Annotated in this window: 95 protein-coding genes, 1 tRNA gene and 6 pseudogenes (1 of these 102 cut by a window edge); 30 read left to right on the top strand and 72 right to left on the bottom strand. The window is 60.6% G+C overall.

What is annotated here, in order from left to right:
- The 5 genes and pseudogenes from ACP7CJ_RS21180 to ACP7CJ_RS21160 form a co-directional block, all read left to right on the top strand.
- Window positions 1-377, top strand: the 3' portion of a protein-coding gene (locus ACP7CJ_RS21180) for an ABC transporter ATP-binding protein (protein WP_276192780.1). It extends 424 nt beyond the left edge of the window; the window shows 377 of its 801 coding nt (coding positions 425-801); its start codon lies beyond the left edge, outside the window; the stop codon is at window positions 375-377.
- Complete coding sequence (locus tag ACP7CJ_RS21175; RefSeq protein ID WP_426101706.1) at window positions 374-1,105, top strand: ABC transporter ATP-binding protein; 732 nt, start codon at window positions 374-376, stop codon at window positions 1,103-1,105. The genes ACP7CJ_RS21180 and ACP7CJ_RS21175 overlap by 4 nt, the downstream gene beginning before the upstream one ends.
- Window positions 1,102-2,430: an NAD(P)/FAD-dependent oxidoreductase gene (locus ACP7CJ_RS21170; RefSeq protein WP_426101704.1), complete on the top strand. Its 1,329-nt coding sequence runs from the start codon at window positions 1,102-1,104 to the stop codon at window positions 2,428-2,430. The genes ACP7CJ_RS21175 and ACP7CJ_RS21170 overlap by 4 nt, the downstream gene beginning before the upstream one ends.
- Before the next feature lie 62 nt (window positions 2,431-2,492).
- A complete protein-coding gene (locus ACP7CJ_RS21165) occupies window positions 2,493-3,344 on the top strand; it encodes a VOC family protein (RefSeq protein ID WP_426101702.1) in 852 nt (283 codons plus the stop codon).
- Between the two features lie 132 nt (window positions 3,345-3,476).
- Window positions 3,477-3,578, top strand: a pseudogene (locus ACP7CJ_RS21160) (transposase); the annotation flags it as partial.
- Window positions 3,579-3,632: 54 nt separating this feature from the next.
- On the opposite strand, the gene ACP7CJ_RS21155 reads toward ACP7CJ_RS21160, so the two are convergent.
- Window positions 3,633-4,523 (bottom strand): DMT family transporter, encoded by an 891-nt coding sequence (locus ACP7CJ_RS21155; protein ID WP_426101700.1) that lies wholly within the window; start codon window positions 4,521-4,523, stop codon window positions 3,633-3,635.
- A gap of 89 nt (window positions 4,524-4,612) precedes the next feature.
- On the opposite strand from ACP7CJ_RS21155, the gene ACP7CJ_RS21150 reads away from it, so the two are divergent.
- The 3 genes from ACP7CJ_RS21150 to ACP7CJ_RS21140 all read left to right on the top strand — a co-directional run bounded on the left by ACP7CJ_RS21150 (window position 4,613) and on the right by ACP7CJ_RS21140 (window position 7,025).
- The gene (locus ACP7CJ_RS21150) at window positions 4,613-5,938 is read left to right on the top strand and encodes a PLP-dependent aminotransferase family protein (protein WP_426101698.1); all 1,326 of its coding nucleotides are present in this window, start codon (window positions 4,613-4,615) and stop codon (window positions 5,936-5,938) included.
- 140 nt (window positions 5,939-6,078) lie between these two features.
- Window positions 6,079-6,291: a DUF6434 domain-containing protein gene (locus ACP7CJ_RS21145; protein ID WP_426101696.1), complete on the top strand. Its 213-nt coding sequence runs from the start codon at window positions 6,079-6,081 to the stop codon at window positions 6,289-6,291.
- The gene (locus ACP7CJ_RS21140) at window positions 6,288-7,025 is read left to right on the top strand and encodes a CPBP family intramembrane glutamic endopeptidase (protein WP_276192786.1); all 738 of its coding nucleotides are present in this window, start codon (window positions 6,288-6,290) and stop codon (window positions 7,023-7,025) included. The genes ACP7CJ_RS21145 and ACP7CJ_RS21140 overlap by 4 nt, the downstream gene beginning before the upstream one ends.
- Before the next feature lie 57 nt (window positions 7,026-7,082).
- Here ACP7CJ_RS21140 and ACP7CJ_RS21135 read toward each other — a convergent pair whose 3' ends face one another.
- Window positions 7,083-8,792, bottom strand: a complete 1,710-nt coding sequence (locus tag ACP7CJ_RS21135) for an amidase (RefSeq protein ID WP_276192787.1) — start codon at window positions 8,790-8,792, stop codon at window positions 7,083-7,085.
- A gap of 54 nt (window positions 8,793-8,846) precedes the next feature.
- The gene (locus tag ACP7CJ_RS21130) at window positions 8,847-9,635 is read right to left on the bottom strand and encodes a helix-turn-helix domain-containing protein (RefSeq protein ID WP_426101694.1); all 789 of its coding nucleotides are present in this window, start codon (window positions 9,633-9,635) and stop codon (window positions 8,847-8,849) included.
- An 83-nt stretch (window positions 9,636-9,718) separates the two neighbouring features.
- On the opposite strand from ACP7CJ_RS21130, the gene ACP7CJ_RS21125 reads away from it, so the two are divergent.
- Both ACP7CJ_RS21125 and ACP7CJ_RS21120 read left to right on the top strand, forming a co-directional pair.
- On the top strand, window positions 9,719-10,024 hold the full coding sequence (locus ACP7CJ_RS21125; protein WP_426101692.1) for a DUF2834 domain-containing protein: 306 nt from the start codon (window positions 9,719-9,721) through the stop codon (window positions 10,022-10,024).
- On the top strand, window positions 10,017-10,439 hold the full coding sequence (locus tag ACP7CJ_RS21120) for an MAPEG family protein (protein ID WP_276192790.1): 423 nt from the start codon (window positions 10,017-10,019) through the stop codon (window positions 10,437-10,439). The genes ACP7CJ_RS21125 and ACP7CJ_RS21120 overlap by 8 nt, the downstream gene beginning before the upstream one ends.
- Before the next feature lie 92 nt (window positions 10,440-10,531).
- On the opposite strand, the gene ACP7CJ_RS21115 is transcribed toward ACP7CJ_RS21120, so the two are convergent.
- Window positions 10,532-11,743 carry an MFS transporter gene (locus ACP7CJ_RS21115; RefSeq protein ID WP_426101690.1) on the bottom strand — a complete coding sequence of 404 codons (1,212 nt, stop codon included), beginning with the start codon at window positions 11,741-11,743 and terminating at the stop codon, window positions 10,532-10,534.
- A gap of 103 nt (window positions 11,744-11,846) precedes the next feature.
- Here ACP7CJ_RS21115 and ACP7CJ_RS21110 point away from each other — a divergent pair, with 103 nt between their 5' ends.
- Window positions 11,847-12,668, top strand: a complete 822-nt coding sequence (locus ACP7CJ_RS21110) for an AraC family transcriptional regulator (RefSeq protein ID WP_426101688.1) — start codon at window positions 11,847-11,849, stop codon at window positions 12,666-12,668.
- Between the two features lie 18 nt (window positions 12,669-12,686).
- Here the strand turns inward: ACP7CJ_RS21110 and ACP7CJ_RS21105 are convergent, their stop codons facing one another.
- The 4 genes from ACP7CJ_RS21105 to ACP7CJ_RS21090 form a co-directional block, all read right to left on the bottom strand.
- Window positions 12,687-15,263 (bottom strand): bifunctional diguanylate cyclase/phosphodiesterase, encoded by a 2,577-nt coding sequence (locus tag ACP7CJ_RS21105; protein WP_426101685.1) that lies wholly within the window; start codon window positions 15,261-15,263, stop codon window positions 12,687-12,689.
- A gap of 191 nt (window positions 15,264-15,454) precedes the next feature.
- A complete protein-coding gene (locus ACP7CJ_RS21100) occupies window positions 15,455-16,738 on the bottom strand; it encodes a DUF6396 domain-containing protein (RefSeq protein ID WP_276192794.1) in 1,284 nt (427 codons plus the stop codon).
- Window positions 16,738-18,549, bottom strand: a complete 1,812-nt coding sequence (locus tag ACP7CJ_RS21095; RefSeq protein ID WP_276192795.1) for a phospholipase D-like domain-containing protein — start codon at window positions 18,547-18,549, stop codon at window positions 16,738-16,740. Before ACP7CJ_RS21095 ends, ACP7CJ_RS21100 begins: the two co-directional genes overlap by 1 nt.
- The gene (locus tag ACP7CJ_RS21090) at window positions 18,546-21,263 is read right to left on the bottom strand and encodes a type VI secretion system Vgr family protein (RefSeq protein ID WP_426101683.1); all 2,718 of its coding nucleotides are present in this window, start codon (window positions 21,261-21,263) and stop codon (window positions 18,546-18,548) included. Before ACP7CJ_RS21090 ends, ACP7CJ_RS21095 begins: the two co-directional genes overlap by 4 nt.
- A gap of 350 nt (window positions 21,264-21,613) precedes the next feature.
- Here ACP7CJ_RS21090 and ACP7CJ_RS21085 point away from each other — a divergent pair.
- Window positions 21,614-22,102 (top strand): annotated as a pseudogene (locus ACP7CJ_RS21085) (MFS transporter); the annotation flags it as partial.
- Between the two features lie 233 nt (window positions 22,103-22,335).
- Here the strand turns inward: ACP7CJ_RS21085 and proP are convergent.
- Window positions 22,336-23,838 carry a glycine betaine/L-proline transporter ProP gene (gene proP / locus ACP7CJ_RS21080; protein ID WP_426101681.1) on the bottom strand — a complete coding sequence of 501 codons (1,503 nt, stop codon included), beginning with the start codon at window positions 23,836-23,838 and terminating at the stop codon, window positions 22,336-22,338.
- 153 nt (window positions 23,839-23,991) lie between these two features.
- Here proP and ACP7CJ_RS21075 point away from each other — a divergent pair, with 153 nt between their 5' ends.
- Both ACP7CJ_RS21075 and ACP7CJ_RS21070 read left to right on the top strand, forming a co-directional pair.
- A complete protein-coding gene (locus ACP7CJ_RS21075) occupies window positions 23,992-24,513 on the top strand; it encodes a GNAT family N-acetyltransferase (protein ID WP_426101679.1) in 522 nt (173 codons plus the stop codon).
- Between the two features lie 152 nt (window positions 24,514-24,665).
- Complete coding sequence (locus ACP7CJ_RS21070; protein WP_426101677.1) at window positions 24,666-26,069, top strand: MFS transporter; 1,404 nt, start codon at window positions 24,666-24,668, stop codon at window positions 26,067-26,069.
- A 33-nt stretch (window positions 26,070-26,102) separates the two neighbouring features.
- On the opposite strand, the gene ACP7CJ_RS21065 is transcribed toward ACP7CJ_RS21070, so the two are convergent.
- On the bottom strand, window positions 26,103-27,023 hold the full coding sequence (locus ACP7CJ_RS21065; RefSeq protein WP_426101675.1) for a bifunctional helix-turn-helix transcriptional regulator/GNAT family N-acetyltransferase: 921 nt from the start codon (window positions 27,021-27,023) through the stop codon (window positions 26,103-26,105).
- 589 nt (window positions 27,024-27,612) lie between these two features.
- Between ACP7CJ_RS21065 and ACP7CJ_RS21060 the strand changes: the two genes are divergently transcribed.
- A complete protein-coding gene (locus ACP7CJ_RS21060; protein WP_426101732.1) occupies window positions 27,613-28,404 on the top strand; it encodes a nucleotidyltransferase domain-containing protein in 792 nt (263 codons plus the stop codon).
- Window positions 28,405-28,429: 25 nt separating this feature from the next.
- Here the strand turns inward: ACP7CJ_RS21060 and ACP7CJ_RS21055 are convergent, their stop codons facing one another.
- Window positions 28,430-32,485, bottom strand: coding sequence for a molybdopterin-dependent oxidoreductase (locus tag ACP7CJ_RS21055; protein WP_426101673.1), 4,056 nt, complete (start codon window positions 32,483-32,485; stop codon window positions 28,430-28,432).
- A 522-nt stretch (window positions 32,486-33,007) separates the two neighbouring features.
- Between ACP7CJ_RS21055 and nirB the strand changes: the two genes are divergently transcribed.
- Both nirB and nirD read left to right on the top strand, forming a co-directional pair.
- The gene (gene nirB, locus ACP7CJ_RS21050) at window positions 33,008-35,560 is read left to right on the top strand and encodes a nitrite reductase large subunit NirB (protein WP_426101671.1); all 2,553 of its coding nucleotides are present in this window, start codon (window positions 33,008-33,010) and stop codon (window positions 35,558-35,560) included.
- Entirely contained in the window at window positions 35,560-35,922 is a 363-nt protein-coding gene (gene nirD / locus ACP7CJ_RS21045) for a nitrite reductase small subunit NirD (RefSeq protein WP_426101669.1), read from the top strand. Before nirB ends, nirD begins: the two co-directional genes overlap by 1 nt.
- 74 nt (window positions 35,923-35,996) lie before the next feature.
- Here the strand turns inward: nirD and ACP7CJ_RS21040 are convergent, their stop codons facing one another.
- Both ACP7CJ_RS21040 and ACP7CJ_RS21035 read right to left on the bottom strand, forming a co-directional pair.
- Entirely contained in the window at window positions 35,997-37,037 is a 1,041-nt protein-coding gene (locus tag ACP7CJ_RS21040) for a methyl-accepting chemotaxis protein (RefSeq protein ID WP_426101730.1), read from the bottom strand.
- 252 nt (window positions 37,038-37,289) lie between these two features.
- Window positions 37,290-37,562 (bottom strand): annotated as a pseudogene (locus ACP7CJ_RS21035) (PAS domain-containing protein); the annotation flags it as partial.
- A 213-nt stretch (window positions 37,563-37,775) separates the two neighbouring features.
- Here ACP7CJ_RS21035 and ACP7CJ_RS21030 point away from each other — a divergent pair.
- Window positions 37,776-39,974, top strand: coding sequence for an OsmC domain/YcaO domain-containing protein (locus ACP7CJ_RS21030; protein ID WP_426101667.1), 2,199 nt, complete (start codon window positions 37,776-37,778; stop codon window positions 39,972-39,974).
- Between the two features lie 217 nt (window positions 39,975-40,191).
- Here the strand turns inward: ACP7CJ_RS21030 and ACP7CJ_RS21025 are convergent, their stop codons facing one another.
- Both ACP7CJ_RS21025 and ACP7CJ_RS21020 read right to left on the bottom strand, forming a co-directional pair.
- Complete coding sequence (locus ACP7CJ_RS21025; RefSeq protein ID WP_276192806.1) at window positions 40,192-41,358, bottom strand: cystathionine gamma-synthase; 1,167 nt, start codon at window positions 41,356-41,358, stop codon at window positions 40,192-40,194.
- Window positions 41,355-42,731, bottom strand: coding sequence for a pyridoxal-phosphate dependent enzyme (locus ACP7CJ_RS21020; protein WP_426101665.1), 1,377 nt, complete (start codon window positions 42,729-42,731; stop codon window positions 41,355-41,357). The genes ACP7CJ_RS21025 and ACP7CJ_RS21020 overlap by 4 nt, the downstream gene beginning before the upstream one ends.
- Before the next feature lie 256 nt (window positions 42,732-42,987).
- Between ACP7CJ_RS21020 and atzF the strand changes: the two genes are divergently transcribed.
- The gene (gene atzF, locus ACP7CJ_RS21015) at window positions 42,988-44,793 is read left to right on the top strand and encodes an allophanate hydrolase (protein ID WP_426101663.1); all 1,806 of its coding nucleotides are present in this window, start codon (window positions 42,988-42,990) and stop codon (window positions 44,791-44,793) included.
- Window positions 44,794-44,795: 2 nt separating this feature from the next.
- A complete protein-coding gene (locus ACP7CJ_RS21010) occupies window positions 44,796-45,530 on the top strand; it encodes a GntR family transcriptional regulator (protein ID WP_426101661.1) in 735 nt (244 codons plus the stop codon).
- Here the strand turns inward: ACP7CJ_RS21010 and dapA are convergent.
- The 6 genes from dapA to ACP7CJ_RS20980 form a co-directional block, all read right to left on the bottom strand.
- Window positions 45,505-46,356 carry a 4-hydroxy-tetrahydrodipicolinate synthase gene (dapA, locus tag ACP7CJ_RS21005; protein WP_426101659.1) on the bottom strand — a complete coding sequence of 284 codons (852 nt, stop codon included), beginning with the start codon at window positions 46,354-46,356 and terminating at the stop codon, window positions 45,505-45,507. The genes ACP7CJ_RS21010 and dapA overlap by 26 nt on opposite strands.
- A gap of 411 nt (window positions 46,357-46,767) precedes the next feature.
- Entirely contained in the window at window positions 46,768-47,739 is a 972-nt protein-coding gene (locus ACP7CJ_RS21000) for a threo-3-hydroxy-L-aspartate ammonia-lyase (RefSeq protein ID WP_426101657.1), read from the bottom strand.
- 53 nt (window positions 47,740-47,792) lie between these two features.
- Complete coding sequence (locus tag ACP7CJ_RS20995; protein WP_426101655.1) at window positions 47,793-48,191, bottom strand: RidA family protein; 399 nt, start codon at window positions 48,189-48,191, stop codon at window positions 47,793-47,795.
- Between the two features lie 92 nt (window positions 48,192-48,283).
- Window positions 48,284-48,910, bottom strand: coding sequence for a helix-turn-helix transcriptional regulator (locus ACP7CJ_RS20990; protein ID WP_426101653.1), 627 nt, complete (start codon window positions 48,908-48,910; stop codon window positions 48,284-48,286).
- Between the two features lie 46 nt (window positions 48,911-48,956).
- The gene (locus ACP7CJ_RS20985; protein ID WP_426101651.1) at window positions 48,957-50,288 is read right to left on the bottom strand and encodes a cation:dicarboxylate symporter family transporter; all 1,332 of its coding nucleotides are present in this window, start codon (window positions 50,286-50,288) and stop codon (window positions 48,957-48,959) included.
- A gap of 199 nt (window positions 50,289-50,487) precedes the next feature.
- Window positions 50,488-51,414 (bottom strand): LysR substrate-binding domain-containing protein, encoded by a 927-nt coding sequence (locus ACP7CJ_RS20980; RefSeq protein ID WP_426101649.1) that lies wholly within the window; start codon window positions 51,412-51,414, stop codon window positions 50,488-50,490.
- Between the two features lie 142 nt (window positions 51,415-51,556).
- Between ACP7CJ_RS20980 and ACP7CJ_RS20975 the strand changes: the two genes are divergently transcribed.
- Complete coding sequence (locus ACP7CJ_RS20975) at window positions 51,557-51,961, top strand: RidA family protein (RefSeq protein ID WP_253396256.1); 405 nt, start codon at window positions 51,557-51,559, stop codon at window positions 51,959-51,961.
- A 90-nt stretch (window positions 51,962-52,051) separates the two neighbouring features.
- On the opposite strand, the gene ACP7CJ_RS20970 is transcribed toward ACP7CJ_RS20975, so the two are convergent.
- The 3 genes from ACP7CJ_RS20970 to ACP7CJ_RS20960 form a co-directional block, all read right to left on the bottom strand.
- Entirely contained in the window at window positions 52,052-52,738 is a 687-nt protein-coding gene (locus ACP7CJ_RS20970) for a tetratricopeptide repeat protein (RefSeq protein WP_426101647.1), read from the bottom strand.
- Window positions 52,739-52,752: 14 nt separating this feature from the next.
- A complete protein-coding gene (locus ACP7CJ_RS20965; RefSeq protein WP_426101645.1) occupies window positions 52,753-53,424 on the bottom strand; it encodes a hypothetical protein in 672 nt (223 codons plus the stop codon).
- A gap of 424 nt (window positions 53,425-53,848) precedes the next feature.
- The gene (locus tag ACP7CJ_RS20960) at window positions 53,849-54,409 is read right to left on the bottom strand and encodes a hypothetical protein (RefSeq protein WP_426101643.1); all 561 of its coding nucleotides are present in this window, start codon (window positions 54,407-54,409) and stop codon (window positions 53,849-53,851) included.
- Window positions 54,410-54,657: 248 nt separating this feature from the next.
- Between ACP7CJ_RS20960 and ACP7CJ_RS20955 the strand changes: the two genes are divergently transcribed.
- Window positions 54,658-55,374: a hypothetical protein gene (locus tag ACP7CJ_RS20955; RefSeq protein ID WP_426101641.1), complete on the top strand. Its 717-nt coding sequence runs from the start codon at window positions 54,658-54,660 to the stop codon at window positions 55,372-55,374.
- A 537-nt stretch (window positions 55,375-55,911) separates the two neighbouring features.
- On the opposite strand, the gene ACP7CJ_RS20950 is transcribed toward ACP7CJ_RS20955, so the two are convergent.
- Entirely contained in the window at window positions 55,912-56,454 is a 543-nt protein-coding gene (locus tag ACP7CJ_RS20950; RefSeq protein ID WP_426101639.1) for a hypothetical protein, read from the bottom strand.
- Between the two features lie 441 nt (window positions 56,455-56,895).
- Here ACP7CJ_RS20950 and ACP7CJ_RS20945 point away from each other — a divergent pair, with 441 nt between their 5' ends.
- Both ACP7CJ_RS20945 and ACP7CJ_RS20940 read left to right on the top strand, forming a co-directional pair.
- Window positions 56,896-57,258, top strand: a complete 363-nt coding sequence (locus ACP7CJ_RS20945; protein WP_247404021.1) for a DUF167 domain-containing protein — start codon at window positions 56,896-56,898, stop codon at window positions 57,256-57,258.
- Window positions 57,259-57,292: 34 nt separating this feature from the next.
- Window positions 57,293-58,060 carry a hypothetical protein gene (locus tag ACP7CJ_RS20940; RefSeq protein ID WP_276192812.1) on the top strand — a complete coding sequence of 256 codons (768 nt, stop codon included), beginning with the start codon at window positions 57,293-57,295 and terminating at the stop codon, window positions 58,058-58,060.
- A gap of 129 nt (window positions 58,061-58,189) precedes the next feature.
- Here the strand turns inward: ACP7CJ_RS20940 and ACP7CJ_RS20935 are convergent, their stop codons facing one another.
- Together ACP7CJ_RS20935 and ACP7CJ_RS20930 are read right to left on the bottom strand one after the other, a co-directional pair.
- Window positions 58,190-59,725 (bottom strand): sensor domain-containing diguanylate cyclase, encoded by a 1,536-nt coding sequence (locus ACP7CJ_RS20935; RefSeq protein WP_426101637.1) that lies wholly within the window; start codon window positions 59,723-59,725, stop codon window positions 58,190-58,192.
- Between the two features lie 687 nt (window positions 59,726-60,412).
- Window positions 60,413-60,650: pseudogene (locus tag ACP7CJ_RS20930) on the bottom strand (LysE family translocator); the annotation flags it as partial.
- A gap of 103 nt (window positions 60,651-60,753) precedes the next feature.
- Between ACP7CJ_RS20930 and ACP7CJ_RS20925 the strand changes: the two are divergent.
- Entirely contained in the window at window positions 60,754-61,479 is a 726-nt protein-coding gene (locus ACP7CJ_RS20925) for a hypothetical protein (protein WP_426101635.1), read from the top strand.
- Between the two features lie 115 nt (window positions 61,480-61,594).
- Here ACP7CJ_RS20925 and ACP7CJ_RS20920 read toward each other — a convergent pair whose 3' ends face one another.
- The 25 genes and pseudogenes from ACP7CJ_RS20920 to ACP7CJ_RS20800 all read right to left on the bottom strand — a co-directional run bounded on the left by ACP7CJ_RS20920 (window position 61,595) and on the right by ACP7CJ_RS20800 (window position 93,857).
- On the bottom strand, window positions 61,595-63,754 hold the full coding sequence (locus ACP7CJ_RS20920) for a TonB-dependent siderophore receptor (RefSeq protein WP_426101633.1): 2,160 nt from the start codon (window positions 63,752-63,754) through the stop codon (window positions 61,595-61,597).
- A 429-nt stretch (window positions 63,755-64,183) separates the two neighbouring features.
- The gene (locus tag ACP7CJ_RS20915) at window positions 64,184-66,742 is read right to left on the bottom strand and encodes an autotransporter outer membrane beta-barrel domain-containing protein (RefSeq protein WP_426101631.1); all 2,559 of its coding nucleotides are present in this window, start codon (window positions 66,740-66,742) and stop codon (window positions 64,184-64,186) included.
- A gap of 222 nt (window positions 66,743-66,964) precedes the next feature.
- Entirely contained in the window at window positions 66,965-67,726 is a 762-nt protein-coding gene (locus ACP7CJ_RS20910) for a PIG-L deacetylase family protein (RefSeq protein ID WP_276192817.1), read from the bottom strand.
- Window positions 67,727-67,903: 177 nt separating this feature from the next.
- On the bottom strand, window positions 67,904-68,563 hold the full coding sequence (locus ACP7CJ_RS20905) for a glycosyltransferase (protein WP_276192818.1): 660 nt from the start codon (window positions 68,561-68,563) through the stop codon (window positions 67,904-67,906).
- The gene (locus tag ACP7CJ_RS20900) at window positions 68,560-69,159 is read right to left on the bottom strand and encodes an SAM-dependent methyltransferase (RefSeq protein ID WP_426101629.1); all 600 of its coding nucleotides are present in this window, start codon (window positions 69,157-69,159) and stop codon (window positions 68,560-68,562) included. The genes ACP7CJ_RS20905 and ACP7CJ_RS20900 overlap by 4 nt, the downstream gene beginning before the upstream one ends.
- On the bottom strand, window positions 69,156-69,914 hold the full coding sequence (locus ACP7CJ_RS20895; RefSeq protein ID WP_426101627.1) for a PIG-L deacetylase family protein: 759 nt from the start codon (window positions 69,912-69,914) through the stop codon (window positions 69,156-69,158). Before ACP7CJ_RS20895 ends, ACP7CJ_RS20900 begins: the two co-directional genes overlap by 4 nt.
- Window positions 69,911-70,909: an acyl-CoA dehydrogenase family protein gene (locus ACP7CJ_RS20890; protein ID WP_276192821.1), complete on the bottom strand. Its 999-nt coding sequence runs from the start codon at window positions 70,907-70,909 to the stop codon at window positions 69,911-69,913. Before ACP7CJ_RS20890 ends, ACP7CJ_RS20895 begins: the two co-directional genes overlap by 4 nt.
- A gap of 1 nt (window position 70,910) precedes the next feature.
- Window positions 70,911-73,070 carry a glycogen debranching protein GlgX gene (gene glgX, locus ACP7CJ_RS20885; protein ID WP_426101625.1) on the bottom strand — a complete coding sequence of 720 codons (2,160 nt, stop codon included), beginning with the start codon at window positions 73,068-73,070 and terminating at the stop codon, window positions 70,911-70,913.
- A gap of 129 nt (window positions 73,071-73,199) precedes the next feature.
- On the bottom strand, window positions 73,200-73,469 hold the full coding sequence (locus tag ACP7CJ_RS20880; protein ID WP_247407937.1) for a DUF2934 domain-containing protein: 270 nt from the start codon (window positions 73,467-73,469) through the stop codon (window positions 73,200-73,202).
- Window positions 73,470-73,498: 29 nt separating this feature from the next.
- Entirely contained in the window at window positions 73,499-76,261 is a 2,763-nt protein-coding gene (locus tag ACP7CJ_RS20875) for a malto-oligosyltrehalose synthase (RefSeq protein WP_276192823.1), read from the bottom strand.
- Window positions 76,258-78,342 carry a 4-alpha-glucanotransferase gene (gene malQ, locus ACP7CJ_RS20870; RefSeq protein WP_426101623.1) on the bottom strand — a complete coding sequence of 695 codons (2,085 nt, stop codon included), beginning with the start codon at window positions 78,340-78,342 and terminating at the stop codon, window positions 76,258-76,260. The genes ACP7CJ_RS20875 and malQ overlap by 4 nt, the downstream gene beginning before the upstream one ends.
- Window positions 78,339-80,084: a malto-oligosyltrehalose trehalohydrolase gene (gene treZ, locus ACP7CJ_RS20865; protein WP_426101621.1), complete on the bottom strand. Its 1,746-nt coding sequence runs from the start codon at window positions 80,082-80,084 to the stop codon at window positions 78,339-78,341. Before treZ ends, malQ begins: the two co-directional genes overlap by 4 nt.
- A gap of 19 nt (window positions 80,085-80,103) precedes the next feature.
- Complete coding sequence (gene glgA, locus ACP7CJ_RS20860; protein ID WP_426101619.1) at window positions 80,104-81,660, bottom strand: glycogen synthase GlgA; 1,557 nt, start codon at window positions 81,658-81,660, stop codon at window positions 80,104-80,106.
- 493 nt (window positions 81,661-82,153) lie between these two features.
- Window positions 82,154-83,107, bottom strand: coding sequence for a D-2-hydroxyacid dehydrogenase family protein (locus ACP7CJ_RS20855; protein ID WP_426101617.1), 954 nt, complete (start codon window positions 83,105-83,107; stop codon window positions 82,154-82,156).
- 26 nt (window positions 83,108-83,133) lie between these two features.
- On the bottom strand, window positions 83,134-84,147 hold the full coding sequence (locus tag ACP7CJ_RS20850; protein ID WP_276192828.1) for an alpha/beta fold hydrolase: 1,014 nt from the start codon (window positions 84,145-84,147) through the stop codon (window positions 83,134-83,136).
- Between the two features lie 43 nt (window positions 84,148-84,190).
- Window positions 84,191-84,634 (bottom strand): YqaA family protein, encoded by a 444-nt coding sequence (locus tag ACP7CJ_RS20845; RefSeq protein ID WP_426101615.1) that lies wholly within the window; start codon window positions 84,632-84,634, stop codon window positions 84,191-84,193.
- Window positions 84,635-84,637: 3 nt separating this feature from the next.
- The gene (locus ACP7CJ_RS20840) at window positions 84,638-85,084 is read right to left on the bottom strand and encodes a DUF411 domain-containing protein (RefSeq protein ID WP_276192829.1); all 447 of its coding nucleotides are present in this window, start codon (window positions 85,082-85,084) and stop codon (window positions 84,638-84,640) included.
- A gap of 107 nt (window positions 85,085-85,191) precedes the next feature.
- Window positions 85,192-86,445, bottom strand: a complete 1,254-nt coding sequence (locus tag ACP7CJ_RS20835) for a ferredoxin reductase family protein (RefSeq protein ID WP_426101613.1) — start codon at window positions 86,443-86,445, stop codon at window positions 85,192-85,194.
- A 136-nt stretch (window positions 86,446-86,581) separates the two neighbouring features.
- Window positions 86,582-87,907, bottom strand: coding sequence for an MFS transporter (locus ACP7CJ_RS20830; RefSeq protein ID WP_276192831.1), 1,326 nt, complete (start codon window positions 87,905-87,907; stop codon window positions 86,582-86,584).
- A gap of 82 nt (window positions 87,908-87,989) precedes the next feature.
- A complete protein-coding gene (lhgO, locus tag ACP7CJ_RS20825; protein WP_276192832.1) occupies window positions 87,990-89,183 on the bottom strand; it encodes an L-2-hydroxyglutarate oxidase in 1,194 nt (397 codons plus the stop codon).
- A 112-nt stretch (window positions 89,184-89,295) separates the two neighbouring features.
- Window positions 89,296-90,006 carry a FadR/GntR family transcriptional regulator gene (locus ACP7CJ_RS20820; RefSeq protein ID WP_426101611.1) on the bottom strand — a complete coding sequence of 237 codons (711 nt, stop codon included), beginning with the start codon at window positions 90,004-90,006 and terminating at the stop codon, window positions 89,296-89,298.
- Window positions 90,007-90,170: 164 nt separating this feature from the next.
- Window positions 90,171-90,632 carry an SRPBCC family protein gene (locus ACP7CJ_RS20815; protein ID WP_426101609.1) on the bottom strand — a complete coding sequence of 154 codons (462 nt, stop codon included), beginning with the start codon at window positions 90,630-90,632 and terminating at the stop codon, window positions 90,171-90,173.
- A 90-nt stretch (window positions 90,633-90,722) separates the two neighbouring features.
- A pseudogene (locus ACP7CJ_RS20810) lies at window positions 90,723-91,235 on the bottom strand (methyl-accepting chemotaxis protein); the annotation flags it as partial.
- Window positions 91,236-91,583: 348 nt separating this feature from the next.
- A pseudogene (locus ACP7CJ_RS20805) lies at window positions 91,584-92,717 on the bottom strand (HAMP domain-containing protein); the annotation flags it as partial.
- Between the two features lie 144 nt (window positions 92,718-92,861).
- Window positions 92,862-93,857, bottom strand: coding sequence for an aldo/keto reductase (locus ACP7CJ_RS20800; protein WP_426101607.1), 996 nt, complete (start codon window positions 93,855-93,857; stop codon window positions 92,862-92,864).
- 120 nt (window positions 93,858-93,977) lie between these two features.
- On the opposite strand from ACP7CJ_RS20800, the gene ACP7CJ_RS20795 reads away from it, so the two are divergent.
- A complete protein-coding gene (locus ACP7CJ_RS20795) occupies window positions 93,978-94,895 on the top strand; it encodes a LysR family transcriptional regulator (RefSeq protein WP_426101605.1) in 918 nt (305 codons plus the stop codon).
- 70 nt (window positions 94,896-94,965) lie between these two features.
- Here ACP7CJ_RS20795 and ACP7CJ_RS20790 read toward each other — a convergent pair whose 3' ends face one another.
- Window positions 94,966-95,103 carry a hypothetical protein gene (locus ACP7CJ_RS20790; RefSeq protein ID WP_247399408.1) on the bottom strand — a complete coding sequence of 46 codons (138 nt, stop codon included), beginning with the start codon at window positions 95,101-95,103 and terminating at the stop codon, window positions 94,966-94,968.
- 172 nt (window positions 95,104-95,275) lie between these two features.
- On the opposite strand from ACP7CJ_RS20790, the gene ACP7CJ_RS20785 reads away from it, so the two are divergent.
- Entirely contained in the window at window positions 95,276-95,470 is a 195-nt protein-coding gene (locus ACP7CJ_RS20785; RefSeq protein WP_017846379.1) for a hypothetical protein, read from the top strand.
- Window positions 95,471-95,484: 14 nt separating this feature from the next.
- Here the strand turns inward: ACP7CJ_RS20785 and ACP7CJ_RS20780 are convergent, their stop codons facing one another.
- From ACP7CJ_RS20780 to ACP7CJ_RS20770, 3 genes are all read right to left on the bottom strand, one after another.
- A complete protein-coding gene (locus ACP7CJ_RS20780; RefSeq protein ID WP_276192838.1) occupies window positions 95,485-95,865 on the bottom strand; it encodes a fe2+ zn2+ uptake regulation protein in 381 nt (126 codons plus the stop codon).
- A 224-nt stretch (window positions 95,866-96,089) separates the two neighbouring features.
- Window positions 96,090-96,824 carry a membrane-targeted effector domain-containing toxin gene (locus ACP7CJ_RS20775; protein WP_426101603.1) on the bottom strand — a complete coding sequence of 245 codons (735 nt, stop codon included), beginning with the start codon at window positions 96,822-96,824 and terminating at the stop codon, window positions 96,090-96,092.
- Window positions 96,825-97,066: 242 nt separating this feature from the next.
- A complete protein-coding gene (locus ACP7CJ_RS20770) occupies window positions 97,067-99,679 on the bottom strand; it encodes a hypothetical protein (protein WP_426101601.1) in 2,613 nt (870 codons plus the stop codon).
- A 298-nt stretch (window positions 99,680-99,977) separates the two neighbouring features.
- Here ACP7CJ_RS20770 and ACP7CJ_RS20765 point away from each other — a divergent pair, with 298 nt between their 5' ends.
- Together ACP7CJ_RS20765 and ACP7CJ_RS20760 are read left to right on the top strand one after the other, a co-directional pair.
- Window positions 99,978-102,266: an acylase gene (locus ACP7CJ_RS20765; RefSeq protein ID WP_426101599.1), complete on the top strand. Its 2,289-nt coding sequence runs from the start codon at window positions 99,978-99,980 to the stop codon at window positions 102,264-102,266.
- Window positions 102,267-102,480: 214 nt separating this feature from the next.
- Window positions 102,481-102,554: transfer RNA gene (locus tag ACP7CJ_RS20760), tRNA-Cys, on the top strand.
- 100 nt (window positions 102,555-102,654) lie between these two features.
- On the opposite strand, the gene ACP7CJ_RS20755 is transcribed toward ACP7CJ_RS20760, so the two are convergent.
- The 9 genes from ACP7CJ_RS20755 to ACP7CJ_RS20715 form a co-directional block, all read right to left on the bottom strand.
- Entirely contained in the window at window positions 102,655-103,704 is a 1,050-nt protein-coding gene (locus ACP7CJ_RS20755) for a tyrosine-type recombinase/integrase (protein WP_426101598.1), read from the bottom strand.
- 1 nt (window position 103,705) lies between these two features.
- Window positions 103,706-103,948, bottom strand: a complete 243-nt coding sequence (locus ACP7CJ_RS20750; RefSeq protein ID WP_426101596.1) for a DUF4224 domain-containing protein — start codon at window positions 103,946-103,948, stop codon at window positions 103,706-103,708.
- A gap of 2 nt (window positions 103,949-103,950) precedes the next feature.
- Window positions 103,951-104,172: a hypothetical protein gene (locus tag ACP7CJ_RS20745; RefSeq protein ID WP_426101594.1), complete on the bottom strand. Its 222-nt coding sequence runs from the start codon at window positions 104,170-104,172 to the stop codon at window positions 103,951-103,953.
- Between the two features lie 291 nt (window positions 104,173-104,463).
- Complete coding sequence (locus ACP7CJ_RS20740; protein ID WP_426101592.1) at window positions 104,464-104,787, bottom strand: hypothetical protein; 324 nt, start codon at window positions 104,785-104,787, stop codon at window positions 104,464-104,466.
- Window positions 104,788-104,836: 49 nt separating this feature from the next.
- On the bottom strand, window positions 104,837-105,025 hold the full coding sequence (locus tag ACP7CJ_RS20735) for a hypothetical protein (RefSeq protein ID WP_426101590.1): 189 nt from the start codon (window positions 105,023-105,025) through the stop codon (window positions 104,837-104,839).
- Between the two features lie 84 nt (window positions 105,026-105,109).
- Window positions 105,110-105,697, bottom strand: a complete 588-nt coding sequence (locus tag ACP7CJ_RS20730; protein ID WP_426101588.1) for a hypothetical protein — start codon at window positions 105,695-105,697, stop codon at window positions 105,110-105,112.
- Window positions 105,675-105,824: a hypothetical protein gene (locus tag ACP7CJ_RS20725; RefSeq protein ID WP_426101586.1), complete on the bottom strand. Its 150-nt coding sequence runs from the start codon at window positions 105,822-105,824 to the stop codon at window positions 105,675-105,677. Before ACP7CJ_RS20725 ends, ACP7CJ_RS20730 begins: the two co-directional genes overlap by 23 nt.
- Window positions 105,825-105,888: 64 nt before the next feature.
- Window positions 105,889-106,275 carry a hypothetical protein gene (locus ACP7CJ_RS20720; protein ID WP_426101584.1) on the bottom strand — a complete coding sequence of 129 codons (387 nt, stop codon included), beginning with the start codon at window positions 106,273-106,275 and terminating at the stop codon, window positions 105,889-105,891.
- A 45-nt stretch (window positions 106,276-106,320) separates the two neighbouring features.
- Window positions 106,321-107,886 carry a DNA cytosine methyltransferase gene (locus ACP7CJ_RS20715; protein ID WP_426101582.1) on the bottom strand — a complete coding sequence of 522 codons (1,566 nt, stop codon included), beginning with the start codon at window positions 107,884-107,886 and terminating at the stop codon, window positions 106,321-106,323.
- Between the two features lie 83 nt (window positions 107,887-107,969).
- Between ACP7CJ_RS20715 and ACP7CJ_RS20710 the strand changes: the two genes are divergently transcribed.
- Window positions 107,970-108,449: a hypothetical protein gene (locus ACP7CJ_RS20710; protein ID WP_426101580.1), complete on the top strand. Its 480-nt coding sequence runs from the start codon at window positions 107,970-107,972 to the stop codon at window positions 108,447-108,449.
- Window positions 108,450-108,535: 86 nt separating this feature from the next.
- Here ACP7CJ_RS20710 and ACP7CJ_RS20705 read toward each other — a convergent pair whose 3' ends face one another.
- From ACP7CJ_RS20705 to ACP7CJ_RS20675, 7 genes are all read right to left on the bottom strand, one after another.
- On the bottom strand, window positions 108,536-109,138 hold the full coding sequence (locus tag ACP7CJ_RS20705; RefSeq protein WP_426101578.1) for a hypothetical protein: 603 nt from the start codon (window positions 109,136-109,138) through the stop codon (window positions 108,536-108,538).
- A gap of 55 nt (window positions 109,139-109,193) precedes the next feature.
- Window positions 109,194-110,201, bottom strand: a complete 1,008-nt coding sequence (yejK, locus tag ACP7CJ_RS20700) for a nucleoid-associated protein YejK (protein ID WP_426101576.1) — start codon at window positions 110,199-110,201, stop codon at window positions 109,194-109,196.
- A 58-nt stretch (window positions 110,202-110,259) separates the two neighbouring features.
- Entirely contained in the window at window positions 110,260-110,589 is a 330-nt protein-coding gene (locus tag ACP7CJ_RS20695; protein WP_426101574.1) for a hypothetical protein, read from the bottom strand.
- Window positions 110,590-110,678: 89 nt separating this feature from the next.
- Window positions 110,679-111,314 carry a hypothetical protein gene (locus ACP7CJ_RS20690; RefSeq protein WP_426101572.1) on the bottom strand — a complete coding sequence of 212 codons (636 nt, stop codon included), beginning with the start codon at window positions 111,312-111,314 and terminating at the stop codon, window positions 110,679-110,681.
- Entirely contained in the window at window positions 111,311-111,928 is a 618-nt protein-coding gene (locus ACP7CJ_RS20685; RefSeq protein WP_426101570.1) for a lambda exonuclease family protein, read from the bottom strand. The genes ACP7CJ_RS20690 and ACP7CJ_RS20685 overlap by 4 nt, the downstream gene beginning before the upstream one ends.
- 6 nt (window positions 111,929-111,934) lie before the next feature.
- Window positions 111,935-112,693 carry an ERF family protein gene (locus tag ACP7CJ_RS20680; protein ID WP_426101568.1) on the bottom strand — a complete coding sequence of 253 codons (759 nt, stop codon included), beginning with the start codon at window positions 112,691-112,693 and terminating at the stop codon, window positions 111,935-111,937.
- 10 nt (window positions 112,694-112,703) lie between these two features.
- Complete coding sequence (locus ACP7CJ_RS20675; protein ID WP_426101566.1) at window positions 112,704-113,864, bottom strand: hypothetical protein; 1,161 nt, start codon at window positions 113,862-113,864, stop codon at window positions 112,704-112,706.
- Between the last annotated feature and the right edge of the window lie 206 nt (window positions 113,865-114,070).

Below are 114,070 nucleotides of genomic sequence, written 5' to 3'. Positions count from 1 at the left end.
CCTGGCAAGCACTGGAGCGGACCGGGCTGTGTGACCAAGCAGGAATGTTAGCGGCGAACCTTTCTTACGGACGGCGCAAATACCTGGAAATCGCCCGCGCGTTGGCCTTACAGCCAAAGCTGTTGATTCTGGATGAGCCGGCAGCAGGACTTAACGACACAGAAACAGCGGAACTGGCGTTTTTTATCCGAAGCCTGTCCGACCAGGGGCTGTCGGTGATGTTGGTGGAGCATGACATGGGGTTCGTCATGTCGCTGTGTGATCGAATAATGGTCATGGCGTCGGGCCGCAAAATTGCGGATGGACCACCCGCACATATAGCAGCCCATCCAGCGGTTCTGGAAGCCTATCTGGGAACAGAGGAGGATGAACTATGAATCCCCACGTTCAACCTATCCTGAGTATCGAGAACCTGACAGTGCGCATTGGACCGCAAACCATTTTGCAGAATGTGTCACTGGAAGTTGCGCCATGCAGCATCGTCAGCGTGTTAGGCAGCAATGGTGTAGGCAAAACCACGCTGATGCGAGCGATCTCCGGTATCTATCCCGTCGCCTCAGGTCGCATTGTTTTCGATGGGCAGGACATCACCAACAAGCCGTCGCACCAGATCGTCACCAAAGGTCTTGCCCAAGCGCCAGAGGGGCGTCAGATTTTTTTCGGAATGAGTGTGCTGGAGAACTTGCGCCTGGGTGCGGGCAAGCGTCCCTATCGAGAGTTCAGCGAGTCGCTTGAGCAAATGTTGGTGCTTTTTCCTCGCCTGAAGGAGCGCCTGCTACAAAAAGCCGGAACGATGTCTGGCGGCGAGCAGCAAATGCTTTGCGTGGCCAGAGCGCTGATGAGCCGTCCCCGTCTGCTTTTGATGGACGAGCCCTCCCTGGGTCTGGCACCCAAGGTGATACGTCAGATTTTCGACCTTACTCAAACCATTCGCGCCGGCGGAACGGCAGTACTGCTGGTGGAGCAGAATGCTCGTGCTGCACTGCGCGTGGCTGATTACGCTTACATCCTTGACTCAGGCACGGTTTCACTCTCAGGGCCTGCTGAGCAGATGGCCAACGATGCGCGAGTTCGCGCAGCTTACTTAGGAGGACATGCGGCATGAGTCAGCTAGAACCTATACCCCCGGACGCTCCGTTGCCGCCTTCACTATGGACGGAGAGCGCCAAGCCAGCTTCACAGACCATGCAGTTGTCCCACGCTCATCTTAGAGCCGACGTAGTCGTGATAGGTGCTGGCTTCACCGGTTTGTCTGCTGCTTTGCAATTAGCTGAAACAGGTGTCGATGTCGTAGTTTTGGAGGCTGCTGAACTTGGCTGGGGCGCCTCAGGCCGTAATAATGGCCAGGTGATCCCCTGTTTGTCCCGTGCAGATCCAGACCTGCTTTTAAAGGTATTCGGAGCTCAAAAAGGCGAGGCATTTATCGGGCTGATCCGTGACTCCGCGAGCACGGTATTCGACCTGATCCGAAAGTATGGAATCGAATGTGAGGCCGTTCAGAATGGCTGGGTACAGCCTGCACATAGACCCAGTCGGATGTCATTGGTAAGCGCTCGCTGCAAACAATGGAGGCTGCGTGGCGCTCCGGTAGAATTGCTCGACCGTGATCAAGTTACAGCCATCACCGGGTCTAATTACTGGCACGGTGGCTGGCAAAACCCCACAGGGGGGCACGTTAACCCGTTGGGACTAGTGCGAGGCCTTGCGGCTGCGGCCATGAAATTCGGTGCACGCATCTATACACAAAGTCCGGCACTGGGCATCTTGCCCGCAGGCCCAAACTGGCGGGTTGAAACCAGGGATGGCGTGGTCATTGCCAAAAAAGTCATCATCGCTACCCACGCCTACAGCAGCACATTTTCCAATTCACTTTGGCCGGGCTTGGATCGCACATTCATCCCAATTCGCTCATATCAGATGGCAACCGCGCCAATACCCGAAGGACTTCGTGCAGGAATTCTACCGTTTAACCATGCAATGTCCGACACGCATGGCGACTTGCATTTCTGTCGATTCGATAGCGTAGGGCGGTTGATAACGGGAGGGGCGTTAGTTCTGCATAATAATTTTGAAGAGCGCTTGCAGCGACGTATAGGGACGCGGCTGAAGGACATGTTCCCAGCACTTTGCGAGTTGGGGTCCAAGCCTTTCGAGCACATCTGGCACGGTAACCTGGCAATCACTGCCGATGCCGTCCCCCATGTGCATAAGCTGGCTGATGGGGTCTATGCGTGGCTTGGATGCAACGGTCGGGGGCTTGCACTGGCAACCGCCATCGGTGGCGCGTTAGCCGATGTAGTCAAAGGCTTACCTGAGTCAAAATCACCGTTGCCTTTTGCTGCACTCGAACCGATTTTTTCGCACAGTTTAGCCAAAAGGGTTGCCCCCTTCGGCCTGCTTGGATACCGATGGAGAGACGGTCGTGATTGAGCGCCCCCAGCGGTAGTTGGAAGTACAACGTTGCCCCAAAACCTCCTCATTGAGTATTGCGCATGCGTAAGCATATCCAAGGTATCGACCATGTGGTGATCGCCGCCAGCAGCATGGACGCCGTTGCAAAAACCTATGGCCAGTTGGGCTTTACACTCACCCCCCGCGGTTACCATTCCATGGGATCGGAAAATCACTGCGTAATGTTTGAGGACGACTACTTTGAGTTGCTTACCGTTCCGCGTCCGCATCCGGCAACACGCTATTTCCAGTCATTTGTGGAGGACGGAGGAGATGGGCTATGCGCATTGGCATTAATGACCGACGACGCGTCAGGTTTTCACGATGAGCTGAATCGTTCTAACATTGGCAGCGGCTCGCCTTTGGACTTTTCGCGGCCAGTCCAATTGCCGGAGGGCACCCGTGATGCGCGCTTCCGTATCACCCAGGTCGACTTGGAGTCGACCCCAGCGGGTCGAGTTTTTGCCTGCCAACATTTTACTAGGGACGTCGTCTGGCGTAGCGAATACACCCATCATTCTAACGGCGTAATTGGCTTGGCGAGTGTCACAGTCATCACTGACCAGGTGAAACTACTCGCATCAGCTTATGGTCAAGTATTTGACCGTGACTGTGCACCCAGTTCGTTGTTTACGCCTGGTCTGCAAATAGATACCGGTAATGTGCCTTTACATTTCACCAGCGAAGCCGCTTTCAATGCCTGCTATCCCGGTCTGACGCTGGCGAACCGCCCCAATGCCTATTACGGAGCCATAGGCTTCAGCGTTAAGAGCCTTACGCCTTTACGCGCTATCTTGCAGAAAAACGGCATTTCTTTCGTCGATATCTCACCCACCACACTGGGGATAAGCGGACAGTACTGTCACGGAGTGACGCTTCTGTTTCACCTGTGAACTGGCTCCACTGAACGAGCCCCATGAAAGGCAGGACACCGTTTCCCTCTTACGATAAGGGATAGGCAAGCGGTTATATTTATGACTAACAGCGACGACAAGAGTGGGGCGCTTCTGGGCCAGGAGCGCTGACGCCGCTGGAGCGCGGAGCAAAGACTGGCCATGGTTCGCGAGAGCCTTGAGCCTGGGCAAAGCGTTTCGGTAGTCGCTCGGCGCAACGGCATCAATGTCAACCTTGTCGTCTAGGTCTCGCTACCGCATCTGGGAATAATGCCCTGGCAGCAGAGGCTAGCGCGCAAACCGCTTGGCCCCGGCCACACAGCCGATCACCGCGACCGTCACCAGCACCATGCCCAGGCTGACCTGCTCATGCAGCAGGCCCGCTGCCAGCGCCAGGCCGAAGAATGGTTGCAGTAGCTGCAACTGGCCGACCGCAGCGATGCCGCCCTGCGCCAACCCCCGGTACCAGAACACAAACCCGATCAGCATGCTGAACAGCGCCACATAGCCCAGGCTCAGCCATGCCGGCAGGCTGATGCCGGTGAAGGTCGGCGGCGCGAGCATCAGGCTCAACGGCAGCGCCACCGGCAACGACACCACCAGCGCCCAGCAGATCACTTGCCAGCCGCCCAGGCTGCGCGACAGCTTGGCGCCCTCGGCATAACCCAGGCCGCAGACCAGCACCGCCAACAGCATCAGCAGGTCACCGGTCGGGGCGGCGCTCAGGCCCTGGGCGACGGCATAGCCCATCACCAGCGCACTGCCCAGGATCGAAAACAGCCAGAACACCGGGCGTGGCCGCTCGCCGCCGCGCAGTACGCCGAAGACTGCGGTGGCCAGCGGTAGCAGGCCGATGAATACGATGGAGTGCGCGGAGGTCACATATTGCAGGGCCAGCGCCGTCAGCAAGGGGAAACCGATGACCACGCCGAGGGCAACGATGGCCAGGGGCATCCATTGCGCGCGCGCTGGGCGCTTTTCCTTGAATAAGCACAATAGGCACAGCGCCAGCACGCCGGCCAGGGTGGCGCGCAGCAGGGTGAAGAACACCGGCTCGAATTCCATCACCGCCAGGCGCGTCGCCGGCAGCGAACCGCTGAAAATCACCACGCCGATAAAACCATTGATCCAGCCCTGCGTGCTATTGGCCTGGGGATTGAGCGGTGAGGTACGTTCCATGACGAGGGCCCGAAAAGGAGAAGTTGCGTGCGGGCCATGCTAGGCATGAAGATTAAGACAATCAAAAAATTGTCATGGATACATCGCCGATGCCCCACGCCCGTTACAAAACCCTGGTCGACACCTTTGCCGAGGACATCCGCAGCGGCAGGCTATTGCCCGGCGTCCGCCTGCCCACCCATCGACAACTGGCCGCGCGCCATGGCCTGGCGCTGGTCACCGCCAGCCGGGTGTATGCCGAGCTGGCGGCCATGGGCCTGGTCAGTGGTGAAACCGGTCGCGGCACGTTCGTGCGCGAGATTTCCCTGCCACCGGGGCAGGGCAGTGGGCAGATGAGCGTGGCGCCGGGCATGCTGGATCTGAATTTCAACTACCCGTCATTGCCGGGTCAGGCCGATCTGCTACGCACGGCGTTGCGTCAACTGGCGCTGTCGGGGGATCTGGAGGCGTTGTTGCGCTACCAGCCCCACGCCGGGCGCCAGCATGAGCGTGCGGCGGTGGCGCGTCATCTGCTGAGTCGTGGGCTGACGGTCGAGGCTGACCAAGTGCTAGTGGTCAGCGGCGCACAACATGGGTTGGCCGTGACGCTGATGGCGCTGCTCAAGCCGGGGGATGTGATCGCCGTCGACGCGTTGACGTATTCGGGGTTCAAGGTGCTGGCCGAGACCCTGCACCTGGAAATGTTGCCGATCGCGGTCACCGCCAGCGGCCCGGACCTCGATCATCTGCACAGCCTGTGTCTCAAACGTCCGGTACGTGCGGTGTACAGCATGCCGACCCTGCATAATCCGCTGGGCTGGGTGATGGGCCTGGAGCAGCGCGAACAACTAGTGGCCATCGCCCGTCAGCACAATCTGATGATCATCGAGGACGCCGCCTACGCGTTTTTGGCAGAACATGCACCACCGCCTTTGGCGACACTCGCACCGGAACGCACGGTGTATGTCGGCGGCCTTTCCAAAAGCGTCGCCACTGGCCTGCGGGTCGGCTTTGTGTCAGCCCCGGCGGCTTGGGTGAAGGCTCTGGAGCGCAGTATCATGGCCACTACCTGGAATGTGCCGGGTGTGATGAGCGCGATTGCGGTGGCCTGGCTCGACGATGGCACGGTCGCCCAGTTGGAAGCACAAAAACGCCAGGATGCCCAGGCGAGGCAGGCATTGGCGGCACAGGTGCTGCAGGGGCTGGCGTACATCAGTCATCCCTCGTCGTATTTTCTCTGGCTACCCCTGGCCGAGGATGCCCGGGCCGATCAGATCGCCATGACTTTGCAGCGCGAAAATATTGCCGTATCCACCGCCGAACCCTTTGCCGTCGGCGCCCATGTGCCCCATGCGCTGCGCCTGGCGTTGGGTTCGGTGGGGATGACGGCGCTGCAGGAGGCGTTGGTGGCGGTACGCAAGGTGGTGGCATGGTGAACTTAGCTTAGGCGGCTCACCACCGCAGTCAGAGCGTGAAGCCGCGCGCCATAATGCGTACTGACGCTATCCGCCACTTCCTGCTTAAGTGGCACATCGCTATGCTACTGGCAAAACACCGAACCACCTTGGGAGAAAAAATGGACTTTAATTGGCACAGCGACCCCCTCACCCGCAGCACCCCGATCACCCGTCACTACAAAAACACCCAGAACGTGCGCCGTTTCATGCTTGAACACTGCGGCCCGGGGTTCAAGTTCGACCGCGCATTCATGGCCTGGATTCGCAACGACACGGCCAAAACCCTGGGCGACATGGTGGATGAGTGGCAGCGTCGAAACGAGCGCTTGTGATCACCCAAGGCATGGCGGTGCTGATCGACTACGGCACCCATTTGACGCCAGGCCTGCTGCTGTTCGGCGTGTGGTTTGCACTCACCCCCAGGTCGATGACGGCGATGCGCATCCTGATTCTGTTGGCGGCGTTTGTGCTGATGCGCGATGCGATGACGCCGTTGCGCATGTGGTCGATCAGTGACGACGTGCAGATTGCATTCACCGCCAATGCCTTTGTGCTGGCGGCGCTGGGCGGTCTATCGCTGTTGCTGGTTGCCGGGCTCGCGTGGGTGGCGCCGGACTTGTCGCGGTTGGTCCTGTGGTCCAAAGGCAATTGCGCCGTCGGACTGGCGACCGGGTTGGCGGTAGGCTGCCTGATCGGCGTACCGCTGCGGCTTTACCAAGGTGTGGATACGCAAGCGATCCACGACTACTGGGTGTGGCTGCCAGGCATGGTGGTGTTGGCCTATGGCGCCAATGCGTTGGAAGAGGTGTTGTTTCGCGGTTATCTGCAGGGGTATCTGGAGCAACAACTGACGCCGCTGCGGGCGGCCTTGATCAGCGGCGTGGCGTTCGCGGCCTGCCATGCCTTTCTGGCCCTGAGCGTCACCCAACTGGGCTGGCCGGTGTTGCTCTTTACCCTGATCGAGGGGCTGGCCTGCGCATTGTTGCGCATGCGTCATGGTGTGTTGGCCGCGACGCTCGCCCATGGCACGGCGATCCTGTTGATTGCCGTGCCGCTGGTTGCTTAAGCGAAATGCGCTGCAAATGTGGGAGCAAGCAAGCCAACTCCCACATTTTCAACGCACTCAGCGTGGCGTGAGTGCCGGTGTACGCGGCGGAATCAGGCGATTGCTGCCGGTGGCCTCATACGCCGATGCCAGCCGCAGCAGCGTAGAGTCATCGTAGGCACGCCCGGCAAAGGTCAGCCCGACCGGCATGCCAATATCCGCCATCACGCCCATCGGCACGGTAACGGTCGGCACGCCCAGATGGCGAATGGCAAGGTTGCCGTTGGCGACCCACACGCCATTGCTCCAGGCGATATCGGCGGAGGCTTCATTCACATCGGCATCCGCAGGGCCGACGTCGGCCACGGTAGGGAAAATCACCGCGTCGAGGCCGAGCTTATCCATCCAGTCTTCCAGGTCGATGCGCCGGGTCTGTTCGAGGCCGCGCAAGCCGTCGGGCAGGGTGCTGATCTGGTCCCACGGGGTGATCCCGCGTTGGGCCATGCGCACGTATTCGTCCATGCCGGCGGCCAGTTCGTCCTCGCGGTTGGGCAAGGTGCCAGGGTCATGGGGGAAAATCTTCGGCCCGTCGACATCCGCCAGGCGGTTCAGGCTCGGGTCGTTATTGGCACGCAAGAAGTCATCGAAGGCCCACGCGGACAGTTCCCACAACTCATCGTGCAGGAATTCCTTGGACACCAGGCCACGGGTAAACACCGTCGGCGCACCGGGACGGTCGCCTTCGCAGTTGGACACCAGCGGGAAATCCACTTCGATGACTTCGGCCCCGGCGGCTTCAAGGGCCTGGCGGGCGGCTTGCCACAGGGCGATGACACTGGCGCGGGTGATGATTTTTTGCCCGGTCGGGCCACCGATGCCGGGTTTCTCGCTGGTGCCGGCGTCGGGGTCGGCGTTGATGTACATGCGTGGTACGCCAAAGCGTTTGCCCGCGAGGGATTCGGCTGTCGCGGCCAGTTCAGCGTAAGCCGCCGGGCGCACCGAGGCGACGCTGGGGATCGGCACCCAAGGCTGTAGGCGCCACAGGTCGCCACGGGTGTCGGGGTCTTCGGCGACCACCACGTCGAGTACTTCCAGCAGGTCGGCCATGGTGCGTGCATAAGGCACCACCACGTCCATGGTCGGGGTCAGTGGCCAGTTGCCGCGCACCGAAATCACCCCACGCGACGGGGTATAGGCACACAGGCCATTGTTGGACGCCGGGCCACGCCCGCTCGACCAGGTTTCTTCCGCCAGGCCGAATGCCGCGAAGCTCGCAGCAGTCGCGGTGCCGGCGCCGTTGGACGAGCCGGAGGCAAACGGTGCCGTCAGGTAGGCGGCGTTATACGGGCTTTCCGCGCGGCCATACACGCCACGCTGCATGCCACCATTGGCCATCGGCGGCATGTTGGTCTTGCCCAGGCAAATGGCGCCACCGGCCCGCAGCCGCTCGATGGTGAAGGCGTCGCGATGGGCAATCAGCTTGGCGAACGCCGGGCTGCCGGACGCCGCCGTGAGGCCCTTGACCAGGTAACTGTCCTTGGCGGTATAGGGAATGCCATCCAGTGGTCCCAGTGTGGCGCCCTTGGCCCGGCGTGCATCGGACGCCTGGGCTTCTTCCAGGGCTGCGGGGTTGCGCACCACCACGGCATTCAGCGCGGTCGCTGTCTGCGCACCGTCATAGGCGTCGATCCGCGCCAGGTAAGCCTGGACCAGCTCAACGGCCGTGGTCTGGCCGGACTCAAGCGCTGCGCGCAATTGGGCAATGGAGACTTCGGTAACTTGCATCACGTTTTTTTCGCCGCCTTCAAGTGGGGGTATGGCGGCAGTCTACGGACAGATATTTCACAAAACCAGCGGCGAATAATCTTCGAAAGCGCGGCGCATGACCTGCCACGTGAAGTCGTCGGCGGGAATCAGATGCTCGATCCGCAGCGAGGCGAGAGTAATGTCCTGGGGCATGCCGAAGGTGGTGAAGGTCGATAGAAAGTTCAGCTCGCCCTGGGTCGAGCGCACACGGGTCAACACCAGTGGCGGCATGGCGGTGGGTAGCTCGGTGTGGACGGGCACCGGCAGGCTGGCCAACAGCGCGGCCAGCGCCGGGTTACCCAAGGCCTCGCGGGTTGCCCGTTGCCAGGCAAGGGTGCGGATCTCTTCGGCGTTGATCAGGTGATCGCCCAGGCCGCCCGATTGCAGCAAGGTGCTCAGCAGGTTCACCCCATCCGCCGCGTCCGGGTTGATCCCGACCAACCCAAAGAGCACGGCGGTACTGGTGTTGGCCGCCAGCACTTGCCACTCGCTGCCGAGCAGAATCGCCGGCGCGGGGTTGTTGGCGTGCAGCACATGGCCGACCGCTTCGCGAATGGCCGCCATGGTCGGCGAGGCGAGCGGTGTGGCGGCGTAACGCGGGGCGAAGCCGGCGGCGAGGAATACGCGGTTGCACTGGTCGAGGGGCGCCTGCAGCGCGGTCAGCAGATTGTGCAGGGTGCCCGGGCTCGGCTTGGCGCGGCCGGTTTCGAGGCAACTGAGGTGGCGCTGCGAAATCCCGGTGATCAGGGCCAGGTCGAGCTGGCTCAAATGCGCCTGTCGGCGTAGCTGGCGCACGTGTTCGCCGGCGGTAGCAGGGTTGTCCATGGCGTGACCATGACCTCCGAGGTCATTGCGAGGGGCTGAACCTTATCACTATCGTGGGCCTCGATCACTTCAAGGAAGAGACCATGCACAGACCCTATATTGCCCTGGCCGGGTTGCTCGGATTTTCGCTGTATACGCTGATGACAATGCTGACTGCGCAGCAGTCGCTGCTGGCGTTTGGACTGCAATTGCTGTCGCAGCCGGACACCGCGCAAGTGGTGATCGACCTGTATCTGATGGCGCTGCTGGCCGGTGTGTGGATGTACCACGATGCCCGGCGGCGAGGGCGGTCGGTGGTTTCGGTGCTGCCTTACTGGGTGCTGACGGCGCTGTTTGTTTCGGTAGGGCCGCTGCTGTATATCGTCATCAATGGGTTGCGGGATGAATGAGCTTTTGCGTGTCTACGCACTGTGCGTGCTGGTGTTGTGCCTGAAGATGCTGGCGATTTCCTGCTATCAGGGCTTCTTCCGCATTCGGGGGCGGGTGTTCACTAACCCGGAAGATGCGGCTTTCTTCAACCGCACGCCGCAGCCAGAGGAACTGCCGCAAGTCGTCCGAGCCAGCAAGGCGTGGGCCAATGATCTGGAGAACATTCCGCTGTTTTTTGTCGTCGGAGGGCTGTGTGTCGCGTCGGGCACCGCTGTGGTAGCCACGGGTGTGCTGTTCGGGGTTTTTACCCTGGCGCGGGTGGTACACACGGTCATGTATCTGAGGGAGTACCAGCCTTGGCGCACGCTGGCGTATGGGGTGGGCGTGGCGAGTCTGATCGGCTTGGGCGGTATGCTCGGCGCCAGAATGGTCTAAAGGGAACCGGCCTCCTCAAGCGCTAGCTGTCGGCGCCGGCCCCGTGTGATCTGCCCGCCGAATGCCGTCACGCGGGTGGCCGGCTCAACCGATCAAACGCCCTTGGTCGATGGCAACAGGATCGTCAGAATCCCCACCAGCGGCAGGAACGAGCACAGCGTGTAGACATAGGCGATGCCATGGCTGTCCGCGAGCAGCCCCAGCAGTGCCGCGCCAATACCACTGAAACCGAACATCAGGCCAAAGAACACGCCGGCGATCATCCCGACATTGCCTGGCACCAGCTCCTGGGCGAAGACGACGATGGCCGAGAACGCCGAGGCCAGGATGAAACCGATCACTACGCTGAGCATCGCAGTCCAGAACAGGTCGACATAGGGCAGCGCCAGGGTGAACGGTGCTGCACCGAGGATGGAAAACCAGATGACGGTCTTGCGGCCGATCCGGTCGCCGATCGGCCCACCAAAGAAGGTGCCCGCGGCCACTGCGCCGAGGAACAGGAACAGGTAAAGCTGGGAGCTGGCGACCGACAGGTTGAATTTCTCGATCAGGTAGAAGGTGAAGTAGCTGGTCAGGCTGGACATGTAGAAGTACTTGGAAAACACCAGCACGGCCAGCACCACCAGGGCGAAGGTCACGCGGCTTTTCGACAGGCCGTGGGTGGCTTTGCTGCCTTGCTTGAGCTTGAACAGGTTGAGGTGGTTGCGGTACCAGCGGCTCAAGCCATGCAGCACCAGGATCGCGAACACGGCAAACAGGCCGAACCAGGCGATATGGTCTTGGCCGTAGGGAATGATGATCGCCGCCGCCAGCAACGGGCCAAGCGCGCTACCGGTGTTGCCGCCGACCTGGAAGGTCGATTGCGCCAGGCCGTAGCGCCCGCCGGAGGCCAGGCGGGCCACCCGTGACGTTTCCGGGTGGAAGGTCGACGAGCCGACGCCGATCAGCGCCGCCGCGAGCAGGATCGCCGGGAACGTGCCGACAAACGCCAGCATCAAGATGCCGGCCAAGGTACACACCATGCCCGCTGGCAGCAGCCAGGGCTTGGGGTGGCGGTCGGTGTGGTAGCCGATCCACGGCTGCAGCAGGGAGGCCGTCAGTTGGAAGGTCAGGGTGATCAGGCCGACCTGGGTGAAGCTCAGTCCGTAGTTGGCCTTGAGCATTGGATAGATCGATGGCAGCACGGCCTGGATCAGGTCATTGATCAGATGCGCCAGGGCGCAGGCGCCGAGAACGCGCATGACCAAGGGGCTGACGTGGGGCGGGCTGGAGGTGGCAGCGGGAGACGCGGTCAAGGTCGACATGCAGGCATTCCATACAAGGCAGTGAACGACGGGGAGGCGGGCAGCGATGATTTAAACCGCCGCTCCATGGGTGAACTCGGTGTTTATGCTAGATTTGCCGCCGATGCCTGTCTCGCGAAATTCGGGCAGCAAACATCGCAAAAGGGGCGAAGCCATCAAAACACTGGACAAATTTCTGCGAGAGATCGATGAGGGCGAGTGGGCCGTCATCAGTTCGGCCACCGACTATGCAGATAACTGGGTGATCCCCGAGCACCGCCACGAGAAGCATCAACTGCTGTACGCCACCGAAGGCGTGATGGTGGTGCATTCGGCGCAGAATCAGTGGACGGTGCCGCCCAATCGCGGCTTCTGGATGCCCAGCGGGCATGTGCATTCGCTGCGTTGCGTCGGTGTTCTGAAAATGCGCAGTGTGTTTGTGCGCCCCGCGAGTTTTCCGAACTTGCCGAGCGAAACCAAGGCCGTCAGCATTTCACCGCTGCTCAGTGAGCTGATCAAAGCCTCGGTCAGTTTGAAGCCGCCGTATGCCGAAGATTCGCGCGACGCCCGGATCATGCACCTGATCCTCGACGAGCTCGCCCTGTTGCCGGCCTTGCCGCTGTTCCTTCCCCAGCCTGCAGACCCGCGCATCCGCCGGATTTGCCTGGCGTTGCAGGATGACCCGGGCGATGCCTCGACCGTGGCGGATTGGAGCGAGCGCCTAGGCCTGGACCAAACCACCATCCAGCGCCTGTTCCGCCGCGAAACCGGCCTGACCTTCGGCCAGTGGCGCCAGCAAGCGCGGTTGCTGCTGGCACTGGAGCGGATAGCGGTGGGCGAGAAAATTATCGATGTGGCGTTTGAGCTGGGCTATGAAAGCCCCAGTGCCTTTACCAGCATGTTCAAAAAACAGTTTGGCAAGACGCCGAGTCAATTTTTTCGCTAGCGCCCGCCTCGTCGAGCGTTAACACGGCGGGGTGCTCGCGTACACGTCCAGCAGGCTGTTGAAGGCGTCGATATCCAGCGGTCGGCTGAGGAAGTAGCCTTGACCTTCGTCACAGGCCACTGCCTTGAGCAGTGCCAGGTGTTCGGCGGTTTCAATTCCTTCTGCCGTTACCGTCAGCGACAGGGCGCGTCCCAAGCCGACAATGGCCTGAATAATGGCCTTGTCATCGGCGCTGTCCTCCAGCCGGTTCAAGAAGCTGCGGTCGATTTTCAACCCGTCGAACGGGAACGCGCGCAAGTAGCTCAGTGAGGAGTAGCCGGTGCCGAAGTCATCCATGGCGATGCGCAGACCCAGGTGCTTGAGGGTGTGCATGACCTCAAGCGCGCCGACGGCATCGTCAAGCATCACGCTTTCGGTGATTTCCAGTTCCATGCGCGTCGGCTCGATGCCCGACTTATCCAGGGCGTACCGCACGCGCTCCACCAGGTTGCCGCGCTTGAATTCGGTGGGTGACAGGTTCACCGACACAAAAAGATGCTCAGGCCACTGCGCGGCGCACGTGCAGGCGGTTTCAAGCACCCAGTCGCTCAGCGAAAGGATCAACCCCGACTCTTCGGCAATTGGAATGAAGGTGTCCGGTGCGATCAGGCCGTGCAGCGGGTGTTGCCAACGCACCAGGGCTTCGGCGCCGACCATTTGCCCGTCGCTGATGCGATAGCGCGGTTGAAAGTGCAGGCGCAGTTCTGCGTGCTTGATCGCAAACCGCAGGTCGCTTTCCAGGCGGCGACGCTCGATGATCCGTGCGTTCATTTCACCGGAGTAAAACCGCCAGGTATTACGCCCCGCAGCCTTGGCTTCGTACAGGGCGATGTCGGCGTAACGCAGCAACTCGGTGACCCCGTTGGCGTCATTGGGCGCGAGGGCAATGCCGATGCTGGCGCTGATGAACACGTCCTGCTCGTCGACTCTGATGACCCGTTCGACAGACTCGATCAAGCGCCGGCACAGGGCTTCGACTTCGTCCTGGGCGCCGGCGTCGATGAGGATCAGCACAAATTCATCGCCGCCGACGCGAGCGACCAGGTCACCGTGGCGCACGCAATCGGCCAGGCGGCTCGATACCTCATTGAGCACCCGGTCACCGGCCGCATGCCCGAGCAAGTCATTGACCGGCTTGAACCGATCCAGGTCCAGGCTGAGCATGACCAAAGGGTGCTCCAGGGTAGGCAACGCTTTGAGTTTTCCGTCCAGAAACGCTTGCAGGCGCGTGCGATTGGGCAGCCCGGTGAGAGCGTCGTGCAGGGACAGGAACTCGATGCGCCGCCGCGCTTCGACTTCTTCGGTCACATCGGTGGCGGTCCCGCGAAACCCGCCGCAGGGCATTTCCCGCGCCGACAACCGGGTGGTGCGCTCACGCCCCTGGGCGTCGACGTAGCGACACTGAATGCTGGTGTCCGCGCGCCGCTTGGCCGTGCTCAGCCACTGCGAAAGGGCGCCGTCATCGGTGTCCAGCAGGGCGTGCAGGGGGGCGCCGATCCAGGCCTGGAGGTCCAGGCCCGTGACGCTTTCGAAGCGCTCCGACAGATAGGTGAAGCGCCACAGGTCGTCTATTTCCCAGACCCAGTCCGAACTGGCTTCCACCACATCGCGAAAGCGCGCTTCGCTGGTGGCCAGCGCGTTTTGACTGTCTTGCAGCGACGTGTGGCTGGTATCGAGGGCTTGGGCGTCCGTCGTGGTGCGGCGCATAATCAGCCAGCTCATCAGGCACACCAGCAGCGCAGCCAGACCCAGCAGCGGCAGGCCAACAGTCGTTAACCGCACACCGGGCCGCTCGGGCTGCCAATGCAGGCTGCCGGCGGCGCCGTTATCACTCAGGGAGAACAACAAGGTCTTGCCGATTTCATCGGGTTTAGCGATATGCAGGTGATCGACGCCAAAGTCGTTACCGATTTCGGTCAGCTTGGCGCTGTTGAGGATATCGATGAAGAACAATACGGAGGCTTTTCGCCCGTCCGCTATCACGGTGGGGTCAGTGCCTGGCGTTATCGCCGCTGCCGCCACCAACGTGGGGCTGCCGCGCACGTTAATGAACCTCGTGACCGGTGTGTCCGTCGTGGCGCCTGCGCGTGCTTGTTCGAGCATCGCCGCGATGGGCTGGCCGAGCCATTCGGTGAGCTCAATCGGTTGCAATTTGCCCTCGACCACCGCGTACACCGTGCGGTCCAGGTCGTTGACGACAAACACGCCTTGAAAACCGAAATCATGGAACAGCGTGGGCCCCACGTTTTCGCGAGCATAGGCCCAATCCGTGTCCACGGTAACGTGCAGGTATTTATAGGCATCGCCCCAGAACGCGTAATCCTTGACGGTCAGGCGTAGGGATTTTTCCAGGGAATGCACCGCCTTGCGGGTGTAGAAGGCGCTTTCGCTGTCTTCGAATCGGTCCAGCTCGTGGGCGAGGTACACCAGCGAATAGCTGGCCGCTGCAAACACGCAGGCGAGCAGCGCCACGCACTGGAACAGCGACGTGCGCGCCAGCGACAGGCTGGTGCGCTGGGAAAGCTTGCGAACGAACGGGGCGAGGGTATTTGGCATTGATTCCCGCAGGGCGCAGCTGCATGTCGGGGGGGGGTGACAGGCTATCGGCCGCCTTGCGGAGAAAATGAGTGCTTCAGGTGCGGTGGGTGGCGGTGCGCCCACTACCCTGCACTTGACTCAAGCGTGGCCCAGCGGCCCTTAGTTGATCCGAGGATGCTGTTGCGCTTGGTGAGTAATTGCATGGAACCTTACCCCAACAGCCGCCATTCGATGCTTTCCTCATTGACTGTGATGATGTCGGGCAGCAAAAACCGCGACTTATGACTCTCAACCCGCAGGGTGGGCATGATCTCGTTCTTCTCGAAACGGTGGATAACGCCATCTTTGAGCCGCGAGTAAGCATCGCGACTCAGGCTGAATGCCCGCCAGTAGCCAGTCTGGGGGCAGGCCTGGCCGCTGGTGCAGGTCGGTTCGGGGTAGCTGGCCTTGATGAACGCGGGAGAGTCGGGCGTGGCTCTGCCGGTTGTCGGTTCAAGAAGCTTGGCTTTGGCCAACTGCTGGATCAGTGCTTCGCTGGGCTGTTCTGGCGGGACATTGGCCAGGCGTGCTTCCAGCCATTGCAGTTTGCCGTCCCAGGTGGGGAGTTTGGCGGGAGGCAGGGGGAGGATTTCGTTGATTTCGGGGACTTTGGGGTTTGCGTAGGAGTATCTTGCGAGAATTCGCCAGATTTTTTCATAGCGCTCAGCGCGTTCGAGGTCTTCCTGTTGACCGAGATAGTAAAGCCAATCGGACGGTGGCGGATTACGAAAACCTTTGTGCAAGCGGGAGGCCGCGGTACTGGTACCAGCTGCCACCCCTAGCTGGAATGCCTCTAGAGCGGCTTCATATTGGCCTTCGATTTTAAGATCGATACCCAATGCCACTGCTGCTTCGCCATTCCCTTGCTCCGCCGCACAGCGGCGCATCTGCCGGGCTATCTCTGGTGCAATTCTAATCGGCGCCAACTTATCTCCGACGATTTGCTGAGCCTGGGCACTGCCATGATCAGCGGCCTTGCGGAAGTAGCGCAGTGACATTTCCTCATCCTGCTTCAAACCCGCAGACCCCTGTTGCAGGAATATCCCGACAAAGTAATAACCTGTCGCCACATCCGCGTCGATCAGTCGCTGGCTCAGGCGCAGATGCTCATCGCCCCGAAGCTTGAATTTTCCACGCATCGCTCCGTTCTGCAGATTGATATTGGCCTTGTAATGTTCGTTCTCGGCCGCAATGCGATACAGCCGCTCAATTTCGATGTCGACGCTCTTGTCTTGTTTGAGCTGGTTATTTTTCTGCAACCAACGGGCGTACTGGAATAGCACATCGGCTTCCATCGACGGATCAGGGATGGTTTCGTGTACACAGGCGAAGGTCAGTTTTTGCTTGGCCTCGGTGATCGGATTCATGGGGATGTCCCGGTTCAGTTGATTAAGGGCACCACCGTTATTACAGGCGGCTAGCAGCAGGCTGGTCAGCAGAACGAGTCGACGCATCAGTCGAGGTCCTTCAGGGTGGCTTTACCGTAATAAAAACCGACGAGCGAAGATTTAGGTGTCAACTTTTTCGATTGACGTTCTTTGTTTTCATGGATGATGTCTGTCCAAGCATCAAACGCCTCCTCCGGCTCATCCTGCGCCCCCCGCCCATCCGTATGCAGATCCCACAACCGGCGCCGCAACGCCCGCGTCACACTCATCCATTCATGTGCAACGTTCAGCTCGCTATCCACCTGCATGCTGCGCGTGTTGATATTCGCCGAACCGTGGGTGGTGAACACGTCATTGACGATCATCAGCTTGGAGTGGATATACACCGGCATCCACGATTTTCCCGCTGGCGAATCAGGCGCCACCAGCGAGCAGAGGTGAACCTTCAAGCCCGGCACCTCCTGCGGAACAATCGTGCTGTCCTCAATTTCCTTGGTTTTTTGATCCAGTTCGGCCTGCCACTTTGCCAGCTCCCTCTGCCCGACGTGATCGCGTGGATCAGGCGTTGGCCGCGGCGGAGCGGCGTCTTTTACCTGTTCGATACGCCGCAGTTTGGTCACTTCCGGAATCGTGTTGGCGCGCCCCAGGCTTTCGAGCATGCGCTGGGTATTCACAGTGCCCGCCCCGATGCCGTCATCGGTCGCATTGGTGATCACGAACAGGTGCAAGGCGCCATGCACGCCCGGATCACGCCCAGCGCCGGTTTGGACTTCGGCCGTCGCCTTGATGGCTTCGGCCAATGGCGGCCAGCGAAAGTACTGGTTCTCGATATAGACGAACTGGGTCGCATTGTTGACCGCGTTCAGGTAGAGCTTCTCGATATCGCGCTTGCCCGCTTGTGCCTGGGTGCGCAACAGTTGCGCCAACTGGCGAGTAGCGCCAGGCGTGCATTGCAGTTGCGGTCCGACTTGCTTGGCTTGGCGAAGGTGGAGCAAATCCTCGCCGGTTTCCTTGCGCCAGGCGCTGGCGAAGTTATGGTGCAGGTGCTCCAGGATCGGCCCGCTGAGCTGACTGGAAATGTCCTGGCGCGGAGTGTTGCCACGCGGGCCGCGATTGGGTTCGGGTTTACTGTCTTCGGTTCGGTGCAGCGCCGAATGTTTATCATTATCCCAGTACTCATCGAGGATGTTGTGGCCCATGACAAACCCGACGGCGCGGTCCGGCAGTTCGTAGTCGACCAGCACACTCTTCTGGTGGTGGCTGGCAGTCCACTTCAGTACCTGACGCATCTTTGTACTGATCTCGGGATCAAGGCTGTCATATTTCACCGAATGGGCAATTCCGGCCCGATCAGTCAGGTCGAAACCTCGGCTGACGAACACCGGAAGCCCCTTCGCCGCCGGTTGCGCAGCTTTACCGTCCGAGACCGCGCAGTCGGTAAACCAGCGGCGATCCGTGTCGTATTGGGCCTGGGTGGAGCTTTGCAATGCCCGATCCTGAATGCGCACCGTGCCTTTGCCCGGCAGGTTCGCCTCGTCCGCAAGGCCGGCGGCGTTGAGCGGCATTTCCCAGCCCAATACGCGAACGTTGACGCCTTCTCGAGCCTTGGTCTTGAGCAGGTCGCCAATACTCGGGTGCTTGCCGTCACGAATAAAGAACATCGACGGCTGGAAGCCCCAACAGATGATGTCGACCGTTTTAGTCGCCTTGGCGATAGCCAGATGCACGGCCTCGAAGGTTTCTTCACCGTTGATCAGCGGCTGATAGGTGGCCTCCACCGGGTGATATTCACTCCCCTGCACGTACCAGGGCGCGGTACAGGTGGCCTGCTGGGAATGTTGCAGGGCGACGGGCACAACGATGTCGGGCTGTGTCATGAAGTTTTCCCTTCCTGGTCATTGGCTGTGCCCATCACGGCGGCGTACCGGGCACGGTGATCCGTGTGCGAGGCGGGTTGGCTCACCTCGGTATCCGTTTGCGGGCGGTGGTTGTGTAAACCGCTGTTGGCCAGGTTCGCTTGCCCGGTATTGCGATAGTCGGTGGGCACCGGGATCTGGTAGGTCACGTCGTTGGCCAACACCATTCGGTACTGCTGCGTCACGACCGCGTGGTCGATCAACACTTGCCCGGACTTGTCCAACACGCCCTGCTTAAGCACTGCACCGTCGGCATAGAGAGTGTAGGGCATGCCTGTCCAGCCTTGATCAGAGGCATTGGGGGTTTGCGGCACGTTGAACCGCAGCGGTTGTTTGAACAGGCTCTGTGGGTACTCCGGATCTGCGGCTTTCTGGCTGGCTGGACCGAGGGCTTCGAAGTACGCCGCTTTGATCAGGTAGTCGCCCAGGGTCCCGGACTCGATGCTGCTCGCATCGAGGGTGATGTAGCTGCCACCGGCATTCAGGGTGATTTTCTTCTTCGCGACGATACGGATTTCATCTTCGCTGCTGATGATCTCCAAACCCTGACGGGCCATCAGTTGCAGCGCGTCGTTTTGTGCCTGGATCTTTACCGGGCCTTGGTTGGCAATCAATTGGATGCCCAGCTTGCGCACGAACAGGCTTACCCCTTGTCCCACGCCGATGAACAGGCGCTTGATCACACTGATATCCGCCTCGGCCCCAGCGTTGATCATCAGGTTGTTTTGAGCGGCCAATTGCAGGTGCTGGCCGCTGGTTACCGCAACGCCTTGGGGGGCGCTGAGTAATACAACCGAGGCTTTGAGTTGATCGAGCTGATCTCGCATCAATTTCAGTTGTGCTTGCGCATCCGCGGGGTCTGCATTGGCGGCCTGGGCATCGGCCGATAATCCTTCCAACTGGTCACTTGCCTGTTGTAACCGACCCAGCGTGGCACTCATTTCCAGCATATGTCCCTGAGCCTTGGGTTGCGCGTCGGCACTGATCAAGATCCCACTGCCCGCACGAATAGCGGCATGCCCATCGGTCCGCAATTCCGCGCCCTGGCCTCGCGGTTGGCGCTTGGCATCAACCAAATTCCCCAGGTTGAGCTGGCTCTTACCACTGTGCTCAGTACTGACCTTGATATGCTCCTGCCCCCGCGTGTCATCCATGCGCAGCTTGTTATTCGCCGGAGTACGCAGCACGTTGCGTTTGTAATTGCGCAAAGTCACATGATCAACGTGTTGGCTGTCGTGCAGCGCGTGGGCGATGTAAGGCCGGTCCGGGTCGCCCTGTTCAAAGGCGATGGCGACTTCGGTGCCGGGGATCAACGGCAGGTGCAGGCCGTGGGTATCCCCAGCGTAGGGTCGGGCCAGGCGTAGCCATAGGCTTTCTTCACCGGGTTTCCAGGCGTCGCGGTCGAACAGGAAATTGACCTTGTAGCGCCCTTCGATGTCGATGTGGCCATAGGGGTCGTTGGCCTGCGGGCTGGTGACGCGGGCCGGGACGGTGCCGGCGATTTGCGGTTTGTCTTGCAGCTCCGGGCGAAAGCACACCGTTTCCGAGTAGGGAATGGCCTCAAACGTCACTTCGTAACTGGCGTCGCGAGCGGCGCGGCTGATCAGTTGGGTGATCACCGCACCTGGCGCGAAAGCCTGTGGGGCGCCGCCAGAGATTTTAAGTACCTGCCCTGGAGCAAGGGTTGCGCTGCTGCTGACGCCGCTGAGTTGCGTTTGGCCGTTGAGGTAACGCTCGTGGCGCAGGCGCGCGTAAAAATAACCGCTTTCGCTTTGCAGGTCTTCGTCATGGGCATAGCGGTCGCCCATGACGGTGTAGGGTTCGGCGTAGTGATAAGCCTCGCCGTAGGTGCCGTTGGCGCCGCGAGTTTGGTCGATGTCACCGTTCAGGTGAGCATTGGCCACGCGGTGATGGTAGGTGCGGATATTGACGTGCTGTTCCACCACGTGGTGGCTCGATTGCAGGGCCCACACACCGTCCTGGCCACTGCTGCTGAGCCCGGATTGCGGGCGGTAGGCCAACTCCACGTCAAACTGGTAGTGACGCTGGTCATCGTGAAATTCCACCACGTCGATATTCAGGCGTTCGTCGCTGGTGAATCGGTACCAGATGCCGACGTCAGCCAGCAGGCGCGAGATGAAGGCCAGATCGCTCTCGCCATACTGCATAACCTGTTCGCGCTTGGGGTATTCACGCACCAGGCTGAAAAGGAAGTCCTGGCCTTCAAAATCGTGGCGGCTGCGCAGGATGCTTTCGACGATTTGCGGTACAGATTGGTGTTGGTAAATGCGGAACTGTCGGCCTCGCCCAAGCAGGGCAAGGTGCGGTTGCAGGGTGATTTCGTAGCGGGCTTCATCAGCGGAGCCGGACAGGCGTTTGAAGCAGGTGACTACGCCGTGCAAGACACGCAGCGGTTTGATCGAGGGCACGCTCAGGCCCCGAATGCGCGGCGGTTGCGGCGCCCCGTACAGACTGAAACGAGCGTTTTGGCCAAGCATCTTTTCAGCGGTAATGTCGCCGTTGGTGCTGGTGAACTCCACAACATAGTTGAACAGTTGGCTCAGGCCCTCTGTACCCTTGAAGGCCAGGACGTCGAGCGACTCGTCAACATCGCGAACAGTGAGTGTGTGCCGACTATGGTCGAAGAAAACGCTCGGTAATACGCTGGAAGCCATTCCTTTTACTCCTAGACGCGAAAGCCCGAAGAGTAAAGATTTGGTATCGGTGATTAATGTCGGAAGATTCGCCTTTACGAGACAGGCACTTCCTGAACGTATTTTCGAGCCCCGTCCCAGAAAGGGTATGCGGCGTGCTCGACGATGTCCCCGGCGAGGCACCGAACGTGGTGTTTCGGGCTTGTCGTCCTACAACCTGATTTTCATGCTCTTCGCTGTATCCGCATAACACTTAGATAAACGCAATCTTTCAGATTTACAGCGTGTACGGAGCTCGATATGAAAGCCACGGTTGTACGATGACATGTGACGTTGCATGTGTCCTATCTAACAAAATAAAAAGTGATGCCATGAACTTGAACGAGCACATCAACGCCCATCGCGTTGGCCAAGCGGTAGGCAATTATCGCTGGACCATCTGCGCGATGCTGTTCTTTGCCACCACCGTCAACTACCTCGACCGCCAGGTGCTCAGCCTGCTGGCGCCGCAGTTGTCGACGCAATTTGGCTGGAGCAACACCGATTACGCGAACATCGCGGCGGTGTTTCAGTTTGTCTATGCGATTTCCATGCTGTTCGCCGGGCGGTTTGTCGACAAGATCGGCACCAAGGCGGCTTACGTAATGGCGATTGCCATCTGGTCCACCGGCGCCATCATGCATGCGTTCGCGGTGCCGATGGGCGAGGGGATCGCGGCCGTGAGCGCTGCGATTGGCCTGGCGGTGATTCCGGTATCGATCGCGGGCTTTATGCTCTCCCGTGCGGTGCTGGCGATCTGTGTGCCGCTGATCGCCGGGATGTGGGGCTGGGAAGCAGCGTTCATGGTCATCGGCATGCTCAGGCGTCGTCAAGTTAGCGAAAAAGATGCAGCTAATCGGCCGTGTGAACAGCATCGTCCACGAGCCCAACGCGCACGGCGCGCCGAAAAGGCGGCCATCGCGGGAGAAAGATTGGTGCGCCGGCATCGCGCTCGATTGCCCCGTAATGATTGTGCTGCGCTGACGCGTGAACACGCCAGTGATGGGGTGAGTCCTGTTGGGGGCGGTGCCGGCCCGCCCCGAACGGTCAGGTTTCAGTTGATCCGGGGATGCTGCTGCACAAGGTTGTTGCGCTTGGCTTCCAGCTCGGCAATTTCGGCATCGATGTCTTCGATTTTCTGCTCGATATTGTCGTGGTGTTCCTGCAGCAGTTCCTTGGCCTCTTCCATGTCCGAAGCGGCCGGAGCGGCGCCGCGCAGGGGCTTGTTGGCGGTTTCCTTCATGGTCAGGCCGGTGACCAGGCCGACCACGGCGAACACCATCAGGTAGTAGGCGGGCATGTACAGGTCGTTGGTGCTTTCCACCAACCAGGCCACTGCGGTCGGGGTCACGCCGGCGATCAGCACCGAGACGTTGAACGCACTGGCCAGGGCGCTGTAGCGCAGGTGCGTGGGAAACATCGCCGGCAGGGTCGATGCCATCACACCGATAAAGAAGTTGAGCACGATGGCCAGGATGAGCAGGCCGCTGAAGATCAGGCCGATCTTGCCGCTGGTAATCAGCATGAACGCGGGGATCGACAGGAAGAGCAGGCCGATGCTGCCCGCGATGATGAAGGGTCTGCGGCCGATCTTATCGCTGATAAAACCAATGAACGGCTGCACGAACAGCATGCCGACCATGATCGCGATGATGATCAGCACGCCGCTGTTTTCTTTGTAATGCAGGTTATGCGACAGGTAGCTCGGCATGTACGTGAGCAGCATGTAATAGGTCACGTTGGTGGCCGCGACGATACCGATGCAGGTCAGCAGGCTGCGCCAGTGCTGGGTGGCGACTTCCTTGAACGACACTTTTGGGCCGTGGGTCAGGCCTTCGCGGTCGCCTTGTTCGAGTTTGTCCATGTGCTGTTGGAACGCCGGCGTTTCTTCCAGCGCATTGCGCAGGTACAGGCCGATAATGCCCAGGGGCAGGGCCAGGAAGAACGGCAGGCGCCAGCCCCATGCTTCGAAGTCCGCTTCGCCCAATACGCTGGAAATCAGTACGACCACACCGGCGCCGAGCACGAAGCCGGCGATGGAGCCGAAGTCCAGCCAACTGCCGAGAAACCCGCGCTTGCGGTCCGGGGCGTATTCGGCGACGAAGATCGAGGCGCCGGTGTATTCACCGCCCACCGAGAAGCCTTGGGCCATCTTGCACAGCAACAGCAGGATTGGCGCCCAGATGCCGATCGAGGCATAGCCGGGAATCAAGCCGATGGCGAAGGTGCTCAGGGACATGATCACGATGGTCGCGGCCAGGACTTTTTGCCGCCCGTATTTGTCGCCCAGCGAGCCAAAGAACAGGCCGCCCAGGGGACGGATCAGGAAGGGGACCGAGAAGGTGGCCAGTGCGGCGATCATTTGTGTGCTGGGAGAGGCGTCGGGGAAGAACACCTTGCCAAGCACATAGGCGACAAACCCGTATACGCCGAAGTCGAACCATTCCATGGCGTTGCCCAATGCAGCGGCGGTGATCGCCTTGCGCACCTTGGCGTCGTCGACGATGGTGATGTCTTTCAACCCGATGGGTTTGAGGCTTTTCTTACGTAATTTCATGCGGACCACTCTGAAACTGAACTGGGGTGGTGCCATCGCTACGATGGCACCGCTCTGTCAGTTGAGATACAAGCGGACACCAAATAATTCACCACTATTTGCGTTTTTGTGCCGATGAGTTGAACTTCATGAGTTCCCAAGGGAGTCAACCCCATGCCTGTCATCGCTTCCCGCCTGATCTATCGCCAACCGCAACCTGAAGACGTGCAGCGATTGTTCGCGATCTTCGGCGACCCGCAGACCAACCTGTTCAATCCCGCCGGCCCCATGACCTGTCTTGCAGACGCGCAACGCCTGCTGAACCGCTGGCGCGAACACTGGGCCGCCCAGGGCTACGGCTGGCGGGCCATTGCCCTGCGGGACGCGCCGCAGCACGTCATCGGCTTTGGGGGAGTTGCGCCCCTGCATTACCTGACGCAGCAGCGCATCAACCTGGGCTATCGCTTTGCCGTCGAGGCCTGGGGGCAGGGCTACGCCACCGAGCTGGGCCGCGATGCGCTGGCGCAGGCATTCGACACCCTTGATTTGCCTGAAGTGTTCGGGTTGGTGCGGCCTGATCACAGGATGTCGATTCGGGTCCTTGAAAAGATTGGCATGCAACGCTGGGGCGTGCTCGACGATGTCCCCGGTGAGGCCCCGAGCGTGGTGTTTCGGGCTTGTCATCCTATAACTTGATTTTGATGGTCATCGTTGTGTCCGCATAAAACCAAGATAAACGCCATTCTTTCAGATTGACAGCGTGTGGGGAGCCCGATATAAAAGTCGCAGTTGTACGACGACATATGACGTTACATGTGTCCTATCTAACAAAAATAAAAAGTGATGCCATGAACTTGAACGAGCCCATCAACGCCCATCGCGTTGGCCAAGCGGTAGGCAACTATCGCTGGACCATCTGCGCGATGCTGTTCTTTGCCACCACCGTCAACTACCTCGACCGCCAGGTGCTCAGCCTGCTGGCGCCGCAGTTGTCGACGCAATTTGGCTGGAGCAACACCGATTACGCGAACATCGCGGCGGTGTTTCAGTTTGTCTATGCGATTTCCATGCTGTTCGCCGGGCGATTTGTCGACAAGATCGGCACCAAGGCGGCTTACGTCATGGCGATTGCCATCTGGTCCACCGGCGCCATCATGCATGCGTTCGCGGTGCCGATGGGCGAGGGGATCGCAGCCCTGAGCGCTGCGATTGGCCTGGCGGTGATTCCGGTATCGATTGCGGGCTTTATGCTGTCCCGCGCGGTGCTGGCGATCGGTGAGGCGGGCAACTTCCCGATTGCGATCAAGGCCACCGCCGAGTATTTCCCCAAGAAAGAACGCTCGCTGGCGACCGGCATTTTCAACTCGGGCGCCAACGTCGGCGCGATCCTGGCGCCGATCTGTGTGCCGCTGATCGCCGGGATGTGGGGCTGGGAAGCGGCGTTCATGGTCATCGGCATGCTCGGCTTTGTCTGGGTCGCGGTGTGGGCTGCGGTGTATGAGAAACCCGATCAGCAAAAACGCCTGTCGGCCGAAGAGCTGGCCTACATCCGCAGTGACCAGACTGCACAGCCGTTCACCGCGCAGGCTGCAGGCGCGGCGTCGAAAAAAGTCTCGTGGTTCAAGCTGCTGACCTATCGCCAGACGTGGGCCTTTGCCTTCGGCAAGTTCATGACTGACGGCGTGTGGTGGTTTTTCCTGTTCTGGCTGCCGACTTACCTGTCGGCGCAATACGGCATGAAAGGCGCCGATATCGTCATGCCGCTGGCGGTGCTGTACAGCATGACCATGGTTGGCAGCATCGGCGGCGGCTGGTTCCCCAGCTACTTCATGGCGCGTGGTGATGCGCCTTACGACGGCCGGATGAAAGCCATGTTGGTCATCGCGCTGTTCCCACTGGTGGTACTGCTGGCGCAACCGTTGGGCTACATCAGCTTCTGGGTGCCGGTGTTGCTGATCGGCGTGGGCGCGTCGGCGCACCAGGCGTGGTCGTGCAATATCTTCACCACCGTGTCCGACATGTTCCCGCAGAAAACCGTGGCCTCGGTGGTCGGCATCGGCGGCATGGCCGGCGGCCTGGGCGGGGTGGTGATGACCAAGGTCGGCGGCTGGGTGTTTGACTACTACAAGTCCATCGGCGATATCCATACCGGCTACATGATCATGTTCGCGATCTGTGCGCTGGCGTATCTGGTGGCCTGGAGCGTGATGAAGACGCTCGTGCCGCGCCACAAGGAAATCACCGATCTGTAAACCGGGCGGGGCTCGAATCGTCCGCGCCCCGCACTACAGCGCACGCGCCCAGGTCTGGCTGACCAGTGGCTGGCCAAAACTGAGGGTGGGCTCTTCCTCAATCAGCTCAAAACCGGCTTTCTGGTAGAGCTTGCGCGCGTCGGTCAGTGCACTCATGGTCCACAGCATCATGCGCGTGTACCCGGCATTTCGGGCAAAGCGCAGGCATTCATCCACCAGGCGCCGGCCGATGCCCAGGCCCCGCGCACTCGCGTCGACGTAGAGCATGCGCAGTTGGGCGGTGCTGTCGTCATGGCGCACCACGAACACCGACCCCACCACCGCGCCCTCTTTCTCTGCGATCCAGCAGCGCTCACAGGTCGGGTCGAACCCGCGCAGGTACTTGGCGACAATCTCCGCCACCAGCGCTTCGAACGCCCAGTTCCATTGGTATTCACGCGCATACAGTGCCGATTGCTGCTGCACCACCAGGCCCATGTCGCCGGGTAGCGGGTCGCGCAACAGGTAGCTCGGGGCGGTGCCTTGCAGCAACGCTTGAATGCGCTGCATGGCTGCGGTCAATTGCTGTTGTTGCGGCTCGGGCAAGGCACTCAATAAGGCAATGACTTCTTGCTGGGTTTGCTGTTCCAGCGGGGCCAGGACGGACCGGCCCAGGTCACGGAGGTGCAGTTGCACCGCACGCGCATCGGTGATCGAGCGGACTTTCTGGATCAAACCCTTCTTCTCCAATCCGCTGATCAGCCGGCTCAAGTAACCCGCATCCAGACTAAGCATCTGGCAGAGGTCGGTGCTGGTCAGGTCGCCGCGTGAGGACAGTTCGTACATCACGCGGATTTCGGTGAGGGAGAAGTCGCTGTGCAGCAGGTGTTCCTGCAGCACGCCGATCTGCTGCGTATAGAAACGGTTGAAGCCGCGCACGGTACCGGCGCGCTGAACAAGCAGGGGAGTGGACATGGTGCGCGCTCTGATGGTTGCCTTTAGCAAGTATATAATTGCCTTAGGCAACCATGTCAATGCGTTTAATTCAGCCGATCACCAGCCTCATCAGCGCCAGTCCTGCCGTGCCGAGGTGCCCCTAGCGCAGGGTTTGGCCAGGCAAATCGAAGGTTTCGGGTAATGCAATTGCATCACGCGCGATGGTCATCGATGAACCTCCCGTCAGGTGTCGAGCGTTGCGCCCGTCAGGATGATACGAACGGCCATGATCACGCCGCCCAGCACACCCCTGCCATCGTGGCCTACTTGTTGCGCGTGACGCGCCATACGGCGTTGGCCAAGTCGTCCGCGATGATCAGCGCACCTTTTCGGGCCACAGTCACACCTACCGGACGCCCGCGCGTCTTCTTATTATCGCGCGGCGCCCACTGGATTCGGGGGCGTGATGACTTCGCATAGGAAAGGAATCCGGGAACTGTAAGAAAGTTCACGGTTGTTCGTGTCCAGATGTTTTTAAAGCCCTTGGGGTTTTAGGCCTATCGAGGCAGTCGAACGGGTTGAAAGATGGCATGCTTCGTGGCCCGAGAACAGGAACCGTGCCATGCCTATGAGTACCGAACGTCCCCTTGGCGTCGACGCGCAGGGATTCATCCAGGCTGCCCCCAGCGGCCCGGTGCAGCTCGAGTTTCAGGCGGTGTTGGCCGATGTCTGCGCGACCCTGTCCGCGCCGGCGTGGGCTCTGGATGGTGTTTATCTATACGGCAGTGTGGCCCGAGGTGATGCCTGCCCCGGCGTCTCTGACCTGGACCTCACCCTGGTGCTAAGCGAGCCCCCTGCAGCCGCTGTGTTGACGCGACTGGAGGCGCTGCGGTGCGCCCTGGAGCAACGGCATCCGCAGGTCATTAAGATCGACTTCGACATCGGCTACCGCACTGAAGTACTGGCGCCTGAACACCTCAACCGCTGGGGATACTGGCTCAAGCATCATTGCCGCTGTGTGTGGGGCAACGACCTGACTCAGCACTTCGAGCGGTTCCGGCCGTCGCGTGCAATTGCCTTGGCCGTCAATGGCGACTTCAAGCAGGTGCTCAGCGACTACCACTCGCGTATCGCCCAGGCCGGCACTGACTCAGAGCGACTGCCCTTGCAGCGCGAGGCCGCACGTAAACTGATCCGGGCCACGCAGATATTACGTGCGCAAGAGGCGCTGATGTGGCCCCAAACACTGGAAGAGCACGTCGCAATGTTCATTCAGCAATACCCGGCGATGCGGATCACGATTGCCTTCTTCCTGTTCGAGGCACGAAACCCCAGCGCCGAGCGCGAGGCCTTTTCCACGCGCCTGCTGACGTTTGTGACCTGGATGGTCGCCTGCCAGGCTAGCGACGCGGCCTCGTAACCGGCACGACGGCGGCTGTCGCGGCTCAATAGACATCCCGCAAATAACGCTTCTGCTCACTCATCCGCCGCCAGTAATCGACGGCGCTCTCGACGCCCAGCCCGCCGTGACGATGCGCAACCTGGCGCAAGGCCTGGTCGACATCCTTGGCCATGTGGCTGGCATCGCCGCAGATGTACAACTGCGCGCCTTCCTGCAGCCAGCGCCACAGCTCGGCGCCGTGTTCGCGGATGCGATCCTGCACGTAGATTTTCTGCGCCTGGTCGCGGGAAAACGCCAGGCTCAGGTGGGTGAGCAAGCCATCGCGCTGCATGCCCTGCAGTTCATCCTGGTAGTAAAAATCGCTCGCCGCGTGTTGTTCACCGAAAAACAGCCAATTGCGGCCCTGATGCCCCTGGGCCCGGCGCTCCTGCAAAAACGCGCGGAAGGGCGCCACGCCGGTGCCGGGGCCGATCATGATGATCGGTACGTCGCCATCGGCAGGCGGGCGGAAGTGTTTGGAGGGCTGCACGAACACCGGTACTTCGCCGTTGTCGGCGCGGTCGGCGAGGAAGGTTGACGACACGCCTTTGCGCTTGCCGTAGCGCACGGCTGCCACGGTGAGGTGGACTTCCCGCGGGTGCGCCTTGGCGCTGGATGCAATCGAATACAAGCGCGGTTGCAGGCGCTTGAGCGTGCCGAGCAGTTCGTCCGCCGCGCAGTCGATGGGGTATTCGTGCAGCACGTCCGCCAGTTGCCGGCCCCACAGCCAGTCCTTCAGTTCGGTTTTGCGCTCAGGTTCGAGCAGGTGTTTCAGGCCCGGCTTGGCGCTGCGCTCGGCGATGAAGGCCAGGGTCTCGCTGTTGGGCCGGGCAATTTCAAAGTGCTCGGTCAGGGCCTGGTGCAGCGGAACGTCGCCGAGCTTGTCGATATTTACGCAGGTACTGGAACCCAAGCGGGTCAGATCAAGCAACTCGCTGACCAGTTCAGGGCAGTTGCGCGGCATCACCGCCAAGGCATCGCCGGCTTCGTAGGTCAGCCCGGAGTCCGCCAGGCCCAGGGAGAATTGACGGGTTTCCTTGTGGCGGCTTTGCGGGTTCAGGTGCCGGTTGAGCAGCAGTTGTGAGGCATGCGGCTTGGGTTTGCCGGTGGGCGTGGCGAGGACTACGGGCGTTGCCGGGTTGAGGGTGTGCAGGAACTGCGTGAACCAGGCATCGGCGCGTGCTTCGAATTCGGTATCGCAGTCGACGCGCTCGAGCAGGCGGGTGGCGCCCAACTCCAGCAGGCGCCGGTCGAGTTGTTTGCCGTGCTGGCAGAACTGCTCGTAGTTGGGATCACCCAACGCGAGTACCGCGAAGCGCAGCGACTCCAGAGGGGTCTCGGCGTGGGTCAGGCCGTGCCAGAAACCTTCGCCGTTGTCCGGCGGGTCGCCGTCGCCGAAGGTGCTGCTGATCAGCGCGAGGTTTTGCGTGTGCGCCAGTTTGCTCGCGGGGAAGTCCGCCATCGCGCTCAGCTCCACCGCGATGCCGCTGGCGCGTAGGCGCTGGGCAAAACGCTCGGCCAAGGCTTCGGCGTTGCCGGTTTGCGAGGCCCATAACAAGGTGACGGCCGGCGTATCAGGGGCGGGCGCGGCTGCCACGGCGCTGGCCTCGGTGCGGCTGAACAAGCCGCCCAGCAGGCCATCCAGCCACAGTCGGGCGTCCTTGGCCATGGGCGCATTCGCCGGCAGCGTCGGGACGCCACCGGCCGGGTGCGCGGTGCTGGATTGCAGGCCACTGAGAAAACCGGCGAGGTAGGTGCGCTCATTGTCGCTCAATGACGGCGACGGCAGGTTGCGGATGCCGATCAGGTCGGCGAAGGCGTCGAGGCGCGACATGGCGAGCTCCTCTGGTAAGGGGGACACGGGGTGGGCGGCCGGTGCCGCTACGTCGAGGAACTGGTGCTCGATCAGTTCGACCCGTTGCAGGGCCACCGCACAGAACTTGAACGCGGGCTGCAGCGAAATCGGGTCGACCGCGTCATGGGTCACGGCGTTGATCGCCAGGTTGTCGCCAAACACATCGTTCCAGTGAAACGGCGCAAAACAGCTGCCCGCACGCACGCGGTCGCTGACCACCGCGGGCAGTACGGCGCGGCCGCGCCGTGAGCGTATCTCGACCGGATCGTTATGTTTGATGCCCAGGCTGGCGGCGTCGTCAGGGTGGATTTCGACGAAGGGGCCGGGGTTGAGTTTGTTCAGCGTGGCGACCTTGCCGGTTTTGGTCAGGGTGTGCCATTGGTGTTGCAAGCGGCCGGTGTTGAGCACGAACGGGAACGCCTCATCCGGCATTTCTGCCGGCGACAGGTGCGGGCGCGGGAAAAACCGGGCTTTGCCGTGTTCGGTGGCAAAAACGATCGCGGGTTGGCGGCCGTCGGCATGGGTCTTGAGGGCTTGGCTGATGCCGTTATTCAGGTAGCGGATCGGGTTGCGCGCTGCGGCCTCGTTCGATGCGCACGGCCATTGCAGGGGGTGTTCGCGCAGGCGTGCATAGCTGGCGCCGCGAATATCGTAGCCGGTGGCGGGGTTCCAGGCGCGCTTGATCTCTTCGAACACCTCGTCGGCGGACGCATACGTGAAGGCGTCGGCGAAGCCCATTTCGCACGCGACCCGGGCGATGATCTGCCAGTCGGCCAGCGCCTCGCCCGGTGGTTCCACGGCTTTTTGCATCAGGGTCAGGTTGCGCTCGGAGTTGATCATCACCCCTTCGGCTTCGGCCCACAGGGCGCCGGGCAAGAGGATGTCGGCGTAGCGATTGGTCTCGGTATCGAGGAACGCATCCTGGGTGATCACCAGTTCGGCGGTTTGCAGCGCCTTGATCACGGTTTGGCGATTGGGCACGCTGGCCACCGGGTTGGTGCAGATGATCCAGCAGGCTTTGATCTGCCCGGCCGCCATCTGCTCGAACATGGCGACGGTGCCACTGCCCGCCTGGCGCGGCAGGCTGTCGGCGGGCTGGTTCCACAGCGCCTCGATAAAGGCGCGGTCGGCGTCGACCAGCACTGAGCGCTGCCCCGGTAGGCCGGGGCCCATGTAGCCCATCTCACGACCGCCCATGGCGTTGGGTTGCCCGGTCAGGGAGAACGGCCCGCTGCCGGGTCGGCAGATCGCGCCGGTGGCCAGGTGCAGGTTGCACAGCGCGTTGGTGTTCCAGGTGCCGTGGGTGCTTTGGTTGAGGCCCATGGTCCAGCAGCTCATCCACTCGGCGGCCTGGCCGATCCAGTCGGCGGCTTGGCGGATGTCGGCTTCGGCCAGGCCGGTCAGTTCGGCGACCCGGTGCGGCGGGTAGTCCTCCAGAAAGCCGGGCATGGCCTCCCAGCCTTCGGTGAAGGCGGCGATAAAGGCCGGGTCGGTGTGCCCGTTTTTCACCAGCAGGTGCAGCAAGCCGTTGAGCAACGCCAGGTCGGTGCCCGGTTTGATCGACAGGAACAGGTTGGCCTTGTCGGCCGTTGCACTGCGCCGTGGGTCGACCACGATCAGTTTGGCGCCGGCCTTGACCCGGTCCATCATGCGCAGGAACAGGATCGGGTGACAGTCGGCCATGTTGGCGCCGATCACGAAGAACAGGTCTGCGCGGTCGAAGTCTTCATACGAGCCGGGCGGCCCGTCGGCACCGAGGGAGAGTTTGTAGCCGCTGCCGGCGCTGGCCATGCACAGGCGCGAGTTGGACTCAATGTTGGCGGTGCGCACAAAACCCTTGGCCAGCTTGTTGATCAGGTACTGGGCTTCCAGCGACATCTGCCCGGACACGTAGAACGCCAGCGCATCCGGGCCATCGCGGTCGAGGATGGCGCGCAAACGGCCGGCGGTCTCGCAGATGGCCTTGTCCATGGCGATACGCACCGGATCGTGATCACGCGCCTGGCGCAGGTAGGCGTTTTCCATGCGGCCAGACTCGGCGATGGCTTGCCCGCAGGTGGTGCCTTTGGTGCAGAGCCGGCCGGCGTTGGTGGGGTGGGCCTTGTCGCCGATCACCTTGACCACGCGGTTGTGCTCGACGTGCATGACGATGCCGCAGCCCACGCCACAATAAGGACACACGCTGCGTACACGTTGGTTTGCCATGGGTAATCCTCGGATCTTTTCTGCCCGCCCATAAAAAAAGCGCCCTGTAACCCTCCGTTGGAAACGGGGATCACACGGCGCCTTTGTCGTGAGTGGGCAGTCAGCGTTGACTGCTTGGTTGGTGTGTTCCTAGCAAGTCACGCGCCAGGTTTTTCACACGCCGCTGTGACGGGCTTGGTTGCGGCCTGTGCGCCCGCGCTACACGGGAAAATGCACTTTTATGACGCCAGCGCGCACCAGTTGGAGGCACAACACGCGGTGTCTGGCAGGGTTGAGCGGCACTTGCCGCCGTTGCGGCGGGCATGACGGCGGATTGGCACAGAGCCTGCAAGCTCAGGAACAATCCCACCTCGGTCAACGACGATCGACAGGCCGTACAGGTCATGGGCACCAGCGGTAGAACCGGCGAAGACGTCCGGATCGACCCCGCATAAGAACAGGCAAAGACGCCTGGAACCGCAAGGTTTCAGGCGTTTTTTTTTGCTTTTTTCAAACCGTGATGAGCGTTGTCGGGTGCTTGATATGAACTCCAGTCTGAAACAGATGAAAACCCTGATCGTCGTCGGCAATGGCATGGTCGGCCATCATTGTGTGGCGCAACTGATCGAGCGCGGCGCCCTGGATCACTACCGGCTGCATGTGTTCAGCGAGGAGCCGATGCGTGCCTATGACCGCGTGCATCTGTCCGAATACTTCACCGGCCGTGATGCCGAGTCGCTGGCGTTGTCGCACGTCTCGCTGTACCAGACGCCGGGCGTGACCCTGCACCTGGGGGTGCCGGTGCTGGAAATCGACCGCGCCCGCCGTGAGGTGATCACCGCCGCAGGCAGCGTGGTGTATGACACGTTGGTGCTGGCGACGGGCTCTTATCCGTTTGTGCCGCCGATCGACGGCGCGCAAGGCGATTCGCGGCTGGTCTATCGCACCCTGGAAGACCTCGATGCCATCCGCGCCGCCGCCGCGAATGCCCGGCGTGGGGTGGTGGTCGGCGGTGGCCTGCTGGGCCTGGAAGCCGCCAATGCCCTGAAAAGCCTGGGCCTTGAAGCCCATGTGGTGGAATTCGCGCCGCGCCTGATGCCGGTGCAACTGGATGACTTCGGCGGGCTGGCGCTCAAGGCGCAGATCGAGCGGCTGGGCGTGGGCGTGCATTTGTCCCGCGCCACTCAATCGATCAGCGCGGGCGAGCAGTACCGTTACCGCATGAATTTTGCCAATGACGAATTCCTTGAAACCGACCTGATCGTGTTTTCCGCCGGTATCCGCGCCCAAGACGCACTGGCCCGCCAGGCCGGCCTGGAGATTGGCCCGCGCGGCGGTGTGGTGATCAATGATGAGTGCTTGAGCTGCGACCCGAACATCTACGCGATTGGCGAATGTGCGTCTTGGAACGGCAGCCTGTTCGGCCTGGTCGCGCCGGGTTACCAGATGGCCCGAGGGGTTGCCGCCCTGTTGTGCGGGCAGACCGCCGAGCCCTTTGTCGGCGCGGACATGTCGACCAAACTCAAACTGCTGGGGGTGGACGTAGGTTCCATTGGCGACGCCCATGCACACACGCCCGGTGCGCGCAGCTACCAGTTCATCGACGAGGCCAGCGCCAGCTACCGGCGCCTGGTGGTGGACGCCAGCGGCAAACAGGTGATCGGCGCGGTGCTGGTCGGCGACAACAGCTACTACGACACGTTGCTGCAGTACATGCAGAACGGCATCGCGTTGCCGGCCGAACCGGCCAGCCTGATCTTGCCGTCGTCCGCCGGCGCACCGACCCTCGGCCCTGGCGCCTTGCCAGAGTCGGCCACCGTCTGCTCCTGCCATAACGTCACCAAAGGCTCGATTTGCGCGGCCATCGACAGCGGCTGCGCCGACCTTGGCTTGCTCAAGGCGCAGACCAAGGCCTGCACCGGTTGCGGCGGTTGCGCCGGGTTGCTCAAGCAGGTGTTCGAGCATGAACTGGTCGCCCGTGGCGTCAGCGTCGACAAGAGCCTGTGCGAACACTTCGCCTATACCCGCCAGGCGTTGTATGCCCTTGTGCGCGTGGAAGGGGTGATCACCTTCGAAGAATTGCTGGCCAAACATGGCCGTGGCCACACCGGTTGCGATGTGTGCAAACCGGCGGTGGGCTCGATCCTCGCGTCATGCTGGAACCAGCCGATCATGGACGCCTCGCTGGTGCCGTTGCAGGACACCAACGACACGTTCATGGCCAATATGCAGAAGAACGGCACCTACTCGGTGGTGCCGCGTATTCCCGGCGGCGAAATCACTGCGGAAAAACTCATCGCCATCGGCGTGGTCGCGCAGAAATACGAGCTCTACACCAAGATCACCGGCGGCCAGCGCATCGACCTGTTTGGCGCGCAACTGCATGAGTTGCCGGACATCTGGGCCGAGCTGATCGACGCCGGGTTTGAAACCGGGCATGCCTACGGCAAATCCACGCGCACAGTGAAGTCGTGCGTCGGCAGCACCTGGTGCCGCTACGGTGTGCAGGACAGCGTGAAAATGGCGCTGCTCATCGAGGACCGCTACAAAGGCCTGCGTTCGCCGCACAAACTCAAGTTTGCGGTATCCGGCTGTACCCGCGAATGCGCTGAGGCGCAAAGCAAAGACGTCGGCGTGATCGCCACCGAGAAGGGCTGGAACCTCTACATCGCCGGTAACGGCGGCATGCGCCCACGCCATGCCGAGCTGTTCGCGACCGACCTGGATGACGCCACGCTGATCCGCTACATCGACCGCTTTCTGATGTTCTACATCCGCACCGCCGACAAATTGCAGCGCACCTCGGTGTGGCGCGAAAGCCTGGAAGGTGGCCTGGATTTCCTCAAGGACGTGATCCTCGACGACAGCCTGGGCCTGGGCGCCGAGCTCGAAGCGCAAATGCAGCTGGTGGTCGACCGTTACGAATGCGAGTGGGCCAACGCCCTCAAAGACCCGGAAAAACTCAAACGCTTCCGCACCTTCGTCAACGACAAACGCCCGGACCCGGACATCCATTTTGTCCACGAACGCGGCCAGCGCCGGCCAATCATGGCCGCCGAACTCAACCTGATTCCCGTCATCGAGGAGCTTGCCTGATGAGCCAGTCCAACACCCAGCGAAACCTTGCCACCTGGAAAAGCGTGTGCAGCGAAAGCGACCTGGTGAGCAATTCCGGCGTGGTGGTGTGGTACGACGGCGCGCAAGTCGCGCTGTTTTACCTGCCGGACGCACCGGACCAGACGCTCTATGCTATCGACAACCACGACCCGGAATCCGGCGCAAACGTGATCGGTCGCGGGCTGGTCGGCAGTATCAAAGGCGACCTGGTGGTGGCCGCGCCGATCTACAAACAGCATTATCGCCTGGCGGACGGCCAATGCCTGGAGGCACCGCACCAGCGCTTGCGGGTGTGGCCGGTGCGGTTGAATGCGGGGGTGGTGGAGTTGGGGGTGAGTTGAGGCGAGGCGGGCTGAAGGCGCCCATCCTCCAGTTGCCTGTGGCATTTGGAAGGTGGGTGCGCGCGCATTCCCCGTCAGCGGTTGAAGCGTTCAACCAGTGCGTATTGGGTGGCCGCGGTGTGGGTCAGTTCTTTGCTCAGGTCAGTGGATTGATGGGCCTGGACCGACGTCTGGTCGGCCAGTTCGGCGATGGTGGTGATGTTGCGGCTGATCTCTTCGGCCACCGCGCTTTGTTCTTCGGTGGCGGCAGCGATCTGGGTGGTCATCTCGGTGATGTGGGACACCGCTTCGCTGATGCCGACCAGCGCCTGGTCCGCCTCAAGCACCCGGGCCACGCCTTCCTGCGCCTGGCGCTGGCCGTGCTCCATGCTTTGCACGGCGTTGTTGGACGACGCCTGGAGCTTGGTGATCAAACCATGGATCTGGGTGGTGGAGTGCGTGGTGCGTTGTGCCAATTGGCGCACCTCGTCGGCGACGACGGCAAAGCCGCGGCCCATGTCGCCGGCACGCGCCGCTTCAATGGCGGCGTTGAGGGCCAGCAGGTTGGTCTGGTCGGCGATGCCTTTGATTACGTCAACCACAGAGCCGATTTCGTCGCTGTCCCGGGCCAATTGCGCCACGGTGATACCGGTCTCGCCGACCATGGCGGAGAGGCGCTCGATGGCTTCGCGGGTATCGCGGGCTACCTCGCGGCCGCGCCCGGTCAGCACGTTGGCTTGCTGGGTGGCGTCGGCGGTGCGCTGCACATGGCTGGCGACTTCCTGGGTGGTCGCGGCCATTTGGTTGACGGCGGCCGAGACCTGCTCGGTTTCGACGCGTTGACGGTCAAGGCCGGTCGAGCTGGCCGTGGCCAGTCGGTTGGATTGTCCAGCCAGCGCGCTGAGTTGCTCGGCACTGTCCTGCAGGCGGGTTAGGCAGGTCTTCAGGCGGGCGTTCTGGCTAAGGAAGGCGGTTTCCAGGCGGGCCTGGGGGCCGCGTTCATCGCTGTACATCTGCGCAATCAGCGCGTCCGAGGTCGACGGTTCGACGCCCGCCAGCAAGCGCAACGTCGCGCGCTGACGCAACTGCGCGCCGATCATGCCCACGGGCACCGCAACGGCTACCGCCACCGCCATGGCCAGCGGCGCGCTGAGGAACAGCCCGCCGACGGCGCCGGCAAGCCCGGTGGCCACATAGGGCACGCTGTCGAACAACGTCGACAGCCAACCATCCCGGCGTGAAACCGCCGATTTGCCTTGGCTGATACGGCGGTACAGTGCCTGGGCACGTCGGATCTCATCAGCGCTCGGCTTGACCCTGACCGACTCGAAGCCCACCACCCGGCTGCCTTCGAAGATCGGCGTGACGTAAGCGTTGACCCAATAATGATCGCCGTTTTTCGAGCGATTCTTGACGATGCCCATCCACGGCTGGCCTTGCTTGAGCGCGCGCCACATATGGGCAAATACGGCAGGAGGGACATCGGGATGGCGCACGATATTCTGCGGGGCGCCGATCAGGTCGGTGCGTTCAAAACCGCTGATATCGACAAAAGCATCGTTGCAGTAAGTGATCTTCCCTTCAACATCGGTTGCGGAAATGAGCTTCTGCGAAGGCGCGAGGGTAATCTCGCGCTGTGTCACTGGCTGGTTGTTGCGCATTCGACTACTCCCTGAATTGCTTGTAGGACATCGGCAACCATTCAAATAAGTTGAAGACCGATTGTCTGGCAATTCAAAACAGCGACATTGCACCGGTCTAAATCCTGTATTCAGCCCTGTCAGTCGGCAGCCGAAACGCGAAAGCACAAGACTTCAAACGCAAATGCCGGATAATGGCGGCCAATTTGAAGTTCGCTATTTTGGTAATCCCGCATGGAAATTAAGGTTAACTTTCTCGACAATCTTCGACTTGAAGCCAAGTTCGATGACTTCACGGTGATCGCCGATCAACCGATTCGCTATAAAGGCGATGGGTCGGCGCCGGGGCCATTCGATTACTTCCTGGCTTCGTCGGCATTGTGTGCGGCGTACTTTGTGAAGCTGTACTGCCAGACGCGCAATATCCCCACGGAAAACATCCGGCTGTCGCAGAACAACATTGTCGATCCAGAAAATCGCTACAACCAGATTTTCAAGATCCAGGTGGAACTGCCTGCGGATATCTCCGACAAGGATCGCCAAGGCATCCTGCGCTCCATCGACCGTTGCACCGTGAAGAAAGTGGTGCAGGCCGGGCCTGAGTTCGTGATCGAAGAGGTGGAAAACCTCGACGCCGATGCCCAGGCGCTGTTGATGCCCAACGCCACTTCTGAGGCCGGCACCTACATCGTGGGCAAGGACCTGCCGCTGGAGCAGACCATCGCCAACATGTCCGGCATCCTGGCCGGCCTGGGCATGAAGATCGAGATCGCCTCGTGGCGCAATATCGTGCCGAACGTGTGGTCGCTGCATATCCGTGATGCCCATTCGCCGATGTGCTTCACCAACGGCAAGGGCGCGACCAAGGAAAGCGCGCTGGCCTCGGCGTTGGGCGAGTTCATCGAGCGTCTCAACTGCAACTTCTTCTATAACGATCAGTTTTGGGGCGAAGAACTGGCCAACGCGCCGTTCGTGCATTACCCGGACGAGCGCTGGTTTCAGCCTGGGCCCAAGGATGAGCTGCCGACGGAAATCCTCGATGCTTATTGCCTGAAAATCTACAACCGCGATGGCGAGTTGCGCGGCTCGCACCTGTTCGACACCAACTCTGGCAATGAAGAGCGCGGGATTGTCGCGCTGCCGTTTGTGCGCCAGTCGGACGGCGAGGTGGTGTATTTCCCGTCCAACCTGATCGAAAACCTGTACCTGAGCAACGGCATGAGCGCCGGCAACACCCTGGCCGAAGCCCAGGTGCAGTGCCTGTCGGAGATCTTCGAGCGGGCGGTCAAGCGCGAAATCATCGAAGGCGAATTCGCCCTGCCGGATGTGCCGACTGAAGTATTGGCCAAGTACCCGGGTATTCTGGCCGGTATCCAGGGGCTGGAAGCCCAGGGCTTCCCGGTGCTGGTCAAGGATGCCTCGCTGGGTGGTGAATTCCCGGTGATGTGCGTGACCTTGATGAACCCGCGTACCGGTGGTGTGTTTGCTTCGTTTGGCGCGCACCCGAGCCTGGAAGTGGCGCTGGAACGCAGCCTCACTGAACTGCTGCAAGGCCGCAGTTTCGAAGGCCTCAACGACCTGCCGCAGCCGACCTTCGAAGGCCACGCGGTGACCGAACCGAATAACTTCGTCGAGCACTTTATCGACTCCAGCGGTGTGGTCTCGTGGCGCTTCTTCAGTGCCGAATCGGATTACGAATTCGTCGAGTGGGACTTCTCCGGCCAGGGCGAAAACTCCAACGCCGAAGAAGCCGCGACACTGTTCGGCATTCTCGAAAACATGGGCAAGGAATCGTACATGGCGGTGTATGAGCACCTGGGCGCCACCGCCTGCCGCATCCTGGTGCCGGACTACTCGGAAATCTATCCGGTGGACGACCTGATCTGGGACAACACCAACAAAGCCCTGTTTTTCCGCGCCGATATCCTCAACCTGCATCGCCTGGATGACGCTGAACTCAAGGCGCTGGCCGAACGCCTGGTGGAAAGCGAACTGGACGATTACACCGACATCGCCACCTTGATCGGCATCGAGTTCGACGACAACACCGCCTGGGGCCAACTGACCATCCTGGAATTGAAGCTGCTGATCTACCTCGCCCTGCAACAATATGAGGACGCGAAGGAAGCGGTGGAAATGTTCCTGCAGTACAACGACAACACCGTTGAGCGCGGCCTGTTCTATCAGGCGGTGAACGCGGTGCTGGAGATGGAACTGGATGAAGACCTGGAACTGGCGGACTACGAGGCCAACTTCCGGCGGATGTTTGGTCACGAGCGGATGGATGCGGTGATCGGTTCGGTCAATGGCAGCGTGCGCTTTTATGGGCTGACGCCGACCAGCATGAAGCTGGAAGGGCTGGATCGGCATCTGCGCTTGATCGAGAGCTACAAGAAGCTGCATAGCGCGCGGGCCAACGTCACGTCAGCCTGACCCACCGCTATCGGGGGCAAGCCCCCTCCCACATTAGGATGTCATTGGCGGACTACGAGGCGTCTCCAAAAACCAGGGCGAGCATCACGTCAGTCTGACGCCGTATCCAGTGTGGGAGGGGCGGTGCGACGATTCGACTTGCCCCCGATAGCAATCTGTCAGTCGCTGAATCAGGAGACTGACCCACCGCTATGAGGAGCAAGCCGCCCCTCCCTCATTAGATATATGCCAAGGCTTGCGCCAGGTCTGCGCGCAAGTCCTCCACATCTTCAACCCCCACCGACAACCGCACCAACCCATCGCCGATGCCCAACTGCGCCCGCGTCGCCGCCGGGATGCTGGCATGGGTCATGATCGCCGGGTGTTCGATCAGGCTTTCCACGCCGCCGAGGCTTTCGGCCAGGGCGAAGAGCTTGACGTGCTCCAGGAAACGCCTGGCGCCGGCCAGGTCGCAGTTCAATGCGACTGAAATCATCCCGCCAAACCCGTGCATCTGCCGACGTGCCAGGACGTGTTGGGGGTGGGAGACCAGGCCCGGGTAGTACACCCGCGCCACTTGCGGTTGGTGTTCGAGCCAGGTCGCGAGGTCCAGCGCATTGCTGCAATGGCGCTCCATGCGCAGGGCCAGGGTTTTCACGCCGCGCAGGGTCAGGAAGGCGTCGAACGGCCCGGCGATGGCGCCGACCGAGTTCTGCAGGAAGCCCAGGCGCTCGGCCAGTTCGGGGTTGTCGCCGACAATCGCGATACCACCGATCACGTCGGAGTGGCCATTGAGGTATTTGGTCGTGGAATGCACCACGATGTCGCAGCCCAGCTCCAGCGGACGCTGAATCCACGGGCTGGCGAAGGTGTTGTCCGCCACGCAGAGGATGCCGCGGGCGCGGCAGATGCGGGCGATGGCGCTGAGGTCGGTCAGGCTCAGCAGTGGGTTGCTGGGCGTCTCGACCCAGACCATGCGCGTGTCGTCCTGCAACGCCGCTTCAAACGCCTGCACATCGCTCAAGTCGACAAAACTGAAACGGTGCCCGGCGCTGCGCTGGCGTACCTTGTGGAACAGGCGGAAGGTGCCGCCATACAGATCGTTGCCGGAGACCACATGGCTGCCGGCATCCAGCAACTCCAGCACGCTGGAAATCGCCGCCAGCCCCGAGGCAAAGGCAAACGCCTGGCGGCCGCCTTCCAGGTCGGCTACGCAGCGCTCCAGGGCGAACCGAGTGGGGTTGTGGGAACGGCCATAGTCGAAGCCCTTGTGTACGCCGGGGCTGTCTTGCAGGTAGGTGGAGTTCGCATAAATCGGCGGCATCAGCGCGCCGGTGGTCGGGTCGGGTGCTTGCCCGGCGTGGATCACGCGGGTGGCAAACGCGTTTTTATCGGGCTGACTCATGCAAGGGATCTCCGTAGGTGATTGAGCAGGTCGACACGGGTGATCAGGCCATGGAAGCCCGACGCGTCGGCGATGATGGCGACCAGGCCGCGATCCAGCTCCGCCTGCAACTCGGCGAGGCTGGCGCTGGGGGCGAGGGTGTGCAGGGTCTCGGTCATGGCGCTGGCGACGATCATGGAAAAGTCCGCAGCGTCGTGGTGCAGGCCCAGCAGGATGTCGGACTCGTCAATCACCCCCACCAGTGCCTGGCCGTTCACCAGCACCGGCAGTTGCGAAACATCGGCCAGGCGCATGCGCTGGAAGGCGGTGAGCAGGGTGTCGTCGGGGCTGACGCTGATCACGCGGCCGTCTTCGAAGCGCCGCGCGATCACGTCACGCAGGTCGCCGTAGTGCTTGTAGTGCAGCAAGCCCGCATCGTTCATCCACTGGTCGTTGTAGACCTTCGACAGGTAACGCGTGCCGGTGTCGCAGACGAAGCTGACCACTCGCTTGGGCGTGGTCTGTGCGCGGCAATAGCGCAAGGCTGCGGCGAGCAGGGTGCCGGTGGACGAGCCGCCGAGAATGCCTTCGGCCTTGAGCAACTGGCGGGCGTGGTCGAAGCTCTCTTCATCGCTGATGGAATAGGCCTGGCGCACGCTGGACAGGTCGGCAATCGAGGGGATGAAATCTTCGCCGATCCCTTCAACCGCCCAGGACCCCGGGGTGACCAGGGTGCCGCTGCGGCTGAATTCGGCCATCACCGAACCGACCGGGTCCGCCAGCACCATTTCCAACGCCGGCTGCACCCGCTTGAAGAACCGCGTCAGCCCGGTGAGCGTGCCGGCCGAACCGACGCCCACCACAATCGCATCGAGGTCGTGCTGGGTTTGCGCCCAGATTTCCGGGGCGGTGCTGGTTTCGTGGGCGAGTGGGTTGGCCGGGTTATTGAACTGGTCGGCGAAGAACGAGCCCGGCATGTCCTTGGCCAGGCGCGCCGCCACGTCCTGGTAGTACTCGGGGTGGCCCTTGCCGACATCGGAGCGGGTGATATGCACTTCGGCGCCCAAGGCCTTGAGGTGCAGCACCTTTTCGGTGGACATCTTGTCGGGCACCACCAGCACCACCCGGTAGCCTTTCGCTCGGCCCACCAGCGCCAGGCCCAGCCCGGTGTTGCCGGCGGTGGCTTCGACAATCGTGCCGCCGGCGCGCAGGCGGCCGTCGCGTTCGGCGGCGTCGATCATCGCCAGGCCGATGCGATCCTTGATCGAGCCGCCGGGGTTTTGCGATTCGAGTTTGAGAAACAGCGTGCAGGGGCCGGTATCGAAGCGGCTGATCCGCACGAGCGGGGTGTTGCCGATCAGTTCAAGCACGGCGGGGCGGGCAAGCGTGGGCATGTCGTCACCTGGGTGTAGGGTGGGGGGACAGCAAACGGCAGAGCATGGCTTGGACCATAGGCTGCTATCGCACGGGTCGCAACCGGGCGGTCGGCCGGCTGTCTTTTTTTGGCGCATGGGCGAATAGGCGGTGCGCCATCCGTGGGCAGTCTTACCGCGCGGCCTGGGCGCGAACCCGCGTAGTCGTTGGGCGTGCGCCGCTGGCCTGGGGTTTGCTAGAAACAAATCCAAACTTGGATACAAGATGGAGTCTCTTATGCAGACCGTTATCGGCTGGACCCTCGGCGAATGGCATGACGCCTATCGCAGCGGGACGCTCACCCCGGACATCGTGCTGACCCTGGCCGCGCAATACGCCGCTGACGACAACGCCTGGATCGTCCGTGCGCGCCCTGAACAACTGACGGCGCAGTTGGCGCAATTGAGCGAGCGGCTGGCGGCGCTCGGTGGCGACATCGCCAAGCTGCCGTTGTACGGCGTGCCGTTTGCGATCAAGGACAACATCGACGCGGCCGGCTGGGAGACCACGGCGGCGTGTCCGGAATTTGCCTACGCCCCGGCGTCGGATGCGAGCGTCGTCGCCAGGCTGCGTGCGGCCGGTGCGATTCTGATGGGCAAGACCAACCTCGATCAGTTCGCCACCGGCCTGGTGGGCACCCGCTCGCCCTATGGCGCGGTGGCCAACAGCTTCAATCCTGCGTATGTCAGCGGCGGTTCCAGCTCTGGTTCCGCCTCGGTGGTCGCCCGGGGTTTGGTGGCGTTCTCCCTGGGCACCGACACCGCAGGCTCGGGTCGGGTGCCGGCGGGGTTCAACAATATCGTCGGGTTAAAACCCAGCAAAGGCCGCCTGTCCAATACCGGCCTGGTGCCCGCGTGCCGCACGGTGGATTGCATCTCGGTGTTTGCGCTCACCGTGGAGGACGCCGAATCCGTGGCGCAAGTGGCCGAAGGCTACGACGCCAGCGACGCCTATTCCCGCGCTAACCCTCATACCGCGCCAGTGGCGGTGGGCAGCGCGATCAAGCTCGCCATTCCGGCGACCCTGGAGTTCTTCGGCGATGCCCAGAACCAGGCCGTATTCGAGCAGGCTGTCGAGCGCTTCAAGGCGTTGGGTGCGCTGATCACCCCGGTGGATTTCAGCCCGTTCAAGGCCCTGGCGGACCAGTTGTATTTTGGCCCGTGGGTCGCCGAGCGCACCGTTGCCCTGCAACGCATGCTTGAACAGCAGCCGGATGCGATCAACCCGGTGGTGCGCGGCATCGTCGAAAACGGGCTTAAGTACAGCGCCTGCGATGCCTACAAAGCCGAATACCTGCGGGCCGAGCTGAGCCGGCGCATCAATGACACGCTGGCAGGGTTCGATGCCTTACTGGTGCCGACCTCGCCGACGATTCGCACCCAGGCCGAGATGGCCGTGGAGCCCGTGCGCTACAACTCGCAGTTCGGCTACTACACCAACTTCACCAACCTGGCGGACCTGTGTGCGCTGGCGCTGCCCGCCGGCTTGCGCGCCGATGGTTTGCCCTGCGGCATTACCTTGTTGGCGCCGGCCTGGCATGACACGGCACTGGCCCACTTGGGCAAGCGCTGGCAAGCGGGCCTCGGCCTGCCGCTGGGCGCCACCGCGCGCGCGTTACCCGCGTTACCCGCGCCAGCCGCGCCAGCACCCGCGCCCGGCAGCGTGCGCGTGGCGGTGGTTGGCGCGCACCTGAGCGGCATGCCGCTGAACTTTCAACTGACCACGCGCAATGCGGTGTTGGTCGAACAAACACTGACTGGCGACAGCTATCGACTGTACGCGCTGCCGGGCACCGTGCCGCCGAAACCGGGGCTGGCCAAGGCGGACAGCGGCCGCTCGATCATCATCGAGCTGTGGGATATGCCCATCGCACGCTTTGGCGAGTTCGTCGCCGAAATCCCCGCGCCCCTGGGCATCGGCACCCTGAGCCTGGCGGACGGGCGCAGCGTCAAAGGTTTTATCTGCGAGCCCTGGGCCCTGGCCGACGCCCTCGATATCACCGAATTCGGCGGCTGGCGCGCCTTTATCGCGAGCCGGGGCTAAGCATGCCGGGTTCAACGCTGAAAAAAACCAGGGAGCGCCCCGACAGCTTGGCCGAACGGATCTATGCGCAGCTCAAGGCGGATATCTTCGACTTTCGCCTGCTGCCGGGGGACCGCTTCAGCGAAGGCGAAGTGGCCGAGCGCATGAACGTCAGCCGTACCCCGGTGCGTCAGGCGCTCTATCGTCTTGAGAAGGAAGGCTATCTGGAGGTGTACTTTCGCAGTGGCTGGCAGGTGAAACCGTTCGACTTCAGCTACTTCGAAGAGCTGTATGACGTGCGGATCATTCTGGAACTGGCGGCGGTCAGCCACTTATGCCGGATGGATGCGCCGAGCCATCCGCTGTTGCAAGGGTTGCAAGCGATCTGGCAGGTGGAGGAGGGCGAACGCCAGCAGGACACCCAGGTGGTGTCCGAGCTGGACGAGCGCTTTCACTGCGCCCTGGTAGAGGCCACCGGCAACCGCGAAATGGCGCGCATGCACTACGCCATTACGGAAAAAATCCGCATCATCCGTCGGCTCGACTTTACCCAGGCATCGCGGATCGCTGCGACCTACGAAGAGCACGGGCAGATACTCGACGCGATCCTGCAACGGTGCGGTGAGCAGGCGCAGCAGCTGCTCACGCGGCATATCGAACTGAGCAAGCAGCAGGTGCGCAAGATCACGTTGCACCGGTTGCAGGTGGCGCGGGGCACTCAGTCAGCCGGCTTCACAGCAACGCTTGCAGACGGCTGACGGTGGCGTCGCCGGCCCGCTGCATCGGCGCGCGCAATTCACTCCCGATCAATCCCTGCAGGGCCAACGCCGCCTTAACCGGTGCCGGGTTAGGCTCCATAAACAGCGTATTGATCAGCGCCAGCAACTGAAAAAACGTCTGCCGCGCCTCGCTCAACTGGTTATCCCGCACCTGCTGCCACAGCGCCACGAACTGCTCGGTGTGTACATGTGCCGACGCCGCGATCGCCCCACTGGCGCCAAGGCACAACGCGTTAAAGATCTGGATATCCTCGCCACACAGCACATCCACCGTACCACTGGCCAACAGCGCCAGGGTATTGCCCAGGTTGCCGCCACAGTCCTTGACCGCGACGATGCGCGGATGGGCGACGATGTTCAGCAGGGTGGCCTGTTCGAAGGTCGCGCCGGTGCGATAGGGAATGTCATAGAGAATGATCGGCACACTGGAGGCGTCGGCCACCGTGCGGAAGAACGCTTCAAGGCCGCTCTGGGACGGGCGGATATAGCTGGGCGCCGGCACCAACAGTCCGGCCACCGGGCGTTTGAGGATTTCGCCTTGGAACTGCAACAGCTCAATTTGGTTATATCCCGCCAGGCCCATCACCACGCGATGCGCTGGCACCCATTGCAACACCGCATCCAGCACGGCCAGTTGTTCCTGACGGCTCAACGCCGCAGCTTCGCCCGTGGTGGTGCAGACCATGATCCCGGCCACGTGCTGTTCCAGCAGATGCTCGACCAGCCGGCGCAAGCCGATAAAGTCGATGGCGCCGTCATGAAACGGCGTGACCACGGGAACCCAGATACCTTGAAACGCTGACATGCACTTTCTCCTGATGGTTGACCGATAAAGTCACCGTCAGAAGGGCAGAGGGAATTGTGCAAGGGCAGGGTGTCCGTCGCGCTCAATGTCCTGTCAGCTCATCTGACGGGACAGCGCGCCCCGGTCACATGAGCGACTGTTTCTTCGATTTGAGGGCGCGCGCAACGCAACCTTGCGCCTTGGCGATCAAGCCAATGACGGAAAGGTTAATGGAAGACGTTGCAAGCATGAGCTGACACACCCTGAATGAGGCGTCCATCTTTAGGGGATGTGAGTAAATGTGTCAAGCCCGCGCAGGCAATCCAAGTTGACTATTTCACTGGAATTCAGCGGTCGCTGAAAGGCGCTACAGATCGCACGGGATCTCTTCGGGGTCGCCCCGAAGAGATCGATTGGCGTCAGCGTTCAAGGCTACGCCAGCAACCGGGCATACCGATCCAGGTCAATATTGCCTCCGCTCACGATCACGCCGATGCGTTTACCCTCCAGCAGCTTGCCCATGTCACGCACAGCGGCCAACCCCAGGCATCCGGTAGGCTCTACGACCATCTTCATGCGCTCGGCAAAAAAGCGCATACCCTCGGCCAGTTGAGCGTCTGTGACCGTCAGGATGTCATCAACGTCGCGACGAATGATCGGGAATGTGTAGTGCCCCAGATGCTGGGTCTGGGCGCCGTCGGCGAGGGTGTCCGGCGTGTCGATGTGAACAATTTCTCCGCTGCGAAGCGATTGTTGTCCATCATTCCCCGCCAGTGGTTCTACACCGTACAGCTTGCAGTCAGGCGACAGGACGCGGGTTGCCAGGGCACCGCCTGCCAACAGTCCGCCGCCGCCGAGGCAAACGAACAGCGCGTCCAGCGGGCCGGTCTCTTGCAATAACTCCAGGGTCGCCGTGCCTTGCCCTGCGATGACGTCCGGGTGGTCATAGGATGGGATCAACGTGTAGCCATGCTCCTCGGCCAGTTTTCGACCAATGGCTTCGCGGTCCTCGCTGTAACGATCATAGAGCACCACACTGGCTCCATATTCGCGTGTCGCAGCCATTTTCGAAGCCGGAGCGTCATGGGGCATCACGATTGTCGCGGGAATCCCCAAGATACGTGCAGACAAGGCGATGCCCTGGGCGTGATTGCCGGAAGAAAATGCCACCACGCCGGCTTTGCGCTGGCGCTCGTCGAAACGCGCTAATGCATTAAATGCACCGCGGAACTTGAAAGCGCCCATGCGCTGGTAGTTCTCGCACTTGAAGAACACCTCGGCCCCCAGTTGTCCGTTCAACGTGCGTGAGGTCAGCACCGGGGTGCGATGCGCGTGCCCCTGGATACGTTCGGCGGCGTCGAGTACGTCTTGATAGGTCGGGAGCGTCAGTTGCGTTGTGGTCATAGGTGCCTCGCTTTTGATAGGTGAATGTTCAGATGCGTGCGCAATCGATACGCTCAGGCAGTCGCCGCAAGCGCCATGGCTTCTACCTCGACGGCTGACCCAAAATGCAATTCAGACACGCCTGCAACAGCTCGGGCGGGCCGGTGATCACCTAACCATTGTTCGTAGAGGCGATTGAAAGTCGGCCATTGATCGATGTCGGTGACGTAGACGCGTACTTGCACCAGGCGGTCTTTGCCCACACCCGCACGCGCCAGGCAATGCTCAAGATTGGCCAGGACCTGGCGGGTCTGCTCCTCGAAACTCCTGTCTGCCAACGCCTGCCCCTGGGCATTGATAGGCAACTGTCCCGAAATCATCACAAACCCTCCGGCGATACAGACGTGAGCATAGTGCCCCGCAGGAGGACTGATGGAGCGACTGTTGGCGCACTGGATGGCGGGGATTAGCATGGCGATACCTTTATTCAGGGCGAGGAGAACCGGCCCCTCACGGAGTGGGGAAAAACATTGCCGGAGTAATGCCGGTACGAAACCGGCGAGGGTTATTTCACGTAGCTGTAAACCGCCGCGCGGGACACGCCCAAATGCTGGGCGATGACCTCCATCGACTTGCGCACTTCCAGATAACCGGTGCTCTTCAGTTCGCGAAGCAACAAACGTTTGTCTTCGGCCTTCAGGGCGCGTGGTGTCGTGGCCTGACGCGCGGCGAACTCGTCGATACGCTGGCGGATGGCGTCAGCGTTGCTGGTGTCCAGGTTTTCCGTAATACCATTCTTGACCACATGGGTGAATTGCCCCATGGCGCTTTGCAGGCTCTGGAACAAACTCAAGTCCAGGTTCATGCACAGTGCCGCAACATACTGGCCGTTCGAGTCCTTGATCCCGATCGAGGTGCTCTTGGCCTGCCGGCCATCGGGAAAACGGTTGGCATAGTTGGCGATCACTTCCGGATACTGCGCATCCGCAATGCGGGCCAGGCCGAGTTCGGTGGCCGGGTCGCCTACCCGACGCCCCGAAAGGTTGTTGTGAATCGCATGAATGGCGTGATTGGGGTCTTGCAGGTCATGCACCACCACTTCGCAAAAAGGCGCGAATGTTTCACCCAGCCCCTGCGCAATTTGCCCCAATTGGTTGAGGATGTTTGTGGCTTCGTCGTTTTTTGCGCTCATGGTGCAAGCTCATGCCAGTGGTGAATTGAGAGGTTTGGAAAACTATTCAGGCGACCGGATTGGGCGCGGGGACGGGCTCGCGCGCCGACCTGCGGATTTGACCTGATTCTGTCAGCGCGGCGGGCGCCGGGTCATCGCCGTTGCGTTGCCCCATCCAGCGGGCAATCGCCATGGTTGCCACCCCGTTACCCAGAACGTTGGTAAGTGTACGCACAGTGTCCATCAAACGGTCGACACCCAGAATCAAGGCAAGGCCAGCTAATGGGATGTCGGGGAACATCGTCAGGGAAGCCGCCAGTGTGATGAAGGCCCCTCCGCTCACGCCAGCAACCCCTTTGGAGGTCAGCAGAAACACCAACAATAACGACAACTGCTCGGACCAACCTAGATCGAGCCCCGCGGCCTGAGCAATGAACAGCACAGCCACGGTGAGATAAATGGATGACCCGTCCAGGTTGAATGAATATCCGGCGGGCACTACAAATCCGGTAACGCTCTTGCTGCAACCCGCTTCCTGGAGTTTGGTCATTAAGCCCGGCAGCGCCGCTTCCGATGAAGTCGTTGTAAACGCGATAATCAACTCCTTGCGGATCAGCTTGACGAACCACCAGAGGCTGAATCCGGTGAGGCGCGCAATACTGGCGAACACCAGCACAATCATCAATGCACACCCCAGATACACCAGACCGATCATCTTGATCAGTGGCAGCAGTGCCGCAAGACCGAATTTTCCTATCGTGAACGCCACGGCAGCGAAGACGCCGATAGGTGCCAAACGCAGAATGACGCCGACGACCTTGAAGCTGGCGTCAGTCCATAAACGAAGATGTTGTGCCAAGGGTTCGGCACGTTCGCCCAATGCGAATAATGCATAACCAAACAACAGTGCGACTAATAGGATCTGCAACATCGCGCCGCCGGCCAGCGCGTCAAGCACGGTTTTGGGTATCACATTGAGCAGGAAGTCGACCGTGGAGAGTGCTTGGCCGGCTTGAGCGAACGATGCCACGGTTGCAACGCCATCCGCAGGAATCGACAGCCCTTCGCCAGGTTTGAAGAGGTTGCCCAGCACCAACCCCAGCACCAGCGCAACGGTGCTGATGACCTCAAAATATATCAGCGTAACGGCGCTCAGCCGCCCAAGGCCTGTGCCTTTCCTGATCTGGGAAAAACCGCTGGCCACGGTAAGAAATACGATCAGGCCTGCAACCATTTTTATCAGTTTGACAAAAGCTCCAGCCAGCGGATTGAGTTGTGCGGCGAAATGCGGCCAGAGCAGTCCAACGAAGGTCCCCAGTAGTAACCCAATGAATAGCTGAAAGGTCAGCGAGTAAATCAGTGGCGAACCTGTGTTTGCAGCGGATGAAGATGTTGACATTACGGCACTCCAATCAGGGTGGCAGAAGTCAGAAATGCGTCGAGACGGCGCTGTTTATTGTTATGGGCAGCCGCTCTTGGGGCTGCGATGACAAAATATCCATAAATAATCAAAATGTCTAGATGCTGGATGTTATGTCTTTATAAAGCGTTCTGATTTTACGTAGCTACCTGTAAAACCTAACCCACCAGTACCACCGTCAAGAATCACGTCGCTCATCGACAGGTGCATGGTGTGCCATCAGCTCCGCGACCCAATCAATGAACACGCGCACCTTGATGCTGATATGCCGGTTCGGGGGAAATGCCACGTAGATCGGCATCGGATCGAGGCTCCAGTTCTCGAACAGGGGCACCAGCTCGCCGCGTGCTTCGAAGGTTTTGGACATGTACTTGGGCAGCCAAAGTACACCCAGCCCGGCCAGGCCGGCCGCGAGGTAGGCGTTGCCATCATCGACTGCCAGCGCGTAGCGACCTTTGACCAGGAGGCTCTCAGCGTGGTTGCGCATGGAGTAGGGCAGGGCTTTGCCGGTGCGCGCCCACAAGAAACCGACGATACGATGCTGCGAATCCTCCAGCTCCCGCGGATGCGTGGGGATACCGATGCGTGCCAGGTAGCTCGGTGCGGCGAAAACGCCAAGCTGGAGGTCGCCTACCTTCCGGGCCATCAGCGACTGATCCTTTATCTCGCCGCCACGCACCACGCAATCGATGTTCTCACCGATCATATCCACGATCCGGTCACTGACGCCCATGTCGATCTGGATGTCGGGGTAGCGCAAGTAAAACCCAGGCAATTCGGGGACGAGAATCATGCTGGCCAGAGGGCTCGGCACATCCACCCGCAACCGACCCCTGGGCAGCGTCGAGGCGCTGGACAGGCTGGTCTCGGCGTCGTCCATGTCGGCCAGTAGCCGCAGAACTCGCTCGTAATAGACTGCACCATCGGCAGTGACGTTGACTTTGCGCGTCGTGCGGTTAAGCAATTTAACCCGCAACCGTGCCTCCAACTGCTGTACCAGTTGTGTCACGGTGGTCTTGCTCATATGCAGTGTTTCGGCCGCCTTGGTGAAGCTGCCAGCTTCCACCACGCGAGCAAATGCCTGCATTGCATCAAAACGGTCCATTGCTGCCTCCGCTATCGAGCAGATTGTTTGGGTTTAACAAACAGTGCTAGCTAAGGTTGCGTGTTTATCGCCTTGGTACAAGTCCTTACAGTCTCTGCATCGTTAGTTCCGGGTCGACGTTGACCCATTGATGGAGGCACCTATGACGCAGCGTGACGTGGTTTTTCCAGCTGGACGCCAGGCGCTTTACGAGCGCAATCGCTATTCGCCGGCTATCAAGTCCAATGGCTTTCTATTCGTGTCGGGGCAAGTCGGCAGTCACGAAGACGGCTCGCCCGAACCCGATCTGGAGGCCCAGGTCCGACTCGCGTTCAGCAACCTGAATGCAATCCTGGTCGCCGCCGGTTGCACCTTCGACGATGTGATTGACGTCACCGTCTTCATCGTCGATCCCGAATCGAAGTTCGAGACGATCTGGAAGGTTGTGCCGGAGTTCTGGGGGAGGGCGCCACACCCGACGCTGACCGGCGTGGGTGTTACTTGGCTCTATGGTTACCAGTTCGAGATCAAGGTGATTGCCAAATTGCCGGAAAACACCGGTGGATGATTTGGCAATCGATTACGTAAGGGCACGCCGTTCAAACCCTGCGTGCCCTCAATAACGCCGCCGCAGACAACAGGTAAGCTGGCGCTCCTATTACGGCATGGAAATCTTGTACTCGGCGAGCTTCGCCTTGTGCTCCTCCTGCAGGTACTTCTTGTTGACGATCTGCGAGAACTTCGTGAAGTCGGCCTTGGCGTCGTCCCTGTCGCCCAAATGGTCATACGCGATCCCCCGCGCATAATAGGCCCAGGCATAGTCCGGTTGACGCTGGAGGCCGGTACTGAATGCTTCAGCGGCCTCTCGGTACTGACCCAGGTCTGTCAGCGCGAGGCCCAAATGATAGTAGGTCGGCATGTGGAAGCCGGAACCCTTCCCAGCTTCTCCCATCCCGTTGTCAAGGTTGTACTGCACGAGTTCAAGGGCTTTTTTCGGGTTGCCAGCGTCGCGATACATGGCGCTCAGGTCCAGGTTGGCGCGCGGATCAGGCTTGACCTCCAGTTGCATGGATTTTTCCTTGGCGGTCACGGCTTCGGGAAAGTGCTTGAGGTTGCTGTAGGCGTCGGCCTGCACCGCGTAAATCAAACTTTGCAGCGAGGCGGGCAGCGTATTTTTCTGCAGGCATAGATCACCTTCCTGCAGCACCAGAGGGTAGTTTTCGGCTCTGGACGCTTTGAACTGATTAGTGCAGTGGACAAGGTTGGCTTTTTGCGGGTTCTGCATCCCTGCGCAACCTGTGAGGATGACGGCGCAGACGATCAGTGCCGGCCAGCGAGTAGTCATGATAAGCATCCTTGTCAGTCGAGCAGATGAGCGTTGAGGTCAGGGCGATAGACCTGCAACAGCGGCGCGGTCACGGTGCCTTGTAGCGAACAGAACACGGTGGTGTGTCCCGCGAGCGGCGGTGTCGAGTCGCCCGTGTCGACGATCAGCACGCGGTCTACGAACCCAAACGGCGTGGCGACGCCAGGGCCGGTCAGTCCTTCGGTGCGCCATTGGCCGATAGGGTCCCCGATGCGGCGAATTTCGGCGCGGGTAATGGCTTTGCCCTGACTGACAAAGCGTGCGTTATCAACGATCAGCGGCTTGAGTTTTGCGGCCACCTCTTGCGGCGAGCCATCGGCAACAAAACCCCAGAACAAAAAATTGCCGAGGTTCTTGATGGTTTCGGCCTGATTGTAATAGCCGACCATACGCACACCATTAACGATCAGGGGCGTTTCGAAGTGTTGGTAAGTGCCACCTTCCTGCAGCGGACTCATGATGCTCGGTGCCTTGACCGAGCCGTAGTCACTCAGGCGCAAGGTACCTGCAGGCAGGTGGGCATCGCGTAGGCTCTCGAAGAAATGCGCATCGCAACGAGAGAATTCAGTCAGCAGTTGTTCCGGCGTGGTAACCGTCTGGGCTTGGGCCGTGCACACGGCGCCGACGGCGAGCAAAGCAACGCCGGAAAAAAGAAAGCGGAACATTAAAATCATCCGTGAAATGGGAACAAAGGCTGTCGGCTGATGAGTCGGGAACTTTAGCAATACGGGCCTGTGGGAGAAGGCTGGCATCTCTTTTTGGTTGAAAGCGGGGGTGGGTAGAGCGTGAGCTCGTGGCCGATTTCTGCTTCTGACGAAGGGCTGCAATCGGCCCAGAGTGTGCAAAAACGTTTCGCCAAAATTGAAGTGTCCGCGTCTACGTTAAATCTGAAATTTATCGGCACGTCTGCAGATGTGGATTTCGCGTAGAAACGTGATTTCCAGTCCGGTTTTGAGCACCTGACGCGCTCAAAAACGTTTTTACACAGTCTCGGCCAAAAGCTGCCGCTCACCTGAGATAAATTTTGAACGTCCCAACGCCTGGAATGAGCCCCTCATAGCCGCAAAACAAAGCCCGTTAACATGCCTCTCAACGCGTCGCACATTGGCCTATCCGAAAAAAATCTTTAAGCGCCGCCTGATAGAGCGCCAATGGCTGATTGTCCGTATTGAATAGTGCAAACGGAATCATCGTGAGATGTGAAAACGACGTGGCGTTTATCGAGTAGGTTTTCTGCCTGCAAAAGCGCTGATCCTTATTCAATATAAAATCAAACTTGAAAAGGTTTGTCCGCGTACACCAACTGGGGATCAAACCCAGACTCAGGCCCGTCAAGTAATCTTGTCCGCAAGCGCCGCCAGATGAGAACTCCGAGATCTTTATTTCTAATGCCGGCAGGGTCGTGGCGGCAAGGCTGGAGCCTGTATCCTGTGCATCGGGAATAACTTTGAGTGTCGCTGCGTATGCGTCCTTGCCGAAGCGACTGTCTTTCCATGGGGAGTTTATTGCGTAACTGAAGCTGGAGATGATTTCTTTTGTTTCGGGCTCAGCGGGTTCGTTGATTGTCGGCTGGGACGAATAAGATGTGCAGCCGGAACAGAGTATCGCAATGCTGACAAACACAAACCCGTTGGCTATTAAGCGACGCATACTCAGTTTTCCCTAACTATCAATTAGCCGACATGCCTGTCACTTAATCCCGTATAACATCTTATCTACACGCCGGATTGCTGAATCAGAATAACAGGGCAGACTGTACGCGCGACACATCGGGAGAGAGAAAAGGCCGCCGCCATGCTTTCTTTGCCCCAATCCAATGCGAACCCGCGAACTTTGAAGGCAAACGCCTGCCCAAACCCCGTCATTACCAAGGTTGCGCCACTAACAGGGAGAAAATAATGAAGCAGGACGCCAGCAAGCGCTCATCAATTCATACCGGCTTGGGCACTGTCATCGCACGCCTGGGGCTGTTGCTCATCGTGCCGTTGGCTGTCGGGGGCTGCACCTTCAAGAAAACCGATGTCCAGAACCCGGCCGAGATGGCCAAGTACGACGCCGCCAGTACGGCGCGCATCCGCCTGATCAGCGGGCAAGGGGCATACGCAGGTTTCGTATCCGGCCAAAGTTGCGAGCAGTATTTCAACGACACTTACAGAAAAGCGCTGGCCGCCCGCGAGCGGCCGCAAGGATGGAATCCTTCGCGTATCGTGCCCAGCGGTCAGAGCACGGATATCTTCGGCATGTGGCCTTCCGACTACCAGAACAATGTCATCGGCATGCCGGCATCCCCGGTCAGCGCGAAGATCGATGAGACGCGCAGGTACTTCGATGAACGTGTGGTCCCGGCCGGGCAGCCGCTGATCGTGTTTGTGGCGTTCGTCACGTCCGGGTCCAGTTGCTCTTCAGCGCCCGTGAGTTTCGTGCCACGCGCAGGCGCCGACTATGAAGTCCGGCAGGCATTCCAGTCGCAAACATTCCAGACAACGTGCCGCAATGAGGTGGTTGAGTTGAAAGCCGGCGAGGAAAAACCGATGTCCCCGAATTACTGCATCCAGGACTCGTCGGGCGATTATCACACCCGCAGCGTTACCCCTGTCAGCCAGGCCGGGCTATAGGATGGCTGCTGTTTGTGCAGCCACTTTCGCGCTGGCCCTTTTGCGCTGAAAAAAGGGCGTTATCAGCCAGCCTAGCTACGCCGAAGCGACGACTGGCGTGTGAGGGCTCCTAGAGAGGGACCTTGGAGAATGAGACAACGGAGCCCCCCAGCCCCATCAACAAATTCCGAAAATGGCACATAGCTAGCCTGTCCCGAATGTCTGTTTCTGGCCCAGAGTGTGTAAAAACGATTTTCGGCGATATAGGCATCTAAAAACGACCTGAAAATCGCGTCTCTATGCAAAATCTGTATCTGCTCACTTGCCGATAAATTTCAGATTTAACGTAAAAGCGCGCACTTCAATTTTGGCAAAGCGTTTTTACACAGCCTGGGCCGGTAGTAGCCTGTCATGAAGCGCTGCTATCGGCCGTTCTCTGCCGGTCGTGTCTCCACTAATCTTGCTGGTCAAAAATGGTGCACATGATTGGTTAAGTCGAACGCAAATGGGGGGGCATATGCAACGCTAATGGGTGGTCAGGTAGGGTGCAATTCCCCACTAGAGCGTCGGTAGCCGGTCCAACGCACAATTGCGCTCCATTTTCGGCTCATCGGCCGTGGGGACGCGCGCGCCCGAATCGACATTGAATATGTCAATGTAACAACCGCTCAGCGCGCCCGGGCTGTCGACAATTCCTCCTTTGATTATGTAACGTGCGCCCGGCGCAAATTCGCTGACAAACGCTATGTTGCACGAGCGATTGGCATTGGCCGCGCCGCGCATCACCAAGTGCAGCGGCTTGCCGGCTTCAATCGGAAAAAAACCCTCCGGCGTCGATACATTCTTATAAACGGAAACCAGCTGCCCTCCCGGCGCAGTCGCCACGGTTCTGCCGTATTTGCAGCCGATGGGAGGCGCCTCGACCAGAGACACGCTGTTTCGATGATTCTCCATCGACACCAATTCGCTGCGGATAAGCGCGTGAGGCGCCCCGGCAGGCACAAGGTATTTCGGCGCTGGGGCGCAGCCTGCAAGCAGCAGAATTGAACACAGGTAAAGAGGCTTCATAATTTCCATATTAATGTCGGTAGAGGGCGGCATTAACTAGCCTGATGAATCAGAATGGGTCAAGTAATAAGTGAGAAGAATAGGCGTCAAACCAAGTTTGAAATAAAGGTGAATCGCCCCTGGTTTATTAGATTGGCGGAATGGCCGATATCTGCCTGTGCTAACAGCTCTGGGTCGATTTCTGCCGGTCACAATAGCCCAGGGCGGGCAAGAAGCAGTCGTTCGTCTTTTCCTCAAGGGCCGGTGCTACGACCGCGGCCCTCTTGTCTTTCCTCCAAGCCCCGCGCTACCCTCGCCACTGCTAAACACCGTTCGCAAAAGGAATTGCTGCAAGGGTGTCTAACCGTTTTTACTTCCGCTCTCCTCGTAAACACTGCACGCCAGAGCGGCAGCGCACGTTCGCCCAAAAATGTTATGCACCCGTTGATGTCTATTTATCGTTAGGCATTTTTATCCGACCTACGCGGGATCCATGTGAAGAAAGCAAAAGCGATTACCAAAAAGAAATCATCCGGCCGGGGCTTTGAGATGTCCTCGTTTTGTGGGTGGGATGGAGAGATTTTAGTTCTGAACATACTTGGAACGCCGAGCGCTAAAAAGGATGCCATCGGCAAGGCGAAAGGAAGTCAACTCAAGATTAGCGTCACCGCCGCACCCGTAGCAGGCAGGGCGACTGACCACATGGTTAAGTTTCTCGCCCGAGAGTTTGACGTCTCGGTTTCTGACATCACGGTGGTGTTCGGTCGTTTTAATTTGAGCAAGCAAATGCGTATAAGGGCGCCCGGCAGCTTACCTGCCGTAGTGGCCAAGGCCCTGTCAGACGCAGAAAACACCTGACCATTGGCTACGGGCGCGATCAGCAAGCACTACGTTGGAACCGCTGGAGGCGGTCGACACCTGGGTCGGTCGGCTCCAGCCGCGAGACTTCCCTCGATTCGCCGAAAATTTCACCGGCGCGTTCAATTCGCTGAAGGCCTCCTGCAAGGCATTCGACTCAGCGCTGTCGGCCACCGCTCTCGACTTGGCCGGCAAAAAATACGGCTTCACCGTCGAGGCCGATGGCCGCCTGAAAGTGCTGGATTCGGCCAGCCGGCTCAGCAGCTCGGATACCCAGCGGCTGACGGATTTGCTCAATCAATCCCCTGTCCTGAAAGCCTACCGCAATGCCTCCATCGACACGGTGGACGCCGATTCGGTCTGGTCGGGCCTGGGCTATTACAGCCTGACCAACGAAAATTTCGCCAAGACCATTGATCTGGCGCCTCTACTCAGGGATTTCGACCCGTCGGATATCAAGGGGCCAAGGCCAATCAACTGGCCTACAAAGGCGAGCGGGCGACGTAAGAAACGGAAGTGGCGATGTATGAGCGGCGTGCAGCGCAGCGGTTCAGTACGCAGGGCTGATCCACTTTGCGTTGTAAGAAATGATGGCGTGCAGGCGGCAGTAGATACGCAAAACCACTACATGGGCTTCTGGTCGATCAGGCTATGGAGTGCTGGTTTGCATCGCTACAAAAAAAAGCCCCCCCACACCGGGCTAAAGTGTAGGGGCCTTTTGAACATAAGCGGTGTTATTCGCATTCCGCGTTCAACCTATCTGTCGTCAACGACCGTAATTGACCCATTGCTATCTTTCTAGGAAAAAAGCTGACAGTTAAAAACTGAGTGTCGGAAGCGTCCAGAAATCCGCGGCTATTCAGTGAATAGCACGCCGATGATCAGAGGAACTCTGTGCTGTTGATTTAAATGGACCTGCAGCCGCGACGCGCTATGTTTCGAGGACTTCTCGCGCCTGATGTTCAACTCGATTGCGCCCCCGTTTTTTTGCGCGATACAGAAGACTGTCGGCCTTTTCCACCAAATCAGTCGAGACAATTACGCCATCTTGATGGTTGGAAGCGACACCTGCGCTGATGGTGACAATGCCTGCTGTACTGCCTCGGTGTTCAATTTTAGCAGCCTCTATTGTTGACCGCACTTCCTCGGCGATCTTTAGTGCACCTGCCAGTTCCGTCTCTGGAAGCAGGATTACAAACTCTTCCCCACCATACCGGGCAGCGAGGTCCGCTGGACGATTTATATTTTTATTTAATAACTCTGCGATGTGCCTTAAACATTCGTCGCCGAGAACATGGCCATAATGGTCATTGTACTGTTTAAACCAATCTATATCGATAACGATGAGCGCTACGCTATTTCCAGTGCGGCATGCTCTCGACCACTCGTGTGCCAATCTAACGTCGAAACACCTGCGGTTAGGCAACCCCGTGAGGCTATCTGTTTTAGCAATGTGCTCTAAATCACGATGTGCAAGACGCAGTTCTTCTTCGGCAACCAACAAACGTTGAATTTGTCGGTAAAAGAGAAAGCCTAGGCTGGTCAGCACCAAAATTATAAGCCCCACCATAACTGATGCGTGATAGACGTAAGTCCACCATGTTGCAAATACCGAATCTAACGATAATCCGGCTGCAGCCACGATCGGAAGGCCGCGTATGCGGCTGTATGCGTAGACGCGTTCTATCCCGTCCACGACGGACGTCAGGGTTGCTGTTCCCTCGTCGCTGTGTATTAAATATCGACTAAACAGCTCTCCCTTTGCGATATTAGTCGTCATTAGCGCGTCAATCATTGGTCGTCGTGCCAGCAAATTACCGTTATTCAGTGCAAGCAGTATCACCCCTTGTTTGTCTACGTCTAAACGCTCAAAGAAACTTTGAAAGTATGCGACGGGCAACGTCGCCAAAACCACGCCGCTGAAGCGGCCATCGGGGTATTGAGTGCGACGGCTGACAGGGATGATCATGTCGCCGGTAGTGCGGCTAAAAATCACCTCGCCTATATGGATGGCTGTGCCCGGATGGTTCCTGTGGTAGATAAAATAAGAACGATCGCTATTGTTTTTTGCGACTGTCTCTGAGGAGAACGAATTAACAACCCAGTCGCCATTCTCGTCGTAAATGAACAACCCTTGAATTCCGTCAGTTGCCTCAACGTTGTTGGCCATTACGTTGGATAAACGAACTCTCTGTTCGTTGCTAAGTTTGTCATTTTCAACGCGCTCTGCAAGGTTGCTGAGAATGCTTTCAGCCTGACGCAAGGTATCTTGAGCCTGCTGCTCGGAGGCCCGAACAATGTTGCGGACAGCAATTTTGGCATTCATCAATCGTTCGTCCGCCGACTGCTTTAACTGCCAAGCAATTGCGGACACCAGCATGACACAGACCAAAAAGATGAATGCTACCAAGCCCACAGAAAGAGCTTTGGGTGTTAATCGACCCGACACGAGCGTTATGGTTTTCATTGAGCTCATCATAGCGTTGAAGTACTGAACCTTCCTGTGAATTTTCTACAATTCATCAGCTTCAGGTTGGGCGTATCCACAGCGATCAGAATACCGAGTCAATATGGGCTTAATAAGCACAACATTCACGTTATAAATCTACATAAGATCGGCGTTATGCACATACTGTATGGCGCAGCCGGGGAGGGGACTAGGATCGGCGGCTGGATTAAATTCACCCTGCACACCCAGTGAAAGGTTCAACATTTCACACCAAAATAGAGCGCCAGTCCCATTGTGGTCCCATGAGGCCATTTTTCCGGAAGCGAAAAACCACAAACCCAAGACTTTCTCTCGGAAAATCATGGGTTTGCGTTTTAATGATTTGGCGGTGAAGAAGAGATTCGAACCCGCATCACTTTAGACGCAAACCGCATCCCATTCAGCGCCCACGCAAGGACTGCTTTTGGCGGATTTGTGCCTGTCGCCAGCGGCGGCGGCCGACCGAGGCTGTGTAAAAACGTTTTCGAACGCCACAGGTACTCAAAACCGGACTAAAAATCGCGCATCTGAGCGAAATCCACATCTGCTGACGTGCCGATAAATTTCAGATTTAACGTAGACGCGCGCAGTTCAATTTTTACGAAGCGTTTTTACACACTCTGGGCCGAAAGCAGTCCGTCAGAATAATTCATAGTGCGCATCATCAGGATTACCCGCCGCCACCAAAACTCCTGACGCGCCAGCGCCCATATTCCCACCTTGGCCGTAACCGATTCGTCCTGCATCTGCGGGTCGGCCGCCACAGCTGAATCGCCAGATACAACAGATGCGCCGCCCCGACGATCTTGATCGCGTAGAACAACAACTCCGACGTTTGCAGCACCACCGCCAACGCGGCGGAGGGGTGGGCGATCATGCCGGAGAAGGCAAGCAGGCTGGGAAGGTCGAGGATAAAGGCGCTTGAGGGGGTAAGATAATCCGAGCCCTAAAGCTTGACCCATCGCCGTCGATAACCTCTATGAACCAATCAATCATGGACCGATGAAATGGTGCTTACCGTCAGCGCTACCTATATCCCGCCCGCCAATACCAGCCTTACGCCCTCTGCCCCGATACTCGTGGCCACGCCTCTGACGGATGTCGCGAAGGACGTCTTGGCCAGCGCCAGCCCTGCAGCCGTCTACCATCCCAGCAAAGACGTTGAATCTATGGAATCGCCGGAGGCTATCGATACCTGGGTCGGTCGGTCCGCATCGCGAGCGCTTCCTCGGTTCGTCGAGATCGCCAAAGGCGCGCAAAGCGCGCTGAAAGCCACGTTCAATACGTTCCAGTCAACGCTGGCAGCGACTTATCCGGATTTAGCCGGCAAGAAATATGGCTTTACGGTGGAGGCCGATGGCGCGCTGAAGGTGCTCAATCAGGCCGGCGAGCTCAGCAGTTCGCAGACTCAGCAGCTGACCCTGCTGCTGAATCAATCCAAGGATCTGAAAGCCGCCGCCATTACGTTCCGCGACGCATCTATCGACATGGTCGATGCCGATTCGCCGTGGTCCGGTAACTACATGGGCCGCTACAGCCTGACCCAGGAGAACTTCGCCGCCACGCTTGATTTGGTGCCATTGTTCAACAGCCCTGGCTCGGTGCCTGCCCAGGAGTACGTGGCCGGGCTGTTTTTTAGCCAGATGGAGTACAAAGGCGAACTGGCGACGCGCGAGACGGAAACCGCGATGCGTGAGCGCCGCGTTGCGCAGGGGCTTGCATCGCTCTACTAATGGGGCGTGTCCTCCTCTCTCAGCGCACGGATGAAGCCTGCGTTCGTGCGTCTTCTGCGCCAACCTGAAGATCGAAAACGGCTACCCGAGCCGGTAGCCGTGGGCGCCGCAACCGTCAGAAACTGTACTTCGCCGTCACGCCAAAGCTGCGCGGGTTGCCGTAGGTGTCGGTGGAGCCCCAGGTGGGGCTGGCGCCGATCGCCGAGTAGTAGGTGCGGTCGAAGATGTTGTTCGCGTTCACTTGCAGGTCCAGGTGCTTGTTCACTTGGTAACCGGCCATCAAATCCGCTACCGCATAGCTGCCTTGCTCCAGGCGATAGTAGCTGCCGTTGGTGAGGGCGATGTCGTTGTACATGCGGCTTTGCCAGTAGACGTTGCCACCGATGCGCAGTTTTTCCAGCGGGCCCTGGAAGCGGTAGGACGTGGTGAGTTTGAACAGGCGCTCCGGGGTATCGGTGTCGAAGCGCTGGTTGTCGTTGGCGGGGTTGCTGTCCTTGATGAAATGCGCGCGGGTGTAGGTGAAGCCGCCGCCGACTTGCCAGTTCTCGGTGAGGGCGCCTTGCAGTTCCAGGTCGATACCCTGGCTGCGCACCAGGCCGGCTGCGCCATAGCAGGTGAGCACCGGGCAACCGGCCTGGGTGGCGGCGGTGGTGGCGCGGTTTTTCTGGTCGACCTGGAACACCGCCAGACTGGCGTTGAGCGCGCCGTTGAAGTATTCGCCCTTGATGCCCACTTCGTAATTTTCGCCCACGATCGGCTCCAGCACCTTGCCTGAGAGGTCTTTTTCGCTTTGTGGGGTGAAGATGTCGGTGTAGCTGGCATAGACCGAGTGGTGCTCGTCGAGGTCGTAGATCACCCCGGCATAGCGCGTCAGGTTGCGCGTGACTTTGTAGTCGCCGTCTTGGCTTTGGCGGTCGTCGTAGTCGTACCAGTCCAGGCGCGCACCGAGGATGACCTTGAGCGGGTCGGCCAGGTTCAGGCGTGTGGTCAGGTAGACGCCGTCCTGGGTGGTGAGGCTGTGGGTTTTGCCGTTGCGCTGGAAGTCGGGTTTGGCGCCGTTGAGCGGGTAATTGGTGTCGTAAGGGCTGTATTCCTTGGAGGTGGCGTCGTAAATGCGTTTGCTGGTGCCGACCACCACTTCGTGGGTGCGGCCGAAGGCCTCGACCGGGCCGCTGGCGAAGGTATCGAACGCGTATTGTTTGTTGTCCTGGTGCGATTGGTAGGCGGTGCGCGCCAGCTCGGTTTGGTAGCGCGACTGGTAACTGCCGGTGAACACGCCGTCCAATTGCGACGCGGAGCCGGAGACGTTGAGTTTCCAGCCATTGTCGAAGCGGTGCTCGACGTCGCCGAACACCGTGTTGATCGCAAGCTCCTTGTTTTCCCAGTCGCTGCCGGGGTTGGTGGAGCGGGGCAGGTTCAGGTGATGGCCGTCTGTGCCGATGGGCAGGCCGCCCCAGAAGAAGTTGGTCTGGTCTTCCTGTCGGGAGAAGCCGAGGGTGGCGGTGGTGTCTTCGCTCAGGTCGGCTTCGCTGATGGCGTAGAACAGGCCGTGGTCGCTGGTTTCGTTGTCGCGGAAGCTGTTGGCGTCGCGGTACGAGCCGACCACACGGCCGCGCAGGGTACCGCTGTCGTTCAAGGCGCTGGATGCATCGAGTTCCATGCGGTAGTCATCCCAACTGCCGGCGGCGCCGGTGATTGACACCTGCGGCGTAGCGGTTGGGCGCTTGCGCACAAAGTTGATCGCTGCCGACGGGTTGCCGGCGCCGGTGACCAGGCCGGTGGCGCCGCGAATCACTTCGACCCGGTCGAACATCGCCAGGTTGGGCTGCACGCTGTTGGCGTAGCCCGAGTAGGCGCTGGGCAGGCCGTCGAACATCATGTTGTCGATGTCGAAGCCGCGCGAGCTGTAGGTCTGACGGCCCGGGCCTTCAGCCTGGCTGAGGAACAGGCCGGGCGTGTTCTTGACCACATCGTTGACACTGGTCATGGCCTGGTCGTCCATGCGCTGGCGGGTGATCACGGTCACGGCCTGCGGGGTTTCGCGCATGGTCAACGGCAACTTGGTGGCCGTCGCCATGGCGCCGGTGGTGTAAGACTGTGTGCCTTCGGTGGTCTCGCCGAGTTGCTCGCCGCTGATCTCGGTGGCGCCCAGTTCAAGCGGTGCCGGTGCTTTTTCGGTGTCTGCCGCCAGCGTTGTCTGGGTGCCGCTGAGGCAGAGCGCCAATGCCAGTAGACTGGGTGAAAAACGCGTGCCGACAGGTTGTTGAACGAACATGAATCTGAGCCTCCCCGAGCGCCTTTTATGGCGAATGATAAGCGAATCGATAACTATTCGTATCAGTGTGGCAGATTGAATCCGGCCAAAAAAGGCTTTGGGGGGAATTACTTAACAAGATTTTCACATTTTACTGGGTGGCAGTTTGCCGCCAGCGCGCGAAATCATCCGAAGTTGCCGCTGTTGCGTGAGGCCGCAACCGCCAGCGGGCTGGCGGTCAAGCCGACGCTATTGCGTGGCGGTACGGTGAAAAAAGGAGCCTTTAGAATGACTGCCGGTCAGTTAAGGGATAAAGCGGTAACCGGTAGCCCGTGGCGAGGGCGCTTGCTCCCGTTGGACTGCGTAGCAGTGCCCTCTGTTGGGGCCGCTTCGCGTCCCAGCGGGAGCAAGCGCCCTTGCCACAGTGACCGTGTTCTTCTTTATTAGCCGTCAGAACTCCATTCGCAGGCCCACCGTGCCTTGTCGGCTGTTGAGCCTCTGGCTATCCAGGTTGCGGTTATAGCCGACTTCGCTGTACAGGCTGACGCTCTTGGCCACCTCCAGCGTGGCACCCAGACTCAGGCCCAGGGAGGTGGACTTCTGTTCGGTGTCGATGTCCGTCACCCCGTTAAAGGTGACGGTGTTCTGCCCGGCGCCGGTATGCCAGAGATTGGCCCGCGCGTAGGGCTGCAACGGCAGGCCGCGCAGCTGATAGTCGCCGCGCAGACGTATGCCCAGGCGCGTGGTGACGCTGGTGTCGGCGTTGTAGGCAACGTCGGAGATGCCATCGTTCTGACTGTCTAGCTTGGTTTGGCTCACGAACAATTGAACCTGGGGCTCAGCCACCCAATCGGCCGTCATCTGGAACGGCCAGCCGACCTCGGCGGAAGCGGCGACGTTGTGCCCGCGAGTCTTCATCTTCACTCCTCGGTCCGATTCGTTGTTGCCATCGAAACGGGTGCCCATGAGCACCAGATCGAGATAGGCCTGGTTGGCGCCGATCAGCGTCCAGTACACGCCCAGGCTGTCACCGCGCAGGGTAGTGTTGCCGGCGGCCTTGTCCTGCCAGCCGCCGTTGAAACCCTTGACGTCGCCTTTCAAGCGGCTGTGGCCAACGAAGAAACCGGCCCGCTGCACTGCGCCGTTGTCGGGGGTGTTCGCATACACATCCGTACCGATCTGGAACGCGGACAGCGAACTGTTCAGCGTAGGGCTCACCGTGCCGGCGAAACTCTGGCGGCTGCTGTTGCCATAAATGCGCCCCCAACCGGCCGGGAAGGCGCCGGTCTGCTGTGGCTGGCTCTGATCGCCCATGCGTTCGTGATAGGTGCCCAGCATGGCCTGGACGATTTGTTGCGCAGCGGGAAACAGCGCCGCATAGATCACCGTTTCCGGGCGGTAGATCGGGATCGGCGTGATGCCCGGATTGGAGGGCAGTTCAGGCGTGCCTACCACAGGCTCGGGCAGCGGCGTCACCGGGCCTGGCAGTGGCGTCACCGGCACCGATGAGCGCAGGTAGTAGTGTTCACCCGAGCCTGCTTTGTCGCCGCCTTTGAACAGGTAGTAGTCGAAGGCGCCTGCGGAGACCCGGTTTGCCAGGGTGAAGTGAGTGCCGGCGCCGCTGGCGCCGTTGATTGTCCGGACGACCTGGATACCGTCCTGTACGGTTTCGGCACCCGGCCCTGCGAGATTGCTCACGCTGATGGGGGTGGTGCCGCTGATCGTGCCCGTGCTGACCACCAGCAAGTCACTGGGTGACCCGTCGCTGCCCAGTACACTTTGTAGCGCGAGCCCGCCGCCGTTGCCGTTGTAGTTGCCGTTTACCGTCAGGGTGTCGTTGGCGCTGGTACTGCCGGTGGTCATGTCGATCAGGCCGCCATTGTTCAAGGTGACTGATTGGCCGGCGGTGAAGGGGTTGAGTGAACCGGTGGTGACGGTCAATTTGCTGGACCCGTCGAGGGTCATGCTGCCGGTGCCGGTTTCGTTGTCGCCCAGTGTGAAAGCGCCGCCGAGTTTGAGGTCCGAGCCATTCACCAGCAGCACCTGCTCCCAGCCGGTGTAGCGCGACGGGACGTCGGTCTGCGTGTGGTCGAACGTGAGTGTGTCGTTGCCCAGGCCGCCATCCACCAGCGGGTTGGAGGACAGCAGCGTTTCGTTGAGGTTTGTCAGCAGGGCGGTGTCGTTGCCGGCACCCATGACGATCAAACCGTTGATCTTGCCGCCATCGTGCCAGATCAACTGGTCGTCACCGAAGCTGGCGAGGATCTGCCCGTTGACCACTCCGCCGCTGACTTCAATCACATCATTGCCACCGCTGGTGCTGATGTTGCCGCCGATGTAACTGGTGCCCGAGACCAGAATATGGTCTTTGCCGAACCCGGTGACCAGGTTGCCCAGGATGGTGCCGCCTTGCATGTCGAACACATTGTCATCGAGCTTCATGTCGACCCGGCCGATGGTGCCTCCCGTCATCGTGGCGTGGTCGCCATCTTCAAAGGCTCCCTTGATGGTACCGCCGCTCATGTTGAAGGTGTCCAGGCCATCGCCTTGGGCCAGGGACGCGATGGTGCCGCCGCTCATGGCAAAACTGTCGATGCCAGCGCCTTGGCTGATCGCACCCGCCTGCCCGCCGGTTATCTGCACCACATCCGCGCCGGCGCCTTGGGTGACCGAGCCGGTAACGGTGCCCTGGTTCAGCCGGAAAATATTCGCGCCGTCGCCTTGGTTCAGTGAACCGTTGAGCGCTGCCGTCGGCCCATTCACGTCCACCAGGTCGTTACCCGCCCCGAAGGTGACATTGCCGTTGATCGCGCCGCTGCCGCTGATATTCAGGGTGTTGTTGCCGCCGGTGTCGGTAAAGCCCGGCGCCGAGGCACTGTCGCACGTGGAGATGTCGTCGCCGGCGGTGTTGTTGACCGTGCATGCGCCATACGAGGCGAGTGGCCATGCCATCACGGCAATGATTGAGCTGATACCCAGGCACAACAGGGAAGATATCGATGTGCGCATGACCCGTCCTCGTTCGAAGCAAGCATCGCCCGGCACCTGGGCAAGCAGGCGCGGTTCGGACCATGGCAACAACGAACGCGATACGGATCAGGGACTGCCGGTTACCCCATTCTGAAAACATCGGCCAATGCAAAGGGTTGGCATGGCTTTCTCGATTGCACCTTAGTCGCACATCCAAGGCGCCGCTACTGTCAGAAATAACAGGTGTAGACGAGTTTGGACCTAGACAAACACGATCTCATAAGGCTCGCGCATCCGCTCCAGCAGCCCCTGGGCGAGCATCGGCGCGAGCCCGATCTCTGGGTCTCCGGCCAGTTGGCTGGCATAGGCATGGGCCGCGTGCAGTTTGCGCGCTACGCCCCAGGTATCGAGGCGTACCTTGCGTGCTCGCTGCCAGGGGATCATCGAACCTTCCCGTGCCGTCCAATGCCAGGCCCAGATCGGCAGCTCATACAGACGCGCTCCGGTCAGGCTGCACGCCTTTGCGCTGGCACGGCCGACGGCGTCGTGGTCATCGTTGCCGTCGTTGCGCCAGGTGGTGAAGACCACATCGCCGGGCTGCAGGTAGCGCGCAATGAGTTGGCTCACGGGGTGTTCACTGGCGGCCAGTGCGTCATCGCGAAACCCGCCGCGAATCCACTTCAGGCTGTGCAGTGGCATGCCCAACCGGCGCAGCGCTTCGACGCTTTCCTGCGGCCGCACCACGCTCAAGCGGCTCGCCGGCCAGACATTCGAGCCGGGATGGCTGGCGCTGCCGTCGGTGATGGAGATCAATAGGATCGGGTGTTCAAGGGTGCTGAGCCGTTGCAGCAAACCGCCACAGGCCAACACTTCATCGCCCGGGTGGGGCGCGATGATGACCACCCGCGCGCCCGCGGGAACCAGCGAGTGGGGAGAAATAGCGGGAATTTGTGCCAACTGTGGGGCACTGTTCCAGATTTGCGCTGGGCCGCGGCGGCCTTCGCTCAGGGAGGCGGGCTTCATGGGAGTCACGTCCTTGTCAGTTGATGCTGGGTCGTGGCCCGTTGACGGGACGACGCTTTTTTATTGGCCGCAGGCTGCGCTGCAGTGTTCACTCGGCATTCCATCCCTGGATTGCCAGCAAGGCGTCATCAGCATAGTCAAGGATTCGCCGCTTTCACATCCTGTAACTACGATTTTTTAAGGGACCTGCATCAGACTCTTCAGGTAATCGCCAAAGCCACCTTCGGCGCGGCAGTCCAGGCGGGCGCTCGTGATCACTTGCGGGGTATGGCTCCAGGCGATGGAGGCGCCGCTGCGCTCCAGGTTTCGCACCAGTTGTACATCTTCATGGCAGGTCAGCGGTTCGAAACCACCCGCCTGCACATAGGCGCCCGCACTGATACCCAAGTTGGCGCCGTGGATATGCCGATGCCCCTCCCGCGCCTGGTATGCCTGGTGGTAGCGAATCTGCGCCGCGGGGTCGAAGTCTTCGCTCCAGGTGTCTACAGTCACCGTTCCGCACACAGCATCAACGCCCAATGCCAACTGCGCCACCAGCCAGTCGGGGGCGACTCGGCTGTCGGCGTCGGTGCATGAAATCCAGCGCACCGCCTGATTCAACAAGTGCCGCGCGCCGACCCCGCGCGCATGGCCGACGTTGCGCGCCTGCACGTGCAGGCTATGTACCGGATACGCTCGGGCAATCTTCGCACTGCCATCGGTGCAACTGTCGAGCACCACCAGGATCTGCACTTTTTCTCCCTGCAACCCCGGATGGCTGGCGGCAATCATTGCCGCATCGAGGCACTCGGCCAACAGGGCTTCTTCGTTATGTACCGGGATCAGAATGCCGATCATCGCAGGCCCTCATGGGTGGCGACCGAGCCATGATCGCGGCTCCATAGGTCGAGCAGAACATCACAGTCGTGGTAACGGGCCACATTTTCCATACCCAGCCGTTGCTGGAGCAGCGCATGCACCTGATCGGCGGTTTGCGGGCAACCGTCGATGGGGGCGCGCCAGTGGCAAGCGAGCAGTTGACCGTCGTCGGTCAGTGAGGCGAGGGCGCGATCAATCAGGCTGCCGAGGTCGTCGGCGTCGAGGTAGTAACACAGTTCACTGAGCACGATCAGGTCGAACCGGCCGGTAGGCCATTGTTCGGGCAGCCGGCTGTGCTGCACCTGGGCATGGGCAAATCCGAGCAAGCGCATCTTGGCCAGCGCGACCGCTGCGGACGCGGTGTCGCAGCACAGCAGGCGATCACAACGCGGTGCCAGCTCGGCGCTCAGTTCGCCATTGGCGCAGCCGGGCTCAAAAATTGAAGCGTAACGTGGGCGAGTCAACAGGGCCAAAGTCAGCGCGCGCTTGCGCCGCTCGTACCAGCGTTGACGAAAGGCCCACGGGTCTTCGTTGTCGGCAAACAACTGATCAAAATACGGTGTCGCGACGCTCATACAAACACCACTTCAAAAGGCTGTAACAAGCGTTCGACCACATGCGGTGCCAGCACCGGCGGTAAGCCGATCTGCGGGTCGCCCTCCAACTGGCTGGCGAACGCGTGGATGGCATGGCGCTTGCGCGCGACAACTTCGCAACTCAGCGGGAGTTTGCGCGCACGATGCCACGGCACCTGGCTGTCTTCCGGGGTTGCCCAGTGCCAGGTCCATACCGGCAATTCATACAAGGTCGCGCCCACCGCCTGTGCGGCTTTGGCGCTGGCGCGGCCGACGGCTTCATGGTCGCAGTGGCCGTCTTCGCGCCAGGTGGTGAACACCACGTCGCTGGGTTTGAGGTAGCGCAGAATAAATGCGGCCAACGGCTCTTCGCGGGCGGCGACCTGGCTGTCGGTAAACCCTGCGCGCAGCCATTTCAAGCGGTGCAACGGCAAGCCGAGGCGGTGCAAGGCCTGCGCCGACTCCTGCGGGCGAACCACACTCAGCCGTTCAACCGGCCAGCGTTGGGAGCCGGGGTGGCTGGCACTGCCATCGGTGACGGAGATCAGCTGGATCGCCCGGCCCAACGCGGCCAACCCTTGCAACAGGCCGCCGCAGCCCAGCACTTCGTCATCCGGGTGCGGTGCGATGATCACCGCGCGATGGCCTTCAGGCACCAGTTGTTCGACGCTGACCAGCGCCAGTTCGGCCATGTGGGACGAGGCCTGCCACTGATGCAGTGGCGTGCCCTGGCCCACGATCGGATTGGCTTTCATAACTGCCACCTCCCTGCGGGCTCGCCGGCGACCTGTTCGCCGAGGGCGGCCAGGTCGCGCTCGGCATGGCTTTGACGCATATACACCGGCAGATCCGCCATCAGTTGGGCAAAGTGCGGGTCTTTGCAAAAAGGCCCCGCGCCGGCTGCGCGACCGACATGGCGCATGACCTGTTCAACTGTGTCTTCGAGGGACGCGCGTACCTGTTGGGCCAACTGCCTGGCATCGGCAAGTGGGGTGCGGTCGATCTGCCGCGCACTGGCGCGCAGCACACAGGCGGCACTGTTCAAGGCGCTGTCGACCGCGCCGAGGTGCGCCAGGGCATGTGGCTCGGGACGCCTGTTGCACTGCTCGCGCAGCACTTCAGCCAGGCGTTGTGCAGCGCCATACCAGCACGCCGCAATACCGACGCCGCCATGCCAGAAACCGGGGCGGGCGAGGTAGTCGCCGGGCCCACCGACGGCAATCGCGGTGGCCCCCGCGAACAGAATGTCGACGCTGCCGGTGGCCGCCATGCCCACGGCATGCCAGCCCTCATCGGTCACGGTGATGCCGGGCTGGCCCATGTCCACCGCGACCAATTGTTGGCGATCCTCCTCGTCCCAGGCGGTCAGCAACCCATGGCTGACCACCGCCGCACCGGAGCACCAGGCTTTACGCCCCTCCAGCAGCAGGCGGTGGCCATTGCGCCGCGCCCGCACCCTGGCCGTCGGCGGTTCGGCTGCCCACATGCCCCAGATGCTGCCCTCCGGCGGCAACGGGCTACGCAGCTGCGCAATGACTGCCAAGGCATCGGTGTGGCCTTCGAACAACTTGCACAGTCGCAGGTCGTGTCCGGCCACCTGGGCCAGGCGACTGAACCGCTCAAGGGTCTGGCCACTGCCGGGTAAGGGCAATTGGTCCAGGCCTGCTGCCTGCAACGCCTTCAGGGTCTCGCCCAGAGCCTGCGTGTCCGCATAACCCCGGTAGCCTTGTAGGAGGGCATGCAACGCCATGTCACACCTCGTCTTCGTGCTGCAGTTCAAACAGCAGCAGCGAGCGCCCGGTGACGGCGTATTCATGGTGGAAATCAAAGCGCTCCTGACCACGTACCGCCGTGTCATTGGTGTCGAGCATGCAGGTCCAGAACTGGCCTTCCGGAACGGGGGGCAGGCTGAAATTGACCTGGTCGTGATGGGCGTTGACCACCAGCAGCAGGGTCGCATCGCCACCCGGACGGCGAATTCCAGTCTCCTGGGCACGGCCATCCATCAGCATGCCCAGGCAGCGGCCGTGGCTGTCTTCCCATTGTTCGGTGCTCATCTCGTTGCCATCCGGCGCGAGCCAGGTGACGTCCTTCACACCGATCTCTTCGTTGTAGTCGCCCACCAGGAAGCGGCCGCGACGCAGGATCGGGTAAGCCATGCGCAGTTTGATCAAGCGTTTCACAAACTTGAGCAGCGCCTTGCCGTCATCGTCCAGTTCCCAGTTGACCCAGCCGATCTCGCTGTCCTGGCAATAGGCGTTGTTGTTGCCGTGCTGGGTACGCGCGAACTCATCCCCGGCCACCAGCATCGGCGTGCCCTGGGCGAGCAGCAGGGTGGCGAAGAAATTGCGCATCTGGCGCAGGCGCAGGGCGTTGATTTGTGGGTCGTCGGTGGGGCCTTCGACGCCATGGTTCCACGACAGGTTGTTGTTGCTACCGTCCTGGTTGTTTTCGTCGTTGGCTTCGTTGTGCTTGTCGTTGTACGACACCAGGTCATGCAGGGTGAAACCGTCGTGGGCGGTGATGAAATTCACCGAGCTGTAAGGCCTGCGGCCACGGTGGTTGAACATTTCGCCCGACGCGGTCATGCGTCCGGCGAAGTCCGACAGTTGGCCGTCATCGCCTTTCCAGAAGGCGCGCACGGTGTCGCGGAAGCGGTCGTTCCATTCCACCCAGCCCGGCGGGAAATTGCCCACCTGATAGCCGCCGGGACCGCAGTCCCAGGGTTCGGCGATGAGTTTCAACTGGCGCAGTACCGGGTCTTGACGGCAGGCGACGAGGAAACTGTGACGCTCGTCGAAACCGTCACGATAACGGCCGAGGATGGTCGCCAGGTCGAAGCGGAACCCGTCGACATGCATCTCGGTGGCCCAGTAACGCAGGGAGTCCGTGACCATCTGCAGCACGCATGGGTGGCTCAGGTCCAGGGTGTTGCCGGTGCCGGAGTCGTTGATATAGAAACGCTTGTCGTCCGGCATCAGGCGGTAGTAGGAGGCGTTGTCGATGCCGCGCATCGACAGGGTCGGGCCGCGCTCGTTGCCTTCGGCGGTGTGGTTGTAGACCACGTCGAGGATCACTTCCAGCTTGGCTTCGTGCAGGTGCGCGACCATCTCCTTGAACTCGGCGATCTTGCCGCTGGCCAGGTAGCGCGGGTCCGGCGCGAAGAAAGCGATGCTGTTGTAGCCCCAGTAGTTGGTCATGTCTTTTTCCAGCAAATGCTGGTCGTTGACAAAGGCATGCACCGGCAACAGTTCGACGGAAGAAATACCCAACTGACGGATGTGCTTGAGCACATCGTCTTCCATCAGCCCGGCGCAGGTGCCGCGCACGGCTTCGCCGACGCTGGGGTGACGCATGCTGATGCCGCGCAGGTGGGTTTCATAAATGATCGTGCGGTCCCACGGCACGCGCACCGGTTGGTCGTTGCCCCAGGTGTGCGCCGGGTCGATGACCTTGCACTTGGGCACGAAGGGCGCGCTGTCGCGTTCGTCGAAACTGAGGTCGTCGTCGGGGTGGCCGATGGTGTAGCCAAACAGCGCTTCGGACCATTTAAGTTCGCCCACCAGCTGTTTGGCGTAGGGGTCGATCAGCAATTTGTGGTGGTTGAAACGGTGGCCGTTGGCCGGGTCATACGCGCCGTACACACGGTAGCCGTAAATCAGCCCAGGGTGGGCGTCGGGCAGGTAGCCGTGGAAGATCTCATCGGTGTATTCGGGAAGTTCGATACGTTCCAGCTCGACAACGCCGGCGTCGTCGAACAGGCACAGCTCGACTTTGGTGGCGTTCGCCGAGAACAGCGCAAAGTTGACACCCAGGCCGTCCCAGGTCGCACCCAGGGGGAAGGGCAAACCTTCGCGAATCCGCGACGGCTCGGGGGCCGGCGTCGCTGGGTTTTTATCGGCTTTGCTCATTGTGTTGCTCCTGCACAGGTCTTTTTTCGGGCCAAAAGCGGCCCCGCTGACTAGGGTTCAGCTGACGAACCAGAAAGTGCTCGACCTCCGACCGGGGTTGCCGGCGGGAGGATCATGAGGTCACAGGGCTTACGGCTTGGGTTTTTTCGCGGCAGCCGGCTTTTTAGCCGCCGGCGCTGCGGGTTTGCCTGGGGCCGGGGCCGGCGGCTTGGCTTTCGCTGCTGGCTTGGGTGGGGTTTTCGGCTTGGCGGCGGGTTTGGGCTTGCTTGGCGTCAGCGCTTCGGCCTCTGCCAGCTTGCGGGCCATCTCCCAATGGCGCGCCTCCTGACCTTGCGGCTTGCCCTCCGATTCCCAGATCTGATACGCGAATTCTCGAACACGTTTGTCTTCAGTACTCATCACAATGCTCCTCGCAGAAAATTTCAGCTTTATTGATCATCAGGATTGATAAAGACATTGACCGGGAAATCCCCCAGCGCAGTACTGATTAACAGCTCCTTGTCTGGTGTGACTGCGCCTGTATGAAAAAGTCCCTTCCAGTTTTCGGTTGGCGCGGCGAACGGTAATTTCACCCGCGTATCGCCCCAAACCCGCGCATTGACCTGCGGATGCACACCATTTTCCAGCAGGCGATGGGGCCAGCGTGGCACCACCACCAGCACGCGTTTGCCCTGGTGTTCGCGACAGAACGCGACCACGTGTTCGGCATGTTGGCCGACCACGTCCAAGGGCGTGTAGCTGCCCCGATGGAACACCTCAGGATGGGCCTTGCGCAAGGCCAGCACCTGGGCAATCAAGGCCTGCTTGATGCGCCCGTCATGCCAGTTGAACAACAGCTCGCCCATGTCTGGCAGGGTCTCCAGCGCGCGTTGCCGTGCGTTGAAATCCACCGGGCGACGGTTGTCCGGGTCCACCAGGCTGAAGTCCCAGAACTCATCGCCCTGGTACAGGTCCGGCACACCCGGCACGGTGACTCGAAGCAAGGATTGCGCCAGCCCATTGAGTGCGCCGGCGGGGGCAATGGCCTGGGCGGCGGCGCCGATGGACGTGCGCAGTGCGCGGCCTGCGTCGCTGAGCAGCAGGCGCGTGAGAAAGGTTTCCACGCCTTGCTCGTAGGCCTCGTTGGGCGCACTCCAACTGCTCTGCAATTTGGCTTCGCGCAGGGCTTTTTGTTGCCATTGCCAGAGGCGCTGTTGATAGGCCTCGAGTGCCGGCTGGTCATCCAGGTGCAGGTCCAGCGGCCAACTGCCGAGCAGGGCCTGATAGAGGATCAATTCATCGCCCGCCGACGGGCTGGTGGCATCGCTGCGTAACGGCGCGGCTAGCGTGCGCCACTGCTCCACGTGTTCGGCGTACCAGGCTGCGCACTCACTCAGCACGGCCAAGCGGGCGCGGCTGTCTTCGCCGCGTTTGTGGTCGTGGGTGGCGGTGGCCAGCAGGTTGTCGGGGAACGCCTGCAAGCGCTGCTGATTGGCCGCGTGAAAATCGGCCAGCGGTGCGCTGAACTGTTCGGTACTGAAGCCCACGTCGTTGCGCGACAGCAACACCGCCGAGCGATAGAACGCGGTGTCTTCCACGGCTTTGGCGGCGGCGGGCGAGGTCAACTGCTGGAAGCGCACGCAGGCATGCTTGAGCAGTTTGCGCTCGCGGCCGATCGGACGATTGCGCCACGGCTGGCCACCCAGCCATTTGTCCAGGTTGTCCAGCACCGGCCAGTCGCCCTCGCTCAAGGTGCTGCGCGCGCCGGCCAGGGCTTGCTGGAAAAACACGTCGTCGTGCTCGCTGCGGCCAAGGGCGCTGATGTAGGTGCGGTACACCGGGAAATGCACGATCAATTCCTGCAGGGCGCGGCGGATCGCGCCGAGCGTCAGGTCACGGCTCATCACATCGTCGCGGGCCACTTGCAGCAGGGCCTGGGCCACGCTTTCGAAGTCGCCGGCGAGGGAACCGTTGAGGATCTGCTGGCGCGCCAGCCAGGCTTCTTCGATAAAGGCCGACGGCCGTTCGCTGTGGCGTGTCCACAGCTCGGCCAGCGCTTTGAAGCCTTGCGGGTCGTGTTGCAGCAGCGACAGCTGGTTCATGAATTCGTAGCCGGTGGTGCCGTCCACCTTCCAGTCGTGGCGCAGGGTTTCGCCTTCGCCGAGGATTTTTTCGACGAAGATCGGTAGGTGACGTTCGGGCGACAGTGCATCGACCCGACGGCGCAGCTTGCGGCAATACCCGCGAGGGTCGGCCAGCCCGTCGATATGGTCGATGCGCAGGCCATCCACCAGACCTTCGTTGATCAGATCGAAGATCTTGCCGTGGGTGGCTTCGAACACGGCGCTGCGCTCTACGCGCAGGCCGCCCAGTTCGTTGACATCGAAGAAGCGTCGCCAGTTGATATCGTCCGCCGCCGTGCGCCAGCTAGCCAGGCGGTAAGCCTGTTGCTCCAGCAGCGCGTGCAGGCGCTGGAAACCTTCGGGTTGGCGTGCGTCGAAGGCGCCCAGGCGCTGTTCGATGGCCTTTTCCACGGCGCTATGGGTGGCGCGTTCGGCCAGGGCGTGTTTGAGCCAGGCGGCCTCGGCATAGGCGTCGTCCTGGTAGGCGAGGGCGCTGAAGCGGTCGGCGAGCGGTTTGAGCAGGTCATCGGCGCCCAGAATCATCGCGTAATCCCGTGGGCAGATCGGGAAGCGGTGCTCGTAGTGCTCGACGAAAAAGCTGCCGTGTACCGCGTCGAAGTGCAGGGTCAGCGTGCCGGTTTGCAGGGCTTCGCCATAGTCGCTGCCGAGGAACGGCATGAGCAGTTGGCCTTTGAGCAGCGGGTCGGGCGAGTGCCATTGAATGTCAAAAAACTCACTGTAGGGGCTCAACCTGCCCCATTCCAGCAGGTCGAGCCACCAGGGGTTATCGGCGCCGCCGACGGCCATGTGGTTGGACACGATGTCGAGGATCAGCCCCATATCGTGCTCGCGCAGGGCGGCCACCAGGCGGCGCAACGCCGCTTCGCCGCCCAGTTCCGGGTTGACGGTGGTCGGGTCGACGACGTCATAGCCATGCATCGAACCTGCGCGGGCGCTGAGCAGCGGTGAGGCATACACATGGCTGATACCCAGCCGGGCGAAATACGGCACCAGGGGCACCGCGTCATCGAGGGTGAAGCCTTTATGGAATTGCAGGCGCTGGGTGGCGCGCAGGGGCAGGGCCTTCATCGGTCACGCTCATGGGCTTGATTGCGCGCCACGGCCAGCAGCTCCAGGCGGCGGGCGGCACCGGCATTGTCGAGTAGGCTCGCCGCCTCACCGGGCAGGCGCCGACGCCAATTGGGGTGGGTGTCAGTGGTGCCGGGCAGGTTGGCTTGTTCTTCGAGGCCCAAGGCATCTTCCAACGGCAGCAGCACCAGCGGCGCACGGGTGTGGCCCAGGTAGCGCACGCTGGCGTCGATCATGTGGTCGGTTTCATTGCGCACTTCATCGACGAAGTTCTGCGGGTCCTGGCTCAAGGCCTGGCGCAGTGCCTGGCGTTCGTGCCGGCGGTGCTCGCTCCATTGCTCGACGGTGGGCGCATCGATCAAGCCGAGCTGGACGTTCCAGTCGATATCGCGGCTGTGCCACCAGCCATTGAGGGTGGGCAAATCGTGGGTGCTGGTGGTGGCCAGGGCGTTGTCCGGCCAGTCGAGGATCGGCTTGAATTGGCCGTCGTGGCCCTGTTCGAACAGCAGCACGCGCATGCCGAGAATCGAGCGGCCGATGAGTTTGTCGCGCAGGCCATCGGGCACGGTGCCGAGGTCTTCGCCGAGGACGATGGCCTGGTGGCGGTGGGATTCCAACGCCAGCAGACGCAACAGGTCGTCCACCGGGTAATACAGGTAGGCGCCTTCCTGCGGGGAGGCGTCCATGGGGATCACCCACAGGCGCTGCAAGCCCATCACGTGGTCAATACGCAAGCCGCCAGCGTGGGCGAAATTGGCCCGCAGCATCTCGATAAAGGCGCGGAAGCCGTGGCGCTTGAGACCTTCGGGGGCGAAGGCGGAGATGCCCCAGCCTTGGCCGGCGCGGTTGAGGATGTCCGGCGGCGCGCCGACGGTCAGGCCGGCGAGCAATTCATCCTGACGGCTCCAGGCTTGACTGCCGCCGCCGTCGGCACCGACGGCCAGGTCGGCGATCAGGCCGATACCCATGCCGCTGCCACGGGCGGCTTGTTGCGCGCGTTCCAGGCAGCGCGCGATCAGCCATTGGCCGAAGGCGTAAAAGCCGATCTCGTCGCGGTTTTCTTCGGCGAAGTGTACGAGCGCCGGGCTTTGTGGGCTGCGCCATTCTTGCGGCCAATGGCGCCAGTCGAGGTCTTCCCCGGCGGCGGCACGCACGGCCTGTATGGCTTCGAAACGGCAGTGGTTTTCCAGGGCTTCAGCGCCGGCCTGGCGGAAACTGAGGAAGTCGGCGTGTTGCGGGTGATGACCGTGACGGAAGTCGTCATACAGGGCACGCAACAGCCGTTGTTTGGCCTTGGCTGCGGCGGGCCAGTCGATCAGCGTGTGTTGTTCGAGGGTGTGCAGTTCCTCGGCCAAACCGCAGGCCTCGATGGCATTGCGCACTTCGCGCTCACCCAGGATGCAGCCGGGCGATGCGTACAGGCTATTGAGAAACAGCCGGCTCGACGGCGAATACGGGCTGTAGCGCTCGGGGTCGGCGCTGAACATCGCGTGCATCGGGCTGATCGCCAGGGCATCGGCGCCGCGTTCGGCGGCCGAGCGGGCCAGGTGTTCCAGGGCCAGGGTGTCGCCGAACCCGCCGTCGCCGAGGCGGCGCAGGGAATACAACTGGGCGCTCAGGCCCCAGGCACGCGGGGTGTGACGGTCGACGGCGTCAGCGACGCTGTAGCAGTGGCGGGGCGCCACGGCCAGGGTGAAGGTCTGGTCGGCGATATGTACTTGGTGGTAACCGAGGGCGATCACGCCGGGCAGCACCGCGTCGCGGTCGAGGTGCAATTCCATGACTTCGCCGCCTTCCAGGCTGACCCGGCAGGCGGTGTCGGGCTCGAAGTAGCGCGCCAGGTCCAGGCCTTCGCCGCTGTCGACGGTGAGCAAGGGCGGCAGGTGTTTGTCCTGTTGTACCTGCTCCAGGTCGCGCAGGCTGGCGTTGATCTCGGCATCGCTGTCGGCCGGGTGGCCCAGGCCTTTGAGGACGGCGCGCAGGGCGTCGGGGCTGACACGTTGCGGGCGGCCGTTTGCGTCGATCCAATCGACGGCCAGGCCCGCTCGGCCAGCGAGGATTTCCAGGTTCGCTTCGCTCAAGAGTGCTCTCCAACAGGGGATAGGGTAACGCGTGCGCTGAAGGGCGCCAGGTGGGTGTGGTCATGGGCCGGCGTCTGGAACAGTACGTGCTGCCCAGCGGCGTGAGCCAGGGCCGTGGTACTCAGGTTCAGGTCGATCTGCAACAGGCTGCCATTGCCCAGGCGCCAACGCGCGGTGACGGCGCCGTCTGCTAGCACCTGGGCACCGAGCGCGATGCTGCCGGGTAAATGCGGCACGATATGCGTGTGCCGCAGGTTCAGTAGGTGACGGTAGAACTGGGCGTGCGCGCTCTCGGCGAAAGACGGCGCTGACTGCTCAAAGGTCGACAGGGCGTTGGGATCGGGAATCCGCGCGCGACGCTCCGGGTCGTGGAACGCGGCAAAGTCGGCGAATTCATTGCGCCGACCTTCACTTACCGCTTCAGCCAGTTCGCCATGGTGATCGGTAAAAAACAGAAACGGCTCGCTGGCGTTGACTTCATCGCCCATGAACAGCAACGGGATCATCGGCGACAACAGCAGCAAGGTGGTCGCTGCCTTGAGCGCCTGGGGCGAACAGAGCTGGTGCAGGCGTTCGCCGAGGGCGCGGTTGCCGATCTGGTCGTGGTTCTGCAAAAACGCGACGAAGGCGGTGGGTGGCAAACCGCTGCTCGGTTCGCCGCGCGCATGCCCGTGGCGTGTGGTGTGGCCCTGGTAAATAAAGCCTTCGCCGAGGCAACGTGCGAGTTTGGCGGTAGGCGTTTGGGCAAAGTCGCTGTAGTAGGCATCGGTTTCGCCGGTCAGCAACACGTGCAACACGTTATGGAAGTCGTCGTTCCATTGCGCATCGAAATCGTGCTTCAACAGGCTGGCCTGGTTGAGTTCGTTTTCCAGCACTAGCCATACGTGACGGCCGGTGTCGACCTGTTGGCGCACCCGTTGTGCCAGCTCATGCAAGAAGCCGGGATTGTCGATGGCGTGTACCGCGTCCAGCCGCAGGCCGTCGAAGCGGTAGTCGAGCAGCCACATCAGCGCGTTATCCAGAAAGAAGTTCCGCACTTCACGCCGATCGAAGTCGATACCGGCGCCCCATGGCGTGTGTACATCTTCCTGGAAGAAGTCTTTGGCGTACTGGCCCAGGTAGTTGCCATCGGGGCCGAAGTGGTTGTAGACCACGTCGAGGATGACCGCGAGCCCATATTCATGAGCGCTGTCGATCAGTTGCTTGAGCTGTTCGGGACTGCCGTAGGAGGACTGCGGCGCGTAAGGCAGAACGCCGTCATAGCCCCAATTGCGCTCGCCGGGAAATTGCGCCAGGGGCATTAGCTCAATCGCGGTGACGCCTAGCTCGGCCAGGCGTGGCAGGTGTTTTTCGACTTGCGCGTAGCCCCCCAGCGCACCGACATGCAGTTCGTAGATCACGGCTTCATGCCAGGGCCGGCCTTGCCAGTGGTTGTGTCGCCATTGATAGGCGAGCGGGTCGACCACCAGGCTCCAGCCGTGCACGTCCGAGTCCTGGGCCCTGGACGCGGGGTCGGGAACATCCATTTCGCCATCGATGTTGTAGCGATAGCGTGTGCCTGCGGGGCACTTTATCTCCGTTTCGAACCAGCCATCTGCCTGGGGCAGCATGGCTATTGACTTGCCATCTTCCAATTCAACGCTGACATAAAACGCGTCTGGCGCCCACAAGGCGAAACGCGTGTGTTGCGCGTCCAGCATGATTGCGCCGTGGGGCCAGGTTTCCAGAGTCCGTAACGGCATCTATGAAGACCTCCCTTGATTATTTAGTCGATTTCCCCAAGGCCTTGGCCACCAGTTGTTCATACAGTTCTGCGTAGGGTTCGACCGCCTGGCACCAGTTGAATGGTTGGGTCATGGCGCGGCAGCGCATGGCGTTGAGCAGGCCTGGGTAAGCGAACACTTTGAACGCACGGCTCAGGGCTTCGCGGTAGCTGTCCACGCTGGATTCGTTGAACAAAAAACCGGTGACGCCGTCTTCGATGGTGTCCGCCAGGCCGCCGGTGTTGCGCGCGACCGGCAGCGAGCCGAAACGCTGGGCGTACATCTGGCTCAAGCCGCACGGTTCATAGCGCGACGGCATCAGCAGAAAGTCACTGCCGGCAAACATGCGACGGGCGTCGGTTTCGTTGAAACCGATGCGCACACCGACCTGGCCTGGGAAACGCAGCGCCAGTTCGCGCATGGCGTGTTCTTCTTCAGGCTCGCCGCGGCCAATGATCGCGATCTGGCCGCCGTTCTCGACGATAAAGCTGGCGACCGCTTCGGTCAGGTCCAGGCCTTTCTGATAGACCAGCCGCGAGACCACGGCGAACAGCGGGCCGCTGGAGTCATGCAGGCCAAACAGGCTGCGCACGTGAGCGGCGTTGACCGCCTTGCCTTCCCAGTCGCCGATATTGAAGTTGTGGGTCAGGTGCGTATCAGTGGAGGCTTCCCAGCTTTCGTCGATGCCGTTGGGAATGCCGCTGAGCAGGCCTTGCTGGGTCTTGCTGGCGAGAAAACCGTCCAGCCCGCAGCCGAATTCCGGGGTGGTGATTTCCTGGGCGTAAGTGGCGCTCACCGTGGTGATGTGACTGGAGTAGGCCATCCCCGCCTTGAGGAATGACATCTTGCCGTAGAACTCCATGCCTTCCTGTTGCAGGGCATGGGGTGGAATACCCAGCTCCGGCGTCGAAGCGAGGCTGACCACGCCCTGGTATGCCAGGTTATGGATGGTGAACAGGGTGGGCGTGCGTGACCCACGCCAGTGCATATAGGCAGGCGCCAGGCCGGCCGGCCAGTCGTGGGCATGCACCAGGTCCGGGCACCAGTGGATTTGGGCGAGGTTGGCGGCCATGTCGGCAGCGGCCAGGCCCAGGCGTGCGAAGCGAATGTGGTTATCCGGCCAGTCGCGACCGTTGTTGGCGCCATACGGGGTGCCTTCGCGCTCGTACAGTTCGGGGCAGATCAGTACGTAGACAACCAGGCCGTCCTTGAGGTCCATGCGCCCGATCTTGCAGGGCGGCAGCGCGGCGTGGCCACCCAGCTCACCGATGATATGGATCGGGTTGTCGCTTTCCATCACCTGCGGGTAACCGGGGATCAGCACACGCACATCGTGCAAGTGCGCCATAGCGCGGGGCAGGGCCGCGGAGACGTCGCCGAGGCCGCCGGTTTTAACCAGGTCGGCAAATTCGGAGGTGACGAACAAGACTTTCTTTCGATTGGGGTTATGACTCACGATCGGCCGCACAGTGTTGGGCAGATCGACCAACGATGTTGGCCCCCCTGCCGATTTACTAAAACGCTCTCCCTGAGTATCTACTGCGGCACTGATCATAGTTCTCTCCCACATGTTGGTTGGCTGGTGGCCCGCTGCCACTAGCTCCGAAGACCGCTTCCTGCGGCCAGACGCACAAGCGCTATACAAACTGGCAAGGCTTGTGCCAGTTGCACGGTTAGCTGAAATAGATTGGATGGACGGGCATTCGGTCTGAACCGCTTATGCACGCCTAACCCTAAACCTGACCTACGGCAGAGTTCTAAAGTTTCGATTTTTTGCGGGGCTTTTGTTTTGGAACGGACCCATCGGTGATGAGTCTAGGACAAATCCTAAAGACTGTAGGGTTTATGTGGAAATTTTGTAGGACAAAAAACTTGTAACAATATGCGACATTGAAAAGCTGCGCAGGCGTTTGCGCATTAGCGCACTACTACGGTGGCTCGGGAGCGTGCTCACGCTGGGCGCGAAGCGGCGCCGATACAGGGCCGCGATGTCGCCAACGGGAGCAAGCGCCCTCGCCACCGTAGTGCGTGTGCGCCGAGTTGGTGCGTTAGCCGAGCACGCGAATGGGCGTGCCCTCGGCCCAGGCTTGGATATCTTCGATCATCTGCTGGTAAAACTGCCGGTAATTCTGCTCGCTCACATACCCGACGTGAGGGGTGGCCAGCACATTCGGCAAACGGCGCAACGGATGGTCCACCGGCAGCGGCTCCTCGGCATACACATCCAGCGCTGCCCCCGCCAGGCGGCCGTTGCTCAATGCCTGCAGCAGCGCGGGTTCGTCCACAATCGGCCCGCGTGCCGTATTGACCAGGCGTGCCGTCGGTTTCATCCAGCCCAGCGCCTCGGCATCCACCAGCCCGCGGCTACGCTCGCTGAGCACCAGATGGATGGTGAGGATATCGGCCTGTTCGAACAACTCGCGCTTACTGACCCACGTGACCCCGGATTGCGCCGCGCGCTGCGGTGTGAGGTTTTCACTCCAGGCAATCACCCGCATCCCGAACACCTGGGCAAATTGCGCGACCTTCTGGCCGATGCTGCCGAGCCCGAGAATCCCCAGGGTCTGGCCATGCAGGTCGCCGCCCAGGCCCACCTGCCAGTGGCCGGCGCGCAGGGAATTGGCTTCGGCCAGCAGGTTGCGCGTGGACGCCATGATCAACGCCCAGGTCAGCTCCGGCGCCGCGTGTTTATAACTGTCGGTGCCGCACACCTGGATACCCAGGGCGTGGGCGGCGGGGAGGTCGATGGCGGCGTTGCGCATGCCGCCGGTCACCAGCAGCTTGAGGTTCGGCAGGCCTTGCAGCAGGGGTTTATCGAAGGTCGAGCGTTCGCGCATCACGCAGATCACGTCGAAGCCTTTGAGGCGCTCGATCATCGTGGCGGTGTCTGCCGGATACTCATGCAGAAAATGCACCTGGCCGACCGCCGCCAGGGTCGACCAATCCACCACACCACGGGCGACGTTCTGCCAATCGTCAATGACTGCGATCTGTAGCGACATTCTCGCGTGCCTCTCATAAAGTTGGATTAAAGGCCGTTGAGCCCTTGCAGCAAGGCCTTGTGGAACTGTGCCGGTTCTTCCATCTGCGGTGCGTGGCCCAGGCCCGGAAACTCCACCAGCGTGGCGTGGGGAATCAATTTGGCCACCTGTTTGCCCAGCACCTCGTAGTGCCCGATCTTCGCCTTGACCGCCGGGGGCGCGAGGTCCTTGCCGATGGCGGTGGTGTCGCTGGTGCCGATCAGCAGCAGGGTCGGCATCTGCAAGTCCTTGAACTCGTAGTACACCGGCTGGGTGAAGATCATGTCGTAAATCAACGCGGAGTTCCATGCCACCTGGGTGTGGCCGGGGCCTTTGTTCATGCCGGCGAGCATCTGTACCCAGCGCTCGTATTCGGGCTTCCAGTGGCCGGCGTAGTAGGTGTCGCGCTCATAGCTGCGGATGCCGTCGGCGCTCACCTGCAGTTCGCGCGCGTACCATTGGTCGACGCTGCGATAAGGCACGCCGAGGGCCTTCCAGTCTTCCAGGCCGATCGGGTTGACCAGCGCCAGTTGTTCGGTTTGCTCTGGGTACAGCAGCGCGTAACGGGTGGCGAGCATGCCGCCGGTGGAGTGGCCGAGCAGGGTGGCCTTTTGAATGCCGAGTTGTTCCAGCAATTGGTGGGTATTGATCGCCAGTTGCTGGAAGCTGTACTGGTAGCTGTCGGGCTTGCTGGAGGTACAGAAGCCGATCTGGTCGGGTGCGATCACGCGGTAACCGGCGTCGCTCAACGCCTTGATCGAACCCTCCCACGTGGCGCCGCAGAAGTTCTTGCCGTGCAGCAGCACCACGCTGCGACCGTTGGCTTTGCCGGTGGCCGGGATGTCCATGTAGCCCATTTGCAGGGATTTGCCCTGGGACTGGAAGTTGAAATGCTCAACCGGGTAGGGGTATTGGAAACCCTGCAGCTCAGGCCCGTAGCGGGGGCCTTCGCTGGCGGCGAACGCGGGCACTGCGCCAACGGCGAGCAGGCCCGCAACGCAAAAGGTGCGGATTAGAGGCATGGCGGGGCTCCGAGTAGGGTGCCCGGATGCTGTTTGCAGGCGATTAAGTGGGGATTAACACCCAATGCAGGGTCAGCGCGGCCAGCACGCCATAACGCACGCCCTTGGCCAGGGTCACCAACAGCAAAAAGCGCCACAGTGGCTCACGCATCACCCCGGCGATCAAGGTCAGCGGGTCGCCAATGATCGGTACCCAACTGAGCAATAACGTCCAATGCCCCCAGCGTTCATAGTGGCGGCGCGCCTTGTCGAGTTGCCTGGCGTTGACCGGAAACCAGCGTCGCGCCTTGACGTGCTCGATCGAGCGCCCCAGCAGCCAATTGACCAGCGAGCCGAGTACATTGCCCAGCGTGGCGATGCCCAGCAGCCACCACAGGCTGTAATGCCCGCTGAGCAGCAGGCCCACCAGCACGGCTTCCGACTGCAAGGGCAGGAGTGTGGCGGCGCCGAATGCCGCGAAAAACAGCCCCAGGTATCCCGTCAGCATCGATCAGTGTGCCGGGTAGTCGGCCACCACCACATCTTTGCCGTCGCGGGTCAGGCCAATGACTTGGTAGGCGTCACCGTGGCCGTCCATTTCCATGCCGGGCGAACCCATGGGCATGCCCGGCGCGGCGATGCCGAGCAAATCATCGCGCTTGCGCAGCGCCAACACTTGTTCGGCGGGTACGTGGCCTTCGACGAACTTGCCGTCGATCACGGCGGTATGGCACGACCCCAGGCGCGGCGCGACGCCGAGGCGTTGTTTGACCGCGCTCATATCGGCTTCAACGTGGTCATTGACCTTGAAACCGTGGCTTTCCAGATGGCTGATCCATTGCTTGCAGCACCCGCAGTTGGCGTCGCGGTGTACGTCGATAGGGATCAGGTCGGCCGCCTGGGCCAGGCCGGTGGTCAACAGGGCTGAAAGCAGGGCCAGTCGCAATGGGATTTTCATGGGGCGTCTCGCACGTCAGAGAAGGTCGTCGGATGGGCGCTATCATGCCAGTTTATGTGCGCCGCCAAACCCCCTTCGGGGGCTGGGTTGATCCGCGTTCGGTTGTTTCAGCGAAACTCGAACCGTTCGCTGTGCAGGTTGGCCAGCGGAATCCGCTGGGCGTTCATCAGTTCGCGGACCTTGACCAGCAAACCCTTGGGGCCACAGAAGCTGACATGCACCTTGTCGGGGTCGGTCTCGGTCACGGCCTGGCGCAGGGTGTCGGCCAAGCGCTCGAGGCCGCCGGCATTACTGACGAATTGCGCACCCCGTAAGCGGGCCATGGTTTGCACCTGCTCGGCGGGCGGGAAGGCGCGCGAGGGCGTGAAGCAATAGACCAGCGTGGCTTTGCCGAAGTCTTTGGCCGCGGGGTCTTGCAGCCAGGAAATAAACGGTGAAATACCCACGCCAGCGCCGATCCAGATTTCCCGCTCGGCCTGGACGACGCGCTTGAAGCGCCCGTAAGGCGCATACAGATCGGCGCGCATGCCAACCTTGGCGCAGTCTGCCAGGGCGTTGGTGTAATCGCCCAGCCCTCTGATCATGAACGAAATCTGCCCGTTCGCACTGTTTGCGCTGGCGATCGTGAACGGATGCGGCTCGCGCAGTCCTTTGACCTGCATCGCCAGGAACGCGAACTGCCCCGCCTTGAAGTCGAACCCTGTGTGAATCGGCGCCAGTGTCAAATGCAGGGCGCCGTTGGCGCGGTTGACGGCCGTCACCCGGTATTCGCCGGCACGAGCCACCGAGGGGTAGAGCACCAGTTTATAGAAGACCGCGATTACACCCAGGCCACAGCACAACATCAACCAGACGCCCGATGGACTGGCCAGGGTGATCGGCGATTTGAAGCTCAGCCAGTGCAGGATCACGAGCAGGAACAGCGGGCCAGACAGTTTGTGCCACCAGCGCCAGACGCTGTAAGGGATGTTGCGGTTCAACGCCAACAACACGATCAGGCCCAGCGCCACGTAGCTCAACTGACGTACCAGGCGCGTCCAGTATTTGGGCAGCTCCATGATGGGCACGCTGTTCCACACATCCAGGTTGGCCTTGAACACAAAGTGATACGTGGCAAACACCAGCGCCCAGATGCCCAGCCACTTGTGTACCTCATAGACGCGATCCAGGCCGCCAAACACGCTCTCCACCACCGACCAACGACTGGCCAGTATGCAGGACGTCGCCATGTACACCAGGGCGGCAGTGCCGAGCAGCAAGCTGAGGGTCGCTGAGGTCAGCCAGGTATCGACCGGGATATCAACGAGTAACGTCAACGTCGTGATCAGAAAGAGGACGACGAGGCAGTGGCGGGTTTTCAACGGGTACTCCTAGGGTTTCTTCGGGGGTGAGTGAGTGCTCATCTCTCGTTTTTCAGGGTATCCGGTTACGCGAAGGGCGGCCTTGACGTCGGTCATGTGCGGGGGCATGGGCCGACGTCTGGCCGACGTTTCTCGGTCAGTTCTTGAAGGTCGAGTGTTTACGGCCCTGGTCGCACAGGGCGAACACCACCACCAGCAGTGCCGCGATCGCGAGGATAATCACCACGCCACCCGTAGCGTGGGTCGGTGATGCGGCGACTAGGGACAAGGCGCCCAGCGGCGCCAGGCCGCCGGCGATAGCGGTGCCGATTTCGCGGCCGGTGCCGAAGCCCGAGGAGCGCGTCTGGGTGGGAAATTGACGGCTTAAGAACGAGCCCTGGGGTGCGAACATCATGGGGGCGAGCAGGCCGGTACCGACGCCGATAGCAATGTAGATCATCAAGCTTTCGCCGGTATCGAGCAGGGCCAGGAACGGGTAGGCAAACAACAGCGAGCAGACGCCGCCGAGTACCAGTACTTTTTTGCTGCTCCATTTGTCGCACAGCCAGCCGAAGCACGGCACCGCGACGATGGCGATCAGGCTGGCAATGGTCACCGACAGCGACGTGACATGCACATCGACGCCTTTGAACTGAGTCAGGTAGGCCAGGGAAAACGTCTTGAAGATATAGCTTAAGGCGTTGTAGCCAATGGCTACGAAGAACACCACGGCCAACCCCTTGAGGTCATTCTTGAACAGCGCTTTGAGCGGCGAAGGCTTGGCGGCCGCAGCTGCCTGGCTCAACTCCTTGAACTCCGGGGTTTCCGGAATGCTGTTGCGCACCCATAGGCCGACGCCGACCAACGCGATGCTGCAGATGAACGGGATGCGCCAGCCGCCTGCCAGCATGAAGTCGTTGCCGTTGATGGTCAGCAGGTACACGGTCAATGAAGACAGCAGCAAGCCCAGGTTCAGGCCCAGTGCCGGCCAGGCGCCCTGGCTGCCGCGCTTGCCTTCCGACGCGTGCTCGTAGGAGGTGACCGCCGCGCCGGACAACTCGGCCCCGGCGCCCAGCCCCTGGATGATCCGGATAAACACCAGGATGATCGGCGCCCAGATGCCGATGGAGGCATAGCTGGGGATCAGGCCGATCAGCGTGGTACACACGCCCATCATGCAGAAGGTCAATACCAGCACTTGTTTGCGGCCGAATTTGTCCCCCAGGTAGCCGAACAGAATGCCGCCGAACGGCCGGGCGATAAAGCCGATGGCAAAGGTGGAAAAGGCCATGAGCGAGGCGGTTTTCGGGTCGCTGTTATCAAAGAAAATCTTCGAGAACACGATGGCCGCCATGGTGGCGTACAGGTAAAAGTCGTACCACTCCAGCATCGACCCGAAGATCGTGGCGGCGGCGACTTTGCGCAGGCGTTTTTTGCTGTGTGCAGGCGTTTCCGGGGCAGCGGTATGGGGTGTCGCCGTCATTCTGTACTTCCTTCTGAGTCATTATATTTATTGTCAAAGTGACGCTTGTTGCGTTGGTCCGGGTGAGGCCGGGGAAGCGGTATCAGCTTGGTGTGAACATGCGGTCGGCGATCATTTCGCCGATGGGAATCGCCGAGGTCGCCGCGGGCGAGGGCGCGTTGCAGACGTGGAGCATGCGGGGCGTCTGGGCGAACAGAAAGTCGTGGACCAGGCTGCCGTCGCGCATCACGGCCTGGGCGCGGATGCCTGCTTCAAAGGGCAGTAAATCTTCGAGGTTCAACGACGGGCAGTACTTGCGGCATTGCGCCAGGTAGCCGGATTTGAACAGTGAGTTCTTCATCTCGACGCTGCCCGAACCCAGGTTCTGCCAGAGGGTTTTCCAGAAACCGGGGAAGCTGGCGTACTGCGCCACGTCGCGCCAGTTGATCGAGAACTTGCGGTAGTTCTCCCGGCCCAGGCCCAGTACTGCGTTGGGACCGACCGTGACGCTGCCATCGATCATCCGCGTCAGGTGAACGCCGAGGAACGGCAGTTCCGGGTCCGGGATCGGGTAGATCAGGTGGTTGACGAGGTTGTTCTTCGACGCCGGTAGGCGGAAGTACTCGCCGCGAAAGGGAATGATCTGGTGGTCGATCTTGACCCCGGCCATTGTCGCCAGCCGATCCGACTGCAAGCCGCCACAGACCACCAGGTGCCTGGCTTGCCAGGCTTCGCCACGGGTGTTGACGGTGACCTTGTCGGTGTCTTCCGAAATCGCGGTGACGGTGCGCTCCAGGCAGATTTCACCGCCTTGTCGGCGAATCACCTGGGCCATGGTTTCGCAGACCTGGCGGTAATCGACAATGCCGGTAGCGTCGAGAAACAAGCCGCCGAGACCGATGATGTTGGGCTCGCGCTGGCGCAGTTGGTCGGCGTCCAGGCGTTCGACCTTCAGGTGATTCAACTGCGAGCGCGCATAGAGTGCCTCCATCCGCTGCATTTCCAGAGGCGTGGAGGCCACCAGCAACTTGCCGCATACCTCGAATTTGATCCCGTGCTCGCGGCAAAACTGTTTGGTGGCCTCGGCGCCGCGTTTACACAAATCGGCCTTGAGGCTACCGGGTGCGTAGTAGATGCCGGCGTGAATCACCCCGCTGTTATGCCCGGTCTGGTGCTTGGCCAGCGTGGCTTCTTTTTCCAGGATCACCAGTGAAGCGTTGGGCTGGCGTTTGAGCAGCTCCATCGCAGTGGCCAGGCCGACGATGCCACCGCCGATGATGCAGAAGTCATAAATCATGGTTTGGAGTACCTAGGGGCTGCACATTTCAGTCTGCTTATCAGGTTGTCAGACTAATGTTTTTGTTAAAAAAATGGCGTGCCCGAGGCACGCTGCAGAAAGCTTGGATCATTCAGTTCGTGGCAGGCAGCTCAAGTTGCAGGCGTTTGGCCGCTGCGCGCAGGTGCGCTTCGGCATTGGCTGCGGCCGCTTGAGCATCACCATCGGCGATGGCCTGGTAAAGCGCCTGGTGTTCCTGGGTGGCGTCGGCCGAGCCACTGGCAAAATGCGACGCCGAGTTTTCCCAGGCGGTTTTGCGCGCACTGGCCAACTGGCTGCGCAGAAAGTCATGGAAGGCGACAAAGTAGTCATTCTTGCTGGCTTCGGCGATGGTGCGGTGAAACTCGACATCGGCGAGGGCGGCGGCCTCGAAGTCGGCGCGCTTGTCGTGCATTTCCTGCAGGGCGTTCTTCATGCGTTGCAGGTCGCCGGCGTCACGGCGTTGGGCGGCGATCGAGGCGGCCTGGGTTTCGATCCACAGGCGCACTTCGAACATTTGCGCGAGGTCCGGACGGCGACCGTTTTTTTCCGGGAAGCGAAACACTGTGCCAGTAGGGTTTTGCGAGATAAATGAGCCCAGGCCGCGCTTGGCCGTCAGCACGCCGTCGGCCTTGAGCTGGGCAATGGCTTCGCGCACCACCGAACGGCTGACGTTCAGTTGTTCAGCCAGTTGCTGTTCAGTGGGCAAACGCGACTCGGGCGCCAATTGGCCAGAATCGATTTCGGCGCGGATGGCGCTGACAACCCGTACAACGAGCGAGTCAGGGCGCTGGAGCTCAAGCATGGGAAAACCTTAGTAGTCAGGTTGTCAGACAATAGAGGTTGCGGTTTTGCCTTGTCAAGAGGGTGTCGGATCTGTCTGCTCGTTGAGCCGGTAGGCTTGCAGTCAATACTTCGGCGCATTACGGCCGCGCTGAAGCTCGACGCAACCCCCCTGGCGATGCTGATTCATTCGATGAAGGCGGGGTTTTCCAAGCGCTGCTTGAGCTGGTCCAGCGCGATTGTGGACAGTTCAATCATGCGTTCGTGCAAGCCGGTGAGTTGCAATTCGGTTTCATAGGTCAACACGCGCTTGAACAGCGTGCCGTCACGAAAGGCCTGCAGGCTGTAATGAATCGAGCCGTCGACGGCCAGGGAGGTGAACACCGCCTTGAATTCTTCCGGGGGACGGGCGATCTGTACGCGGTAGCTCATGGGAACCCGCACGCCCAGCAGGTCGATCACCTCGGTAAAGCGCGTGCCGGCGGGGAGTGAACCGGTGGTGCCGGTGTCGGCGCTGAGGGAGGTGGGGTGCCATTCGTGCCAGCGATCCGGCTGGGTCACATAGCGGTAGACCGCATCGATTGGGGCTTGGATAAAGCGTTCCTGACTGATCCGTGCCAAGCGGACCGACTGCTCGACAGCGCGCATGGCACACCTCCTGTGTGGCGAAACTACGCGCCGGGAGCTGTCAGAATAGACCTACTCCCATGCATTGCACGGGAGTGTCTCATTAATTTATCACCGCACCTTGAAGCGACTCATCAACGCGATCACCCGGCCATTGGCGTTGAGCAGGCTTTGGGTATTGGTTTCAGTGGCATGGCCGCTTTGCACCAGTTCCTCGACCATATGTCGGATATGAACCATGCTGCGGTTGATTTCCTCGGTCACGGCGCTTTGCTGCTCGGCGGCTGTCGCAATCTGGGTGCTGAGGTTGTTGATATGGCTGACCGAACCGGCCATTTCGTCCAGGCCGATGTTCACCCGCGCCGTGGCATCCGCTGCCGACTGGCAACTGGCCTGGGTGTTTTCCATGGCCGCCACCGACGAACTCACGCCGATGGTCAGCCGTGCGAGCATTTCGTTGATCTGCGAGGTGCTGGCCTGGGTGCGCGCGGCCAGTGCGCGCACTTCGTCCGCCACCACCGCGAAACCACGGCCTTGCTCGCCGGCCCGCGCCGCCTCAATCGCTGCGTTGAGGGCCAGCAGGTTGGTCTGGCCGGCGATCGCGCCGATCACGCCGAGGGTTTCGGTGATGCGTGCGGCGTCCTGGCGCATGTTTTCCACGGTGTGGGTGGCGCTGGCGACTTCGCCGATCAAGGCGCCGACGCTGCTTGAGGCTTCGCCCACCACCACGCGGGAACGGTCGGCATGCTCATTGGCGCGCTGGGTGAAGGCGGCGGTTTGCGCGGCATTTTGCGCGACGGTGTCGGCGGTGGAGCTCATTTCGGTGATGGCGGTGACGGTCTGATCGGTCTCCGAGGCATGCCGCACCAGGATCTTGTTGGCTTGTGCCGAGGTCTGCTGCAATTGCTCCAGGCTCGTCGACATGGCGCCGGTGGCTTGGGTCACTTCACCGATCATGTTTTGCAGGTAAACGATAAATCGGTTCACCGAGTGGCCGATGGCGCCCAGTTCATCTTCGGCGCGGATGGTGATGCGTCGCGTCAGGTCGGCATCGCCGTTGGAGAGCGCGTCGATATTGGTTTTCAGTGTTTTCATGCGCTGCACCAGTTGGTGGATCGCATAGGCCGCCAGCAGCACCAGCAGCAACACCATGGGAATTTGCAGCAGGGCCAGGGAGCCGAGCACATCGTCGCGCTGGGCGGTGATCAGCGAGGTGGGCAGGGCGGTGGCGAGGAACCACGGCGTGCCTTCGATGGGGCGCATATAGAAGGTGCTCGCCACGCCCTGGTTGTCGAACTCGCTGCGTTGTAGTTTCTGCTCACGGTGGGCGAGGGCAGCGCTGACCTGGGCGGCGAACGCCGAGGCGCCGCTCAGTTCGCTGATGTTTTTCAATACCACCGGGCCGCTGATGCGCGTGCTGTTGCTGATGATCTTGCCGTCGCCTTCGACGATCAGCATTTGCCCGCCGATGTCTTTTTCCTTGCTCGCCACCAGGTCATTGAAAAAGCCCAGGGTCACGTCGATGGTGGCCACGCCATACGCCGCGCCGTCTCGCTGGATCGCCATGGCGCAGTTGGTGCGCGGCTCCTGGCTGGCGTCGTCCTTGTAGGCTGCGGCCCAGGCACATTGACCGCGCGGTGCGGCAAGGCCGCCTTTGTACCAGCTCTGGTCGTAGTAGTTGGGGGCGGGGTCACTGTTCCAGAAGGTGTTCACTGCCAGTTTGCCCGACGCATCGCGGTGCCAGAACGTGCTGTGCTTGTTGCGTCCGGGGGTGCGTTGGTTAGGCAGCGGCCAGATCCCGCCGCCGAATACTTTCAGCTCGCCGTATTGATCCACCAGGCCAGGCAGCACCTTGTCGATCGCATCGCTGTCGAGCAGGGGGATGGTCTGGGTGATGCTGCGTTGCTGGGCCTGAACCTTATTCAGCTCGCCCTGGATCTGTTCGGCCACTTCGGCGATGCGGTTGAGCACCACTTGTTCTTCGGTATGGCGCAACGTGGGCGCGACCAACTGGCCGATGCCCACCACTGTCAACACAAATAGCACCAGGACGAACAGCACCAGAAACAGGGTGTAGCGGGCTTGAATGGAGCGCAATGAGGGCATGGGGGTCGTCCTTACGAAGCGTTTATTGTCGACGCGGCTTTTTTAGAGCTTCGTAGGGGTATCGGCCTGGCGGTGGGGAGCTTTAGGCACCGTCGTGCAAGAATTGCCGCGCGCCCCTGAACCGGCGCGCTCGACCCGAATCACTTACGTGTTCAGCAGGTCCATTGCGGCTTCGGTGTAACGCAGGCCGGCAGTTGCGCCCACCGGGAAGATCGACGTCAGCGCCGCCAATTCGGCAGCAGTCAGGGTGATGTCCAGTGCCGCCACATTCTCTTCCAAGTATTTGCGTTGCTTGGTGCCGGGGATAGGAATCAGGTAATCACCTTGCGCGAGTACCCAGGCCAACGCCAATTGCCCGGCCGTTAAGCCTTTTTCCTGGGCCAGGGCTTGCACCTGGTCCACCAACAGCAGGTTCTTCGCGAAGTTCTCGCCCTGGAATCGTGGGCTGGAGCGACGGTAGTCGTCAGCGGCGAAATCCTCTGGGCTTTTCAAGGCGCCGGTGAGAAAGCCGCGACCTAGTGGGCTGTACGGCACGAAGGCGATGCCCAGGCGCTGACAGGCTGCCAGGCAGCCGTTGTCTTCCTGGTCGCGGCTCCACAGCGAGTATTCGCTTTGCAAGGCGCTGATCGGGTGAACCTTGTGGGCCCGTTCCAGGCTGGCGACGGACACTTCGCTCAGGCCCAGGTAACGTACCTTGCCTTGCTTGACCAGTTCGGCCATGGCGCCGACGCTTTCTTCGATGGCGACCTGGGGGTCGATGCGGTGCTGGTAATAGAGGTCGAGGGTGTCCACGCCCAGGCGTTTCAAGGTGCCGTCAATGGCTTCGCGGATGTATTCAGGGCGACCGTTCACCCCGCGCGTCGCCGGGTTAGCCGGGTCGCGCACGAAGCCGAATTTGCTGGCCAGGAACACCTGCTCGCGCTTGCCGGCGATGGCTTTGCCGATCAGTGCCTCATTGGTGTGAGGGCCATACATGTCGGCGGTGTCGAGCAGGGTGACGCCGAGCTCTAAGGCGCGGTGCAGGGTCTTGATGGCTTCCTGGGTGTCGGTGCCGGTGGTGTAAAAGTCCGTCATGCCCATGCAGCCGAGGCCGATGGCGGAAACGTGAGGGCCGTTTTTACCGAGTTGTCGAGTGTACATCGGGTGCAGCTCCTTGGAGGGGAAAGGCCTGCATTGTTGTCCTCGACAACGCTGGGATAAACCGGCTAAAACCGCTATCACTATTAAGAAAATCTAAATAATCCACGAGGACGTCCGGCTTTGGACCGATTTAACGCCATGCGCGTGTTCACACGAATTGTCGAGTTGGGCGGGTTCGCCAAGGCCGCCGACAGCCTGCAACTGCCGCGCGCCTCGGTGACCATCTTGATCAAGCAACTGGAAGCGCACCTTGGCGTGCAGTTGTTGCAGCGCACCACGCGCCAAGTCAGCCCAACGCTGGATGGCGCCGCGTACTACCAGCGTTGCGTCAGCCTGCTGGCGGACCTTGAAGAGACTGAAGCGGTGTTCTCCAACACGCGGCGTAGCCCTCGCGGCACCTTGCGCATTGATATGCCTGCGGGGATCGGTCGCTTTCTGGTGATTCCGGCACTGCCGGAATTTACCGCACGCTACCCGCAGATCAACCTGGAAATCGGCCTTAACGACCGCCCGGTGGACCTGATCCGCGAGGGCGTGGATTGCGTGCTGCGCGGTGGGCTGGCCCTGGATGAGTCACTGGTGGCACGGCCCCTGGCGATGATGGATCAGGTCACCTGCGCCAGCCCTGGGTATCTGCAACGATTCGGCGTGCCCGGCGATCTCGACGCGCTGGCCGGCCACCAAGTGGTCGAGTACTTTTCCAGCGTCAGTGGCAAGCGCTACGGCTTGGAGTTCCAGGTGGGTGAGGAGATTCGTCGGGTCGACTTGCCCAAGCAGGTGGCCGTCAACAGCGCCGACGGTTACCTCGCTGCCTGCGAAGCGGGCTATGGGCTGGTGCAGACGCCGTACTACCACGCCAGGCAGCAACTGCAAGCGGGCAGGTTGGTGGAAGTGTTGAGGGAGATCCAGCCACCGCAATTGCCGCTGACGGCGTTGTACCCGCCACACCGCCAGTTGTCCCAGCGAGTACGGGTGTTTGTCGATTGGCTGGTGGCGTTGTGTGCCGGCTCTGACACTGGGTTGCAACGCAGGCCTTGAGGTCGATGGGTACATCGTTGCTCAGGGAAGCGGTCTCGCTTTCCGACAGGAAAGCGAGGCCCAGAGGGGATTAGCGGTGATAGTAACCGGGCCCGCCACCATAGTAACGATGGTCATGCCAGCCGCCGCCACCGTGTGGGAAAATGATGCAGCCGCTCATGCTCAGGATGATCAACAAGGGAATCAACAGTGTGATTCGACGGAACATTTCAAAATCCTCTTGGGTGCTCACAGGTTCAATCAGGCGACGGACAAGCCAAAGTTTTTCATCGCCTGTAACATGAGACTCTGCCGACCCGATTCCATCCCCGCAAACGGGTATGTGCTTGGCATGTTCGGCGATACAAAGTGGATACATTCTCAAGGTTCAGGAACCCGTCATGACCCAAAAGCAACGTTTGAAATACTCGATTCTGATTTCCCTGGTCGTACTGGGTACGATGTTTGGCCTGTCCTACCTGCAGAACACCGGGGTTATCAGCGAAAAAACGTTTCAGTACATCGCCATTGCGGTGGCGGTAACTGTGGTAGTGATCAATGGAGTGATGCGTCGCAAGGTCAAGCCTAACTTCTGATTCACGTGCGTGGGTCAGGCGCGGCCTTCGAGTACTTTGGCAGCCTCTTCATGGAGGCTGTAGCTTTTATCGGCATTGAGGGTGATCACGCCTTCGCTGCACAAGCGCTTGAGCACCTCGCGCACGCTGAGAAACGACAGCGGGATGCCCAGCTCCAGCAAATGGCTGTGTACACCGCGTACCCCGAGGGTGCGCTGGTTGCCGGCGGCGGTGAGGAGGGCGTCGATGACCTTCAACCGGATCAGGCTGGTACGCAAACCAAAACACTTGAGCAAATGGCGAATGCGCTGATTGCCATGCTGTTCGGGGGCGTTACCGAACGCTTGAGCGCCACTGCCATAAGTGGCATCGGCGGTCGGTGAATGTCCGTCCTTGGGCAGTTGCGAGTTGTACATGCAAAAAACTCCTTATCAGAGCCTGATCAGGAAAATGAGGGCGCTCTTACCTAAATAAGACGAACGAGCGATGCAAATAATGAAGTGCCGGATGTAGAAATTTTGTCGGTATTCGCCTTGTCACATCGCCGTCGCCATAGATAACCGCCTTTTCGCGAAACCGCGCTATGCCAGCAACGCCTCTGCCGAAGTGGTTATGCCGGGCCTTATGGTTTCTGTTTCCGTCACGCGGGCCAAAGTTCTCCTGCAAAAATCTGTAGGTCGCCGGTCAACTCATCCGAGGCAGTGAGGGTGCCTGAGGGGCCTGGCCGTGGGTCTGCCGACTGAACGCCATAGGTGCCCCGTCCCGCTCTTTCATACACGGCAATACCGGTGCCGCCGGTCAATTCGGAAAGCCCCGGAACATTCTGGGTGGTATTGACATGGTGGCGTCCCACCAGGGCAATCCACTTGTCGCCGCCTGCGTGTTGCTCAATGGTGCGGGTGGCGTAGTAGTTGAACTCTTCGAGTCGTTGTGTGGCTTGTTCAGGTGTCTTGATGGCGCCAAACAGGTGGCGTTCGTCGTTGTGCCGGGTCAGGTAAAAATGATCGAGCGGCACGATTTCGATCTGGTTATCTTCGAATTTTTTCAACAGTTCACCCAGGGTCGGGCGTTGGTTGGGGGGGCGGTGTGCGAGCCCGATCCTGCCCATGCCATCATCTTTCCAGCGCATTATTTTGTCGTACACGAGGCCTTCGACGAATAGCTTTTTCACCTTGTTTTGAACAAACAAATCGACGTTGTCATACAAGGTTCGGAAAGAGGCCAGGTTGTTGTGGGATTCTCCAAATACCAGGCCCGGCGCGGTGCTAAACGCATCCGCAATGACGTCGGGGGTTCTTTTTGGGGCGCTGATATTCGGGACAACGGGGCGGGGTGGCTGCCCGTCGGCGGCCATGCGCGTATAGAAATCGCGCATTTCCTGGGTGAATTTGTCACGGGTTGCCTGCTTTCGGCTGGGGGTGAAGTGACCCTCGCTGGGTCGGCCGCGGAGACTGCTCACGTACTCGGAGTCGGGCAAATGGTCTGTTTTGCGCACGCGCTCGACTGGTTGCCCAGCCGGCGGTCGACTGAGTGGCGGGCGTGACGGCCTGCTCAGCGGGTTGAAGCGATGATCACGCGCAGATCGCCCCGGTTGTTGGGGGTTGGGCGATGGCGGCATCAGCGTGTGGGTAGGGGTAAACGAGTCGAGCGTGGGGCCATAAGGCAGCATCGTATCGGAATCGAAGGCATGCCATTTGCCACGTTGGCGCACGGCAGTGCCTTCCACCGAATGTGTGCCGACCTTGAAGAGTCCTGTTGCAGCCCCTCGTACTGTTGGCTGGCGATAAGCAGGGCCTGGCTGTTTGCCGCGCCACGCAGTTTGCGCAGGCCTTGCGCGCCGGCGCTGACGCCACTCGTGACGAGTCTGCCGGCACCCACCGCCAAGTCACCTGTGCCGCTCAAAGGGTTGAAGGCATTGAGTGCGGTAACACCGAGGATTTTCCCGCTCTGCGCCAATTTGCCCAGGGTTGAACCCGCGCCCGCTACTGCCTTGCCGAGTCTTGCGGCATTGCCCAGCCCGGCCGTGACAAAGCCAAATACATCAATCGCCAGGTCAATGGCGCCGTCCTTATAGTTCCCGTTGCGCAAGTTTGTGATGGCCGATCTGAAAGGGATCAAGTTCAACAGTGCGTCTGTCGCTGAACTCACCCATGCGCGTCTCGCCTCGGACGGCGTGTTGCCTGCCGCGTGTTGCTTTACTGCGGGGTCATCAAACCCTAGCGCCTTGATGACAGCGTCGGCGATATAGTGGGTTCGCTGGCTGCGAAAGGTGTTGAATGTGGGGTATCGCGGAGTCTTTTCGTCTCCGTCGGAGTTGTAGGCTGACCCATGGGGGGAGAACGCTTCAATTTTGTTGACTTCATCCGACACATATTGGGGTGGCCGACGGGTCCTGCTCTGGTCAACCTTGGAAATGATGCCGGTCGTGCTATCGAACTCGTATGTCTGATGGCTGCTTTGATATTCGGTGTGTACGAGGATCTTTGGGCTGGTGTGAAAGAGCTTGTCTTGGACAAAAGGAATCAAACTGGTTCGGTAGTCGTTTTCCTTGAAAAGCGTGATTTTTCCATAATTGAAGCGTCTTCGGTCTGCCAGCGGCAAGCGGTCAAGGGCACTGATGATTGAGTATTTTTTGACCTGCTTGATAGTGTCCAGTGTGCTGGCGAATGCCGTGTCGAAAGCCTGTGGAATATTGAACTGCGGGCTATTGGTGAACTGCGCAAAAGCGTCAAGATTGATGTTCGCGCGCGCGCCTGTGACTTGCCAATCTTGCGCATCGATTTGCAGCCCTTGTTGGGTGATGTCCAGCATCGAATAGGCTTGGCTGAAGCGGGGGGCTTTGGGATCGTGGGTTTTATAGTCGATGCGCAACACCCGGTCCTCAAAGTCATCGCGATCACCGAATGTTGCTTTGAGCAGATCCAGAGCCATCTGTTTACGGCGTGGCAGTGTCGAACCCACCCCTTCGGAAGCGGCGCTCAATGCGCTTTGTTGGGTATTGAAGGCTTCGCGGGTGTACTCGATTTCGGCGTCGTCGTAGGCCGAATCGTCTTTGGTTTCGAGAAAACCGTTCACCAGGCCCCAGTCGATCAAGGCGGCCTTCTGCGCCGATTCACCTGCGGGTGCGATTGAGTCGGCGTTGCGCATGACCTCGGTAAAATCCATGTGCAGGGTCTTGCCGGGTGCCTGGTCTTCAATCGCGGCCACCGCGATGCACAAGTTGGCCCACGCTTGGCTGCCGTACACCACCGTGGCGGGGATATCCTTGACCAGGTATTGCGGCGCCACCCGGGCTAACAGCAACCTTGCCCCGAGATCAGCGGTAGCGGCAGAGGTTTTGCCGCTGTCGCTCAGGTGTTTGGCCAGCGCGCTAATCACACTTGCCGGCGACATACCCCAGTGGCTATCGGCCGCGAGGTTGAAGCCCGCTACGGTATTTCTGCCAGGTTGTTCGATGGACTCGGGGTCCAGCCCCAAGTGGATGGCTGTCAGCACATAGTCGTTTGCGCTGGTGTCGGTCGCTATGCCGTCTACTTTGGCTTGTATCGCCAGGCCCAGCGCCTGTGCCTTGGGGGAATCGAGGAGTTTTTCCAGCGCTTTGGCAGGGTCCTGTAACTCGGCGCTGGATAGCGGGTTGCCTTCCAGCAGATACCCCAATGCGCCACGCCGGCTATCGAAAAGTGGCAGGCCCGGCAGTTTCTCAGTGTTGTTGGCCACCACATCGTGCACCACGCGCTGGTGTTCCTCACTGAGCGGCAATGCCCAACTGAGGCCTCCGCCCAAGTTGCCCAAAGGGTGTGACAACGAATGATTGATCAGCGCGTCGGCCATGTCGAAAAGGTCTTCACGCGTGGCCGGCATATACGTGCCGTGGCGGGTGATGAAGGTCTCAAGGCTGATTGTTTGCTCGTGCGCCAGCGGGGTTTGACGATGAAGCGCCGAGTCGGGATCAACGTCCATCAGGGTTTCTTGCAGTGCGCGCAGCACCGCCTCGCCCGTGGCATCCGGTGCCAGTGAGCGGGCTGCCTGGTTGAGTTGTCGGGCAAGCGTTTGCAGGTTGCGCCGATGTGCCAGTGCGGTTTTGAGCGCCTGGCGGTTGTCATTGCTGTCGGCTTCGTGCTGCGCGGGCGGGTCTTCGACCAGGGCAATGCTGTCGGTAGGTAAAGCCGCGGGCCGCAGGGGGTAAACCGGCTGGATGGGTAAGCCGGAAGATAGGGTAACGGACGTCATGATGAGCACCTTCTTTCACACGGTGAGGCAGTCCTTGCCGACGAACGCCTTTGTCTGAAGGCGCTCGTTTGGGTGTTGAAAACAGGTGTTTGTGTTCCGCTTGCGGGCTCTGCAGGTTGTCAGAATGTGTAACGGTGGCAATCAGCGCTGGGAGTGTGCTGGTGTCAGGCTAGCCACCATCGCGGCGTAGAAAAATGATGCGGCCTCTTTCGCACTTAAATTATTCGCGGGTTTTTGCGTTCTTACGGTTGGGGTCATTGCCCTGTGTGAGGCGGTTTAATCTGACGGTGGAGTCTGCGTGATTATATGCAACGGGTTGTCCAGGGCGTGCGTGGCGGGGCTGTTGTTGGGAGTGAGCCTGGCCGCATCGGCGCGGGAGGCGGTGGTTCAGGCGGCGGCGGACATCCGGCGGACCAGTTTCGGAGTGCCCCATATCCGCGCCAGCGATGAGCGCGGCCTGGGTTTCGGCATCGGTTACGCCTATGCCCAGGACAACCTGTGCCTGCTGGCCAACGAGGTGGTCACGGTGAGTGGCGAGCGCGCCCGGTTCTTTGGCCCTGAACAATCGACCCTGGAGGCGCGCAACAACCTTGCCAGCGATGTGTTCTTCACCTGGCTGAATACGCCAGATGCGGTGGCCACATTCTGGGCGGCGCAGAGCCCACCGATCCGGCAGCGTATCGAAGGGTACGTCGCCGGCTACAACCGTTATCTGAAAGAGCAGGGCGCTCCGGCGCAGTGCCAGGCGGCGTGGGTGCGGCCGATCACGCCACAGGATGTGGTCAAGCTGACGCGCAGGCTGCTGGTGGAAGGTGGCATCGGCCAATTCGCCGAAGCCCTTGTCGGCGCAACGCCGCCCAACGCTACCGCCTCTGTACCGAGCGACGCCAAAGCCTTTGAACTGGCCGCCGCCCATCAACAGCGCTTTACCCTGGACCGGGGCAGCAACGCCGTCGCAGTGGGCCGGAATCGTTCATTCAATGGGCGTGGCATGCTGCTGGCCAATCCGCATTTCCCCTGGATCGGCGGCATGCGCTTTTATGAGATGCACCTGACCATCCCTGGCCAACTGGATGTAATGGGCGCCGCACTGCCGGGCTTGCCGGTGGTGAATATCGGCTTTAACCAGCATGTGGCCTGGACCCATACCGTCGACACGTCCAAGCATTTCAGCGTGTATCGCCTGACCCTTGATCCCAAGGATGCCACGCGCTACCTGCTGGACGGCAAATCCATCGCGCTGGATAAAACCACGCTTACCGTGCAGGTCAAACAAGCGGATGGCAGCCTCAAAGGGCAGACGCATATCGTCTACCGTTCGCAATTCGGGCCGGTGGTGCAATGGCCTGGCAAGCTCGATTGGGACAACCGCTACGCCTTCAGCCTGCGCGATGCCAACCTGGGTAACGACCGCGTGCTGCAACAGTGGTACGCGATGAATCGCGCCGGCAGCGTCAAGGACCTGCAAACTTCGGTACACACTCTGCAAGGCATCCCATGGGTCAACACCCTGGCCGCAGATGACCAGGGGCAAAGCCTGTTCATGAACCTGTCGGTGGTGCCCAACGTCAGCGCGGCCAAGCTCGCGCAATGCAGTGACCCACGGGCCGGCCTGCAACTGATCATATTGGACGGCTCCCGCAGCGCCTGCGCCTGGGACGTCGACGCGCGCGCTGCCCAAGCCGGGATCTTCGCGGCTGAGCAGTTGCCGCAACTGGAACGTAGCGACTACGTGCAGCATTCCAACGATTCGGCCTGGATGGTCAACCCCAAGGCACCGCTGACCGGTTTCTCCCCAGTCATCAGCCAGGACAACATCGGCCTCGGCCCCCGCACGCGTTTCGCGCTGCAACGCCTGCAATCCCTGGACAAACGGCCGATCAGCGTCGCCGACCTGCAAAACATGGTAATGGACAACCAGGTCTACCTCGCCAGCCAAGTGATGCCTGACCTGCTGGAATTCTGCGCCAAGCACCTCGGCGCCGACACCGCCACCCTGCAACCGCTGTGCGCCAGCCTGCAAACCTGGGACCAGCGCGCCAACCTCGACAGTGGCCTGGGCCTGGTGCATTTCATCTACCTGATGCAACACCTGCAGCAAACCCCCGACGCCTGGCGTGTCACCTTCGACCCGGCCCAACCCCTTACCACGCCTCGCGGCCTGGCCATCGAGCGAGCACCCGTCTCCAAGGCCTTGCGCGAAGCCATGCTGGCCTCGACCGCCGACGCCAGCAAACACAGGCTCACCGCCGACAGCCGCTGGGGCGATCTGCAAGTCAGCGGCCAAACCCCGATCCACGGCGGGCCGCAACAGCTTGGCATCTACAACGCCATGCAAACCGTGCCCCGCGCCGATGGCAAACGTGAAGTGGTCAGCGGCAGCAGCTACCTGCAAATCGTCACCTTCGATGACAACGGCCCCCGGGCTCAAGGCGTGCTGACATTCTCCCTGTCCAGCAACCCCACATCGAAATACGCAAAGGACCAGACACGCGCATTCTCCGAGAAAAACCTCCGCCCGCTGCCCTTCACCGAAGCGCAGATCAAGGCCGATCCGCAGTACCAATTGCAGGTCATCAAGGAGTAGGGCACGCACGCAAGCCCTTGATGCCAAGGCAGAATATTTTTTGAAATCAAGGGGTTGCAGGCAAATGCAAATGAGTACATAATGGCGCCCATCGAACGCAATGAAGCAATAAAAACTTCAATGTATTCAATGAGTTAGAGTAGAGGCGCGCTTTACATAGCCCACTCAAGTTTGTATGCGGTGAGTGCCAGCAACCAGGGCATTGATCGTTTGAGGCCGAGTAGCAAAATGGTTATGCAGCGGATTGCAAATCCGCCTACGCCGGTTCGATTCCGACCTCGGCCTCCACTCTTAGAAACCCCGTAGATTAACGTCTACGGGGTTTTTTATTGCCTGTGGGAAAGTGCTGGAGTTCCGAAACTTTAGGGGGTGGAGTTCCGAAACTAGCTCATTTTGAAGGTTGCGCGACCGCACCGATGCGACGGTACACGCGCTTGGTGATCTCTTGTTCCGAGTGACCGAGCAGGAGGCTTGCGTCGGCGATATCCGTGATCTCGGAAGCGGCTTTGGGGCGGATATCCTTGAACTGAAACTGTTGGATCTTCTCCGCGTCATCAGCTCGTCCCTCACTGGCGGCCAAAGAGCGAGCGGCTTCTCGGGCGTCATCCCACCGGTTACGGAGCATTTGTTGAGAGACACGCATCCCGGTCCTGCTGAGAATGAAGTGCTGCGAGTTGTGCTGACTGTTCCTGGCCATGATGTCCTCAATGAGCAGACCGAGGGTGTTCTTCACGCCGCCTGCCTGCATTTGAATCCTGAGGCGCTTGCCTGTTTTTCCCTGCTGCACGGTCAAGTAATCCCCTTCGATATCCCCCCGCCTCATTGCGATCACGTCTGCCGGGCGCTGGCCTGTCAGATACGCCAAGTCCATCGCGTCCCTAAGTTCTTGTGGGGCTTTTCCATAGACGGCGCTCCAAACCATTTCATTGGCGTAGTAGTCGCGGACCTTCTCTTTATTCTTTCGGACACCGGCGCAAGGATTTTCCCGATCCGTAAAGCCCCATTCTCGCGCCATGTTGTAGACGTGGGAGAGCAGGGCGATCTCTCTGTTTGCTCTGGTCTTCGCCGTCCTGGCGTCCCTGTACTGTGCAACCATGGAGGGGGTGATTGCATCGATGGGCGCTGCCTCGAACCCTTTGCGCAGGTGCTTGAGCTCTGCCTTGTTGTCTTTCTGCGTCCGCGGCGCTTTCTTCGGGATGATGTCCCGCTCGTACCTGTCAAAAATCCCCTTCATGATCTTCAGGTCTGCCGGCTTTGCCTTGGACTCAAGTTCTGCCCATTTGAGTCTGGCTTTATCGAGATCGCCTCCCAGCGAAAGCTCTTTGCCGTTCGCGTCCCTGTAGTAATAACCCACCCACACCGTACCGTTCTTGCGTGGGCGCTTGCGCCGCACCATACCTGGCGGCAAGTCCCTGTTTTCTGTCTTGCGGGGGCGCATATCAGTTCACTCTGGAAAAGTCTGGCGTCCAAGCCGGTCGTGCCGGCGGCGGATTGTTGTCGACGATGGTGGGGCTGACCATGCCCAGTTTCATGCGGGCAAACATCCGACCCACCAGGGGGCGACCACCACGGCTTTCGATGTAGACCCAGTTGCGGTCTTTGAGCCACTTCCGCTGGTGGGCGCGGTGTTTGTAGCCGGTTAGGTCGGCGAGTTCATCGTCCGACAGGATTTCTGCCTGCATAATTACCTCCCGCCGCCCGCTGTGGGCCGCGCTGTCTTGATGATGTGGATGGTCAGGCCGAAGGTGATCAGCATCCAGGCACAGGTGCCGGCGAATGCGCCGAGTAGCGCCTCGGTGGTGCCGGTGCTGAGCAGGTCAGGGCCGAGCCAGGCGAACCAGTAGCCGGTGCCGGCCAGGTACAACAAAGCGCCCAGCAGGATCAGGGTGAGTTTCGTTGCGAACATGGGGTGTCCTTGCCGCGCTGGGCGGCAGAAGGTGGGTTATTCAGTTCGGAAGACTTCGTTGCGGACGGCTCGCCACTCTTGCTTCGTGGTCACCGGCTCGCGGCCGAACCAGCTCTCTGCTTCTTTCGCCAGGTCCTCGCGGGCCTGACTCCAGCCACCGCCACGACGAAGCGCGCACACTCGCACTTGGTCGCCGAGCGATTTGCACTTACCGATTTTCGTTTCTGCGCAAATAAACATGCGGGCATACCTCGCCCGCCGCTCACCGACAGGCATGTAGGGGGATTGGAGTTAGGGAAGCGTTGTGCCGATTTGCGCCGCTACGACGGTGATTGCCTGGCGGAGCGCGCCACCTCGATCCGCGTCGTCGGTCCAGCCGATGTTCTCGCCGAAGCCGCGTCGCTCGACCATCACGTATTGCAGGTTGGTGAACCAGAGGATGCTGAGCTGAAGGTCTACCGCCAGGCGCATGGCCTGGGCGTCATCACTGAGTGGCTGCCATTGCTCACGTCCGGATTCTGGATCGTCGTAGTAGAAGGTATCGCTTCCGCGCCGATACTCCAGCTCGAAGCCCATGGCCTTGGCTGACAGCTTTAACAGCTCATGGTCCGTCATGGCCTCGGCCCCTTGTAGATGAAGACGTAGGCGAGCCAGGGGGTGGCGATCATGGCGTCACCTTGATATCTACGTCGTCGTGAATCCACTCGATATCGAGCAGGTCATCGTCGTCAATCTGCGATTCCCGATGGTCACTGCTTGTCAGCAGCTCCTCCACTTCATCGTCATCGACGTTCTCAATAACCTTTCGGAAGTTCACGACTGCTTTGCCGGTTAGCACGACTGTTCTTTTCATGGGCGAGTTCGTCCTTGCCGCTATAGCGGCTGACTTTGAAGGGGGAGGGGTTACAGGTTTTTCGGGTGGAGTACGGATGTACTCCTATCGGGATTTGGCGCTACGCTTGCGAAACTCGTAAACCATGCTGCGCAGCTCTACCAGAGACTCCTGCAGGTCGCCGCGGGCGGAGTCGATATTCTCAAGCAGCTCACCTTCGCCGTCGTCACCACCCTCATCAACGGCCAGCAGAGCCAGTCCGTATGCCTGGAACTTCGCCAGCACATCATCGGCTGACAGGGCCATGTACTCGGCATGCTCAATGGCATAGTCCTGATTGGAGCGCTCAGGCAGCACCACCGCTACCGGCGCGGGATGCTCGGCGTAGAGCGGCACCAAGCCGGGAGCCGGGTTAGCCCACATCCATTCCCGAGCATAAAGGCCACCGAGGTGCGCAAGACTCCCGAAGTTTTCAAAAGCTTTTGGGTCGGCATATGCCACCGGATCGCCCTGGGGCCGGACGGCTGTCCCAGCGCCGAACCGAGCGCACAGTAGCTCCCAGATATCAAAGGCCCCAGCACCACACACGCGGGCTTTCTCTGCCAGGATTTCTGCCATCTCGTCGTCAAGCTCTCGCGGGAAGCTGATCATCTGCTCACGCGGCACGCCGTCAATCGTTTGGCTGGTGGTCATGGCTTATGCCCTTGCGGTGGTCTTTGATCATCTGCTGCACGAGCAGCGCCCATTCTTCGTCGAGTTGCAGCGCGCCGACCGACTCAAGCAGGTCAACAAGCTCTTTATATTTCTCGTGTGGCCGCATAAATCACCTCAGCAAATCAGTTGTGCCAGTGCCAGCAGGCACCAGCAGTAGGCGGGGAGTTGGGTCATGGCTTGATCGCTGCGTCGATTGCCGCGTCCAGGTCAACACCGTGCTTCATGTCACGGTACGGCGGGTTGCAGTCGTCGGAGACCGTCTGAAACAGAAGGCGGTCGATCATGTGAGGGCCGACGTTCACGTCTCGCAGCCAGCGGTATCGGGCCGCGTCACGCTCCAGCACATCAACCCGCTCATCCGCTGCGGTCAGGCGCTGTTGCAATTCCTTCTCCCGGCGTTCGGCTGCAACGCAGCGCTCGGCAGCGTCAAGAAACAGGCGGGAGGCCTCATCAAAGGCGGAGGCCATCACAACGTCAGGTCCATGCGGGTCATAGCCAATCGTAGCGCCGGCCGCTGAAAGCATCGTAACGACCTTGTATCGGTGAACTTCGGTCACGGGGAGTCCTTGCCGGGCCGTGCCCGGGCGGTGGAGTGGGGGAGTTCAGAGTTGCTGCAGAAGGCGCCGGCCTATCCAGCGAACCACGGTAACGGCCTTGCTGTTGCCGATCGCCTTGTAGCGAGGCCCGTCCGGGCATTCGCTAGCAGGCTTGCCGCGCCAGGGGATCAAGGTGTAGTTGTCGGCCATGCCTTGGAGACGTTCGCACTCGATCGGCACTAGACGCCGCACTGAGCTGGTAGAGGACACAACGTTGGGCCCCAGGGCTGAATCAGTGTTGTCGACCTGCTTCCCATAGTTGCAGGTCAGGGTCTGGGCTACTTCGCGACATGCGACTATGGGCTGCCCGCGCCCTGTGCCGTCTTCGCTGCCGTCGAACCCTTCAGCCTTGAGGGTGTGCGTGATGTCGCCAGTGATGCACACGGCCACCTGGCCGCCGGCGTTGGCGTGGCTGCCTGAGTGATTCATGGCGCGCAGGGTAGGGGCGATCTCTCCAGCGTCAGCGCCGTGATCCTTGCAGGAGAAAGCCAGTACCGCGTTTTCCTGGCCGTTATTCCTGCCCAGGGAAAAGGCGAGCTTGTCGCTGACGCCAGGGTCTTGAGTGCCATGCACCACCAGAAGACCTGATTCGGCATCCTGTTGGGTTGCGCTGCCAGCAGCCTTGCCGCCGGCCTGAAGCGTGCCCGCCACCACCAACAGGCTTTCTCTGCTCTCATGATCGCCGTATTGGTTTGTTGTTAGCGGTGCGGTCACTACGAACGTCTCGGTTTCGGCATCCATCCTTGTCCCACCAGGATGCGCGCTGAGAGCAGTTGCTACCTCGGTCTGTTCACAGTTGGCGCCGCCTCCAAATGCTGTTGATTGGAGGTGACCAGCTAAGGCGTGATCAACGTCGATGCCGCCGTCAGTGCTTCTAAGAGTGCCGGCGGGAGCGTCCGCTTTCTGGCCTCGGCGCGGCGCAGTATCCCGGCGCACGCCTTCGCGCTCAAAAAGTACCTCGGTGGGATCGAATCCGTCACGAGCACTTGCGACAACGAACACACGACGGCGTCGTTGGGCCAGGCCGAAATATTGGGCGTCCAAGATCCGCCACGCGATTGTTCTTTTGGGTCCATACACACAACCAGCGTCCTGCCATTTCTTCCCTGGAGGCTGCAGCTCGCAGTCTTCCCCAGCAAGCGCGCCAAGAAAGCATCCGAAGGCGTTCCCTTTGTCGCTGAGGACGCCGGGGACGTTCTCCCAAACGATGACACTGGCGGGCTTTCGCTGGCCAGCGCGAACATAGTCAACTGCATCTGCAAGCTCCACGTATTTGATGGTGAGGGCGCCGCGCGGGTCGGTGAGACCTTCACGCATACCGGCAACCGAGAAGGCCTGGCACGGGGTACCGCCGACTAGCACGTCAGGCGCCGGGATCTTGCTCGCCAGCACCAGCGCGGCCAGCTTGGTCATGTCGCCGTGGTTCGGCACGTCGGGGTAGTGGTGGGCCAGGACCGCCGAGGGGAACGGCTCAATCTCGGCGAACCAGGCGGCGCGCATGCCCAGCGGGTGCCACGCTTGTGTTGCGGCCTCGATGCCGCTGCACACAGAGCCGTAGGTGATATCGGGCATAGGGGATCCTCGCCGGCTGGCGTGATTCGTTGATATGGGGTATTTGTGTCTGGCCCGGTATGAAGTCGGGTCATGGAGTGAAAATGAGTGAATTGGCTGGGCAGATAGGAAGAAGAACGGGTTACGCGATTTTATGGCCGCTGCTTATCGGCCTTCCAGTTGCGTTGTTTGCAGGTGGAATTAGTGTCGCGACATTCACCGCAGTTGCCACTCTGTGGCTGCTCGTCGCGGTATTTTTAATTATCGGTCCTGATAGCATTTCCGAGATATCTTTCTGGAAAGCCTCGATCAAAACCGATGCCAGGGCTGCTAAGCAGGCCCGCAATGAAGCGGAGGCTATTCGTGACGAGCTAAGGCAAGTGGCCCGCTTGAATATTGAAAACGTTTTTCTTCTGAACAGTTTACTTGCCGGGATTTACGCGTCAGGCAGTAACTCGGAATTACCCGGTGCGTTCGGTCATGTCGCAGCAAACCTGGAAGAAATGACTCCGCTTATTTCAACCGATCCAGCCGTGGTTGAAGCTTGGCAAGAGAGCATGAGAGAGGTCATTAAGGCTGGCTAACCAATAATGACAAACACCCTTTTAATAGATAGGTGGCTACGACCCTGTTGATATAGGGTATTACGGGTGACCGGCATGGAGCCGGATCAAGCGGTGAGACGTTCGCCAATCACCGTGGTGGTGAACTGAATTGTGTACTCGGTGACAAGTTCGAACTCGCCGCCGCAGGTGTCGCAGGTCATGTTCTTGTCGCCGTAATCCTCGCTTTCAATGTGGATCACAGTGGCGCAATGCGGGCATTTGCATTCGTCCTGGCTGCGATAATCCCACTCGTCATATTCGCTCTCGGCGACCTTGGCCAGCGCTTCGGCTTTCGCAACAGCGTCTTCTGCGTCCTGGCAAGGCTTACAGGTGAACCCGTCTGGATGTCCCAACGGCGCTTCCGTGAGCTTCGAGCGGTGGGTGCTGCACAGGCGGCAAACGTTGTGTTTATCGCACACCGAGTAGCTGTACTTCTCGCCGGTTCCGTTGCACTTGGCGCAACCAGAAACCCAGTACCAGGCGCCATCGATCCGCTCGGCGTACAGGCCGTTTTCCGGGGGGCTCAGGCTGACTTCGGGCAGGTCAGTAGTGGTACGGTGAAATCTGTGATGATCCGCCCCGTTCCACACGTTGAGGCTGCCGTTACGCTGGCGCTGGGTCCATTCACCCGGGATCTCCGTGATCAGGATTTTGGTGTTTTTGTCCATGGATTATCTCCAGTCAGGCGCCGCCCTCTTCGAGAGCGCGGCGCGTCGGTGGGCGTCAGGCGGCAGCGCGCTTGAGCTGTTCGGTCAGTTGAGTGGGCAGGCCGCGCAGCGTCAGCGTGCCACCGGCTTCGTCGAATTTGATCTTGTCACCCAGCAGGTGCGCTTCGAAGCTGATCGACATCCCCTCGGCCCGGCCAGTGAAGCGCCGGAATTTGTTGAGGGTCTTTTTGTCTGGCGGCAGGGACTCGGAAATCCCGTAATCCTTCGCCTTGATGAAGTCGTAGAAGTTCTTCGGGCGGTCTTCGTCGATCAGGCCTGACAACTCGTCGAGGGTGATCGGTTCGCCCAGCTTGGCCTGGGTCATCGAGTAGCCGACCAGGGCGTGGGTCTTCTCGCGGGCCGACTCTTCTGGCAGATCCTCGCTCTCTACAAAGTCGCTGAACGCCTTCAGCAGTGCGCGGGTTTCGCTAGGCCCGTCGATCCCTTCCTGACAACCGATGAAGTCGCGGAAGTAATCGTTGAGCCTCCGGCCCTGCTTGCCCTTGAGGTACGAGATGTACTGCTTCGACTGCGGGTTGTTCTGCCATTCGCTGATGTTGATGCGCGCAGCCAGACGGATGTGATCAAGATCCAGACGCTTCACCGTCATCAGGGACAGCTCTTCGGTCATGGTCACCGCTTCGGTTTCCTGCACCAGGGCAATGGCCAGATACTCGGTCATGCCTTGCAGGTAGTGGCAGAAGAGGGCGTGCCCGCCAGTGGTGAGGTTTGATTCTTCCATCAGCCGGGTAAGGTGTTCGACGGCGGTGGTGCTGAACGACAGGAAGTCGGTAACGCCCGCCAGGTACTTGCCGAGCCAACCACTGAAGGGGAAAGCGCCTGATTCCTGATGGAAGAAGCCCCAGCCCTTGCCTGAGGTGGCGTTATAGCTTTCGTTGAGCTGATGCATCAGATCGTCGCGGGCGCCGCTATCTTCCTGCTCGGCGCCTGCCAGGTGCAGAACAGCCGGGGTGCCGTCTGGTTTCTTGTCGATCTTGTGGATGACGCTGTGGAGAATGGGCATTGCGATTACCTCAGGTAGGCGCCGCCCTCCGGTTACCGGATGCAGCGAGTAGGGTGGGTTATGCGGGCTCGATGATCTCGTCGCCCGGGTCTTTCTGGATGGCGAGCAGGCTTTTATTGCGGAATTCCCGCGCCACGTTTTGCGATATCTCTATTTCGTGGCGCGGCGGATTTAGTAACGGCTGGCACTTCGCGGAGCCCATGGCATGCAGGTGATGAATCATCAGCGTCATCGCCTCGCCTTGCTCAGTAATGCCTGCCCATTCCATCAGGTCGGCCAGCGCCTGCCGGGTGCCGGGGCGGACCCTGAGCCTCAGCTCTTCCTCGGCAAGTGCCACACGCTTCCTGGCAGACTTGGCTGAGCGTTCTTTCTGGGGTACTGCTGCCATGGCCTACCTCTTCTATTCCGCTGGCCGGCAGTGCGAGCCAGGTTTGACGTTTGCGTTGCTGGGAGCGGGCTATGCGGCGCATGAATTGGTCACGCCGAATGGGCTTGCTTAGGGAAGAATGCCGGCGCCGGGCCTTTGGTTGCCTTCGGATAGTCGATATCGAACTTATCCAGTAACCGTTCGAAGTTTTTCCGGTTGGTCTGGATGCTTTCTCGCGCCTGATTCCTGCTGAAGCCTCGCGCCAAGAGTTCGCGGATCAGTGCGGCGTTTCTGGCGTCGCGCTCTTCATCGACAAACCGAAGATCCTTGTTGCCTCGCGTATCTGCTGGCTTGAATTTAAATCCGCCAAGCCGTGCAAGCCACTGCAATGACCGTATGTGCATGCCGGTTCTCAGGATGGCCTGGGTATAGGTCATGGTCTCGGCCAGCCCCCTGATGTACTCCAGTTCATCCGCTTTGGCTTTCTCGCGCATGACCTTCCTTTCATCGCGCTCGATGTCCCGGAGCGCCATTTTGTCCAGGAACTTGACCGGCTCCGCGATGCACACTCGGGCCTTTTCCTTTCTTGGCTTCGGTTCTGGGTGATGCCTGGCAGGTGGCGGCTTAACAACCACTTCCAGTACCTGGATAGTCCCTCCTTTACTCAAGAAGGCCTCAATGTTGTGAGCCAGTTCGTTCGATGCTGGCCGAAGAGCCTCGACCATGCCTAGGTGGTTGCTGATCATGCTGCGATCCCCAAGACCCGATTCATCCGGTCGTCCAAGATTTCGTAGAAGGTGCTGACCCGCTCCGACAGCTTGCGGATCATCGCCTCGTCACGGTAGGCGCGCTTGATGAACAGCGGCATGCCGGGCCAGTAGCAAACAAAGTCGATCCACTCGCGTTCCGACACCCACAGGCCGCCCTGGCACTGGGCGACGTGTTCCTTGGGGATGTCACCGGACAGGATCACTTCGACCTGAAACTTCGGCAGCTTGGTTTTGATCTCCGTCAAGCCGGACTTGCCCACCAGCGAGTCAGGCGAATAGCCCGCGCCGTGGCTAAGGATGATCGCAACCTGCTTGGTCTCGACCTCTTCACGCTGTTCGTACAGCTTTCGGGCAACGCCTTCCAGCTCATGGCCGCGCTCGGTGTGACGGTTCCCCATGAACGGGTCAGCAGCTTCGCCGGTGATGCGCTCGCCGATGAGCGTGTTCATGTAGGTGAAGGCGCCAGCGCCGAAACCTGCCTCGCCTTTGCCGTTGACCAGCAGACATTCCAGTTCCGAGCATGTGACGATACCCAGGCGCAGGGCCAGCCACTCAGGCGAGCCCTGTTCAACCTCAGTGATTATTTGCATGGCTGTTTACCCCGCTTGCTGAGCCGCTTTGGCGGCTTTTGAGATTGAGTTGTTCAACCCAGCTACCACGCCGTCAAACGCGGACTTCGCGATCTGTCCGGGGTCGCCGTACATCTTTTCAAAGTTGGCGTGAACAGCCTCGCTGCACTTATCCAGTAGGGCCTGAACCTGCCTTGCTTGCGCGGGCGTGACGAGCTGATCGGATGGCTCGACATAGCCGTCATTGTCGTTGTCGTCGCCGCTGGTGATGTTGAGCAGGGCGCACATCACATACCGCTTTCCGTAGGTAGTGGTCGAGCCAACCGACTGCACGGCGCTGCGCCCGGCGCCGGTATCGAGCGGTAGGATCATGGTCGTTTCTTCGCGGTGTCCGGCCTTGTGCATCAGGATTCCGGTAATGCTCACGCCATTGGCTTGATTGACGATCTTGAACGACACACCAAAACCAAACTTGGCCATTACCGGGCGCACGGCGTAGTTGATGTCGTCGAGGTCGGCGTACATCTTCTTGGTGTGCGTGTTCTCGGTGCGCTTCTCCACAGAAGGCATTGCACACTGCATTTCAGCGAATGATGCATTGAAAGCCTCAAGCGCGGTTTTGGCTTCCATCCGATCCTGAAGCGCGATCAGGCGCTCCAGCTTGTCCATGTCGCAGCGAGGATCAAGGGCAAGCCGACTGATCGTCGAAAGCATGCTGATTTCTTGGGCGGGCTGTGCCGACATTTGTCTATCGCGCTCCAGCGGCATGATGATTTCTTGCGACATGGCTATAGCCTCAAAATTGGATAGTGATGTGGGGGACTTCGCCACGGGCGATCTTCAGGACGATCGCCTTGGCCAGCTCTTCGCTGATGTTCATGCCGATCAAAGCCTGCTTGGCTTCGCCCAGGATTTTCGACTTGTGCGCTACGTCAGCCTGGCGCTCCTGCTGTTGGCGCAGGATTTCGTCTGCCGCTGCGTTCGCCCGCGCAACCTCGGCCAGTCGAGCCTGCTCCACGGCTTCCTCTTGTCGGCGGATGGCCGCGAGTCGGTCTTGCTCGGCGCGCTGTTCGGCGGCGACACGGCTTGCTTCTGCCTGGGCTGCCGCTGTGCGTGCCTGTTCGGCCTGTAGTTCCAGTTGCAGGCGCTGGCGTTCGGCAGCCGCTTCCGCGTCCAGTGCTGCCTGTGCGGCGGCGCGCTGAGTGGCGGCAGCCTGTTCCAGTAGTTCCTGCTCACGTCGGGCGGCAGCTTCACGCTCGGCCTGGGCGCGCTGCTCGGCTTGGAGCCTTGCCTGCTCGGCGGCTACCCGTGCAATCTCTGCATCGCGGTCGCGCTGGGCCTGTGCTTCTGCCTCGGCCCGCAGCCTGATCAGCTCGGCTTGTTCGGCTTCGCGCTTCTGATATTCATCGAAGGAGGTCTTGAGCTTTTCCAGTGACGTAGCCTTGGCGCGATGTGCTTCAGCCTCAAACTCTTCGAATTTCTCGTCGACAATGATCTTCTCTTCAATCTCTCGGAAGAGCAGTTCGAACGACTGCGGCTGGCCTCCTATCAGGCCAAGGCCGCAATCTTCAATGTGGCGAATCATTGATTTGTGAAATTCGACCCGCGCTTCCTCGGCCTTCTCCCACTCCGTCAGAGGCTGTCGGGTGGCATCGCGCAGGGCATCCATCTTGTTAACGAACTCGCGCAGCTCGGCCTCGACGACCTTCGGCATTTCCTTGAGGCGCTTCAGGTAGTCGCGGCCCGGCTTCTCGACTGCCGTCTTCGATTTGCTGACGGTTGCTGCCAGGCTGGCGATGCGGGCGCGGCCCTTGGCCGTCTTGAGGTCCGGCACCTCGCCAGTTACTTCGGCTTTCACCGCGTCGAAGAACTGGCCCAGGCCGCCGGCAACATAAATGGCCGGCGCGTTGTCGGCGCTGATGTCGTCGATGGTGATGACTTGCTGATTTGCGGACATGTGGGATTCCTTGCCGCGATGCTCGCAGCGATTGAAGGTATTGGTTATTGAGTGATTCGATCAGCGAGGGCGCTGAGCAACATCAGAAAGGTGAAGAGGGCGAGGACAGAGAAAGAGCCGCGCCAGATGAGAGCTCTTCTGGCTCTTTGTTTGGCGCTCATCTGAAGTCCTTCGTTTCTATTCCAAGGCGAATATCCAGATCTAAT

This window comes from Pseudomonas sp. PSPC3-2, assembly GCF_049897085.1.
Taxonomy (GTDB): Bacteria; Pseudomonadota; Gammaproteobacteria; order Pseudomonadales; family Pseudomonadaceae; genus Aquipseudomonas; species Aquipseudomonas paraveronii.
This window is presented reverse-complemented; position numbering and strand designations above follow the sequence as displayed.

Bases quoted from the DNA above. Each gene is read 5' to 3' on its own strand.
- ACP7CJ_RS20710 (WP_426101580.1), top strand. From the start codon at position 107,970: ATGAGTGAATTGGCTGGGCAGATAGGAAGAAGAACGGGTTACGCGATT.
- ACP7CJ_RS21075 (WP_426101679.1), top strand. From the start codon at position 23,992: ATGCCTGTCATCGCTTCCCGCCTGATCTATCGCCAACCGCAACCTGAA.
- ACP7CJ_RS20730 (WP_426101588.1), bottom strand. From the start codon at position 105,697: ATGACCACCAGCCAAACGATTGACGGCGTGCCGCGTGAGCAGATGATC.
- ACP7CJ_RS20955 (WP_426101641.1), top strand. From the start codon at position 54,658: ATGAAGCAGGACGCCAGCAAGCGCTCATCAATTCATACCGGCTTGGGC.
- ACP7CJ_RS20790 (WP_247399408.1), bottom strand. From the start codon at position 95,103: ATGTTCCGTCGAATCACACTGTTGATTCCCTTGTTGATCATCCTGAGC.
- ACP7CJ_RS20975 (WP_253396256.1), top strand. From the start codon at position 51,557: ATGACGCAGCGTGACGTGGTTTTTCCAGCTGGACGCCAGGCGCTTTAC.
- ACP7CJ_RS20800 (WP_426101607.1), bottom strand. From the start codon at position 93,857: ATGTACACTCGACAACTCGGTAAAAACGGCCCTCACGTTTCCGCCATC.
- ACP7CJ_RS20675 (WP_426101566.1), bottom strand. From the start codon at position 113,864: ATGTCCGCAAATCAGCAAGTCATCACCATCGACGACATCAGCGCCGAC.
- ACP7CJ_RS21040 (WP_426101730.1), bottom strand. From the start codon at position 37,037: ATGGCGGTGGCGGTAGCCGTTGCGGTGCCCGTGGGCATGATCGGCGCG.
- ACP7CJ_RS21105 (WP_426101685.1), bottom strand. From the start codon at position 15,263: ATGCCAAATACCCTCGCCCCGTTCGTTCGCAAGCTTTCCCAGCGCACC.
- ACP7CJ_RS20910 (WP_276192817.1), bottom strand. From the start codon at position 67,726: ATGAAGCCCGCCTCCCTGAGCGAAGGCCGCCGCGGCCCAGCGCAAATC.
- ACP7CJ_RS21065 (WP_426101675.1), bottom strand. From the start codon at position 27,023: ATGTCCACTCCCCTGCTTGTTCAGCGCGCCGGTACCGTGCGCGGCTTC.
- ACP7CJ_RS20845 (WP_426101615.1), bottom strand. From the start codon at position 84,634: ATGCTGACGGGATACCTGGGGCTGTTTTTCGCGGCATTCGGCGCCGCC.
- glgX (WP_426101625.1), bottom strand. From the start codon at position 73,070: ATGAGCAAAGCCGATAAAAACCCAGCGACGCCGGCCCCCGAGCCGTCG.
- ACP7CJ_RS20705 (WP_426101578.1), bottom strand. From the start codon at position 109,138: ATGGACAAAAACACCAAAATCCTGATCACGGAGATCCCGGGTGAATGG.
- ACP7CJ_RS20735 (WP_426101590.1), bottom strand. From the start codon at position 105,025: ATGAAAAGAACAGTCGTGCTAACCGGCAAAGCAGTCGTGAACTTCCGA.
- ACP7CJ_RS20820 (WP_426101611.1), bottom strand. From the start codon at position 90,006: ATGCTTGAGCTCCAGCGCCCTGACTCGCTCGTTGTACGGGTTGTCAGC.
- treZ (WP_426101621.1), bottom strand. From the start codon at position 80,084: ATGCCGTTACGGACTCTGGAAACCTGGCCCCACGGCGCAATCATGCTG.
- ACP7CJ_RS21055 (WP_426101673.1), bottom strand. From the start codon at position 32,485: ATGGCAAACCAACGTGTACGCAGCGTGTGTCCTTATTGTGGCGTGGGC.
- ACP7CJ_RS20785 (WP_017846379.1), top strand. From the start codon at position 95,276: ATGACCCAAAAGCAACGTTTGAAATACTCGATTCTGATTTCCCTGGTC.
- ACP7CJ_RS20725 (WP_426101586.1), bottom strand. From the start codon at position 105,824: ATGCGGCCACACGAGAAATATAAAGAGCTTGTTGACCTGCTTGAGTCG.
- ACP7CJ_RS20750 (WP_426101596.1), bottom strand. From the start codon at position 103,948: ATGCAGGCAGAAATCCTGTCGGACGATGAACTCGCCGACCTAACCGGC.
- dapA (WP_426101659.1), bottom strand. From the start codon at position 46,356: ATGTCAGCGTTTCAAGGTATCTGGGTTCCCGTGGTCACGCCGTTTCAT.
- ACP7CJ_RS20880 (WP_247407937.1), bottom strand. From the start codon at position 73,469: ATGAGTACTGAAGACAAACGTGTTCGAGAATTCGCGTATCAGATCTGG.
- ACP7CJ_RS20815 (WP_426101609.1), bottom strand. From the start codon at position 90,632: ATGCGCGCTGTCGAGCAGTCGGTCCGCTTGGCACGGATCAGTCAGGAA.
- ACP7CJ_RS21170 (WP_426101704.1), top strand. From the start codon at position 1,102: ATGAGTCAGCTAGAACCTATACCCCCGGACGCTCCGTTGCCGCCTTCA.
- ACP7CJ_RS20950 (WP_426101639.1), bottom strand. From the start codon at position 56,454: ATGCCGCCCTCTACCGACATTAATATGGAAATTATGAAGCCTCTTTAC.
- ACP7CJ_RS21020 (WP_426101665.1), bottom strand. From the start codon at position 42,731: ATGCCCACGCTTGCCCGCCCCGCCGTGCTTGAACTGATCGGCAACACC.
- ACP7CJ_RS20905 (WP_276192818.1), bottom strand. From the start codon at position 68,563: ATGATCGGCATTCTGATCCCGGTACATAACGAAGAAGCCCTGTTGGCC.
- ACP7CJ_RS20695 (WP_426101574.1), bottom strand. From the start codon at position 110,589: ATGGCAGCAGTACCCCAGAAAGAACGCTCAGCCAAGTCTGCCAGGAAG.
- ACP7CJ_RS21025 (WP_276192806.1), bottom strand. From the start codon at position 41,358: ATGAGTCAGCCCGATAAAAACGCGTTTGCCACCCGCGTGATCCACGCC.
- yejK (WP_426101576.1), bottom strand. From the start codon at position 110,201: ATGCCCATTCTCCACAGCGTCATCCACAAGATCGACAAGAAACCAGAC.
- ACP7CJ_RS21090 (WP_426101683.1), bottom strand. From the start codon at position 21,263: ATGGCTTCCAGCGTATTACCGAGCGTTTTCTTCGACCATAGTCGGCAC.
- ACP7CJ_RS20875 (WP_276192823.1), bottom strand. From the start codon at position 76,261: ATGAAGGCCCTGCCCCTGCGCGCCACCCAGCGCCTGCAATTCCATAAA.
- ACP7CJ_RS20770 (WP_426101601.1), bottom strand. From the start codon at position 99,679: ATGACGTCCGTTACCCTATCTTCCGGCTTACCCATCCAGCCGGTTTAC.
- ACP7CJ_RS20890 (WP_276192821.1), bottom strand. From the start codon at position 70,909: ATGGCGTTGCATGCCCTCCTACAAGGCTACCGGGGTTATGCGGACACG.
- lhgO (WP_276192832.1), bottom strand. From the start codon at position 89,183: ATGATTTATGACTTCTGCATCATCGGCGGTGGCATCGTCGGCCTGGCC.
- nirB (WP_426101671.1), top strand. From the start codon at position 33,008: ATGAACTCCAGTCTGAAACAGATGAAAACCCTGATCGTCGTCGGCAAT.
- ACP7CJ_RS21165 (WP_426101702.1), top strand. From the start codon at position 2,493: ATGCGTAAGCATATCCAAGGTATCGACCATGTGGTGATCGCCGCCAGC.
- ACP7CJ_RS21030 (WP_426101667.1), top strand. From the start codon at position 37,776: ATGGAAATTAAGGTTAACTTTCTCGACAATCTTCGACTTGAAGCCAAG.
- ACP7CJ_RS20995 (WP_426101655.1), bottom strand. From the start codon at position 48,191: ATGCTAATCCCCGCCATCCAGTGCGCCAACAGTCGCTCCATCAGTCCT.
- ACP7CJ_RS20915 (WP_426101631.1), bottom strand. From the start codon at position 66,742: ATGCGCACATCGATATCTTCCCTGTTGTGCCTGGGTATCAGCTCAATC.
- ACP7CJ_RS21115 (WP_426101690.1), bottom strand. From the start codon at position 11,743: ATGTCGACCTTGACCGCGTCTCCCGCTGCCACCTCCAGCCCGCCCCAC.
- ACP7CJ_RS20965 (WP_426101645.1), bottom strand. From the start codon at position 53,424: ATGTTCCGCTTTCTTTTTTCCGGCGTTGCTTTGCTCGCCGTCGGCGCC.
- ACP7CJ_RS21120 (WP_276192790.1), top strand. From the start codon at position 10,017: ATGAATGAGCTTTTGCGTGTCTACGCACTGTGCGTGCTGGTGTTGTGC.
- ACP7CJ_RS21070 (WP_426101677.1), top strand. From the start codon at position 24,666: ATGAACTTGAACGAGCCCATCAACGCCCATCGCGTTGGCCAAGCGGTA.
- proP (WP_426101681.1), bottom strand. From the start codon at position 23,838: ATGAAATTACGTAAGAAAAGCCTCAAACCCATCGGGTTGAAAGACATC.
- ACP7CJ_RS21010 (WP_426101661.1), top strand. From the start codon at position 44,796: ATGCCGGGTTCAACGCTGAAAAAAACCAGGGAGCGCCCCGACAGCTTG.
- nirD (WP_426101669.1), top strand. From the start codon at position 35,560: ATGAGCCAGTCCAACACCCAGCGAAACCTTGCCACCTGGAAAAGCGTG.
- ACP7CJ_RS20745 (WP_426101594.1), bottom strand. From the start codon at position 104,172: ATGTTCGCAACGAAACTCACCCTGATCCTGCTGGGCGCTTTGTTGTAC.
- ACP7CJ_RS21095 (WP_276192795.1), bottom strand. From the start codon at position 18,549: ATGACACAGCCCGACATCGTTGTGCCCGTCGCCCTGCAACATTCCCAG.
- ACP7CJ_RS20850 (WP_276192828.1), bottom strand. From the start codon at position 84,147: ATGCCTCTAATCCGCACCTTTTGCGTTGCGGGCCTGCTCGCCGTTGGC.
- ACP7CJ_RS21060 (WP_426101732.1), top strand. From the start codon at position 27,613: ATGAGTACCGAACGTCCCCTTGGCGTCGACGCGCAGGGATTCATCCAG.
- ACP7CJ_RS21100 (WP_276192794.1), bottom strand. From the start codon at position 16,738: ATGCGTCGACTCGTTCTGCTGACCAGCCTGCTGCTAGCCGCCTGTAAT.
- ACP7CJ_RS20990 (WP_426101653.1), bottom strand. From the start codon at position 48,910: ATGAGCGCAAAAAACGACGAAGCCACAAACATCCTCAACCAATTGGGG.
- ACP7CJ_RS20780 (WP_276192838.1), bottom strand. From the start codon at position 95,865: ATGTACAACTCGCAACTGCCCAAGGACGGACATTCACCGACCGCCGAT.
- ACP7CJ_RS20840 (WP_276192829.1), bottom strand. From the start codon at position 85,084: ATGAAAATCCCATTGCGACTGGCCCTGCTTTCAGCCCTGTTGACCACC.
- ACP7CJ_RS20970 (WP_426101647.1), bottom strand. From the start codon at position 52,738: ATGACTACTCGCTGGCCGGCACTGATCGTCTGCGCCGTCATCCTCACA.
- ACP7CJ_RS20980 (WP_426101649.1), bottom strand. From the start codon at position 51,414: ATGGACCGTTTTGATGCAATGCAGGCATTTGCTCGCGTGGTGGAAGCT.
- ACP7CJ_RS20900 (WP_426101629.1), bottom strand. From the start codon at position 69,159: ATGAGCGTCGCGACACCGTATTTTGATCAGTTGTTTGCCGACAACGAA.
- ACP7CJ_RS20715 (WP_426101582.1), bottom strand. From the start codon at position 107,886: ATGCCCGATATCACCTACGGCTCTGTGTGCAGCGGCATCGAGGCCGCA.
- ACP7CJ_RS20925 (WP_426101635.1), top strand. From the start codon at position 60,754: ATGGTGCTTACCGTCAGCGCTACCTATATCCCGCCCGCCAATACCAGC.
- ACP7CJ_RS21000 (WP_426101657.1), bottom strand. From the start codon at position 47,739: ATGACCACAACGCAACTGACGCTCCCGACCTATCAAGACGTACTCGAC.
- ACP7CJ_RS21175 (WP_426101706.1), top strand. From the start codon at position 374: ATGAATCCCCACGTTCAACCTATCCTGAGTATCGAGAACCTGACAGTG.
- ACP7CJ_RS20680 (WP_426101568.1), bottom strand. From the start codon at position 112,693: ATGTCGCAAGAAATCATCATGCCGCTGGAGCGCGATAGACAAATGTCG.
- ACP7CJ_RS20855 (WP_426101617.1), bottom strand. From the start codon at position 83,107: ATGTCGCTACAGATCGCAGTCATTGACGATTGGCAGAACGTCGCCCGT.
- ACP7CJ_RS21110 (WP_426101688.1), top strand. From the start codon at position 11,847: ATGCCTGTCTCGCGAAATTCGGGCAGCAAACATCGCAAAAGGGGCGAA.
- ACP7CJ_RS20690 (WP_426101572.1), bottom strand. From the start codon at position 111,314: ATGATCAGCAACCACCTAGGCATGGTCGAGGCTCTTCGGCCAGCATCG.
- ACP7CJ_RS21155 (WP_426101700.1), bottom strand. From the start codon at position 4,523: ATGGAACGTACCTCACCGCTCAATCCCCAGGCCAATAGCACGCAGGGC.
- ACP7CJ_RS21125 (WP_426101692.1), top strand. From the start codon at position 9,719: ATGCACAGACCCTATATTGCCCTGGCCGGGTTGCTCGGATTTTCGCTG.
- ACP7CJ_RS20685 (WP_426101570.1), bottom strand. From the start codon at position 111,928: ATGCAAATAATCACTGAGGTTGAACAGGGCTCGCCTGAGTGGCTGGCC.
- glgA (WP_426101619.1), bottom strand. From the start codon at position 81,660: ATGATCAGTGCCGCAGTAGATACTCAGGGAGAGCGTTTTAGTAAATCG.
- ACP7CJ_RS20920 (WP_426101633.1), bottom strand. From the start codon at position 63,754: ATGTTCGTTCAACAACCTGTCGGCACGCGTTTTTCACCCAGTCTACTG.
- ACP7CJ_RS21150 (WP_426101698.1), top strand. From the start codon at position 4,613: ATGCCCCACGCCCGTTACAAAACCCTGGTCGACACCTTTGCCGAGGAC.
- ACP7CJ_RS20895 (WP_426101627.1), bottom strand. From the start codon at position 69,914: ATGAAAGCCAATCCGATCGTGGGCCAGGGCACGCCACTGCATCAGTGG.
- ACP7CJ_RS21145 (WP_426101696.1), top strand. From the start codon at position 6,079: ATGGACTTTAATTGGCACAGCGACCCCCTCACCCGCAGCACCCCGATC.
- ACP7CJ_RS20755 (WP_426101598.1), bottom strand. From the start codon at position 103,704: ATGCGCCCCCGCAAGACAGAAAACAGGGACTTGCCGCCAGGTATGGTG.
- ACP7CJ_RS20935 (WP_426101637.1), bottom strand. From the start codon at position 59,725: ATGAAAACCATAACGCTCGTGTCGGGTCGATTAACACCCAAAGCTCTT.
- ACP7CJ_RS21130 (WP_426101694.1), bottom strand. From the start codon at position 9,635: ATGGACAACCCTGCTACCGCCGGCGAACACGTGCGCCAGCTACGCCGA.
- atzF (WP_426101663.1), top strand. From the start codon at position 42,988: ATGCAGACCGTTATCGGCTGGACCCTCGGCGAATGGCATGACGCCTAT.
- ACP7CJ_RS20960 (WP_426101643.1), bottom strand. From the start codon at position 54,409: ATGCGTCGCTTAATAGCCAACGGGTTTGTGTTTGTCAGCATTGCGATA.
- ACP7CJ_RS20775 (WP_426101603.1), bottom strand. From the start codon at position 96,824: ATGCGCGATTTCTATACGCGCATGGCCGCCGACGGGCAGCCACCCCGC.
- ACP7CJ_RS20740 (WP_426101592.1), bottom strand. From the start codon at position 104,787: ATGACGGACCATGAGCTGTTAAAGCTGTCAGCCAAGGCCATGGGCTTC.
- ACP7CJ_RS20830 (WP_276192831.1), bottom strand. From the start codon at position 87,907: ATGACGGCGACACCCCATACCGCTGCCCCGGAAACGCCTGCACACAGC.
- ACP7CJ_RS20985 (WP_426101651.1), bottom strand. From the start codon at position 50,288: ATGTCAACATCTTCATCCGCTGCAAACACAGGTTCGCCACTGATTTAC.